The sequence below is a fragment of the Enterobacter sp. Li2LvB3 genome, assembly GCF_056156645.1.
The window spans coordinates 114,696-227,813 of the sequence record NZ_JBSICG010000004.1 but is presented as its reverse complement, the minus strand read 5'-3'; the positions used below and the strand labels follow the sequence as shown (position 1 = coordinate 227,813).

At 54.2% G+C, this 113,118-nt stretch carries 113 protein-coding genes, 1 tRNA gene and 1 other annotated feature (2 of these 115 running past the window's edge); of the genes, 57 read left to right on the top strand and 57 right to left on the bottom strand.

Annotated features, from left to right (window positions below; translation table 11 throughout):
- The 7 genes from glmU to phoU form a co-directional block, all read left to right on the top strand.
- A protein-coding gene (gene glmU, locus ACS603_RS05405; RefSeq protein WP_182063069.1) for a bifunctional UDP-N-acetylglucosamine diphosphorylase/glucosamine-1-phosphate N-acetyltransferase GlmU crosses the window boundary here: on the top strand, positions 1-1,344 show its 3' portion. 24 nt of this gene lie to the left of the window's left edge; the window shows 1,344 of its 1,368 coding nt (coding positions 25-1,368); its start codon lies beyond the left edge, outside the window; it ends in the stop codon at positions 1,342-1,344.
- Positions 1,345-1,498: 154 nt separating this feature from the next.
- The gene (gene glmS / locus ACS603_RS05400) at positions 1,499-3,328 is read left to right on the top strand and encodes a glutamine--fructose-6-phosphate transaminase (isomerizing) (RefSeq protein ID WP_182063070.1); all 1,830 of its coding nucleotides are present in this window, start codon (positions 1,499-1,501) and stop codon (positions 3,326-3,328) included.
- A gap of 321 nt (positions 3,329-3,649) precedes the next feature.
- Positions 3,650-4,690, top strand: coding sequence for a phosphate ABC transporter substrate-binding protein PstS (gene pstS / locus ACS603_RS05395; protein WP_014072442.1), 1,041 nt, complete (start codon positions 3,650-3,652; stop codon positions 4,688-4,690).
- Positions 4,691-4,816: 126 nt separating this feature from the next.
- On the top strand, positions 4,817-5,776 hold the full coding sequence (gene pstC, locus ACS603_RS05390) for a phosphate ABC transporter permease PstC (protein ID WP_182063071.1): 960 nt from the start codon (positions 4,817-4,819) through the stop codon (positions 5,774-5,776).
- Positions 5,776-6,666 carry a phosphate ABC transporter permease PstA gene (gene pstA, locus ACS603_RS05385; protein WP_182063072.1) on the top strand — a complete coding sequence of 297 codons (891 nt, stop codon included), beginning with the start codon at positions 5,776-5,778 and terminating at the stop codon, positions 6,664-6,666. The genes pstC and pstA overlap by 1 nt, the downstream gene beginning before the upstream one ends.
- Before the next feature lie 47 nt (positions 6,667-6,713).
- Positions 6,714-7,487, top strand: coding sequence for a phosphate ABC transporter ATP-binding protein PstB (gene pstB / locus ACS603_RS05380; protein ID WP_010426574.1), 774 nt, complete (start codon positions 6,714-6,716; stop codon positions 7,485-7,487).
- 26 nt (positions 7,488-7,513) lie between these two features.
- Positions 7,514-8,239 carry a phosphate signaling complex protein PhoU gene (phoU, locus tag ACS603_RS05375; protein WP_008500182.1) on the top strand — a complete coding sequence of 242 codons (726 nt, stop codon included), beginning with the start codon at positions 7,514-7,516 and terminating at the stop codon, positions 8,237-8,239.
- A 44-nt stretch (positions 8,240-8,283) separates the two neighbouring features.
- On the opposite strand, the gene yieH is transcribed toward phoU, so the two are convergent.
- Positions 8,284-8,949, bottom strand: a complete 666-nt coding sequence (yieH, locus tag ACS603_RS05370) for a 6-phosphogluconate phosphatase (RefSeq protein ID WP_182063073.1) — start codon at positions 8,947-8,949, stop codon at positions 8,284-8,286.
- 166 nt (positions 8,950-9,115) lie between these two features.
- Here yieH and adeP point away from each other — a divergent pair, with 166 nt between their 5' ends.
- On the top strand, positions 9,116-10,453 hold the full coding sequence (gene adeP / locus ACS603_RS05365; RefSeq protein ID WP_182063074.1) for an adenine permease AdeP: 1,338 nt from the start codon (positions 9,116-9,118) through the stop codon (positions 10,451-10,453).
- A 90-nt stretch (positions 10,454-10,543) separates the two neighbouring features.
- On the opposite strand, the gene ACS603_RS05360 is transcribed toward adeP, so the two are convergent.
- From ACS603_RS05360 to rpmH, 9 genes are all read right to left on the bottom strand, one after another.
- Positions 10,544-11,110: an NADPH-dependent FMN reductase gene (locus ACS603_RS05360; RefSeq protein ID WP_182063075.1), complete on the bottom strand. Its 567-nt coding sequence runs from the start codon at positions 11,108-11,110 to the stop codon at positions 10,544-10,546.
- A 36-nt stretch (positions 11,111-11,146) separates the two neighbouring features.
- Positions 11,147-11,893: a 4'-phosphopantetheinyl transferase family protein gene (locus ACS603_RS05355; RefSeq protein ID WP_182063076.1), complete on the bottom strand. Its 747-nt coding sequence runs from the start codon at positions 11,891-11,893 to the stop codon at positions 11,147-11,149.
- A gap of 141 nt (positions 11,894-12,034) precedes the next feature.
- Positions 12,035-12,997, bottom strand: a complete 963-nt coding sequence (yidZ, locus tag ACS603_RS05350; RefSeq protein ID WP_182063077.1) for an HTH-type transcriptional regulator YidZ — start codon at positions 12,995-12,997, stop codon at positions 12,035-12,037.
- Positions 12,966-14,141 (bottom strand): MdtL family multidrug efflux MFS transporter, encoded by a 1,176-nt coding sequence (locus ACS603_RS05345; RefSeq protein ID WP_474943891.1) that lies wholly within the window; start codon positions 14,139-14,141, stop codon positions 12,966-12,968. Before ACS603_RS05345 ends, yidZ begins: the two co-directional genes overlap by 32 nt.
- A gap of 111 nt (positions 14,142-14,252) precedes the next feature.
- Entirely contained in the window at positions 14,253-15,617 is a 1,365-nt protein-coding gene (mnmE, locus tag ACS603_RS05340) for a tRNA uridine-5-carboxymethylaminomethyl(34) synthesis GTPase MnmE (protein WP_182063079.1), read from the bottom strand.
- 74 nt (positions 15,618-15,691) lie between these two features.
- Positions 15,692-17,335 (bottom strand): membrane protein insertase YidC, encoded by a 1,644-nt coding sequence (yidC, locus tag ACS603_RS05335; protein ID WP_182063080.1) that lies wholly within the window; start codon positions 17,333-17,335, stop codon positions 15,692-15,694.
- A 2-nt stretch (positions 17,336-17,337) separates the two neighbouring features.
- Positions 17,338-17,595, bottom strand: coding sequence for a membrane protein insertion efficiency factor YidD (yidD, locus tag ACS603_RS05330; protein ID WP_001307474.1), 258 nt, complete (start codon positions 17,593-17,595; stop codon positions 17,338-17,340).
- Positions 17,559-17,918, bottom strand: a complete 360-nt coding sequence (gene rnpA, locus ACS603_RS05325; RefSeq protein ID WP_182063081.1) for a ribonuclease P protein component — start codon at positions 17,916-17,918, stop codon at positions 17,559-17,561. The genes yidD and rnpA overlap by 37 nt, the downstream gene beginning before the upstream one ends.
- Positions 17,919-17,934: 16 nt before the next feature.
- The gene (gene rpmH / locus ACS603_RS05320) at positions 17,935-18,075 is read right to left on the bottom strand and encodes a 50S ribosomal protein L34 (protein ID WP_000831330.1); all 141 of its coding nucleotides are present in this window, start codon (positions 18,073-18,075) and stop codon (positions 17,935-17,937) included.
- A gap of 605 nt (positions 18,076-18,680) precedes the next feature.
- On the opposite strand from rpmH, the gene dnaA reads away from it, so the two are divergent.
- The 4 genes from dnaA to gyrB are packed head-to-tail and all read left to right on the top strand — an operon-like array spanning position 18,681 to position 24,693.
- Positions 18,681-20,075, top strand: coding sequence for a chromosomal replication initiator protein DnaA (gene dnaA / locus ACS603_RS05315; protein ID WP_182063082.1), 1,395 nt, complete (start codon positions 18,681-18,683; stop codon positions 20,073-20,075).
- A gap of 4 nt (positions 20,076-20,079) precedes the next feature.
- Entirely contained in the window at positions 20,080-21,180 is a 1,101-nt protein-coding gene (gene dnaN, locus ACS603_RS05310) for a DNA polymerase III subunit beta (RefSeq protein ID WP_182063083.1), read from the top strand.
- A complete protein-coding gene (gene recF, locus ACS603_RS05305; protein WP_063431029.1) occupies positions 21,180-22,253 on the top strand; it encodes a DNA replication/repair protein RecF in 1,074 nt (357 codons plus the stop codon). The genes dnaN and recF overlap by 1 nt, the downstream gene beginning before the upstream one ends.
- 28 nt (positions 22,254-22,281) lie before the next feature.
- The gene (gyrB, locus tag ACS603_RS05300) at positions 22,282-24,693 is read left to right on the top strand and encodes a DNA topoisomerase (ATP-hydrolyzing) subunit B (protein ID WP_474943890.1); all 2,412 of its coding nucleotides are present in this window, start codon (positions 22,282-22,284) and stop codon (positions 24,691-24,693) included.
- Between the two features lie 33 nt (positions 24,694-24,726).
- On the opposite strand, the gene ACS603_RS05295 is transcribed toward gyrB, so the two are convergent.
- Positions 24,727-25,662 carry a LysR family transcriptional regulator gene (locus ACS603_RS05295; protein WP_315687396.1) on the bottom strand — a complete coding sequence of 312 codons (936 nt, stop codon included), beginning with the start codon at positions 25,660-25,662 and terminating at the stop codon, positions 24,727-24,729.
- Between the two features lie 111 nt (positions 25,663-25,773).
- Here ACS603_RS05295 and ACS603_RS05290 point away from each other — a divergent pair, with 111 nt between their 5' ends.
- The 4 genes from ACS603_RS05290 to ACS603_RS05275 all read left to right on the top strand — a co-directional run bounded on the left by ACS603_RS05290 (position 25,774) and on the right by ACS603_RS05275 (position 29,895).
- A complete protein-coding gene (locus ACS603_RS05290; RefSeq protein WP_182063086.1) occupies positions 25,774-26,799 on the top strand; it encodes a zinc-dependent alcohol dehydrogenase family protein in 1,026 nt (341 codons plus the stop codon).
- A gap of 115 nt (positions 26,800-26,914) precedes the next feature.
- On the top strand, positions 26,915-27,727 hold the full coding sequence (gene yidA, locus ACS603_RS05285) for a sugar-phosphatase (protein ID WP_182063087.1): 813 nt from the start codon (positions 26,915-26,917) through the stop codon (positions 27,725-27,727).
- Positions 27,728-27,802: 75 nt separating this feature from the next.
- Positions 27,803-28,612 carry a shikimate 5-dehydrogenase gene (locus ACS603_RS05280; protein WP_182063088.1) on the top strand — a complete coding sequence of 270 codons (810 nt, stop codon included), beginning with the start codon at positions 27,803-27,805 and terminating at the stop codon, positions 28,610-28,612.
- 59 nt (positions 28,613-28,671) lie between these two features.
- Entirely contained in the window at positions 28,672-29,895 is a 1,224-nt protein-coding gene (locus ACS603_RS05275) for a YidR family protein (RefSeq protein WP_474943889.1), read from the top strand.
- Positions 29,896-29,897: 2 nt separating this feature from the next.
- On the opposite strand, the gene ACS603_RS05270 is transcribed toward ACS603_RS05275, so the two are convergent.
- Positions 29,898-30,230: a YceK/YidQ family lipoprotein gene (locus ACS603_RS05270; protein ID WP_182063090.1), complete on the bottom strand. Its 333-nt coding sequence runs from the start codon at positions 30,228-30,230 to the stop codon at positions 29,898-29,900.
- A gap of 246 nt (positions 30,231-30,476) precedes the next feature.
- Positions 30,477-30,550: a sequence feature (ROSE (Repression Of Heat Shock gene Expression) occurs in the 5'-region of heat shock genes and acts as an RNA thermometer to modulate expression.), on the top strand.
- On the opposite strand from ACS603_RS05270, the gene ibpA reads away from it, so the two are divergent.
- The 3 genes from ibpA to ACS603_RS05255 all read left to right on the top strand — a co-directional run bounded on the left by ibpA (position 30,544) and on the right by ACS603_RS05255 (position 33,792).
- Complete coding sequence (gene ibpA, locus ACS603_RS05265; protein ID WP_182063091.1) at positions 30,544-30,954, top strand: small heat shock chaperone IbpA; 411 nt, start codon at positions 30,544-30,546, stop codon at positions 30,952-30,954. Its footprint overlaps the feature before it by 7 nt.
- A 136-nt stretch (positions 30,955-31,090) precedes the next feature.
- Positions 31,091-31,519 (top strand): small heat shock chaperone IbpB, encoded by a 429-nt coding sequence (ibpB, locus tag ACS603_RS05260; RefSeq protein ID WP_474943888.1) that lies wholly within the window; start codon positions 31,091-31,093, stop codon positions 31,517-31,519.
- Positions 31,520-32,130: 611 nt separating this feature from the next.
- Positions 32,131-33,792 (top strand): putative transporter, encoded by a 1,662-nt coding sequence (locus ACS603_RS05255; protein WP_182063094.1) that lies wholly within the window; start codon positions 32,131-32,133, stop codon positions 33,790-33,792.
- Here ACS603_RS05255 and ACS603_RS05250 read toward each other — a convergent pair.
- The gene (locus ACS603_RS05250; RefSeq protein WP_182063095.1) at positions 33,760-34,506 is read right to left on the bottom strand and encodes a GntR family transcriptional regulator; all 747 of its coding nucleotides are present in this window, start codon (positions 34,504-34,506) and stop codon (positions 33,760-33,762) included. The genes ACS603_RS05255 and ACS603_RS05250 overlap by 33 nt on opposite strands.
- A gap of 223 nt (positions 34,507-34,729) precedes the next feature.
- Between ACS603_RS05250 and ACS603_RS05245 the strand changes: the two genes are divergently transcribed.
- From ACS603_RS05245 to ACS603_RS05230, 4 genes are all read left to right on the top strand, one after another.
- On the top strand, positions 34,730-36,352 hold the full coding sequence (locus ACS603_RS05245) for an alpha-glucoside-specific PTS transporter subunit IIBC (protein WP_474943887.1): 1,623 nt from the start codon (positions 34,730-34,732) through the stop codon (positions 36,350-36,352).
- Positions 36,349-37,671 (top strand): 6-phospho-alpha-glucosidase, encoded by a 1,323-nt coding sequence (locus ACS603_RS05240; protein ID WP_182063097.1) that lies wholly within the window; start codon positions 36,349-36,351, stop codon positions 37,669-37,671. The genes ACS603_RS05245 and ACS603_RS05240 overlap by 4 nt, the downstream gene beginning before the upstream one ends.
- A gap of 92 nt (positions 37,672-37,763) precedes the next feature.
- Positions 37,764-38,111: a YidH family protein gene (locus tag ACS603_RS05235; protein WP_014068263.1), complete on the top strand. Its 348-nt coding sequence runs from the start codon at positions 37,764-37,766 to the stop codon at positions 38,109-38,111.
- Entirely contained in the window at positions 38,101-38,448 is a 348-nt protein-coding gene (locus ACS603_RS05230; RefSeq protein WP_474943886.1) for a DUF202 domain-containing protein, read from the top strand. Before ACS603_RS05235 ends, ACS603_RS05230 begins: the two co-directional genes overlap by 11 nt.
- A gap of 45 nt (positions 38,449-38,493) precedes the next feature.
- On the opposite strand, the gene dsdA is transcribed toward ACS603_RS05230, so the two are convergent.
- Entirely contained in the window at positions 38,494-39,774 is a 1,281-nt protein-coding gene (gene dsdA / locus ACS603_RS05225) for a D-serine ammonia-lyase (protein ID WP_182063099.1), read from the bottom strand.
- Between the two features lie 17 nt (positions 39,775-39,791).
- Positions 39,792-41,129 carry a D-serine transporter DsdX gene (gene dsdX / locus ACS603_RS05220; RefSeq protein ID WP_182063100.1) on the bottom strand — a complete coding sequence of 446 codons (1,338 nt, stop codon included), beginning with the start codon at positions 41,127-41,129 and terminating at the stop codon, positions 39,792-39,794.
- A 204-nt stretch (positions 41,130-41,333) separates the two neighbouring features.
- On the opposite strand from dsdX, the gene dsdC reads away from it, so the two are divergent.
- Together dsdC and ACS603_RS05210 are read left to right on the top strand one after the other, a co-directional pair.
- Positions 41,334-42,260 carry a DNA-binding transcriptional regulator DsdC gene (gene dsdC / locus ACS603_RS05215; protein WP_474943896.1) on the top strand — a complete coding sequence of 309 codons (927 nt, stop codon included), beginning with the start codon at positions 41,334-41,336 and terminating at the stop codon, positions 42,258-42,260.
- A gap of 86 nt (positions 42,261-42,346) precedes the next feature.
- Positions 42,347-43,435, top strand: coding sequence for a cellulase family glycosylhydrolase (locus ACS603_RS05210; RefSeq protein WP_474943885.1), 1,089 nt, complete (start codon positions 42,347-42,349; stop codon positions 43,433-43,435).
- On the opposite strand, the gene emrD is transcribed toward ACS603_RS05210, so the two are convergent.
- From emrD to tisB, 4 genes are all read right to left on the bottom strand, one after another.
- Positions 43,338-44,522 (bottom strand): multidrug efflux MFS transporter EmrD, encoded by a 1,185-nt coding sequence (emrD, locus tag ACS603_RS05205; RefSeq protein WP_474943884.1) that lies wholly within the window; start codon positions 44,520-44,522, stop codon positions 43,338-43,340. The two genes, ACS603_RS05210 and emrD, sit on opposite strands and share 98 nt — an antisense overlap.
- Positions 44,523-44,697: 175 nt before the next feature.
- Positions 44,698-45,531, bottom strand: coding sequence for an EamA family transporter (locus tag ACS603_RS05200; RefSeq protein WP_474943883.1), 834 nt, complete (start codon positions 45,529-45,531; stop codon positions 44,698-44,700).
- Between the two features lie 62 nt (positions 45,532-45,593).
- The gene (locus ACS603_RS05195) at positions 45,594-46,040 is read right to left on the bottom strand and encodes a GNAT family N-acetyltransferase (RefSeq protein ID WP_182063104.1); all 447 of its coding nucleotides are present in this window, start codon (positions 46,038-46,040) and stop codon (positions 45,594-45,596) included.
- 64 nt (positions 46,041-46,104) lie between these two features.
- A complete protein-coding gene (gene tisB, locus ACS603_RS05190; RefSeq protein WP_071599731.1) occupies positions 46,105-46,194 on the bottom strand; it encodes a type I toxin-antitoxin system toxin TisB in 90 nt (29 codons plus the stop codon).
- 686 nt (positions 46,195-46,880) lie between these two features.
- Between tisB and ACS603_RS05185 the strand changes: the two genes are divergently transcribed.
- The 10 genes from ACS603_RS05185 (at position 46,881) to uhpT (ending at position 56,148) form a co-directional block, all read left to right on the top strand.
- The gene (locus ACS603_RS05185; protein WP_474943882.1) at positions 46,881-47,579 is read left to right on the top strand and encodes a hypothetical protein; all 699 of its coding nucleotides are present in this window, start codon (positions 46,881-46,883) and stop codon (positions 47,577-47,579) included.
- Positions 47,580-47,784: 205 nt separating this feature from the next.
- Positions 47,785-48,264: an Hcp family type VI secretion system effector gene (locus tag ACS603_RS05180; protein WP_474943881.1), complete on the top strand. Its 480-nt coding sequence runs from the start codon at positions 47,785-47,787 to the stop codon at positions 48,262-48,264.
- A 98-nt stretch (positions 48,265-48,362) separates the two neighbouring features.
- The gene (locus ACS603_RS05175) at positions 48,363-48,782 is read left to right on the top strand and encodes a helix-turn-helix domain-containing protein (protein WP_182063106.1); all 420 of its coding nucleotides are present in this window, start codon (positions 48,363-48,365) and stop codon (positions 48,780-48,782) included.
- A gap of 149 nt (positions 48,783-48,931) precedes the next feature.
- Positions 48,932-49,030: an ilvB operon leader peptide IvbL gene (gene ivbL / locus ACS603_RS05170; RefSeq protein WP_182063107.1), complete on the top strand. Its 99-nt coding sequence runs from the start codon at positions 48,932-48,934 to the stop codon at positions 49,028-49,030.
- A gap of 102 nt (positions 49,031-49,132) precedes the next feature.
- Positions 49,133-50,821: an acetolactate synthase large subunit gene (gene ilvB, locus ACS603_RS05165; protein ID WP_182063108.1), complete on the top strand. Its 1,689-nt coding sequence runs from the start codon at positions 49,133-49,135 to the stop codon at positions 50,819-50,821.
- 3 nt (positions 50,822-50,824) lie between these two features.
- Positions 50,825-51,112: an acetolactate synthase small subunit gene (ilvN, locus tag ACS603_RS05160; protein WP_182063109.1), complete on the top strand. Its 288-nt coding sequence runs from the start codon at positions 50,825-50,827 to the stop codon at positions 51,110-51,112.
- Positions 51,113-51,189: 77 nt separating this feature from the next.
- Positions 51,190-51,783 (top strand): response regulator transcription factor UhpA, encoded by a 594-nt coding sequence (gene uhpA / locus ACS603_RS05155; RefSeq protein WP_182063110.1) that lies wholly within the window; start codon positions 51,190-51,192, stop codon positions 51,781-51,783.
- Positions 51,780-53,279 carry a signal transduction histidine-protein kinase/phosphatase UhpB gene (gene uhpB / locus ACS603_RS05150; RefSeq protein WP_182063111.1) on the top strand — a complete coding sequence of 500 codons (1,500 nt, stop codon included), beginning with the start codon at positions 51,780-51,782 and terminating at the stop codon, positions 53,277-53,279. Before uhpA ends, uhpB begins: the two co-directional genes overlap by 4 nt.
- A 9-nt stretch (positions 53,280-53,288) precedes the next feature.
- Positions 53,289-54,608: an MFS transporter gene (gene uhpC / locus ACS603_RS05145; RefSeq protein WP_182063112.1), complete on the top strand. Its 1,320-nt coding sequence runs from the start codon at positions 53,289-53,291 to the stop codon at positions 54,606-54,608.
- Positions 54,609-54,750: 142 nt separating this feature from the next.
- Complete coding sequence (uhpT, locus tag ACS603_RS05140) at positions 54,751-56,148, top strand: hexose-6-phosphate:phosphate antiporter (protein WP_182063113.1); 1,398 nt, start codon at positions 54,751-54,753, stop codon at positions 56,146-56,148.
- Positions 56,149-56,229: 81 nt separating this feature from the next.
- Here the strand turns inward: uhpT and ACS603_RS05135 are convergent, their stop codons facing one another.
- Positions 56,230-57,762: a KAP family P-loop NTPase fold protein gene (locus ACS603_RS05135; protein ID WP_474943880.1), complete on the bottom strand. Its 1,533-nt coding sequence runs from the start codon at positions 57,760-57,762 to the stop codon at positions 56,230-56,232.
- A gap of 455 nt (positions 57,763-58,217) precedes the next feature.
- Between ACS603_RS05135 and ACS603_RS05130 the strand changes: the two genes are divergently transcribed.
- Entirely contained in the window at positions 58,218-58,673 is a 456-nt protein-coding gene (locus ACS603_RS05130; protein ID WP_474943879.1) for a hypothetical protein, read from the top strand.
- A gap of 36 nt (positions 58,674-58,709) precedes the next feature.
- Here the strand turns inward: ACS603_RS05130 and ACS603_RS05125 are convergent, their stop codons facing one another.
- Complete coding sequence (locus ACS603_RS05125) at positions 58,710-59,615, bottom strand: LysR family transcriptional regulator (RefSeq protein ID WP_474943878.1); 906 nt, start codon at positions 59,613-59,615, stop codon at positions 58,710-58,712.
- A 99-nt stretch (positions 59,616-59,714) separates the two neighbouring features.
- Between ACS603_RS05125 and ACS603_RS05120 the strand changes: the two genes are divergently transcribed.
- The 5 genes from ACS603_RS05120 to ACS603_RS05100 all read left to right on the top strand — a co-directional run bounded on the left by ACS603_RS05120 (position 59,715) and on the right by ACS603_RS05100 (position 62,711).
- Positions 59,715-60,167 carry a DUF1198 domain-containing protein gene (locus ACS603_RS05120; RefSeq protein ID WP_166718190.1) on the top strand — a complete coding sequence of 151 codons (453 nt, stop codon included), beginning with the start codon at positions 59,715-59,717 and terminating at the stop codon, positions 60,165-60,167.
- Between the two features lie 97 nt (positions 60,168-60,264).
- Entirely contained in the window at positions 60,265-60,783 is a 519-nt protein-coding gene (locus tag ACS603_RS05115) for an SRPBCC domain-containing protein (protein ID WP_474943877.1), read from the top strand.
- 167 nt (positions 60,784-60,950) lie between these two features.
- Positions 60,951-62,141, top strand: a complete 1,191-nt coding sequence (gene nepI / locus ACS603_RS05110; protein ID WP_182063120.1) for a purine ribonucleoside efflux pump NepI — start codon at positions 60,951-60,953, stop codon at positions 62,139-62,141.
- Between the two features lie 56 nt (positions 62,142-62,197).
- Positions 62,198-62,470 (top strand): type II toxin-antitoxin system Phd/YefM family antitoxin, encoded by a 273-nt coding sequence (locus ACS603_RS05105; RefSeq protein WP_182063121.1) that lies wholly within the window; start codon positions 62,198-62,200, stop codon positions 62,468-62,470.
- On the top strand, positions 62,445-62,711 hold the full coding sequence (locus ACS603_RS05100) for a Txe/YoeB family addiction module toxin (protein WP_182063122.1): 267 nt from the start codon (positions 62,445-62,447) through the stop codon (positions 62,709-62,711). The genes ACS603_RS05105 and ACS603_RS05100 overlap by 26 nt, the downstream gene beginning before the upstream one ends.
- A 1-nt stretch (position 62,712) precedes the next feature.
- Here ACS603_RS05100 and ACS603_RS05095 read toward each other — a convergent pair whose 3' ends face one another.
- The 6 genes from ACS603_RS05095 to ACS603_RS05070 form a co-directional block, all read right to left on the bottom strand.
- A complete protein-coding gene (locus ACS603_RS05095) occupies positions 62,713-63,618 on the bottom strand; it encodes a DMT family transporter (RefSeq protein WP_182063123.1) in 906 nt (301 codons plus the stop codon).
- Positions 63,619-63,762: 144 nt separating this feature from the next.
- Positions 63,763-65,142, bottom strand: coding sequence for a carbohydrate porin (locus tag ACS603_RS05090; protein ID WP_315687423.1), 1,380 nt, complete (start codon positions 65,140-65,142; stop codon positions 63,763-63,765).
- A gap of 140 nt (positions 65,143-65,282) precedes the next feature.
- The gene (locus ACS603_RS05085; RefSeq protein ID WP_014068296.1) at positions 65,283-65,585 is read right to left on the bottom strand and encodes a PTS lactose/cellobiose transporter subunit IIA; all 303 of its coding nucleotides are present in this window, start codon (positions 65,583-65,585) and stop codon (positions 65,283-65,285) included.
- An 11-nt stretch (positions 65,586-65,596) separates the two neighbouring features.
- Positions 65,597-66,970 (bottom strand): glycoside hydrolase family 1 protein, encoded by a 1,374-nt coding sequence (locus ACS603_RS05080; protein WP_182063125.1) that lies wholly within the window; start codon positions 66,968-66,970, stop codon positions 65,597-65,599.
- 17 nt (positions 66,971-66,987) lie between these two features.
- The gene (locus tag ACS603_RS05075) at positions 66,988-68,313 is read right to left on the bottom strand and encodes a PTS sugar transporter subunit IIC (protein WP_182063126.1); all 1,326 of its coding nucleotides are present in this window, start codon (positions 68,311-68,313) and stop codon (positions 66,988-66,990) included.
- An 11-nt stretch (positions 68,314-68,324) separates the two neighbouring features.
- Positions 68,325-68,639 carry a PTS sugar transporter subunit IIB gene (locus tag ACS603_RS05070; RefSeq protein ID WP_023333974.1) on the bottom strand — a complete coding sequence of 105 codons (315 nt, stop codon included), beginning with the start codon at positions 68,637-68,639 and terminating at the stop codon, positions 68,325-68,327.
- Positions 68,640-68,933: 294 nt separating this feature from the next.
- Between ACS603_RS05070 and ACS603_RS05065 the strand changes: the two genes are divergently transcribed.
- Positions 68,934-69,884, top strand: a complete 951-nt coding sequence (locus ACS603_RS05065; RefSeq protein ID WP_315687426.1) for a LacI family DNA-binding transcriptional regulator — start codon at positions 68,934-68,936, stop codon at positions 69,882-69,884.
- Between the two features lie 28 nt (positions 69,885-69,912).
- Here ACS603_RS05065 and ACS603_RS05060 read toward each other — a convergent pair whose 3' ends face one another.
- From ACS603_RS05060 to ACS603_RS05035, 6 genes are all read right to left on the bottom strand, one after another.
- Positions 69,913-70,209 (bottom strand): YicS family protein, encoded by a 297-nt coding sequence (locus ACS603_RS05060; protein WP_182063128.1) that lies wholly within the window; start codon positions 70,207-70,209, stop codon positions 69,913-69,915.
- Positions 70,210-70,296: 87 nt separating this feature from the next.
- Positions 70,297-71,451, bottom strand: coding sequence for a multidrug effflux MFS transporter (locus tag ACS603_RS05055; RefSeq protein ID WP_474943876.1), 1,155 nt, complete (start codon positions 71,449-71,451; stop codon positions 70,297-70,299).
- A gap of 51 nt (positions 71,452-71,502) precedes the next feature.
- Positions 71,503-72,864: an efflux transporter outer membrane subunit gene (locus tag ACS603_RS05050; protein ID WP_315687429.1), complete on the bottom strand. Its 1,362-nt coding sequence runs from the start codon at positions 72,862-72,864 to the stop codon at positions 71,503-71,505.
- Positions 72,864-75,974 carry an efflux RND transporter permease subunit gene (locus ACS603_RS05045; RefSeq protein WP_315687430.1) on the bottom strand — a complete coding sequence of 1,037 codons (3,111 nt, stop codon included), beginning with the start codon at positions 75,972-75,974 and terminating at the stop codon, positions 72,864-72,866. Before ACS603_RS05045 ends, ACS603_RS05050 begins: the two co-directional genes overlap by 1 nt.
- A complete protein-coding gene (locus ACS603_RS05040) occupies positions 75,974-77,095 on the bottom strand; it encodes an efflux RND transporter periplasmic adaptor subunit (protein ID WP_315687431.1) in 1,122 nt (373 codons plus the stop codon). Before ACS603_RS05040 ends, ACS603_RS05045 begins: the two co-directional genes overlap by 1 nt.
- A gap of 147 nt (positions 77,096-77,242) precedes the next feature.
- A complete protein-coding gene (locus ACS603_RS05035; RefSeq protein WP_474943875.1) occupies positions 77,243-77,812 on the bottom strand; it encodes a TetR/AcrR family transcriptional regulator in 570 nt (189 codons plus the stop codon).
- A 187-nt stretch (positions 77,813-77,999) separates the two neighbouring features.
- Here ACS603_RS05035 and ACS603_RS05030 point away from each other — a divergent pair, with 187 nt between their 5' ends.
- Complete coding sequence (locus ACS603_RS05030; RefSeq protein WP_315687434.1) at positions 78,000-78,419, top strand: GNAT family N-acetyltransferase; 420 nt, start codon at positions 78,000-78,002, stop codon at positions 78,417-78,419.
- On the opposite strand, the gene ACS603_RS05025 is transcribed toward ACS603_RS05030, so the two are convergent.
- Positions 78,416-79,063 carry a TetR/AcrR family transcriptional regulator gene (locus ACS603_RS05025; RefSeq protein WP_315687436.1) on the bottom strand — a complete coding sequence of 216 codons (648 nt, stop codon included), beginning with the start codon at positions 79,061-79,063 and terminating at the stop codon, positions 78,416-78,418. The two genes, ACS603_RS05030 and ACS603_RS05025, sit on opposite strands and share 4 nt — an antisense overlap.
- A gap of 93 nt (positions 79,064-79,156) precedes the next feature.
- On the opposite strand from ACS603_RS05025, the gene ACS603_RS05020 reads away from it, so the two are divergent.
- From ACS603_RS05020 to ACS603_RS05005, 4 genes are all read left to right on the top strand, one after another.
- Positions 79,157-80,644 (top strand): MDR family MFS transporter, encoded by a 1,488-nt coding sequence (locus ACS603_RS05020; RefSeq protein ID WP_474943874.1) that lies wholly within the window; start codon positions 79,157-79,159, stop codon positions 80,642-80,644.
- A 188-nt stretch (positions 80,645-80,832) separates the two neighbouring features.
- A complete protein-coding gene (gene nlpA, locus ACS603_RS05015; RefSeq protein WP_474943873.1) occupies positions 80,833-81,633 on the top strand; it encodes a lipoprotein NlpA in 801 nt (266 codons plus the stop codon).
- 124 nt (positions 81,634-81,757) lie between these two features.
- Positions 81,758-82,537 (top strand): MBL fold metallo-hydrolase, encoded by a 780-nt coding sequence (locus tag ACS603_RS05010; protein ID WP_315687438.1) that lies wholly within the window; start codon positions 81,758-81,760, stop codon positions 82,535-82,537.
- A 26-nt stretch (positions 82,538-82,563) separates the two neighbouring features.
- Entirely contained in the window at positions 82,564-83,517 is a 954-nt protein-coding gene (locus ACS603_RS05005) for a GlxA family transcriptional regulator (protein ID WP_182063138.1), read from the top strand.
- A gap of 28 nt (positions 83,518-83,545) precedes the next feature.
- On the opposite strand, the gene ACS603_RS05000 is transcribed toward ACS603_RS05005, so the two are convergent.
- Positions 83,546-84,634 carry an AAA family ATPase gene (locus ACS603_RS05000; protein WP_474943872.1) on the bottom strand — a complete coding sequence of 363 codons (1,089 nt, stop codon included), beginning with the start codon at positions 84,632-84,634 and terminating at the stop codon, positions 83,546-83,548.
- Between the two features lie 54 nt (positions 84,635-84,688).
- Positions 84,689-85,654: a LysR family transcriptional regulator gene (locus tag ACS603_RS04995; protein WP_182063139.1), complete on the bottom strand. Its 966-nt coding sequence runs from the start codon at positions 85,652-85,654 to the stop codon at positions 84,689-84,691.
- 114 nt (positions 85,655-85,768) lie between these two features.
- On the opposite strand from ACS603_RS04995, the gene ACS603_RS04990 reads away from it, so the two are divergent.
- Both ACS603_RS04990 and ACS603_RS04985 read left to right on the top strand, forming a co-directional pair.
- Complete coding sequence (locus tag ACS603_RS04990) at positions 85,769-86,083, top strand: DUF1330 domain-containing protein (protein ID WP_474943871.1); 315 nt, start codon at positions 85,769-85,771, stop codon at positions 86,081-86,083.
- Positions 86,084-86,094: 11 nt separating this feature from the next.
- On the top strand, positions 86,095-86,622 hold the full coding sequence (locus ACS603_RS04985) for an NAD(P)H-dependent oxidoreductase (RefSeq protein ID WP_474943870.1): 528 nt from the start codon (positions 86,095-86,097) through the stop codon (positions 86,620-86,622).
- An 83-nt stretch (positions 86,623-86,705) separates the two neighbouring features.
- Here ACS603_RS04985 and ACS603_RS04980 read toward each other — a convergent pair whose 3' ends face one another.
- The 3 genes from ACS603_RS04980 to ACS603_RS04970 all read right to left on the bottom strand — a co-directional run bounded on the left by ACS603_RS04980 (position 86,706) and on the right by ACS603_RS04970 (position 89,002).
- Complete coding sequence (locus ACS603_RS04980; protein ID WP_474943869.1) at positions 86,706-87,665, bottom strand: YbgA family protein; 960 nt, start codon at positions 87,663-87,665, stop codon at positions 86,706-86,708.
- Positions 87,666-87,767: 102 nt separating this feature from the next.
- On the bottom strand, positions 87,768-88,142 hold the full coding sequence (gene uraH / locus ACS603_RS04975; protein WP_395675796.1) for a hydroxyisourate hydrolase: 375 nt from the start codon (positions 88,140-88,142) through the stop codon (positions 87,768-87,770).
- A 134-nt stretch (positions 88,143-88,276) separates the two neighbouring features.
- Positions 88,277-89,002, bottom strand: a complete 726-nt coding sequence (locus ACS603_RS04970) for a MerR family transcriptional regulator (RefSeq protein ID WP_315687444.1) — start codon at positions 89,000-89,002, stop codon at positions 88,277-88,279.
- A 117-nt stretch (positions 89,003-89,119) separates the two neighbouring features.
- Between ACS603_RS04970 and ACS603_RS04965 the strand changes: the two genes are divergently transcribed.
- Together ACS603_RS04965 and ACS603_RS04960 are read left to right on the top strand one after the other, a co-directional pair.
- The gene (locus tag ACS603_RS04965; RefSeq protein WP_182063145.1) at positions 89,120-89,644 is read left to right on the top strand and encodes a lipocalin family protein; all 525 of its coding nucleotides are present in this window, start codon (positions 89,120-89,122) and stop codon (positions 89,642-89,644) included.
- 77 nt (positions 89,645-89,721) lie between these two features.
- Positions 89,722-90,720 (top strand): class I SAM-dependent methyltransferase, encoded by a 999-nt coding sequence (locus ACS603_RS04960; RefSeq protein WP_474943868.1) that lies wholly within the window; start codon positions 89,722-89,724, stop codon positions 90,718-90,720.
- Positions 90,721-90,798: 78 nt separating this feature from the next.
- Here ACS603_RS04960 and ACS603_RS04955 read toward each other — a convergent pair whose 3' ends face one another.
- Positions 90,799-90,921, bottom strand: coding sequence for a hypothetical protein (locus ACS603_RS04955; protein WP_474943867.1), 123 nt, complete (start codon positions 90,919-90,921; stop codon positions 90,799-90,801).
- A 334-nt stretch (positions 90,922-91,255) separates the two neighbouring features.
- On the opposite strand from ACS603_RS04955, the gene ACS603_RS04950 reads away from it, so the two are divergent.
- Positions 91,256-91,690: an acetyltransferase gene (locus tag ACS603_RS04950; protein ID WP_474943866.1), complete on the top strand. Its 435-nt coding sequence runs from the start codon at positions 91,256-91,258 to the stop codon at positions 91,688-91,690.
- Between the two features lie 83 nt (positions 91,691-91,773).
- Here the strand turns inward: ACS603_RS04950 and ACS603_RS04945 are convergent, their stop codons facing one another.
- From ACS603_RS04945 to ACS603_RS04930, 4 genes are all read right to left on the bottom strand, one after another.
- A complete protein-coding gene (locus ACS603_RS04945; RefSeq protein WP_474943865.1) occupies positions 91,774-92,073 on the bottom strand; it encodes a helix-turn-helix domain-containing protein in 300 nt (99 codons plus the stop codon).
- The gene (locus tag ACS603_RS04940) at positions 92,070-92,420 is read right to left on the bottom strand and encodes a type II toxin-antitoxin system RelE/ParE family toxin (RefSeq protein WP_474943864.1); all 351 of its coding nucleotides are present in this window, start codon (positions 92,418-92,420) and stop codon (positions 92,070-92,072) included. The genes ACS603_RS04945 and ACS603_RS04940 overlap by 4 nt, the downstream gene beginning before the upstream one ends.
- A 215-nt stretch (positions 92,421-92,635) precedes the next feature.
- Complete coding sequence (locus ACS603_RS04935; RefSeq protein ID WP_474943863.1) at positions 92,636-93,673, bottom strand: virulence RhuM family protein; 1,038 nt, start codon at positions 93,671-93,673, stop codon at positions 92,636-92,638.
- 59 nt (positions 93,674-93,732) lie between these two features.
- Positions 93,733-94,074, bottom strand: coding sequence for a SymE family type I addiction module toxin (locus tag ACS603_RS04930; protein ID WP_474943862.1), 342 nt, complete (start codon positions 94,072-94,074; stop codon positions 93,733-93,735).
- Between the two features lie 128 nt (positions 94,075-94,202).
- On the opposite strand from ACS603_RS04930, the gene ACS603_RS04925 reads away from it, so the two are divergent.
- Complete coding sequence (locus ACS603_RS04925) at positions 94,203-94,376, top strand: YlcI/YnfO family protein (RefSeq protein WP_474943861.1); 174 nt, start codon at positions 94,203-94,205, stop codon at positions 94,374-94,376.
- On the opposite strand, the gene ACS603_RS04920 is transcribed toward ACS603_RS04925, so the two are convergent.
- From ACS603_RS04920 to ACS603_RS04910, 3 genes are all read right to left on the bottom strand, one after another.
- Entirely contained in the window at positions 94,373-95,080 is a 708-nt protein-coding gene (locus ACS603_RS04920) for a hypothetical protein (RefSeq protein ID WP_474943860.1), read from the bottom strand. The genes ACS603_RS04925 and ACS603_RS04920 overlap by 4 nt on opposite strands.
- Positions 95,081-95,104: 24 nt before the next feature.
- On the bottom strand, positions 95,105-95,368 hold the full coding sequence (locus ACS603_RS04915) for a DUF1883 domain-containing protein (RefSeq protein ID WP_474943859.1): 264 nt from the start codon (positions 95,366-95,368) through the stop codon (positions 95,105-95,107).
- A 145-nt stretch (positions 95,369-95,513) separates the two neighbouring features.
- Positions 95,514-95,684: a hypothetical protein gene (locus tag ACS603_RS04910; RefSeq protein ID WP_474943858.1), complete on the bottom strand. Its 171-nt coding sequence runs from the start codon at positions 95,682-95,684 to the stop codon at positions 95,514-95,516.
- A 210-nt stretch (positions 95,685-95,894) separates the two neighbouring features.
- On the opposite strand from ACS603_RS04910, the gene ACS603_RS04905 reads away from it, so the two are divergent.
- Entirely contained in the window at positions 95,895-96,770 is an 876-nt protein-coding gene (locus tag ACS603_RS04905) for a BrxR family helix-turn-helix transcriptional regulator (protein ID WP_474943857.1), read from the top strand.
- Positions 96,771-96,789: 19 nt separating this feature from the next.
- Here ACS603_RS04905 and ACS603_RS04900 read toward each other — a convergent pair.
- Positions 96,790-96,884: transfer RNA gene (locus tag ACS603_RS04900), tRNA-Sec, on the bottom strand.
- Positions 96,885-97,211: 327 nt separating this feature from the next.
- Between ACS603_RS04900 and yicI the strand changes: the two genes are divergently transcribed.
- Positions 97,212-99,530, top strand: a complete 2,319-nt coding sequence (gene yicI / locus ACS603_RS04895) for an alpha-xylosidase (RefSeq protein ID WP_474943856.1) — start codon at positions 97,212-97,214, stop codon at positions 99,528-99,530.
- A gap of 60 nt (positions 99,531-99,590) precedes the next feature.
- On the opposite strand, the gene ACS603_RS04890 is transcribed toward yicI, so the two are convergent.
- Entirely contained in the window at positions 99,591-101,294 is a 1,704-nt protein-coding gene (locus ACS603_RS04890) for an AsmA family protein (RefSeq protein ID WP_474943855.1), read from the bottom strand.
- A 119-nt stretch (positions 101,295-101,413) separates the two neighbouring features.
- On the bottom strand, positions 101,414-102,805 hold the full coding sequence (locus ACS603_RS04885; protein ID WP_474943854.1) for a nucleobase:cation symporter-2 family protein: 1,392 nt from the start codon (positions 102,803-102,805) through the stop codon (positions 101,414-101,416).
- Between the two features lie 225 nt (positions 102,806-103,030).
- Between ACS603_RS04885 and gltS the strand changes: the two genes are divergently transcribed.
- The gene (gene gltS / locus ACS603_RS04880; RefSeq protein ID WP_315687470.1) at positions 103,031-104,233 is read left to right on the top strand and encodes a sodium/glutamate symporter; all 1,203 of its coding nucleotides are present in this window, start codon (positions 103,031-103,033) and stop codon (positions 104,231-104,233) included.
- A 2-nt stretch (positions 104,234-104,235) separates the two neighbouring features.
- On the opposite strand, the gene recG is transcribed toward gltS, so the two are convergent.
- From recG to gmk, 5 genes are read right to left on the bottom strand one after another with little or no spacing between them, the layout of a single operon-like run.
- Positions 104,236-106,317 (bottom strand): ATP-dependent DNA helicase RecG, encoded by a 2,082-nt coding sequence (gene recG / locus ACS603_RS04875; RefSeq protein ID WP_474943853.1) that lies wholly within the window; start codon positions 106,315-106,317, stop codon positions 104,236-104,238.
- A 3-nt stretch (positions 106,318-106,320) separates the two neighbouring features.
- Complete coding sequence (gene trmH / locus ACS603_RS04870) at positions 106,321-107,010, bottom strand: tRNA (guanosine(18)-2'-O)-methyltransferase TrmH (protein ID WP_474943852.1); 690 nt, start codon at positions 107,008-107,010, stop codon at positions 106,321-106,323.
- Positions 107,011-107,014: 4 nt separating this feature from the next.
- Positions 107,015-109,129, bottom strand: a complete 2,115-nt coding sequence (gene spoT / locus ACS603_RS04865) for a bifunctional GTP diphosphokinase/guanosine-3',5'-bis pyrophosphate 3'-pyrophosphohydrolase (RefSeq protein ID WP_182063158.1) — start codon at positions 109,127-109,129, stop codon at positions 107,015-107,017.
- A 19-nt stretch (positions 109,130-109,148) separates the two neighbouring features.
- On the bottom strand, positions 109,149-109,424 hold the full coding sequence (gene rpoZ, locus ACS603_RS04860) for a DNA-directed RNA polymerase subunit omega (RefSeq protein ID WP_000135058.1): 276 nt from the start codon (positions 109,422-109,424) through the stop codon (positions 109,149-109,151).
- 54 nt (positions 109,425-109,478) lie between these two features.
- Positions 109,479-110,102, bottom strand: coding sequence for a guanylate kinase (gmk, locus tag ACS603_RS04855; RefSeq protein WP_182063159.1), 624 nt, complete (start codon positions 110,100-110,102; stop codon positions 109,479-109,481).
- Positions 110,103-110,353: 251 nt separating this feature from the next.
- Between gmk and ligB the strand changes: the two genes are divergently transcribed.
- On the top strand, positions 110,354-112,024 hold the full coding sequence (gene ligB / locus ACS603_RS04850; RefSeq protein WP_474943851.1) for an NAD-dependent DNA ligase LigB: 1,671 nt from the start codon (positions 110,354-110,356) through the stop codon (positions 112,022-112,024).
- A gap of 1 nt (position 112,025) precedes the next feature.
- Here ligB and ACS603_RS04845 read toward each other — a convergent pair whose 3' ends face one another.
- Both ACS603_RS04845 and ACS603_RS04840 read right to left on the bottom strand, forming a co-directional pair.
- Positions 112,026-112,643: a trimeric intracellular cation channel family protein gene (locus ACS603_RS04845; RefSeq protein WP_014068340.1), complete on the bottom strand. Its 618-nt coding sequence runs from the start codon at positions 112,641-112,643 to the stop codon at positions 112,026-112,028.
- 238 nt (positions 112,644-112,881) lie between these two features.
- On the bottom strand, positions 112,882-113,118 hold the final stretch of the coding sequence (locus ACS603_RS04840) for a bifunctional transcriptional activator/DNA repair enzyme AdaA (RefSeq protein WP_474943850.1). The gene runs 822 nt beyond the window's last position; 237 of the gene's 1,059 nt are visible here — the last part of the coding sequence; its start codon lies off the right edge, out of view; its stop codon occupies positions 112,882-112,884.

Below are 113,118 nucleotides of genomic sequence, written 5' to 3'. Positions count from 1 at the left end.
GTCATCCTTGCCGCAGGTAAAGGCACCCGCATGTATTCCGATCTTCCGAAGGTGCTGCACACCCTGGCAGGAAAGCCTATGGTGCAGCATGTCATTGATGCCGCTAATGATCTCGGTGCCCGCAAGGTACACCTGGTTTACGGCCACGGCGGCGATCTGCTAAAGCAAACGCTGCGTGATGACAAACTCAACTGGGTACTTCAGGCTGAACAACTGGGCACTGGTCATGCGATGCAGCAGGCTGCCCCGTTCTTCGCGGATGACGAAGACATTCTGATGCTTTACGGCGATGTTCCGCTGATTACCGTCGACACCCTGACTCGCCTGCGTGAAGCGAAACCGCAGGGCGGTATTGGTTTGTTAACCGTCGTACTGGACGATCCGAGCGGCTATGGCCGAATTACCCGTGAAAATGGCAACGTAACGGGTATTGTTGAGCATAAAGATGCCAGCGACGCCCAGCGTCAGATCCAGGAAATCAACACCGGCATCCTGATTGCCAACGGCGCAGATATGAAACGCTGGCTGTCGAAACTGACCAACAACAACGCGCAGGGTGAGTATTACATCACGGATATTATTGCCCTGGCGTACCATGAAGGCCGTGAGATTGCCGCTGTACACCCGGCTCGTATCAGCGAAACCGATGGTGTAAACAACCGCCTGCAACTTTCCCGCCTGGAGCGTATTTACCAGTCAGAACAGGCGGAAAAACTGCTGCTGGCAGGCGTTATGCTGAGCGATCCAGCGCGTTTTGATCTGCGCGGCACCCTGGCTCACGGGCGCGATGTTGAGATTGATACTAACGTTATCCTTGAAGGCAACGTGACCCTTGGCCATGGCGTCAAAATTGGCACGGGTTGCGTGATTAAAAACAGCGTCATTGGTGATAACTGCGAAATCAGCCCATACAGTGTGGTAGAAGATGCCCATCTGGAAGCGGCGTGCACCATTGGTCCGTTTACGCGCCTGCGCCCTGGCGCTGAGCTGCTGGAAGGCGCGCACGTGGGTAACTTCGTCGAAATGAAAAAAGCGCGGCTGGGTAAAGGCTCTAAAGCCGGTCATTTGACCTATCTGGGCGATGCGGAGATTGGCGATAACGTGAATATTGGTGCAGGAACGATCACCTGTAACTACGACGGTGCTAATAAGTTTAAAACCATCATTGGTGATGATGTGTTTGTCGGCTCTGATACGCAGCTGGTGGCGCCTGTTACCGTTGGTAATGGCGTAACTATTGCCGCAGGAACGACTGTCACGCGTGATGTGGCCGATAACGAGCTGGTGTTAAGCCGTGTGCCGCAGGTTCACAAGCAGGGCTGGAAACGCCCGGTGAAGAAGTAACAGATTTTCGGGACGAGGGGATAATATAATCCCCCTCCCATAAGCAGTACCCATAAATATAACCCCACTCTCTACAAGGCTCGGGGCGCCCGAAAAGGGCAACAACAGGTCAGCGACAACGCATGGCATAGCGCCATAATCAGGAAATCTAACTATGTGTGGAATTGTTGGAGCAGTTGCGCAGCGTGATATTGCTGAAATCCTTCTCGAAGGTTTACGTCGTCTGGAATACCGTGGCTATGACTCTGCTGGTCTGGCTGTGGTGGATGCGGAAGGTCAAATGACCCGTTTGCGTCGTCTGGGTAAAGTGCAGATCCTGGCGCAAGCGGCGGAAGAACACCCACTGCACGGCGGTACCGGTATTGCGCATACTCGCTGGGCGACGCATGGCGAACCCTCCGAAGGTAACGCACACCCGCATGTGTCTGAACACATTGTGGTGGTGCATAACGGCATTATCGAAAACCACGAACCACTCCGTGAAATGCTGAAAACACGCGGTTATACCTTCGTGTCTGAAACCGACACCGAAGTTATTGCTCACCTGGTTCACTGGGAACTGGAACAGGGCGGCACGCTGCGTGATGCGGTGCTGCGTGCTATTCCTCAGCTGCGCGGTGCATACGGGACGGTTATCATGGATTCCCGTGACCCGAGCACACTGCTTGCTGCACGCTCCGGTAGCCCAATGGTTATCGGCCTTGGCATGGGTGAAAACTTCATCGCATCCGATCAGCTGGCACTGCTGCCAGTGACCCGTCGCTTTATCTTCCTGGAAGAGGGCGATATCGCTGAAGTGACGCGCCGTTCCGTGTCTATCTTTGATAAAGCCGGTACGCAGATCAATCGCCAGGAAATTGAATCCAACCTGCAATACGACGCAGGCGATAAAGGCGCTTACCGTCACTACATGCAGAAAGAGATTTACGAGCAGCCGAACGCCATCAAAAACACCCTGACCGGGCGTATTAGCCACGGCGTGGTGGATTTGAGCGAATTGGGCGACAAGGCGAACGAGCTGCTGTCGAAGGTTGAGCATATTCAGATCGTGGCCTGCGGCACCTCCTACAACTCCGGTATGGTCTCTCGCTACTGGTTTGAATCGCTGGCGGATGTGCCATGCGATGTGGAAATCGCGTCTGAATTCCGCTACCGCAAATCCGCAGTGCGCCGTAACAGCCTGATGATCACCCTTTCCCAGTCTGGCGAAACAGCCGATACCCTGGCGGCGCTGCGTCTGTCCAAAGAGCTGGGCTATCTTGGCTCTCTGGCGATTTGTAACGTGCCGGGATCTTCTCTGGTACGCGAATCCGATCTTGCGCTGATGACCAACGCGGGCACGGAAATTGGTGTCGCATCGACGAAAGCCTTCACTACGCAGCTGACAGTGCTGCTAATGCTGGTGGCAAAACTGGCGCGTCTGAAAGGGCTGGATGCCGCTGTTGAGCAGAACATTGTTCATGGTTTGCAGGCTTTGCCGAGCCGTATTGAGCAGATGCTGTCTCAGGACAAACGTATTGAGCAGCTTGCGGAAGATTTCTCTGACAAACATCACGCGCTGTTCCTGGGGCGTGGCGATCAGTATCCGATTGCGCTGGAAGGCGCGCTGAAGCTGAAAGAAATCTCGTACATCCACGCAGAAGCCTATGCGGCAGGTGAGCTGAAACACGGCCCTCTGGCGCTGATTGATGCGGATATGCCGGTTATCGTCGTTGCGCCAAACAACGAACTGCTGGAAAAACTGAAGTCCAACATTGAAGAAGTGCGCGCCCGTGGCGGTGTACTGTACGTCTTTGCTGATAAGGATGCCGGTTTCACCAGCAACGACAACATGCACATCATCGAGATGCCGCATGTGGAAGAGGTGATTGCACCTATCTTCTACACCGTTCCGCTGCAATTACTGGCTTATCACGTTGCGCTTATCAAAGGCACCGACGTTGACCAGCCACGTAACCTGGCGAAATCTGTGACGGTTGAATAATCATCTCAGGCTCCACCTTCGGGTGGAGCTTTTTTACCCTTCCTGGTTTGTTTTTAATCAACTCTTTCCCATTTTTATTTATGACAATCTGTCATCTTCAGCTACTTTTTTCAGTGTCACATAAAGAAAATATCACTGAAAACATACTGTCATGTTTGTGGCTATCTAATTGATACGTTTGATAATTTTTACTGACTTTTAAGTCAAACTTTCGTTGTCATAAAACTGTCATAATTCGTACATTTATCTGTCACCTGTTTGTCCTATTTTGCTCATCGTAGCCACTAAACAACGATTTACGAAAATCTTGCAGGAGACATTATGAAAGTTATGCGTACCACTGTCGCAACTGTTGTCGCCGCGACCTTATCTCTGAGCGCTTTCTCTGTATTCGCAGAGGCAAGCCTGACTGGTGCCGGTGCAACCTTCCCTGCGCCGGTGTATGCCAAATGGGCAGATACCTACCAGAAAGAAACGGGTAACAAGGTTAACTACCAGGGTATCGGCTCCTCCGGTGGCGTTAAACAAATTACCGCTAACACCGTTGATTTCGGCGCATCAGATGCTCCACTGACTGATGAAAAACTGGCTCAGGAAGGCCTGTTCCAGTTCCCTACCGTTATCGGTGGTGTGGTTCTGGCCATCAACCTGCCGGGCGTGAAGTCTGGTGAGCTGGTGCTGGACGGCAAAACACTGGGTGACATCTACCTGGGCAAAATCAAAAAATGGGATGACGAAGCCATTGCTAAACTCAACCCAGGCCTGAAACTGCCTTCTCAGAACATCGCTGTGGTTCGCCGCGCAGATGGTTCTGGTACCTCTTTCGTCTTCACCAGTTACCTGGCGAAAGTGAACGAAGAGTGGAAATCTAAAGTCGGTTCTGGCTCTACCGTTAACTGGCCAACCGGTTTGGGCGGTAAAGGTAACGACGGTATCGCGGCATTCGTACAGCGTCTGCCAGGCTCTATCGGTTATGTAGAATACGCTTACGCTAAGCAGAACAACCTGGCTTACACCAAGCTGCTGTCTGCTGACGGCAAGCCAGTAAGCCCGACTGAAGAGAACTTTGCTAACGCTGCTAAAGGCGCTGACTGGAGCAAATCCTTTGCACAGGATCTGACTAACCAGAAAGGCGAAGGCGCATGGCCAATCACCTCTACCACGTTCATTCTGGTTCACAAAGAGCAGAAGAAACCTGAGCAAGGTACTGAAGTGCTGAAGTTCTTCGACTGGGCATACAAAAACGGCAACAAACAGGCTAACGACCTGGATTACGCCAGCCTGCCGGATAGCGTGGTTGAGCAGATTCGTGCTGCATGGAAGACCAACGTAAAAGACAGCAGCGGTAAGGCATTGTATTAATTTAGCATTCTGACGAAAATGGCGGGTGGCGCTTGCGCTAACCCGCCCTACGGTTCCAACTGTAGGCCGGATAAGCGCAAGCGCCATCCGGCAATTTCGTAAACGCGTTTAACAGAAGAGTGATTTATGGCTGCAACCAAGCCTGCATTTAACCCTCCGGGTAAAAAAGGTGACATGATTTTCAGCGCGCTGGTAAAACTGGCTGCGCTGATTGTGCTATTGCTGCTGGGCGGCATTATCGTGTCCCTGATTTTCTCATCCTGGCCGAGCATCCAGAAATTTGGATTCTCTTTCCTGTGGACGAAAGAGTGGGATGCACCGAACGACATCTACGGTGCGCTGGTGCCGATTTACGGCACGCTGGTGACCTCGTTCATTGCTCTGCTGATCGCTGTTCCGGTCAGTTTTGGTATTGCCCTGTTCCTGACGGAACTGGCGCCTAACTGGCTGAAGCGTCCGCTTGGTATCGCCATCGAACTGCTGGCGGCTATCCCGAGTATCGTGTACGGCATGTGGGGCCTGTTTATCTTTGCTCCGCTGTTTGCGAAATACTTCCAGGAGCCGGTGGGCAATGTCCTGTCCTCTATCCCGTTTGTGGGAGCGCTGTTCTCTGGCCCGGCATTCGGTATCGGTATTCTGGCTGCGGGTGTGATCCTCGCCATCATGATTATTCCGTACATTGCGGCCGTTATGCGCGATGTCTTCGAACAAACCCCGGTGATGATGAAAGAGTCGGCTTACGGCATCGGCTGCACCACCTGGGAAGTCATCTGGCGCATTGTTCTTCCGTTCACCAAAAATGGGGTGATCGGTGGTGTTATGTTGGGATTAGGTCGTGCACTGGGTGAAACCATGGCGGTGACCTTTATCATCGGTAATACCTACCAGCTCGACAGCGCATCGCTCTACATGCCAGGTAACAGCATTACATCAGCCCTGGCTAACGAATTTGCTGAGGCGGAATCCGGGCTGCACGTTGCTGCTCTGATGGAACTGGGTCTGATTCTGTTTGTTATCACCTTCATTGTTCTGGCGATTTCCAAGCTGATGATTATGCGTTTGGCTAAGAACGAGGGGGCACGTTAATGGCGACTCTCGAAATGCAAAGCACCGCTGAGCTGGCGGAATCCCGCCGCAAAATGCAGGCCAAGCGCCGAGTGAAAAACCGTATTGCGCTGACGCTCTCTATGGCGACGATGGCATTCGGTCTGTTCTGGCTGGTCTGGATCCTCTTCTCTACCGTTGTGCGCGGTATTGACGGTATGTCACTGGCGCTGTTTACCGAAATGACGCCACCACCGAACACCGCGGGTGGCGGCCTGGCGAACGCCCTGGCGGGCAGCGGCCTGTTGATCCTGTGGGCTACGGTCGTTGGGACACCGCTTGGCATTATGGCGGGGATCTACCTGGCAGAATATGGTCGTAAATCCTGGCTTGCAGAAGTGATTCGCTTCATTAACGACATTCTGCTCTCTGCACCTTCTATCGTGGTCGGCCTGTTCGTTTACACCATTGTGGTGGCGCAGATGGAACACTTCTCCGGCTGGGCTGGCGTTATTGCGCTGGCGCTGTTGCAGGTGCCCATCGTCATCCGTACCACCGAAAACATGCTGAAACTGGTGCCTGATAGCCTGCGTGAAGCGGCCTATGCACTGGGAACACCAAAATGGAAAATGATCTCCGCGATTACGCTGAAAGCGTCAATCTCCGGGATCATGACTGGCGTCCTGCTGGCCGTTGCCCGTATTGCGGGTGAAACGGCTCCGCTGCTGTTTACTTCGCTCTCCAACCAGTTCTGGAGTACGGACATGATGCAGCCTATCGCTAACCTGCCGGTCACCATCTTTAAATTTGCGATGAGCCCGTTCGCGGAGTGGCAGCAGCTGGCCTGGGCCGGGGTGCTGATCATTACCCTTTGCGTTCTGTTGCTGAACATTCTGGCGCGCGTCATTTTCGCGAAGAAGAAACACGGTTAATTTTTTACGGCGCGGCACATCGCGGCGTCGAATGAGGAAATGAGTCAATGAGTATGGTTGATACTGCCCCGGGTAAGATTCAGGTTCGTGATTTGAACTTCTACTACGGCAAATTCCATGCCCTGAAGAATATCAACCTGGATATCGCGAAGAACCAGGTCACGGCATTCATCGGTCCATCTGGCTGTGGTAAATCCACCCTGCTGCGTACCTTTAACAAGATGTATTCGCTCTATCCGGAACAGCGCGCAGAAGGCGAGATCATTCTGGATGGCGAAAACATTCTGACCCAGGCCCAGGATATTGCCCTGCTGCGTGCGAAAGTGGGCATGGTGTTCCAGAAGCCTACGCCGTTCCCGATGTCGATTTACGACAACATCGCCTTTGGCGTGCGTCTGTTTGAAAAGCTCTCCCGTGCTGATATGGACGAGCGCGTGCAGTGGGCTTTGACCAAGGCCGCATTATGGAACGAAACCAAAGATAAGTTGCACCAGAGCGGTTACTCTCTCTCCGGTGGTCAGCAGCAGCGTCTGTGCATTGCGCGTGGTATCGCCATTCGCCCTGAAGTGTTGCTGCTGGATGAGCCGTGTTCAGCCCTGGACCCGATCTCAACCGGGCGTATTGAAGAGCTGATCACCGAGCTGAAACAGGATTACACCGTGGTTATCGTGACCCACAACATGCAGCAGGCTGCGCGTTGTTCCGATCACACGGCGTTTATGTACCTGGGCGAGTTGATTGAGTTCAGCGATACGGACGCGCTGTTCACCAGGCCCGCGAAGAAACAAACCGAAGATTATATTACTGGCCGCTACGGTTGATTTGCCTTAGTGCATGTGGAGAAACCATGGACAACCTCAATCTTAATAAACACATTTCCGGCCAGTTCAACGCAGAGCTGGAAAGCATCCGCACTCAGGTGATGACCATGGGTGGCATGGTCGAGCAGCAGCTTTCTGATGCGATCACGGCGATGCACAACCAGGACAGCGAACTGGCGAAGCGCGTTATCGAAGGCGACAAAAACGTCAACATGATGGAAGTGGCGATCGACGAAGCCTGCGTACGTATTATCGCCAAGCGTCAGCCGACGGCGAGCGACCTGCGTCTGGTGATGGCTATCATCAAAACCATCGCCGAGCTGGAACGTATTGGTGACGTTGCGGATAAAATCTGCCGCACTGCGCTGGAGAAGTTCTCTCAGCAGCACCAGCCGCTGCTGGTGAGCCTGGAGTCGCTGGGGCGCCACACCGTGCAGATGCTGCATGACGTACTGGATGCCTTCGCGCGTATGGATCTGGACGAAGCGGTACGTATTTACCGTGAAGACAAGAAAGTCGACCAGGAATACGAAGGCATTGTGCGTCAGCTGATGACCTACATGATGGAAGATTCACGTACGATCCCAAGCGTACTGACCGCGCTGTTCTGCGCGCGCTCTATCGAGCGTATTGGCGACCGCTGCCAGAACATTTGCGAATACATCTTCTACTTCGTGAAGGGGCAGGATTTCCGTCACGTGGGCGGCGACGAGCTGGACAAGCTGCTGGCAGGTAAAGATCCGAAAGAGTGATGTTTGTGGCGGGTAGCGCTAACGCTTACCCGCCCTACATTCACTTAACGCGTAATATCCCACCCGCGCGCCTTCCACAGCTCTGGCAGTTGCGCCAGTTCGGTAAAGGTCGTCACTTTTGGATGATCGATCGGTTTGTTATGTGGGTCAGCGCAGAAGTAAAACACTTCCATTCCCGCATCGATCCCTGACTGCGCGCCAGCAGACGAGTCATCCACCAGAATGCAGTTTTCTACGTTGACGTTCATCGCCTTCGCCGCGTGGAACATCAGTGCCGGGTCTGGCTTCCAGCGCTGGATATCGTAGCCGCTAAACAGTTTTTCCGGGAAATGGTGCAACATCTCAAGCTTACCCAGCGAGTGCTGCATTTTGCTGACCGGACCATTGGATACCACGCAGATTGGCACTGTCATCGCATCCAGAAGCGCATTTGCTCCGGCAATGACCTCCAGCTCCGAGTCGAACAGGCGTGCGACCTCGGCGCGGTAAACAGGCTCCAGAGCGGCTTTTGCCAGCGCCACGCTATGCTCTTCATTAATGATGTCGATGATCTCGTACAGTTTCACGCCCTTAAAGCGTTTGAACACCTCTTCGAGATCGAGCGTAATGCCAAATTCCTGAAACATGGAGACATACGCACGGGAACAAATGACCTCACTGTCGACAAGCGTACCGTCGCAGTCGAAAAATACCGCCTCAATTCCGGACATGCCTTTCCCTTTTAACAAGTTTAACGTTTACGTGGTGCAGTTTTACGACACGCAATCGTTGCCGTATAAGCAAATTCAATGAAAAAAAGTACCCTATAACCGCCCTTATTGTCGCATTTTGGTATAGGATAGCGACGAATTTTCCCTCCTTGTTCGGAAATTGATGATGAGTCAACAACACACTACCCAGACATCTGGTCAGGGTCTGCTTGAGCGCGTGTTTAAACTGCGCGAGCACGGCACAACGGCACGCACCGAAGTGATCGCCGGTTTCACCACCTTCCTGACGATGGTTTATATCGTTTTTGTTAACCCACAAATTCTGGGCGTTGCTGGCATGGATACCAGTGCCGTCTTCGTAACCACCTGTCTTATCGCGGCCCTCGGCAGTATTCTGATGGGTGTATTCGCGAACCTGCCAGTTGCGCTGGCACCGGCAATGGGGCTGAATGCCTTCTTCGCGTTTGTTGTGGTTCAGGCGATGGGCCTGCCGTGGCAAGTGGGGATGGGTGCTATTTTCTGGGGCGCGATTGGCCTGCTGCTCCTGACCATTTTCCGCGTACGTTACTGGATGATTGCCAATATTCCTGTGAGCCTGCGTGTGGGTATCACCAGCGGTATTGGTCTGTTTATCGGGATGATGGGCCTGAAAAACGCCGGGGTTATCGTGGCCAACCCGGATACGCTGGTCAGCATCGGTCATCTGACATCGCACAACGTTCTGCTTGGCGTGCTGGGCTTCTTTATCATCGCGATTCTGGCGTCCCGTAACATTCATGCGGCGGTGCTGGTTTCCATCGTGGTGACAACGCTGCTGGGCTGGATGCTGGGTGATGTTCACTACACCGGCATCGTCTCTGCGCCACCGAGTGTTTCCACCGTGATTGGTCACGTTGATCTGGCGGGCTCCCTGAACCTGGGTCTGGCGGGCGTGATTTTCTCCTTCATGCTGGTAAACCTGTTCGACTCCTCCGGTACGCTGATCGGTGTGACCGACAAAGCAGGCCTGGCAGATGAGAAGGGCAAATTCCCGCGCATGAAGCAGGCGCTGTTCGTTGACAGTATTTCTTCCGTTGCGGGCTCCTTTATCGGCACCTCTTCTGTTACCGCTTACATTGAATCCTCTTCCGGGGTTTCTGTTGGTGGCCGTACTGGTCTGACAGCCGTAGTTGTCGGTATTCTGTTCCTGCTGGTGATTTTCCTTTCTCCGCTGGCGGGGATGGTGCCACCGTATGCGGCTGCAGGTGCGCTGATTTATGTGGGCGTGCTGATGACATCCAGCCTGTCACGCGTGAAGTGGGATGATTTAACCGAAGCGGTTCCCGCGTTTATTACTGCAGTAATGATGCCGTTCAGCTTCTCGATTACCGAAGGTATCGCGCTGGGCTTTATCTCTTACTGTGTGATGAAGCTCGGTACCGGTCGTTTCCGCGACCTCAGCCCATGCGTCATCGTTGTGGCGCTGCTGTTTGTGCTGAAGATTGTGTTCATCGACGCCAAATAAACAGCAAGCCCATTTCGAAGAAAAGGGCTTTAGTGTTTGCACCCTCTCCCGTGGGAGAGGGCTGGGGTGAGGGCATCAGGCCTCTCCAGTCTACGCTTTCACCCGCTTAATATAATCACCAAACGCCGTCAGCTGACCTGCCAGATGATCCCGCGTGCTTTGATCAACCACTTCACCCGTCTGCGCGTCGACCTTGTTCTGAATCACACCGCCCATAAATTCCGGCTTGTTCATCACCATTGCATCCAGGAATACCAGAATCTGGCGCAGATGATACTGGCAGCGCGCGCCGCCAATGGCACCCATAGAGCTGGTCTGAATCAACACGGGCTTACCTGACAGCGGCTGCTGGGGTAAACGGGATAACCAGTCAATCGCGTTCTTCAGGCCGCCTGGCACAGAATAGTTATACTCTGGCGTAACGATAACGACGCCGTCAGCCTGGCGAATCTGCTCTGCCAGCGCTTCGACGCTCTGTGGAAAACCGTCTTCCTGCTGAACATCGGCATCGTACAGTGGGATATCACCAATAGACGGCAGCGCTGAAACGTCCATTCCTGCCGGAGCCAGCTGTGGAAGAGAACGGGCAACCATCCCGTTAAATGAACCTTTGCGCAGGCTTCCCAGTAACGTAACAACTTTCAACGTATCAGACATGATTACTCCTTTTTCATCATGATGGCCCTGGATGGGTCAGTTAAGGGTAAGAGCTTTTTCTGCCGGTAAACTGGTTAATCTCATTAAACGTGCGGCAGGCTCATTAGCGCGCGCCGGGACATCAGGAAGACTATGCCACCCGCGTCCACTGTCAAATTCCCAAATTTTGAGGCGTTCAATGGCCGGTGTAACGGCAATTGACCAAATCAGAACATCTTCCGCATCACTGAGCGCTTCAACCAGTGCCGCTTTTGAGGCTCGCAGCCGGCCTGAGCCGGGTAACAACTGAAGCAGCCGGGCATCATCAGAGGCGCAGCCTGATAATTTACGAATACTCTGGCGCAGCGTGATGAGCTGAGCCTTTGCTTCACTGGGATCGTTCTGGTTACGGATCCACAGTTTTTCGTTGCTTGAGAGCGGATACTCATCAAGCGTATTCACCCCCAGGAAGCTGTTGGTTGCTCGCTGGAGTTCCATATCCAGCCCGCAGTCGCCTTCGGTTGTGAGGGCAACGCCAATAATGTTGCCCGTGTAAGAGATAGAAAAGCGGGGAAGTTCCGGGTCAGCAAAGACCGGGCGACCTTCTGGCTGGGTGATGATATCTGGCAGCTCGCTGGTGCCGTACAGCATAAACATCAGTTCAGCGAGCAAGGCTCTTGAGGCTAAAAAGCGCGTCCGTCGATGTTCGGGAAGTTTGAGTGCCTCAGTGTGACATGCTGAAGAAATTCTGGCCGATACGAGGCGTCCTTCTGTGAGAGTCCCTCTTGCAAAGTGCGTTGCCATTTTTCGCTCCTTGATAATGGTCGTATTCGGTTAAACGGTTACATCATTATCGCTTAACTTCTCTTCTGTTTTAATCAGTAAATGGGAGTAAGAGAAGCCTGAGGACTGAACTTTACATTTTCTTAGGCAAAAATTGGATCGCTAGCTCAGTGGGGAGCCATACAGTGCCTTGATCGTCTCTCTGAGCCAGAGGATTTTCGGGTTGTGGCTGTTACGTTTATGCCAGATAAGCGTGAAGGGCACGGTCAGCTTTTCTGCCAGTGCATCATCAACGGGAATGGGGAGTGTAATCAGCTTACGCTGGTGGAGTTGATTGTAGTGATGGCAGTAGTACGGAGCGGTGGCAATATAGTTATGCCCCGGCTGCGCTGCCATAAACATCGACTGCTCGAACCCGGGCAGGCTCATGGCGATATTCCGCTCGCGGCCCATCTCTCTTAGCACTTCATCGAGTGCCCAGGTATCGCTACGTTCCCAGTAAACACTGATATGCGGGTAGCGCAGGAAGGTGTCGAGATCCCACTTTTCCTGAAGCGCCGGGTGATCTTCCCGCAGATAAACACAAGGACGGTCGCTGAACAGAATTTCATAGTCGATAAACCACGGCATCAGCTTGAGCAGTTCGCGGGAGCGCGGGTGCGTTTCGCGTCCGGTAAAACCGAGATCAACCTCTCCGCGCGTAATCGCGTCCAGCGAATCATAATCCCACTGCCGCATCTTTACCGTGGCCTGTGGATAGCGTTGATTCACCTGCTCCAGCAGGGTATTGAAGCGGATCAGCATCAGCGGCGTTTCCGCCGCCATTTCGAATTTCAGGCCGCCAGGAGAGTCATGGTGGAATTTATCGAGGATCTGATTGCCAATCTGCATCCAGTCGGCTAGATCTTGCTCAAGACTCACAGTCAGCGGCGTAGGCAGCAGCCCCAGCGGGGTTTTCACAAACAGCGGGTCCTCAAACCAGTCACGCAATTTCGCCAGCGATTTACTCACTGCCGACGGCGTAACGTTCATCCGCTTTGCGGCTTTGGTTACGCTGCGTTCCTGCAACAGAAGTTGCAGGGTTAACAACAGGTTAAGATCCAGGCTGCTGATGGGCTTCTTCATAATATGCGGCGGTCTGTATCACCATAAGTAAAAGAATGCACAGTATGCTACAGCCAATCAGTATCCCGATCAGCATATTCAGCGCGTTAAGACCAAGAACGGCCGCCAGCCAAATCCACAATGAAGAACCGCAGACCTGGGCAATACCCAGTACCGAGCTTGCTACGCCTGCGCGCAGTGAGAATGGGCCAAGTGCCTGGCTCATTGCCACACCAAAACCAACGGAGAATCCGGCGCAGATTAGGGTAATGCCTGCCAGCATAAAGGCGTGTGTGTTTGTCGTGGCCAGAATCACGCCCGCCGCCAGGAACAGCACCTGAGAGGTGAGCATCAGCGTGCGCTGACGGAAAACATTCAGGGCGAAAGGTGTTGAGAACGAAACGGCCATGCTGACCAACGCCGTTGCTGCCATCACTGTAGAATATTCCCCGCGATCAAATCCCATCGTCTCCATCAGCAGTACCGGGGAAACGTTTACATAGGTCAGGATCACCGCCACGCTCAGGGTCGTGATGAGCAAACGGCTGATGAAAAAGCGATTCAGGAGCTTTTCCGCCGGGTTAATCGTCGCGTTATGCCCTGCATTCTGCGCGCCTGGATGCGTTTCTTTAAGCACCACGGCAGACAGAATAAAGACCAGCCCGCCCATCGCCGCCATTGTCCAGAACAGGCTCTGCCACGGGAACTTGAGCATAATCAGATAGCCCACAACGGGTGCCAGCACGGGAATAATGCAGGTGATGCCGTTCAGCATTGAAAGCACTTTGGCGCGTCGCTGGGCATTTAAGGTATCGCGCAGAATGGCAAAGGCCACCACGTAGCAGCCGCCAGCGCCAATACCCTGAATAAAGCGCCCGGCCAGGAACAGGCTACTGTCCTGAGCCATTGAACACAGAACAGAAGCCAGCGCAAAAATCACTGCACCGGTAATGGCTACAGGCTGCCGGCCCGCTTTGTCCGCAATTTTTCCGGCAAATACCATCGATGACGCCATCCCTGCGAGATAGGCCGAAAACGCAATATGCAGCTGTGCTTCGCTGGCGCCCAGATCGCGGGCGATGTGCGGTAAACCCACCAGATACATATCAATACCTGACGGATAAAGCAGAACCAGCGCAAAACTACAAAACAGAAAACGAGCCATAGATCCCCCATAGATGCAGGCAAGAAGAATAGGGGGAGAAAGGGGAAGAAGCGAGTTGCCATTTGGACAATGGTGATTTCCTGGGAGGAAATCACCCTGTATTTACGAACGTTACTTACCAATACAGAAACTGGAGAAAATCCGTCCCAGCAAATCATCCGAGGTGAACTCCCCGGTGATCTCGCTCAGATTCTGCTGCGCCAGACGCAGCTCTTCCGCCAGCAGTTCACCTGCCCAGGCACCGATCAGCTGTGCTTTACCCTGAACAAGATGGTTTGCCGCCTCTTCCAGCGCCTGCAGATGACGACGGCGCGCCAGGAAGCCGCCTTCCATGCTGGTGTCGAAGCCCATACTCTGTTTGAGATGGTTACGCAGGTCGTCCACGCCTTCACCAGTACGGGCCGACAGGCGGATCAGTGAGTGACCATTCACATCGCTGATGCCCAGCGTTTCGCCAGTCACATCCGCTTTGTTACGCACCACGGTGATGGGCAGTTTGGCTGGCAGACGGGCGATAAAGTCCGGCCAGATGTCCGCCGGGTCAACGGCAGCAGTGGTGGTGCCATCCACCATAAACAGGACGCGATCGGCTTGCTCGATTTCCTGCCAGGCGCGTTCAATACCGATACGTTCCACTTCATCACTCGCATCGCGTAACCCGGCGGTATCGATGATGTGCAGTGGCATCCCGTCGATATGAATATGCTCGCGCAGTACGTCACGCGTTGTCCCGGCAATATCGGTCACGATCGCCGCTTCACGTCCCGCCAGGGCATTCAACAGGCTCGATTTCCCGGCGTTAGGGCGACCAGCGATAACAACCTTCATCCCTTCACGCAGCAGGCTCCCCTGGCGTGCTTCGGCGCGTACTGCGTCGAGGTCGGCCATCACGCTGTTAAGCTGCGCTTCGATTTTGCCATCAGAAAGGAAATCGATCTCTTCGTCAGGGAAGTCGATAGCTGCTTCGACGTAGATCCTGAGGTGAGTAAGTGCTTCCACAAGGTGGTTCACGCGTGCGGAAAATGCGCCCTGAAGCGAGTTAAGAGCAGAGCGTGCAGCTTGTTCGGAGCTGGCGTCGATCAGGTCGGCAATCGCCTCGGCTTGTGCCAGATCGAGTTTGTCGTTCAGGAACGCACGTTCGGAAAACTCACCCGGTTTTGCGATACGCAGGCCAGGCAGGGTCAGAATACGTTTTAACAGCAAATCGAGGATAACCGGGCCACCGTGACCCTGTAGTTCCAGCACGTCTTCACCGGTAAAGGAGTTCGGACCGGGGAACCACAGCGCAATACCCTGGTCCAGCGCAGTACCGTCGGCATCTTTAAATGGCAGATAGTCGGCATAGCGTGGTTTTGGCAGTTTGCCCAGCACGGCTTCGGCAACCTCGCGTGCCTTGAGGCCGGAGATGCGCAAAATACCTACACCACCGCGTCCCGGTGGGGTTGCCTGGGCGACGATAGTGTCGTTATGGCTCATGGTTTGTCTCTACTGTGTTGCAATAAAAAAAGGCGGTCAATCGACCGCCCTTATTTTAGCGTTAAGTTACCTGATCAGGACTTTTTCTTTTCGCGGCTATGCAGGCCACGTTTTTCCAGACCACGGTAAATCAGCTGCTGCTGAATAATGGTTACCAGGTTGCTGACGATATAGTACAGCACCAGACCTGACGGGAACCACAGGAAGAACACGGTGAAGATGACCGGCATAAAGGTCATGATCTTCTGCTGCATCGGGTCGGTCACAGTGGTAGGCGACATCTTCTGAATGAAGAACATCGTGATACCCATCAGGATCGGCAGGATGTAGTACGGGTCCTGTGCAGACAAGTCATGGATCCACAGTGCGAACGGCGCGTGGCGCAGTTCAACGGAGCCCATCAGCATGTAGTACAGCGCAAGGAAGATTGGCATTTGTATCACAAGCGGGAAGCAACCACCCAGTGGGTTCACTTTCTCTGCTTTGTACAGGGCCATCATTTCCTGGCTTTGACGCTGTTTATCATCGCCCAGACGCTCACGCATCGCCGCAATCTTCGGCTGCAACATGCGCATCTTCGCCATGGAGGTGTACTGCGCTTTAGTCAGCGGGTACATGATGCCACGAACGATAAAGGTGATAACGATGATGGAGAAGCCCCAGTTACCCAGGAAGCTGTGGATGAACTTCAGCAGCTTAAACAGCGGCTGAGAGATGAACCACAACCAACCGTAATCTACGGTCAGATCCAGGTGCGGCGCGACAGCGGCCATTTTGTCCTGGATTTCCGGGCCGACCCACAGGGTGCTACCCAGGTTAGCCGTTTGACCCGGCTGAACCAGAACTGGCTCGGATTTGTAGCCGATAGCAGCAATGCCATTGCCCAGGTTTGCGGTGTAGAAGTTGTTCGTACCTTCGTTGCGCGGAACCCATGCAGTCGCAAAATACTGTTGCAGCATCGCAACCCAACCGCCTTTAGCGCTAACGTTCAGGTTTTCGTTATCGGCGATGGTGTCGAATTTGTATTTCTCGTACTTCGCATCAGGCGTGGAGTATGCCGCGCCACGGAAGGTATGCAGCGCAAAGTTGCTGCTTCCAGTATCGCGATGCGTAGGCAGATTGATGGACTGCTTCAGCTGGCCAAAGGTTGCGAGTTCCAGTGGTTTTGCACCGGTGTTCTGCACGCTATAGCCCACGTTCACTGAATATTCACCGCGTTTCAGGGTGAAAGATTTGGTGAAGGTGTTGCCCGCAGCATCAGTGTAAGTCAACGGGATCACGAGTTCGTTTTGGCCATCAGCCAGAACAAACGCATCTTTATCGACGTTATACAGCGGACGCGGACCGTTCGCCGGGTTATCTGGGCCGTCACGACCGGTCAGGCCGCTCTGAGCCTGGTAGATAAACTGAGGCGTGGTTTCAAGTAACTGGAACGGTTCGTTAGATTTCAGTTCTTTTGGGTAGGTTAACAGCAGCGCCTGCTCAACATCACCACCACGGGTGTTGATAGTCAGCTCAAGCACATCGGTCTTAACCGTGATCTGTTTCCCCTGGCCACTGGCCGGCACGCCCTGGTCGGCGGCGCTACCCGCTGCTGTGGTCGTTGTCTGCGTGACCTGCTGTTGTGGTTGAGGATTTTTATCCTGCTCCCACGCCTGCCAGATCATGAAAGACACGAACAACAAAGCGATGATAAGAAGATTGCGTTGCGAATCCATCGTTAGTGTTCTCTGGTATCAAATGGCCCTGGGGGGACGGGATCGTCTCCACCTGGGTGTAAAGGGTGGCATTTTAATACGCGTTTCACCGTCAACCAACTGCCTTTTATCACACCAAACCTGCGCAATGCCTCAATTCCGTAGCTTGAGCATGTTGGTGTGAAACGACAGTGCGGCCCGAGTAGCGGACTAATCAGGCGCTGATAGACCCTAATGAGGGCTATCAGGACCCGTGAGCCAGGCGACAGTGGCGGCGCCATAATTTTTCCAACGCTTCCGAGAGAGCACGGTTATCGAGGTCGGCAACCCCTTTTTTTGCCACCACCACGAAATCCATAGACGGGAGTTCATGTTGACGTAAACGGAAGCTCTCACGCGTCAGACGTTTAATCCGATTGCGTTCGTGCGCACGCTTAACGTTTTTCTTGGCGACAGTTAGACCGATGCGGGGATGCCCCAGCGAATTTTGGCGGCCGAGGATGGTGATTTGCGGCGTGCCAGCCCGTTGTGGCTGCTGGAAGACGAAAGTGAATTGAGTGGGAGTTAACAAACGTAACTCCCTGGGAAATGCTAGCTTAACCACTCAGGGGTTAGCTTTATTACTTGGAAACGGTCAGACGAGCGCGGCCTTTAGCACGACGACGTGCCAGAACCTGACGACCATTTTTAGTAGCCATACGAGCACGGAAGCCGTGAGAACGGTTGCGCTTCAGTACAGACGGTTGAAAAGTGCGTTTCATGGCGATTTCTACCTAAACTTGAATAAATTCACTGACTTTTGCGTTTACCCGAACGAGTTTCGAACGACTAACGCCTCAGCGTGGGTGATTAAAGAGGCCGGATTGTAATAATTGTACACTCCGGAGTCAATTCTCTTTCCTTAATTCCCGCGTATTTTCGCACGTTTTCGCGTGGAAAATGAACAGCGTTCAACGCGGGGAAGCCGAGCTTTACGCGACGGGTGGGGGATTATACGACCTCCCCGGTAAAGCGCAAGGATCGTCCAGGATCTTCGTTAGATCATTTAAGCAAAAAATTGTCTGTACTCATTAATTTTTCCAATATGCGGGCTAAATCGTGGGGCACTCCCGTCAGGATCGATTACACTTACCCGGTTTCGGATCTTCCTGTGGATAAATCGGGAAGAATCTGTGAGAAACAGAAGATCTCTGGCTCAGTTTAGGCTATGATCCGCGGTCCTGATCGCGATCCCAGGATCCTGGTCAGGATAAAATTGCAGATAGCAATTCGCACATCACCCTTTTGTGCACAGGGTCTTGTCGATGTGTGCCAACAATCATGAATATTCAATAGTTTTCTTTATATTGTTCGAGTGGAGTCCGCCGTGTCACTTTCGCTTTGGCAGCAGTGTCTTGCCCGATTGCAGGATGAGTTACCAGCCACAGAATTCAGTATGTGGATCCGCCCATTGCAGGCGGAACTGAGCGATAACACGCTGGCTTTGTATGCGCCAAACCGTTTTGTGCTCGATTGGGTAAGGGACAAATACCTCAATAACATCAATGGACTGTTAAATGATTTCTGCGGATCAGATGCTCCGCAGCTGCGCTTTGAAGTGGGAACTAAGCCAGTCACGCAAACCGTTCGTGAAACCGTGAATGTGGCGGTACCAGCCCAGGCTGTACCTGCACCGGCTCCTCGTGTCGCGCCTGCTCGTCAGGGTTGGGATAACGTTCCTGCACCGGCAGAGCCAACCTACCGTTCCAACGTCAATGTTAAGCATACGTTCGATAACTTCGTTGAAGGTAAATCGAACCAGCTGGCGCGTGCAGCGGCTCGCCAGGTTGCTGATAACCCAGGCGGCGCGTATAACCCGTTGTTCCTTTATGGTGGCACTGGCCTGGGTAAAACCCACCTTTTGCACGCTGTCGGCAACGGCATCATGGCGCGCAAACCGAATGCGAAAGTAGTGTATATGCACTCCGAACGCTTCGTTCAGGACATGGTTAAGGCCCTCCAGAACAATGCGATCGAAGAGTTTAAACGCTACTATCGTTCCGTTGACGCACTGCTTATCGATGACATTCAGTTCTTCGCTAATAAAGAACGTTCACAGGAAGAGTTTTTCCACACCTTTAATGCACTGCTGGAAGGTAATCAGCAGATCATTTTGACCTCGGATCGCTATCCAAAAGAGATCAACGGTGTTGAAGATCGCCTGAAATCCCGTTTCGGCTGGGGCCTTACCGTGGCGATCGAGCCACCGGAGCTGGAAACCCGCGTTGCGATCCTGATGAAAAAAGCCGATGAGAACGATATTCGCCTGCCGGGTGAAGTGGCGTTCTTCATTGCCAAGCGTCTGCGTTCCAACGTACGTGAGCTGGAAGGGGCACTGAACCGCGTTATCGCCAATGCCAACTTTACTGGCCGCGCGATCACTATCGATTTCGTGCGTGAAGCGCTGCGCGATTTGCTGGCATTGCAGGAAAAATTAGTCACCATCGACAATATTCAAAAGACGGTGGCTGAGTACTACAAAATTAAAGTGGCAGATTTGCTGTCTAAACGTCGTTCCCGCTCGGTGGCGCGTCCGCGTCAGATGGCGATGGCTCTGGCAAAAGAGTTAACCAACCACAGTCTGCCGGAGATCGGCGATGCGTTTGGTGGCCGTGACCATACGACCGTGCTGCACGCTTGTCGTAAGATTGAGCAGTTACGCGAAGAAAGCCACGACATAAAAGAAGATTTTTCCAATTTAATCAGAACATTATCATCGTGACGCTATGAAATTTACCGTTGAACGTGAACATTTATTAAAACCGCTGCAACAGGTGAGTGGCCCATTAGGTGGCCGCCCTACGCTGCCTATTCTTGGAAACCTGCTGCTTCAGGTTGCAGATGGTACGCTGTCGCTGACCGGCACAGACCTGGAAATGGAAATGATCGCGCGTGTTACGCTGTCTCAGCCGCATGAAGCGGGCGCGACCACTGTTCCGGCACGTAAATTCTTTGATATCTGCCGTGGGTTGCCGGAAGGCGCAGAAATCGCTGTACAGCTGGAAGGCGACCGTATGCTGGTGCGCTCTGGCCGCAGCCGTTTTTCGCTCTCTACGCTGCCCGCCGCAGACTTCCCGAACCTGGACGACTGGCAAAGTGAAGTTGAATTCACCCTGCCGCAGGCGACGATGAAGCGTCTGATTGAAGCGACCCAGTTTTCGATGGCGCATCAGGATGTGCGTTACTACTTAAACGGCATGTTGTTCGAAACCGAAGGTGAAGAACTGCGTACCGTGGCAACCGACGGTCACCGCCTGGCGGTGTGCTCGATGCCAATTGGCGATTCCTTGCCAAACCATTCGGTGATCGTGCCGCGTAAAGGCGTGATTGAGCTGATGCGTATGCTCGACGGCGGCGAAACCCCGCTGCGCGTGCAGATTGGCAGCAACAATATTCGTGCCCATGTCGGCGATTTCGTCTTCACATCCAAACTGGTTGACGGTCGTTTCCCTGATTATCGCCGCGTATTGCCGAAAAACCCGGACAAAACGCTGGAAGCAGGATGCGATATCCTCAAGCAGGCCTTTGCCCGTGCGGCCATTCTCTCTAACGAGAAATTCCGTGGCGTGCGCCTGTATGTGAGCGAAAACCAAATCAAAATCACCGCGAACAACCCGGAACAGGAAGAAGCAGAAGAGATTCTGGATGTCACCTACGCCGGGACCGAGATGGAAATCGGCTTTAACGTTAGCTATGTGCTGGATGTACTGAATGCACTGAAATGCGAGAATGTGCGCATTCTGCTGACCGACTCCGTTTCGAGCGTACAGATTGAAGATGCCGCATCACAGTCGGCTGCTTATGTTGTCATGCCAATGAGACTGTAATGTCGCTCACCCGTCTGTTGATCCGCGACTTTCGCAATATTGAAAGCGCGGATCTCGCTTTATCCCCTGGCTTTAACTTCCTGGTCGGTGCGAACGGCAGCGGCAAAACCAGCGTGCTGGAAGCCATCTATACGCTCGGCCACGGTCGGGCGTTTCGCAGTTTGCAAATCGGTCGCGTTATTCGCCATGAACAAGAATCCTTTGTTCTGCACGGGCGTCTGCAGGGTGCAGAGCGGGAAACCGCTATCGGCCTGACCAAAGACAAACAGGGTGACAGCAAGGTTCGCATCGACGGGACCGACGGCCATAAAGTGGCCGAGCTGGCGCTGCTGATGCCTATGCAGCTGATTACGCCGGAGGGGTTTACTTTACTCAACGGCGGCCCCAAATACAGAAGAGCGTTCCTTGACTGGGGATGCTTTCACAACGAAGCCGGTTTCTTTAATGCCTGGAGCAACCTGAAGCGTCTGCTCAAGCAGCGTAACGCCGCGCTGCGCCAGGTCACACGTTATGCGCAGCTGCGCCCGTGGGATATGGAATTGATCCCGCTGGCGGAACAAATTAGCCGCTGGCGTGCCGAATACAGCGCAGGTATCGCCGAAGATATGGCGGACACCTGCAAACAGTTTTTACCTGAGTTTTCTCTCACCTTCTCTTTCCAGCGCGGCTGGGAGAAAGAGACGGACTATGCAGAAGTACTAGAGAGAAATTTCGAGCGCGACCGCATGTTGACCTACACCGCACATGGCCCTCACAAGGCGGATTTCCGCATTCGTGCAGACGGTGCACCGGTCGAAGATACCTTGTCGCGCGGGCAGCTCAAGCTCCTGATGTGCGCGCTACGTCTGGCGCAGGGGGAGTTTTTAACCCGTGAAAGCGGGCGGCGCTGCCTGTATCTGATAGATGATTTTGCCTCGGAACTTGATGACGCGCGGCGCGGGCTGCTTGCCAGCCGCTTAAAAGCCACGCAGTCTCAGGTTTTCGTCAGCGCTATTAGTGCTGAACACGTTATGGACATGTCGGACGAAAATTCGAAGATGTTTACCGTGGAAAAGGGTAAAATAACGGATTAACCCAAGATTAAATGAGCGAGAAACGTTGATGTCGAATTCTTATGACTCCTCCAGTATCAAAGTCCTGAAAGGGCTGGATGCGGTGCGTAAGCGCCCGGGTATGTATATCGGCGATACGGATGACGGCACCGGTCTGCACCACATGGTATTCGAGGTTGTGGATAACGCTATCGACGAAGCGCTCGCGGGTCACTGTAAAGACATCGTGGTGACGATCCATGCGGACAACTCCGTATCCGTCACCGATGATGGTCGTGGCATTCCTACCGGTATTCACCCGGAAGAGGGCGTATCTGCCGCGGAAGTTATCATGACCGTCCTGCACGCAGGCGGTAAGTTTGATGATAACTCCTATAAAGTTTCCGGCGGCCTGCACGGCGTAGGCGTTTCAGTGGTTAACGCCCTGTCGCAGAAACTGGAGCTGGTTATCCAGCGTGAAGGCAAAATTCACCGCCAGATTTATACGCACGGCGTGCCACAGGCACCGCTGGCAGTCACTGGCGACACGGATAAAACCGGTACGATGGTGCGTTTCTGGCCAAGCCACGAAACCTTCAGCAATGTGACTGAATTTGAATATGACATTCTGGCGAAACGCCTGCGTGAACTGTCGTTCCTGAACTCCGGTGTGTCTATTCGTCTGAAAGACAAGCGTGACGGTAAAGAAGACCACTTCCACTACGAAGGCGGTATCAAGGCGTTCGTTGAGTATCTGAACAAGAACAAAACGCCAATTCACCCGAACATCTTCTACTTCTCCACCGAAAAAGACGGTATTGGCGTAGAAGTGGCGCTGCAGTGGAACGACGGTTTCCAGGAAAATATCTACTGCTTCACCAACAACATTCCACAGCGTGACGGTGGTACCCACCTTGTTGGCTTCCGTACGGCGATGACCCGTACCCTGAACGCCTACATGGATAAAGAAGGCTACAGCAAAAAAGCGAAAGTCAGCGCCACCGGTGACGATGCCCGTGAAGGTCTGATTGCTGTTGTCTCTGTGAAGGTACCGGATCCGAAGTTCTCCTCTCAGACCAAAGACAAGCTGGTTTCTTCTGAGGTGAAATCGGCGGTAGAACAGCAGATGAACGAACTGCTGAGCGAATACCTGCTGGAAAACCCGTCAGACGCGAAAATCGTGGTCGGCAAAATTATCGATGCGGCACGTGCCCGTGAAGCGGCGCGTAAAGCCCGTGAAATGACCCGTCGTAAAGGCGCGCTGGACTTAGCAGGCCTGCCGGGCAAACTGGCTGACTGCCAGGAACGCGACCCGGCACTGTCTGAACTGTACCTTGTGGAAGGGGACTCCGCGGGCGGTTCTGCGAAGCAGGGTCGTAACCGTAAGAACCAGGCGATTCTGCCGTTGAAGGGTAAGATCCTTAACGTAGAAAAAGCGCGTTTCGACAAAATGCTCTCTTCTCAGGAAGTGGCGACGCTGATTACCGCGCTGGGCTGCGGCATCGGTCGTGACGAGTACAACCCGGACAAACTGCGCTATCACAGCATCATCATCATGACCGATGCGGACGTCGACGGCTCGCACATCCGTACGCTGCTGTTGACCTTCTTCTATCGTCAGATGCCGGAAATCGTTGAACGTGGCCACGTCTACATTGCACAGCCACCGCTGTACAAAGTGAAGAAAGGCAAACAGGAACAGTACATCAAAGACGACGAAGCGATGGATCAGTACCAAATCGCGATCGCCCTTGATGGCGCAACGCTACACGCGAACTCCAGCGCACCAGCACTGGCGGGTGAGCCGCTGGAACGTCTGGTTTCTGAGTTCAACGCCGCGCAGAAAATGATTACGCGTATGGAACGTCGTTACCCGAAAACGCTGCTGAAAGAGCTGGTGTATCAGCCAACCCTGGCCGAAGCGGATCTGAGCAACGAACAGACCGTCACCCGCTGGGTGAACACCCTGGTGAGCGAGCTGAACGAGAAAGAGCAGCACGGTAGCCAGTGGAAATGCGATGTTCAGCAGAATGCCGATCAGCAGTTCGAGCCGGTGATTCGCGTGCGTACCCACGGCGTTGATACTGACTACCCGCTGGAGCACGAGTTTATTACCGGTCCGGAATACCGCCGCATCTGTACGCTTGGCGAGAAGCTGCGTGGTCTGATCGAAGACGATGCGTTCATCGAACGTGGCGAACGCCGTCAGCCGGTTGCCAGCTTCGAGCAGGCGCTGGACTGGCTGGTGAAAGAGTCCCGTCGTGGCCTCGCAATCCAGCGTTATAAAGGTCTGGGCGAAATGAACCCTGATCAGCTGTGGGAAACCACCATGGATCCTGAAAGCCGCCGCATGTTGCGAGTGACAGTGAAGGACGCCATTGCTGCTGACCAGCTGTTCACCACCCTGATGGGCGATGCGGTTGAACCACGCCGTGCCTTTATCGAAGAGAACGCCCTGAAAGCGGCGAATATCGATATTTAATCGTCGTCAGATCGCAAAACGCAGGCCGCGCTTTTAGCGCGGCTTTTTTATGGCCTCAGGAAGGTCCAGTGACATTACTGCTGGCAAACGGCTCACTAGCGTGTCGATGGCAATGCGTACCCTCAGCGGCAAATGCGGTGTCTGCTGCCAAACTGCATGAACGTCGAAGCGTACATCTGGCGCCTGCTTCAGGAGCGGGACGAGTTTGCCTTGATGAATCTCTTTGATGGCCATCCAGCAGGGTAACCACGCAATGCCGTGTCCCGCCAGCGCAGCGTCGCAGATCGCCTGTAAGTCATCCATATTGAGTGATGAACGGGGAGTAAAGGTGTGCGAGTGACCTACGTTATCCATCAGTTGCCAGGGTAGCACTCTGCCTGCCCGCAGATAGTTGATGGCCGCATGATGGGGTAAATCAGCCACAGTTTCTGGCTGACCGCTTTTCTGCAGATAATCCGGCGCGGCACACAGCACCATGCGGTGCTCCCCTAGCCTTCTGGCGACCAGAACACTGCTGTCCTGCAGCGTGCCGTTACGCACCGCCATATCAAACCCTTCCTCGACGAGATCCACCACGCGGTCGCTGAATGACATTTCAAGCTCAAGGCCGGGGTGTTCCTGCGCCAGTTCTATCAGTAGCGGAGCGACACACTGGCGACCAAACAGCACCGGCATGGCAACGCGCAGGCGGCCGCAGACCTGCTGTTTTCCTGTTTCCAGCAGGGATTCTGCGCCCCGAATCTCCTCCAGCGCGCGCAAGCAGCGTTCGTAAAAAAGGGCACCATTATCGGTCAGGCTCTGGCTGCGGGTGGTGCGTTGAAAAAGACGGACCCCCAGCCGCGCTTCAAGGCGGGCGATGCTTTTTCCTACCGCCGAGCGTGATAAATGCAGACGAATAGCGGCCTGAGCAAAGCTTCCCGCCTCAACGGCGGCGACAAAAACGGGGATGTCTTTCAGCGTATCGGACATGGATTGTATCCATTATGGCGTCAATAAATGGAAAAATTATCGCCACTGGAGACTATTAGTCAACGTTAGACTGTCAGTACAGAAGCTCATTTTGATGACAGGAGTAATACGATGAAAGAGACAATGCAGCGCTGGTCAATGAACGCTCTCGGGCGCGAGAGCCTCAAACTCATTCAGGAACCTGTTCCACAGCCCGGCCCGGGCGAAGTGCGCGTACGGGTGAATGCCGTTGCGCTCAACTATCGCGACAAAATGGTCATTGAAGGCACGATGCCGATTCCGCTTTCCTTCCCGTTTACGCCGGCGTCTGACATGGCGGGCGTGGTGGATAGCGTGGGTGAAGGCGTCACGCGTTTCAAAGCCGGTGCTCGCGTCATCTCCACCTTCTTCCCTGAGTGGATTGACGGTAAGCCAAAAGCCGATGCACGCACCTTGCCCTATAAAACGCTTGGGGGTTACTTTCAGGGGATGCTGGCCGAATACGTGATTATGAATGAAAACTGGCTGGTGGCGGCCCCGCAAACCCTGGATGATGCACAAGCCAGCACGTTGCCCTGTGCAGGGCTGACCGCATGGTTCGCGCTGGTGGAGCGCGGGAATTTACGCGCCGGGCAATCGGTGCTGGTGCAGGGCACGGGCGGCGTGGCGATATTCGCTTTGCAGATTGCAAAAGTGCTGGGTGCGGAGGTTTTTGTCACCTCGGGAAGCGATGAAAAACTGGCCCAGGCGAAAAAGCTGGGAGCCGATCACGGGTTAAACCGGCTCAAAGGTGATTGGGTTGAAGGGATTTACGTACAGTCTGGCGATCGCGGAATCGACCATATTATTGAAACCGTTGGCGGGGAGAATCTAAAACATTCTCTGCGAGCCGTTGCGGTCCACGGCCGAATTTCGGTGATTGGCGTTCTGGCTGGCACGGAAATCTCATTGCCTGCCAGCGAACTGCTGCTGAAATCACCGGTGATTCAGGGGATTGGCGTCGGACACCGCCGCGCGCTGGAAGATTTCGTCCGCGCCGTGGATGTGACCGGCCTGAAACCTGTGATCGAACACCGCTACCGCTTCGACCAGCTTGAACAGGCGCTCGAACATCTGGATCGCGGCGCGTTTGGTAAAATCGTCCTCACCCGCGAGTGAGTCTGCGATCCCCGGGATTTGCGTAAAAGGGGGGTTTTGGTTGCGCAATGTAGCCCTATTTTTGTGGGCTTAATCGAGTTAGCATGAGTCAAGACTCATTCAAACCGGGGATCTCATGGCCATCAAACTCATTGCAATCGATATGGACGGCACCCTGCTGCTGCCAGACCACACTATCTCTCCAGCCGTTAAAAACGCAATCGCCGCAGCGCGTGCAAAGGGCGTTAATGTGGTACTGACCACTGGCCGTCCGTATGCCGGTGTTCACAGCTACCTGAAAGAGCTGCATATGAATCAACCGGGTGATTATTGCATCACGTACAATGGTGCTCTGGTGCAAAAAGCCGCTGACGGCAGCGCGGTGGCGCAAACCGCGCTGAACTATGACGATTACCTGTTCCTGGAAAAGCTCTCCCGTGATGTGGGTTCCCATTTCCACGCGCTCGATCGCAATACGCTCTATACCGCAAACCGCGATATCAGTTACTACACCGTGCATGAATCCTTTGTCGCTACCATTCCGCTGGTGTTCTGCGAAGCAGAGAAGATGGATCCGAACACCCAGTTCCTGAAAGTGATGATGATTGACGAACCCGAAATCCTGGACAAAGCCATTGCGCGTATTCCGGCAGATGTAAAAGAGAAGTACACCGTGCTTAAAAGTGCGCCGTACTTCCTCGAAATCCTCGATAAACGCGTCAATAAAGGCACGGGCGTGAAATCACTCGCCGACGCCCTGGGTATTAAACCTGAAGAGATCATGGCGCTGGGCGATCAGGAAAATGACATCGCAATGATTGAGTACGCCGGTATGGGGGTCGCGATGGATAACGCGATCCCGTCGGTGAAAGAAGTGGCCAACTTTGTTACTAAATCCAACCTGGAAGACGGCGTTGCCTGGGCAATCGAGAAATTTGTCCTCAATTAAGATGTGATGCGTAATTTCTCTGTGATGCCTTAACGGTGTCACAGGGCTTGTGATGGAAATGAACAGGAGGCGGTGATGTTAAATAAAGACACACAACTATGCATTTCTCTATCAGGAAGACCCAGTAACATTGGCACGCGTTTTCATAACTATCTGTATCAAAAACTCGACCTCGATTTTATCTACAAAGCTTTCAGCACAACGGATATCGAACACGCGGTAAAAGGCGTGAAAGCGCTGGGCATTCGCGGTTGTTCTGTCTCGATGCCATTCAAAGAAACCTGCATTCCGTTTATTGATACCCTGTCCGATTCCGTACTGGCGATTGATTCAGTGAATACCATCGTCAACGATAAGGGGCATCTGACAGCCTACAACACGGACTACATTGCGGTTAAAAACCTCATTCAGGATAATTTTAACGATACGCAAATGTCGGTCTTCGTGAAGGGCAGCGGCGGGATGGCGAAAGCGGTTGTTGCTGCATTTCGCGATAGCGGGTTTACCCGTGTCACCATTGTGGCGCGCAATCAGCAGCAGGGGCAGGCGCTCGCCGAAAAATATGGCTATCAGTGGCGTCAGGATGCGACGGGGCGGCAGGCTGATATCCTCGTTAATGTCACCCCGATCGGCATGAGCGGCGGTGTGGAAGAAAATAGCCTGGCCTTTGAAAAAGAGGCGGTGAATGCGGCACGCTGGGTGTTTGATGTGGTTGCTTTTCCTTCCGAGACACCGCTTATCCGGCTGGCGAAACAGCTTGGAAAACCGGTCGTGACCGGGGCTGAAGTGATTGCCTTACAGGCGCTCGAGCAGTTTGCGCTCTATACCGGCGTCCGCCCGGATGAGCAGCTTATGCGTGAGGCGTCGGCTTTCTCTCGCCTGTGATGGTCTTCGCGCTGAGTTAAGCGGTACTATGTCGCCTGGTCCTTTGCCCGGATAACGACATGAAACAAATCACCTTCGCTTCGCGCCATCATCAACTGACAAATACCAACACCTGGACGCCTGACAGCAGCTGGCTTGCCTACGATGTGCGTCCTTCTGGTGCCTCTTTTACCGGTGAAACCATTGAGCGAGTGAACGTTAACTCGGGTGATGTTGATGTTATTTATCGTGCCACCCACGGCGCGCATGTCGGAGTGGTGACCGTTCATCCCGCTGAAGATAAGTATGTTTTTATCCACGGCCCGGAAAACCCGGATGCCGGTTGGCACTATGATTTCCACCATCGTCAGGGCGTGATTGCCTACCGCGGGCAGGTAAGTCACCTCGACGCAATGGACATTACTGCGCCCTATACCGCAGGGGCACTGCGTGGCGGCAGCCATGTCCACGTCTTTAGCCCGGACGGGCAGTGCGTGAGCTTTACCTACAACGACCATGTCCTGCACGAGCGCGATCCAAAACTCGATTTACGCAATGTGGGAGTGGCCGTACCCTATGGCCCGGTATCGCCGCCGGGTGCTCACCCGCGTGAATATGCCGGTACGTTCTGGAGCGTGCTGGTGAGTCGCACCACGCACACGCCGGAGCCGGGAAGCGATGAAATCAATCGTGCCTATGAAGAGGGCTGGGTCGGTAACGACAGGCTGGCGTTTATTGGCGATACCGTGTCGGTTCACGGCGATAAAGTTCCGGAACTGTTTATCGTCGATTTACCGAAGAACGAGCAGGGCTGGAAACGTGCGGGAGATACACCATTACAGGGAACACCGGAGAGCATGCCAGCGCCGCCTGCGGGCGTGGCGCAGCGCCGTTTAACCTTTACCCATCAAAAGGCGTTCCCGGGGCTGGTGAATGTTCCTCGTCACTGGGTGCGCAGCAATCCGCAAGCAACGCAAATCGCGTTCCTGATGCGCGACGATAACGGCATTGTGCAACTCTGGCTTATCGCACCTGAAGGCGGTGAGCCGCGACAGTTAACCCATAACGAGAGCGATATTCAGTCGGCGTTTAACTGGCACCCATCCGGGAACATGCTTGGATTTGTACTCGAAAACCGGATAGCCCGGTGTGATGCGGCCACAGGAGAGGTGACGTTTTTGACGTCCGATCACGGCAACCCGCCGTCCGGGGACGCCATCGTGTTTTCACCGGATGGGGATCTGGTTGCCTGGATGGAAGAGACAGCCGGTTTCCGTCAGATTTGGGTCACGGAAACCGCGTAATGTCAGTGTGAGGGCATCGCCGCAGGCGGGATAACGGAGTTTGTCGCCAGGTTTTCCTGCTCGCTTTTCTCGACGCGCGAACGCACTGAGTTGTCGGTACGCAACATATCCCACGGTAGCAGGAGCGTATCGGCGACTGCCGTCAGCGGCATATCCAGTATCACCAGGGATTTGGTGCCCCAGTTAGTGTCGTCATCCGTGATCATCGCGGCGCTCGCACGAGTGCCCGGGTATGTTCCTTCTTTACCGCCAGTGTGAGACATCACGCTCGAACACCCGCAAAGTAATACCACTCCGCTGAACGTTGTCAGCTTAATCAGAACATTTTTCATCATCTGTAATCATCGTTAATGGCACGGCTCAAACCTGCAATGGGGTTTATAACGGGCCATGTTCGAAATGAATAGTCGAAAAGCGCCGCTCTGTGGCGGCCATCGCAATTTAACCCTTTGTGCTGTAGTCCCAGTCTATGCAAGTACCAGCAAAGTGCAAAAAAATCTCACGGTCTGTGGCTTGAAATCCCCTTTTACAGACCCATTTTAAGTATGTACCCCGATAACACATACGCCTGATGGGTATTTGGGGGGTACAGCAGCCTGTCCATGGTGGAAGGCTAAAAATTCTCGCTGATTTCAGGAGCTTTTATTTATGCGTAACTTCGATCTTTCCCCGTTATACCGTTCTGCCATTGGTTTTGACCGCCTGTTTAATCATTTAGAAAATAATCAAAGCCAGAGCAACGGCTACCCTCCTTACAATGTTGAGCTGGTGGATGAAAACCACTACCGCATCGCCATTGCCGTCGCCGGTTTTGCAGAGAACGAACTGGAGATCACCGCCCAGGATAACCTGCTGCTGGTGAAAGGTTCACATGCGGCGGAGCAGAAAGAACGTACCTACCTTTACCAGGGCATCGCCGAGCGCAACTTTGAACGCAAGTTCCAGTTAGCCGAGAACATTCATGTTAAAGGCGCGAACCTGGTCAACGGCCTGCTGTTTGTCGAACTGGAACGCATCATTCCAGAAGAGAAAAAACCGCGGCGTATCGAAATTAACTAATTTAGCGGGTCGCGTTCGCGGCCCAAACCGAATTGCTTGCCGTACCGGGAGCATATGCGAATCCATAAGGATTTGCAGGAACAACTGCGCACAAAATTAAACTGTGCCGAACTCGCTTCTCAGAAGGAGATTTAGTATGCGTAATTACGATTTATCCCCCCTGCTGCGTCAGTGGATTGGTTTTGACAAACTGGCTAACGCCCTGCAAAGCACCACCGAGCAACAGACATTTCCGCCGTACAACATCGAAAAGAGCGATGATAACCGCTATCGCATCACGCTGGCGCTGGCTGGCTTCCGTCAGGAAGACCTGGATATCCAGCTTGAAGGCACTCGCCTTAGCGTAAAAGGGACGCCGGAAAAACAAGACACCGAAACCAAGTGGTTGCATCAGGGGCTGGTGACTCAGCCGTTCAGTCTGAGCTTTACCCTGGCCGATCATATGGAAGTTTCTGGCGCCACGTTCACTAACGGGTTGCTGCATATCGACCTGACCCGCAACGTGCCGGACGCCATTGCACCGCAGCGTATCGCCATTAGCGAGCGCCCGGCGTTAAATAGCTGATTTTGTGCGGGCTGGTGCCCTCACTCCGACCCTCTCCTACTGGGTTGAGGGTTCCCCAGAAAAAATACGGGCACGTACGACCCCCTCTCCTTTTTGGGGAGAGGGGGAACATACAGCTCAGGTGGTCATTCCGTTCACTTTATGGTCCTTGCTACTCTGTCACCACAATACCGGTGAACGTGCCAGGGTAGCTCACCGCCGCTACCCTGGCGACCCGGGCTCCCGGCAAGAAAATCGTCGCTTCGCGATGCCCTCAGCGTTTGCTCCAGGCTAATCGGGGACGGGCGGATGAAACGTCCCTGTAAAGCCGCCCTCGCCGCGCATCCATGCGCGGCGCCCCGGCCTTCCGTAAACACTTCGGCGATTTTCAGCCGGACCATGGAGCTGCGGTAAGTCTTTTATTTCAATGGCGTAATATCATCGCTGAAGAAAGACAAAAATTACTGGGGAACCCTCTCCCACCGGGAGAGGGCGCAAACACAAAAAACGGTCACCTTTGGGTGACCGTTCTACTTTTACCTTCGGCTTTTTTGTGCGCCATCGCCCATACAACCGCGTCCGGCTCTGAGAGAATCCTTCTTATAACTAAGGTTATGCACAGGAAGTGGATCATGAGTGATATCGCGTTAACTGTTAGCGTGTTGGCCCTGGTCGCGGTGGTTGGCCTGTGGATTGGCAATATTAAAATCCGTGGCGTCGGGTTTGGTATTGGCGGGGTGTTGTTCGGCGGGATTTTTGTCGGACATTTTGCTGACCAGCTTGGGCTTGTGCTCAGCACTGAGATGCTGCACTTCATCCAGGAATTCGGTCTGATCCTCTTCGTGTATACCATTGGTATCCAGGTTGGGCCGGGGTTTTTCGCTTCTCTTCGTGTTTCTGGCTTACGGCTTAATCTGTTTGCGCTCGGCATTGTCGTGATGGGTGGGCTAGTCACCGCTCTTCTGCATAAACTCTTTGCTATTCCGCTCCCCGTGGTGCTGGGTATTTTCTCTGGCGCGGTCACCAACACGCCTGCGCTGGGTGCCGGGCAGCAAATTCTGCGCGATCTGGGTATCTCGCCAGGCATTGTTGACCAGATGGGGATGAGCTATGCCATGGCTTACCCGTTCGGTATTTGCGGCATCCTGCTCTCGATGTGGCTGATGCGTGTGCTGTTTCGCATCAATGTTGAGAAAGAGGCGCAGGATCATGAATCCACGCTGACGAATGGCCATGCGCTGATCAAAACCATCAATATCCGGGTTGATAACCCCAACCTCGACAAAATGGCCATTCAGGACGTGCCGATCCTGAACAGCGTCAACATCATCTGCTCGCGGCTTAAACGTGACGACATGCTGATGGTGCCATCGCCCGGCACCATAATTCAGTTGGGGGATTTACTGCACCTGGTCGGGCAACCGGGGGATCTGCATAACGCGCGGCTGGTGATTGGTCAGGAGGTGGATACCTCGCTCTCCACACGCGGAACCGACATGCGCGTTGAGCGTGTTGTGGTCACCAACGAGCAGGTTCTTGGCAAGAAAATCCGCGATTTACAGGTAAAAGAGCGTTATGACGTGGTGATCTCGCGTCTTAACCGTGCGGGCATCGAACTGGTCGCTAGCCCGGATGCCAGCCTGCAATTTGGCGACATCCTCAATCTGGTTGGCCGGCCCTCGTCGATAGATGCCGTGGCGGATATGGTCGGCAACGCGCAGCAAAAATTACAGCAGGTGCAGATGCTGCCGGTATTTATCGGTATCGGTCTGGGCGTGCTGCTCGGCTCCATTCCGCTGTATGTACCGGGCTTCCCGGTGGCGCTCAAGCTGGGGCTGGCGGGCGGCCCGCTGATTATGGCGCTGATCCTCGGGCGTATCGGCTGCATCGGTAAGCTGTACTGGTTTATGCCGCCGAGCGCTAACCTGGCGCTGCGCGAGCTGGGGATTGTGCTGTTTCTGGCGGTTGTCGGCCTGAAATCCGGCGGCGATTTTGTTGATACTCTGGTCAGAGGCGAAGGGATGAGCTGGGTAGGCTACGGGATATTTATTACCGCAATCCCGCTGCTGACGATGGGCATTCTGGCGCGGATGTTCGCCAAAATGAACTACCTGACACTCTGCGGGATGCTCGCGGGCTCCATGACTGACCCGCCAGCACTCGCCTTTGCCAATAACCTGCACGCCACCAGCGGTGCGGCGGCACTCTCTTATGCCACGGTTTATCCGTTGGTGATGTTCCTTCGTATTATTACGCCGCAGCTACTGGCGGTGATTTTCTGGGGGATGAGTTAGTAACTCTTCCGGGTGGATGCGCCGTAAATGGTAGTCCACCTGGTAATCACTGGTATTACGGAACATCACGGAATAATTGAGGAACTCGCCGCTGTCGCTGTAAGAGAGAGAAGTGATTCGCAACAGCGGCGTTTGTTCCGGCAGGTTCAGGTACTGCGCCAGCTGTTTGTCTGCCAGAACGGGCGTCAGGCTTTCGTAGTTCCCGCTGATGGTTATCCCACACTCCTTTTCGATGTAATCAAACTTCGACCCTTCAAGATGCGCCAGCGACAGGTTGCGAAACAGCTTCACCGGCATAAAGCTGTCCTCCAGCATCAGCGGCTTGCCTTCTACATAACGCACCCGGCGCGAAAAGTAGATCCGCTCATCAATCTGAATGCGTAACTGGCTGGCAATGGCAGGCGGCGCGGGCATCACCTCAAACTGTAACACCTTGCTTTGCACCTCTTTTCCCTGCTGGCGTAGCACTTCCACCAGCCCGGTCAGGTTCGTGGTTTCATGGTGGACGTCTTTACGTGCCACAAAGGTGCCGCTGCCGTGACGACGTTCAACCAGCCCCCAGCTCACCAGTAAATCGAGCGCCTTACGGATGGTCATTCGCGCCACGCCAAACTCCTGCGCCAGCGCTTTCTCACCCGGTAACGGGCTACCGACATTGTAATCCGATGAATTCAGCCGTAACCGCAGCCTGTCGGCAATGGATTTGTAGATCACCTGTAGACCTCTCTGTGCATATCAGGGGGGAGAGCTGAGTGTGAAGATGTCCATATTTACAATTAAAAGTAGACCTGATTGACCAAATTAAAACCATGAATGCGATCACGGAACGCAGCGGTACGTCATGTTTGCTCATCAGTAAATTCTTATGCTCATTTCAGGCCAGCAAAAAACCATAAAGGCCTCTACCCCTTACAGGTTGTTACATGAGGATTTAAAAATGCTCAGTCAAATACAACGTTTTGGCGGTGCCATGTTTACCCCGGTGTTGTTGTTTCCGTTTGCCGGGATCGTGGTTGGGATCGCCATCATGCTGCGCAACCCGCTTTTCGTGGGTGAAGCGCTCGCTGCACCGGATAATTTATTCGCGCAAATCGTTCACATTATTGAAGAAGGCGGCTGGGCGGTGTTTCGCAACATGCCGCTGATTTTCGCCGTGGGTTTACCCATTGGCCTGGCAAAACAGGCGCAGGGTCGGGCCTGCCTTGCGGTACTGATTAGCTTCCTGACATGGAACTACTTCATCAATGCGATGGGGATGACCTGGGGCCATTTCTTTGGCGTCGATTTCTCCGCTGAACCGACTGCTGGCAGCGGGCTGGCAATGATTGCCGGGATCAAAACGCTGGATACCAGCATTATCGGGGCGATAGTTATTTCGGGTCTCGTCACCGCCATCCATAACCGCTATTTCGACAAACCCCTGCCGGTGTTTCTGGGGATTTTCCAGGGCACGTCGTTTGTCGTCATCCTCGCGTTTTTCGTGATGATCCCCTGCGCCTGGCTGACGCTACTGGGCTGGCCAAAAGTGCAGATGGGCATTGAGTCCTTACAAGCGTTCTTACGTTCTGCCGGTGCGCTGGGCGTTTGGGTTTATACCTTCCTGGAACGCATTCTGATCCCAACCGGACTGCACCACTTTGTCTACGGACCGTTTATTTTCGGCCCCGCAGCGGTGGAAGGCGGCATTCAGGTGTACTGGGCGCAGCATTTACAGGAATTTAGCCAGAGCACGTTGCCGCTGAAAACCCTGTTCCCGGAAGGCGGATTCGCGCTGCACGGCAACTCAAAAGTGTTCGGCTCCGTCGGGATTGCGCTGGCGCTCTGGTACACCGCCTCACCTGAAAACCGCGTCAAAGTGGCGGGCTTGCTGATCCCGGCAACCCTCACCGCCATGCTGGTGGGCATTACTGAGCCGCTTGAATTCACCTTCCTGTTTATTTCGCCGCTGCTGTTTGCCGTCCATGCCGTGCTGGCGGCAACGATGGCGACGGTAATGTATGTCTTCGGTGTGGTGGGCAACATGGGGGGCGGGCTGCTTGACCAGTTCCTGCCGCAAAACTGGATCCCAATGTTCCACAACCACGCTTCCATGATGTTCACCCAGATAGGCATTGGCCTCTGCTTCACCGGTATCTATTTCGTGGTCTTTAAAACGCTGATTGAGCGGCTGAACCTCAAAACGCCTGGACGTGAAGAGAGCGAAATCAAACTCTACAGCAAAGCCGATTACCAGGCCGCTCGCGGGCAAACCACTGCGCCGGCAGCGGCAAGCCAGCAGGTCGGCCAGGCCGCCGGTTTCTTACAGGCGCTCGGCGGCGCCGCCAATATCGAAAGCGTGAATAACTGCGCCACCCGCTTACGTATCACGCTGGTGGATATGGCACAGACCCAAAGCGACGACGTCTTTAAAGCCCTGGGCGCACACGGTGTGGTGCGACGCGGCAACGGCATTCAGGTGATTGTCGGTCTGCACGTTCCCCAGGTGCGCGACCAGCTTGAATCGCTAATGAAAACCCCTTTAACGAACGAACAAACCACCCTGACGGAGGCTGTATCATGAAAAAATTCTCAGTTGTCATTGCAGGCGGCGGCAGTACCTTTACCCCGGGTATCGTCCTGATGTTGTTAGCCAACCGTGACCGTTTCCCACTGCGCGCCCTGAAGTTCTATGACAACGATGGCGCACGCCAGGAAACCATCGCCGAGGCGTGCAAAATTATCCTCAGGGAGCAGGCCCCGGAAATCGAATTTAGCTACACCACTGACCCAAAAGTGGCCTTTACCGATGTGGATTTCGTGATGGCGCATATTCGCGTGGGTAAATACCCGATGCGCGAAAAAGACGAGAAAATCCCGCTGCGCCATGGCGTGCTGGGCCAGGAAACCTGCGGCCCGGGCGGGATCTCTTACGGGATGCGCTCTATCGGTGGCGTGCTGGAGCTGGTGGATTATATGGAGCAGTACTCGCCGAACGCGTGGATGCTGAACTACTCCAACCCGGCGGCAATTGTGGCGGAAGCGACCCGTCGCCTGCGTCCGAACGCCAAAATCCTTAACATCTGCGATATGCCGATCGGCATTGAAGGGCGCATGGCGCAGATTGTTGGTCTGAAAGACCGCAAAGAGATGCGCGTGCGCTACTACGGCCTGAACCACTTCGGCTGGTGGACATCGATTGAAGACTTGAACGGCAACGATCTGATGCCAAAACTGCGCGAATATGTGGCGAAAAACGGTTATGTTCCGCCTTCTGAGGACGCGCATACCGAAGCAAGCTGGAACGATACCTTTGCCAAAGCGAAAGATGTGCAGGCGCTGGATCCAGACACCATGCCGAACACCTATCTGAAATATTACTTCTTCCCGGATTACGTGGTGGCGCACTCTAACCCGGAACGCACCCGCGCTAACGAAGTGATGGATCACCGCGAGAAGCATGTGTTCAGCTCCTGCCGGGCGATTATCGAAGCCGGTAAATCCTCCGCCGGGGAGCTGGAAATCGACGAACATGCTTCCTACATCGTCGATCTGGCCACTGCGATTGCCTTTAACACCCAGGAGCGCATGTTGTTAATCGTGCCAAATAACGGCGCAATCCATAACTTTGATGCCGATGCGATGGTGGAAATTCCGTGCCTGGTGGGGCATAACGGCCCTGAACCGCTCACCGTGGGCGATATTCCGCACTTCCAGAAAGGGTTAATGAGCCAGCAGGTGGCGGTGGAAAAACTGGTGGTAGACGCCTGGGAGCAGCGCTCGTATCAGAAACTCTGGCAGGCGATCACCTTGTCGAAAACCGTGCCGAGCGCGTCGGTTGCCAAAGCGATCCTCGATGACCTGATTGAAGCCAACAAGGATTACTGGCCAGAGCTGCATTAATCTTCCTGACCGGCATCGTCCGATGCCGGTTTTCTTGTCCTTGTCGATTTACGCTATGCTGAAGCCTGCCTGGAGCACGACAAGGAACCTTCATGAAAATTTCTCGCCTCGGCGAAGCCCCGGACTACCGCTTCTCGCTGGCCAATGAACGTACATTTTTAGCGTGGATACGCACTGCACTGGGCTTTCTCGCTGCAGGTGTTGGCCTTGACCAGCTGGCCCCGGATTTCGCGACCCCGCTGATCCGCGAAGTGCTGGCCCTGCTGCTGTGTCTGTTTGCGGGCGTACTGGCGATTTACGGCTACCTGCGCTGGTTACGTAACGAAAAGGCGATGCGTCTGAAGCAGGATCTACCCTACACGCGCGGGTTACTGATTATCAGCGCGATACTGTTGACGGTGGCAGGTGTGGTGATGGTGCTGGTGTTCTATGGCGGATAGCCGCAAAGCGCGCCGCGAAGCCGATCCCGGCTTACAGCCGGAACGAACCTCACTGGCCTGGCTTCGTACGCTACTGGGATACGGTGCGCTGATCGCGCTGGCGATTAAACACAACTGGCATCGCACAGGCGCACCGTTCTGGGTTTCTCTTGTTGTGCTGGCGCTGGTGGCGATCATTTTGTGGCGTTATACCCGCAGCCGTAACCTGATGGATGTTGCCCAGGACGACGTTGTCCAGCCAAAAACGGTGCGGGATAAGTTTCTGATCGCGCTGGCCGTGCTGTCACTGGCGCTACTGTTTGCCGTCACCCATATTCAGCAGATCCTGAATATGTAAAAAAAATCGATCCCTCTCCCACAGGAGAGGGATACACAAAAAACCTTAACGGCCCTTCGCCAGATATTTCGCCATCTCGTCTTCCGGCACCATACCGCCGCCGGTCGCCCACACCAGGTGAGTGGCATCGGCTTTAACGCGCACCGGCCCGGCCATACCCGCCAGCGCCGATGGCTCCAGGCGAATACCCTCTTCCTGCGCCAGCCAGCCGAGCATGTCATACATGCTCTGATCGCTTAAGGTGTAGAAGCCATCGAGCAAACGCTCCATCGCACGCCCCACGAAACCAGATGCACGACCTACCGCCAGCCCATCGGCTGCCGTCACGTTGTCGATCCCCAGATCCTGCACCGCAATCTCGTCGTGCAGGCCGGTATAAACGCCCAGCAGCATACAAGGGGAGTGAGTTGGCTCGGCAAAGAAGCAGTGAACGTTGTCGCCGAAGGCCAGCTTCAGACCAAACGCCACGCCGCCAGGGCCACCGCCCACACCACACGGCAGGTAGACGTACAGCGGATGTTGCGCATCCACCACGCGGCCCTGTGCGGCAAACTGTGCCTTCAGGCGCTCGCCTGCAACGGCGTAGCCCAGGAACAGGGTGCGGGAGTTTTCATCGTCGATAAAGAAACAGTTGGGGTCGCTTTCTGCGGCTTTGCGCCCCTGTTCAACCGCCACGCCGTAGTCCTGCTCGTATTCGACCACAATCACGCCGTGGCTGCGCAGTTTGGCTTTCTTCCATTCGCGGGCATCGGCAGACATATGCACCGTGACCTTAAAGCCGATCCGCGCACTCATGATCCCGATGGACATCCCCAGGTTGCCGGTCGACCCTACCGCAATGCTGTACTGGCTGAAAAAGTCCTTAAAGCGCGGTTCCAGCAGGATGCTGTAATCGTCGTCGACGCTGAGCAGGCCCGCTGCCAGCGCCAGTTTTTCCGCGTGAGTGAGCACCTCATAGATACCGCCGCGCGCTTTTATGGAACCCGAAATCGGCAGGTGGCTGTCTTTTTTCAGCAGCAGCGTGCCGGGGATCGTCGTGCCGAACTCTTTCTCCAGCCGCTTATGCATTGCCGGAATGGCCACCAGTTCAGATTCAATAATCCCGTTGGTGGCTGCCGTTTCCGGAAACGCTTTCGCCAGATACGGTGCGAAGCGGTTCAGCCGCGCATGGGCGTCGTCCACGTCGGCTTTGGTCAGCCCGACATACGGCAACCCTTCTTCAAGCGAGGTGGTTCGCGGGTTAAACCAGGTGGTTTCTTTCAGGGCAATCAGATCCTCAACCAGAGGGAACTGTGCGGTTAGCGTGGTGATAGTTGCGTTTTCCATAATAAATCTCTTCGCGCTCAGATAATGAAAGAAAGCAGGAATGTGCCGCCAAGTGCAAGCACCGAGGCGATAAAGGTCGCCGTCGTATAGTATTTGAACGTCTCATTCAGGGTCGCGCCGCAGTATTGCTTCACAAGCCAGAAGAGGGAATCAGTCACGATCGTGCAGCCAATGGCACCAGAACCGATGGCAATGGTAATGATTTCCGGGCTGACGTTCGGGTACAGCGGCAGCATCGGGGCCACGATGGCGGTGGCACCCATCATCGCAACAGTGGCTGAGCCTACCGCTGCGTGTAGAACTAACGCCACCAGCCAGGCGAGCAGGATCGGATGCATATGCAGGTTCGACAGGATCTGCGCCAGCGTATCGGCCAGTCCGCTGGTTTTGAGGATAGCGTTAAACGCCCCGCCCGCACCGATAATCAACAGAATGTTAGCAATAGAGCCAAAGCCGTGTTCGGTATGGGTGAGCATGGTGCTCATCCCCATATGCTGACGCAGTCCAAGCAGGTAGTAGGCAACAAACACGGCGATAAACATCGCGGTGATCGGGTTGCCGATAAATTCCAGTACCGTGTACAGGGTGCCCGTTTTCGCCATGTTCAGCTCGGCGATGGTTTTCACCAGCATCAGGCCGATGGGCAGCAGCACCGTGAACAGCGTTGCCCCAAGTGACGGCAGCGTGTGTTCTTCCCGGACTTTCAGGTCAGAAAATTCTGCCGGAACCGGTTTGAACGGCAGACGATTGCCGAGCAGTTTCAGGAACAGTGGGCCGCCCACCAGCGAGGCCGTCAGGCCAACCAGTAAGCCGTACACAATAACTGTCCCCACATCGGCGCCCAGTTTATTGGTGACGAACAGCGCTGCCGGGTGCGGAGGCACCACACAGTGCACGGCCATCAGCGCAGTACAGAGCGGAATAGCCAGCTTCAGTAGTGAGGTCTGGGTTTTTTTGGCAATCGAGAAGGCAAGCGGGATCAGCAATACCACGCCCACTTCCACAAACAGCGTGATGCCGCAAATCATCCCCACCAGCACCATAATCACATCGGCGGATAGCCAGCGGCAGCGTTGAAGCGTGATGCCGATACGCTCCGCCGCGCCGGACACTTCCATCATCTTGCCGAGGATCGTCCCCAGACCAATCACCGCGGCGAGGAAGCCCAGCGTGCCGCCAATACCGCTCTCAATGGCGTTCACCATATCCAGCGGGCCCATCCCCATCATGGTGCCGACGAAAAAGCTCGCCAGCAGCAGTGCCAGGAACGGATGAAACTTCAGTTTTACGATGGTTAATACAATCAACACGATGCTGATGAGCAGCGTCGCCACAACCCAGACCTGAGATCCCATATCTCACCTCACCCTTAAGTAATCTGCGGGTATTGGACGAAAAAACGGCATGGGCTGACAAACGATATAAATTGCCGTTCAGGTGAGCCAGATAGAATCAAGTGAGTGACTAAACTCTAAAAAACACACTTATTTCGTGTTTGGTTCACATAAATTCATCTCTGAAAGGTATTCTGGGCAGGTAAAAAGAGAGTGAGAATGGCGATGAATGATGCAAATGAGGCCAGAAACCGCCTGTTAAATGGCTGGCAGTTGTCAAAAATGTACACCTTTGAAGTGGCGGCGCGTCACGAATCCTTTGCGCTGGCGGCGGAAGAGCTATCGTTAAGCCCCAGCGCGGTCAGTCACCGCATCAACCTGCTGGAAGAGGAACTGGGCATTCAGCTGTTTGTGCGTTCACACCGGAAAGTGGAGCTGACCCAGGAAGGAAAGCGTGTGTACTGGACGTTAAAATCGTCGCTGGACACCCTGAATCAGGAGATCCTGGATATCAAAAACCAGGCGCTGTCCGGCACGCTGACGGTTTACTCCCGTCCGTCGATTGCCCAGTGCTGGCTGGTACCAATGCTGGGGGACTTCACCCGCCGGTATCCGTCGATTTCGCTGACCATTTTGACCGGCAATGATTATGTAAATATGCAGCGAACGGGGGTCGATCTGGCGCTCTATTTCGACGATACGCCGCCAAATCATCTGTCTCACCATTTTCTGATGGATGAGGCTATCCTGCCGGTGTGCTCCCCGGAATATGCACAACAACATGCGCTGCTTCAGAACCCGGATAACCTGCGCCACTGCACCTTGCTGCATGACCGCCAGGCCTGGAGCAACGACTCCGGCACCGACGAGTGGTTTAGCTGGGCGCAGTATTTTGCAGTAAATATGCCGCCATCATCGGGTATTGGTTTCGATCGTTCTGATTTAGCGATTATTGCTGCAATGAACCACGTGGGGGTGGCGATGGGGCGTAAACGTCTGGTGCAAAAGCGCCTTGAGACTGGGGAACTGATAGCGCCCTTTGGCGAGAAAACGCTGAAATGCCATCAACACTATTACATCTCCACCCCGTCCGGGCGACAGTGGCCAAAAATCGATGCCTTTATCAATTGGTTGAAGGCGATGGCGCAGTGAAGATTTATTACGCTTTGGCTCTACACGAAATGTGAAAAAGCGTGCTAAATACAGGTTATTGCTTTTGATTTCTCGCAAGGTACATTGTGTTTAAGCCTCTCATTGCCACTGCGTTACTGCTAACTACCGGCTGGGCCATCGCCGCTGAGCCGCCGCTGACGGCTGCCCTTTATGCGCAGCAGCTTGGCGTGGGTATTGATGTCGACTGGGCGCGCACCGAACGTGGCATCCGGGAATTCGATCCGCTGGTCGTTCGTGATTTTCGCGCTAAAGGGTTAACGCATGTGCGTATTCGCGTGGCAGATGAACCTACCGAAGCGCGGCTTATTCATCTGCGTAAACTGGTAGAGGCGTGCGAGCAATACGGGGTGATCCCCATCATCGCTTATCAGGCTGACGAATATAAAAACGACCCCAAAGCGGACAATGAAAAAGAGGTGATCAACTGGTGGATTGCGGTGGCGCACTATTTTGGCCAAAGCTCGCCGCTGCTTGGGTTTGATCTGATCTATGAGCCGGCGGATAAGCTCAACCACAACCAGGCTTCGCTGAACCGGGTATACGAGAAAACAATAAAAGTCATTCACAGCATTGATGCTAATCGCATGATTTTTATCGCGCCACGCCTGCGTGCCGCGCCGGAAGATTTATCCAGCATGAAGCTGCCTGCGCACAGCCAAAACTACCTGCTGGCCGAGTGGCATATTTTCCCGTGGGGGCCGCTGAAGAATAACGGCAAATACCCGTGGACGTCCGGTACGGCGGCCGAAAAAGCCGCCATTCACAACCGGATTAACACCGCGTTGCACTGGCAGCAAAAAACCGGACATGTCAGTTGGGTTGGCGGCTGGGGAGTGGGTGAATCAAGCCGATTTACGCCAACTGCGTCGCAGCTGGCGTTTGCCACGTTTATGGCCTGTGAACTGCAAAAGTCGAAAATCCCGTATGCCATTAACGCCGATTTCCAGTTTTATGACGGGGAAGAAGGGGCCTGGCGGCCTGCGCCAGAGCCTTTATTGCAGACCATGATTACACCTGAGTGTGAAAAGCCCGCCGAGAAGCCGGGCCATCATGCAGTTAAACCGGCTGCTCATGATGCGGGACACGGGACGCCAGCGGCAGCCAGCACAGTAAAATCAGCAGCCCCATCAGCGTCATCAGTAAACCCAAACTAGCCTGACCGGTTTGCGGTAACAGCGCAGAAAGCCAGGCCAGCGCGCCGGAACCGATATTCTGCAAACCGCCCACCAGCGCGCCCGCCGTACCTGCGAGGAACGGGAACGGCTCCATTGCGCCGCTGGTGGCGAGCGGGAACAACATCCCTGCACCGAAAAAGAACAGCGCCGCCGGGATAAGCAGCGTCCAGACTGTCATCACGCCGAACAACCCTGGGATCCACATCATCACGCCTGCCAGCAGGCAGCTAATCACTGACTGCCACATCAGCGTGGAGAAACGTTTGTTCGGGCGTCCGGCAAACCATGCGCCGAAAAACGCTGCCGGAATAGGCAGGATAAACAGGATACTCACCACCATACTGCTGAGGCCAAGCCCTGCGCCTAACAGTACGCCGGAGCAGGCTTCAAACACGGCAATCCCCGCCAGGCCGCCGATCAACATCAGCAGGTAGCAGGTGAACGCCCCGTTGCCGAACAGCGTTTTATAGCTGGTGATAAGTTTGGTGCGCGGTGCGTCGGTGGGGCGCGTTTCCGGCATCCAGCGCGCCATGCTGAAGGTCACAATCACACACAGCACCAGCAGGAAGGCGTAGCAGGCACGCCACGACCACATTGTATCCAGCAGGCCGCCAATCAACGGGGCCAGCAGCGGACTCACCAGAATGCCCATATTGAGCAGACTATTGGCATGGCGAAGCTGGGTGCCCTGGTACAGATCACGCGGCAAGGTGCGCGCCATCACCCCGCCAACGCCGGTCCCGACGCCTTGCAGAGCGCTGGCGGCAATCAGTACCGTCAGGCTATGGGTGGTGATGGCAATCACCGTGGCGACCATAAATATGCACATGCCCACCAGAATCACCGGGCGACGCCCGATGCGATCGGACAGCGGGCCGTAAAACAGCTGAGAGACGCCATAGGTCAGCAGATAAGCGGCCATGACGCTCTGCACTGCGCCCTCGCGGACGTTCAGTTCCTTTGCCATGTCGGCGATTGCCGGAATGTAGATGGTTTGCGCCATCTGACCGACGGCCACCAGTAACACCAGCATCAACAATAAGTTAACGTTCCTTTGTTTTTTCATGTCGCTGAATACTTTTGCCAAAAGAGATAAATAAAGAATAAGTGACTGCTCATTCCCATAAATGAGCGAGGAATCTACCACAGTGCGATGGCAATTTAAGCATTATTGTAGCGAATGGAAAAACCGGGAAAGGCAGGATTTGTAAACAAGATCGGCAACTAATGTTGCCAGTGATTTACGCCAGGCGCAGCAGAATCGCTCCGCCAGCAATACCCAGCGCCGCAGCAATACGCAGACCCGCAACTTTCTCTTTTAAAAGGACAAACGCGATCAGTGCCCCAAAAAGAATGGAGGTTTCGCGCAGCGCTGCGACCACTGCCAGCGGGGCCTGCGTCATTGCCCATAGCGCCAGGCCGTAAGAGCCCATAGTACCTATCCCGCCGAGCAGCCCCTTTTTCCAGTGCAGCCGCAGGTAGCTGGACGCTTCACGCCGCCGCGCGACCATCGCCCAGCTCAGCAGGCAGAAGCCGTTCATAAAGAAGGTCCACAGCGTGTAGCCCAGCGCGGTGTCAGAGAGCCGCACGCCGGTGCCATCCACCAGCGTATAGCCCGCGATAAAACAGGCATTCAGCAGCGCCAGCCAGATCCCTTTTCGGGACTGCATGCGTCCGTTCATCGCCATCGCCAGTATCGACAGGCAGATCACCCCGATGCCGGACCACGCGAGCCATGAGAGGCTATCGCCGAGCACCAGCACGCTGATCAGCGCCACCAGCAGCGGCGCAGTGCCGCGCATCAGGGGATAGGTCTGACTCATATCAGAGACCTGATAGGTCTTCGCCACCAGCACCGTGTACACCACCTGTAACGCGCAGGAGACGATTAAAAACGGCCAGCTTGCGGCAGAAGGCTGTGGCGAAAAGGGGAGCAGCACCAGGGCAATCAGCGTGGCGGAGCCGCTGACGCTGATTGCAGAATAGAGCTTATCCGTTCCGGCTTTGACGATGGCGTTCCAGCTGGCATGCAGCAGCGCGGCGAAGAGTAAAATGCAGAAAACGGTGATGGTCATGGCGTATCGGGTGATTAATTGTCACTCAACTGTAACATTCACACTCTGATGCTGCCAGCCGGTTAGACCGCACAAAAAAGGCGGTGCGTCACCCGCGGTTCGTCAGACACCAGCGTAAAACCCGCCTGGCGATAGAAACCATACGCAGTGTCCGGCGCATGGGTATTGAGAAAATCAAACCAGATGCTCGCATCGGCCATTACCACGGTCAAAAGCTGTTTTCCAATGCCCAGTCCGCGGCACTTCTCGCTGACGTAGAGATGACGAATGCGTCCGGCGCGTGGTTGCTGGCTAAACGGATCGCGGTTCAGGCCGCATACGCCCACTAGTTTGCCGTTCAGAAACGCCCCCAGCAGTTTTTCACCCGGTGCGTTAAAGCGGTTTTCACCGCGCTGCCAGTTCTCTTCCAGCCTGCGTAGCATGTTGAAATTCAGCGTGATGCTTTCGGTTTTCAGGGCAATATACCCGGGTTCTTCGGGTGTAATGGGTTCAATTAACAGACGCGACATAGCATTCCCTCGTTATTAAAGAGGGGCGGTTGCCCGCCCCTCTCAGGTGCGACTTGAACCTGAATCACCGCAGGTATTTCAGGACGGCATCAAGCAGTTGCAGTACAGCAACAATGAGTTTGAGGATAAGAACCACCATATCCACTACGCTCATACGCGTCTCCTTTTGGTCAAAAGGAGCACGATGCTGGCGTACCTTTCCGCCGCCTGTTGCCAGCACCTGGATTGACGTAACACAGTGTGCTCACTTCAGGGGTTAAGGCACTGACGGCACCACCCGTTTCAGCCAGGACTTTGTTGCGCCGGTAAAACAGCGGCCCCCTCGCGCACTGCGAACACCCTGAGTATAGATAAATACTGTATGTATGAACAGTATTTTATAGACAAAGATTGTCAGAGGGTACATACTCAGAAACGTCAAAATCCGTGCCTTAAATTGCGCGTTCGTCGCCGATCGCGTATACTTTTTGCGTTGACGTAACACAGTGTGTTCTGCGGTTACCAGCCGCAAACCCTGAAAAAAACCTCGCTCCGGCGGGGTTTTTTGTTTTCCGTGCAAGCATAAGACGCGATGCCTGTTGGCTGGTTAGGCTCGCTTAAGAAACCAATTTTATGCAAGGGTATCAGGCTAATTTTGCGAGATAACGGCACCAAATAGGTAAATTAATATAAATAACATACCCATCAGGCTATTCAAATCGTATCGATTATATCCGTAAGAAATAATAACTAAATAATTTATTATTTACGTGAATGTATAACTAAATCAATCTCATGAATTTGAATTATTTTGCTTTTCAATTTATATTCCCATAACCATAAAAACAATGTGGATGTATTATGCAAGCATCTGATTATTTAAAGATGAAGTTCCAGAGCGACAGGCAGTTGGCTATTTATGGACAGCAAGGCGTTGCAGGGACATGGAGGGCATTAAGGGGAATCGGATCTGATATCTACTCAGGAATGGAGCGTGTAAGTTGGTATTCATCATGCTTAATTCCGAGCTATCATGATGTATGCGATGAGCTTCTCTCAGAAGAAAAGAGGATGTATCTCTCAATTGTGTCTATTTACCGTTATCGCGATGTAATAGCACATATGCTCTATCTTTATTTTGAAAGTATTATAACCGATACTGGAAATGAACAAAATCGCGTTCGTAAGACGGATTCAATAGTAACCGGGCTTGTTAAAAACATCCCGCCAAGCAAGGCAGCGCGTTTAGCGATAGCATGGACGTTGGCTAGATCCCTTTCGGAATCTGGCTTACTTTCTGAAATCGTCGTCGAACGGTTTGCACGCCGCGTACCTAATGTGGTCATGGCACTTCAACTGATTGGCACGGACCAGAAGTGCGCTCTTGCTGCCCGTCGTCTGAAAACGCTGGACCCTCAATATTACGCTGCCCTCTATGCCGCACAACTGGAGATGCTTTATTACTTTTTTGAGCCGTTCCTGTCTGAACTCATTAAGAAGGTGAAAATGGGATTCTATAGGGATTTCGATGCGATTTATAACGACTTTAAGGACAAATAGTATGTTTAAGAGTCTGCTATCAATTCTATTTACGGATATTTTATTCCCCGTTTATATTTTTGCATGCGCCTCTTTGTTCCTGTGGGTGTTGCCTGACCACTGGGTATTACTAACATTCATTGCTATCGTAGTATTTATTATTGTCCATCCGATGATTTTCGGGCGCTTTGATAAGTACGATTGAATTTTATAAAAAGGAATTTTTATGTCAAATCCGGCTTATTTATTTCTAACAGATGAAAATGGTTCTCCCATGGTTGGCCCTTGCCTTGTGTCAGGGCGTGAGGGCGCAATTGAGCTCAAATCATTCACTCATAATGTCAACATCCCGGTCGACGGGAATACCGGGAGATTAACGGGCACGCGCATACACATGCCCATCATGTTCCAAAAGGAATTTGATCGTGTAACCCCGTTTTTATTTCGAGCACTGAGTACGGGGAGAACGTTCCAGTCAGCCACCATTAAGATGTATCAGATTAATGAAGCTGGTTTAGATCAGGAGTATTTTAATATCATCCTGGAGAATGTGAAAATAACCTCAATCACGCCAGATATGTATCCAGGTGCAAATACCGGAACACATCTTGAAACGGTTCTCATACGCTATGAGAAAATCACCTGGAAGCATTGCGACGGAAATGTCATCTATAGTGATTCCTGGAATGAGCGCGCAACGTACTAAAACGAAAAGCCCTCTGCAACGTTATGTATTTTGGATGCATAAAAAAACCACCGAGATAAGCGGTGGTTTTATTGCTTTGAAAGCACTAAGGGGAAGAAATGATGATCGTTGCTGATGCAATGAAAGCTACGTATGCCCTTGTTGCGGCTGTTCCTCTGCTGGGTGAACATCCTAACGAACAGGATTACAAAGACGCTCTGGAACTGGTTGAGTATCTTCTTATGAACGAACCGGGTAGCCCTTTACTGGATATCGTATGTGCAAGAATTAGCCGCTACGAAGCGAACCAGCCAGACATTGTCGCGTTACGTCTGGAGATGGAATCTGTACCTGTTGGCATTGCGGTTCTAAGAACGTTGATGGATCAATATAACCTGACGATATCTGATTTTCAGGATGAAATTGGCAGTAAATCAATGGTTTCAAGGGTGCTTAACGGCCAGAGGCAGCTCACTCTGAACCACATTAAAAAGCTTGCAGCCCGATTTGGTGTATCGCCCGCGCTATTTATTGAATGACAAAAAATCAGGCTTTTTTTGTTTTCATCACTCAACAAACGAAACGTGATCTTTGACGCATTTTTGCGCAGATGAAAATATTTCCATTGTCACGCCGAAAAACCTGTGTTTGTATGAATTCTATCAATGATTCCAAACACAGGTCCCCAATGACTTTATCCATGAACACCGCGACCCTACTAAAAACTGCGCTACCAGCCGCAGTGGTCGTCGTGCGTGTGGTGGTGGTCGTCGGCAATGCGCCGTAGGGACTGGAACAACACACGATTCCAAAACCCCGCCGGCGCAAACCGGGCGGGGTTTTTAGTTTAAACGCCTCCCGGAAAGTCGGCCCATAAAAGGACTGGAGCATGGCAATTTCGGGCACAACATCCACAAAGACGCGTTTCACCGGCGCGCAGCTGATCGTTCATTTGCTGGAACGTCAGGGCATCACCACGGTTGCGGGTATCCCTGGCGGGACAGTGCTGCCGCTGTATGATGCGTTAAGCCAAAGCACGCAGATCCGTCACGTACTGGCACGTCACGAGCAGGGCGCAGGTTTTATCGCCCAGGGCATGGCGCGTACGCAGGGTAAACCGGCGGTTTGTATGGCCTGTAGCGGGCCGGGTGCGACCAACCTGGTCACCGCCATCGCCGATGCGCGCCTCGACTCCATTCCGCTGATCTGCATTACCGGCCAGGTGCCGTCGTCGATGATTGGTACGGATGCATTCCAGGAAGTGGACACCTACGGCATCTCTATCCCCATCACCAAACATAACTATTTAGTTCGCGATATCGCCGAGCTTCCACAGGTTATCAGCGATGCATTCCGCATTGCTCAGTCTGGCCGTCCGGGCCCGGTGTGGATAGACATTCCTAAGGATGTACAAACCGCAGAAATCGACATCGACGTGCTGCCTGAGCCGGGCGGCCGTGCCCCCGCGCCGGAATTCAGCGCTGATAGCGTGCGTGATGCAGCGGCGATGATTAATGCCGCCAAACGCCCGGTGCTCTACCTGGGCGGCGGGGCGATTAATGCTTCAGAAGAGGTGCGCCAGTTCGCTGAAAAAGCCAACCTGCCAACCACCATGACCCTGATGGCACTTGGCATGTTGCCAAAAGCGCACCCGCTGTCACTGGGAATGCTGGGAATGCACGGCGCGCGCAGCACCAACTACATTCTGCAAGAATCTGATTTACTGATTGTTCTGGGCGCACGTTTTGATGACCGGGCGATTGGTAAAACCGAGCAGTTCTGCCCGAACGCCAAAATCATTCACGTGGATATCGACCGCGCCGAGCTGGGTAAAATCAAGCAGCCGCACGTTGCTATTCAGGGCGATGTTGCCGAAGTTCTGGCGCAACTGATCCCACAAACAGACGCGACCGGGCGTGAAGACTGGCGTCAGCTGGTAGCCGACCTGCAAAAAGAGTTCCCGGGCGCCATCCCGACCGAAGGCGACCCGCTCAGCCATTACGGGCTGATTAACGCCGTTGCCGCCTGCGTGGACGACAGCGCCATCATCACCACCGACGTGGGCCAGCATCAGATGTGGACTGCACAGGCTTATCCGCTGAACCGTCCGCGCCAGTGGCTGACCTCCGGCGGCCTGGGCACTATGGGCTTTGGCCTGCCTGCGGCGGTTGGCGCGGCGCTGGCTAACCCGGATCGCAAGGTTATCTGCTTCTCCGGTGACGGCAGCCTGATGATGAACATTCAGGAAATGGCGACCGCGGCCGAAAACCAGTTAGACGTGAAAATCATTCTGATGAACAACGAAGCGCTGGGGCTGGTGCATCAGCAGCAAAGTCTGTTCTACAAGCAGGGCGTGTTTGCTGCGACCTATCCCGGTATGATCAACTTTATGCAGATTGCCGCCGGTTTTGGCCTGCATACCTGCGATCTGAACGCAGAAGAAGACGCGCACGCGGCGTTGCAGGCGGCGATTTCACGCCCGGGCCCGGCGCTGATCCACGTGCGTATCGACCCTGAACAAAAAGTGTATCCGATGGTACCGCCGGGTGCGGCAAATACTGAGATGGTGGGAGAATAAGCCATGCAGAAACAACATGATAACGTCATTCTGGAACTCACCGTCCGTAACCACCCTGGCGTCATGACCCACGTCTGCGGGCTGTTTGCCCGTCGCGCGTTTAACGTAGAAGGCATTCTCTGCTTGCCAATTCAGGGCAGCGAACACAGCCGCATCTGGCTACTGGTTAACGACGATCAGCGTCTGGAGCAGATGATGGCGCAGATCGATAAGCTGGAAGATGTCACCAAAGTGGAACGCAACCAGTCCGATCCCACTATGTTTAACAAAATTGCGGTGTTCTTCGAATAAATCGCTCATTGCTTGAACACCCACGCGCTTATCGATAAGGTAAGCGCGTTTTTTTATCCGCCCGCCAGGAACGCGCTATGACCACTATCGCCCTTATCGACGACCACCTTATCGTCCGCTCAGGATTTGCTCAGCTTCTGAACCTTGAACCTGATTTTCAGGTGGTGGCCGAGTTTGGTTCTGGCCGCGAGGCGCTGGCCGGTTTGCCCGGGCGCGGGGTGCAGGTCTGTATCTGCGATATCTCAATGCCGGATCTCTCAGGGCTGGAGTTGTTAACCCAGCTGCCAAAGGGAATGGCGACCATCATGCTTTCGGTTCACGACAGCCCGGCGCTGGTGGAACAGGCGCTTAACGCGGGGGCGCGCGGATTCCTTTCCAAACGCTGTAGCCCGGACGAACTTATCGCCGCCGTACGCACCGTCTCCACTGGCGGCTGCTACCTGACGCCGGATATTGCCATCAAGCTGGCGGCAGGACGCCAGGATCCGCTGACCCGACGCGAACGCCAGGTGGCGGAGAAGCTTGCTCAGGGAATGTCGGTAAAAGAGATTGCAGCTGATCTGGATCTGTCACCCAAAACCGTCCACGTCCACCGTGCCAACCTGATGGAAAAACTCGGCGTCAGCAACGATGTCGAGCTGGCGCGCCGCATGTTTGATACCTGGCAATGAGTCCCGTTTTCTCGCGGCTGATTGCCGTGGTCGCCAGTTTTTTTATCTTCTCTGCCGCCTGGTTTTGCCTGTGGAGTATCAGCCTGCATCTGGTTGAACGCCCGGCGCTGGCGGTGCTGCTGTTCCCCTTCGGCCTGCGTCTGGGATTGATGCTGCAATGCCCGCGCGGTTACTGGCCGGTGCTGCTCGGCGCTGAGTGGCTGATGCTGGTGTGGCTGGCGCAGGAAGTGGCGCTGGCGCATCTGCCCTTATTGATTTCCGGCAGCGTGCTCGCGCTTATCCCGGTTGCACTTATCTCCCGATACCGTCACCAGCGCGACTGGCGCACGCTGTTGCGTCAGGGGGCGGCGCTGATTGCCGCCGCGCTGCTCCAGTCCCTGCCGTGGATGGGTGAAAAAGAGATGCTCAACGCGCTGCTGCTGACGCTCACTGGCGGCCTGACGCTCGCGCCAACCTGCCTGGTTATCTGGCATTACCTCACCAGCACCGTCTGGCAGCCGCTCGGCCCGGCGCTGGTGTCTCAGCCGGTAAACTGGCGCGCGCGGCATCTCATCTGGTATCTGCTGTTATTCGTCGTGAGCCTGTGGTTGCAGCTCGGCCTGCCTGCGGAGCTTTCGCGCTTTACACCGTTTTGTCTGGCGCTGCCGATCATTGCGCTTGCCTGGCATTACGGCTGGCAGGGGGCGCTGATCGCCACACTGATGAACGCCATTGCCCTGATTGCGAGCCAGACCTGGCACGATCATCCGGTAGATTTACTCCTTTCTCTGCTGGCGCAAAGCCTGACCGGGCTGCTGCTGGGGGCGGGCATTCAGCGTCTTCGTGAACTGAACCAGTCCCTGCAAACTGAGCTGGCGCGTAACCGTCGTCTGGCAGAACGCCTGCTGGAAACCGAAGAGACTGTACGACAGGAGGTGGCGCGTGAGCTGCATGACGATATCGGCCAGACCATTACCGCCATCCGCACCCAGGCGGGCATTGTTCAGCGTCTGGCGGCGGAAAACGCGGGCGTGAAGCAGGGAGGGGCGCATATCGAACAGCTTTCGCTCGGGGTGTATGATTCGGTACGCCGCCTGCTGGGGCGGCTGCGTCCACGTCAGCTGGACGACCTTTCCCTCGAGCAGGCCGTGCGTTCCCTGATGCGCGAGATGGAGCTGGAAAGTCGCGGAATTGTCAGCCATCTCGACTGGCGCATCCATGAGCCAGGGCTGAGCGAAGGCCAGCGCGTCACGCTGTTTCGCGTCTGCCAGGAGGGGTTGAACAATATTGTTAAGCACGCCAGCGCCAGCGCGGTAACCCTACAGGGCTGGCAGCAGGATGAACGTCTGATGCTGGTGATTGAAGATGATGGCTGCGGCCTGCCTCCGGGTTCGGGCCAGCAGGGTTTTGGCCTTGCGGGGATGCGCGAACGCGTAACGGCGCTCGGCGGGACATTGACCCTCTCCTGCACCCACGGCACGCGCGTTAGCGTCAGCTTGCCGCTGCGTTACGCATAAGGACTCACCATGTTTAAAACGCCTGCCAACGCCACCCCTATAAGCGATAAAGCAGAAATCGACGCCCGCTACCGTTACTGGCGACGCCATATCCTGGCAACCATCTGGCTCGGTTACGCCCTGTTCTACTTCACCCGCAAAAGCTTCAACGCCGCCGCACCAGAAATCCTTGCCAGCGGCGTGATGGTGCGCACCGATATCGGCCTGCTGGCGACGTTGTTTTACATCACCTATGGCCTGTCGAAGTTCTTCTCCGGTATTGTCAGCGACCACTCTAATGCCCGCTATTTTATGGGCTTCGGGCTGATTGCCACCGGGGTAGTGAATATCCTGTTTGGTTTTTCCACCTCGCTGTGGGCCTTTGCGTTGCTGTGGGCGCTGAACGCCTTTTTCCAGGGCTGGGGCGCGCCAGTGTGCGCCCGCCTGCTCACCACCTGGTATTCGCGCAACGAGCGTGGTGGCTGGTGGGCGATATGGAACACCGCGCATAACGTTGGCGGCGCGTTGATCCCGATTGTGGTGGGTGCGGCGGCGCTGCACTACGGCTGGCGGGCGGGAATGATGATTGCGGGCGGCCTGGCAATACTTGCCGGGGTATTCCTGTGCTGGCGTTTGCGCGACAGGCCGCAGACCGTGGGGCTGCCTGCGGTGGGCGACTGGCGGCACGACGAAATGGAAATCGCCCAACAGCAGGAAGGCGCAGGGCTGACCCGCAAAGAGATCCTCACCAAATATGTGCTGAAGAACCCCTATATCTGGCTGCTGTCGCTCTGTTACGTGCTGGTCTACGTGGTGCGTGCGGCGATCAACGACTGGGGTAATTTGTATATGTCCGAGACGCTCGGTGTGGATCTGGTAACGGCGAACTCGGCAGTGACCATGTTCGAGCTGGGTGGGTTTATCGGCGCACTGGTGGCGGGCTGGGGTTCGGACAAGCTGTTTAACGGCAACCGTGGCCCGATGAACCTGATTTTCGCCGCCGGGATATTGCTCTCGGTCGGCTCGCTGTGGCTGATGCCGTTTGCCAGCTACGTGATGCAGGCGGCGTGCTTCTTCACCACCGGTTTCTTCGTGTTCGGCCCGCAGATGCTGATCGGTATGGCAGCGGCAGAGTGCTCGCACAAAGAGGCGGCAGGCGCGGCAACGGGCTTTGTCGGGCTGTTTGCTTACCTGGGGGCATCGCTTTCCGGCTGGCCGCTGGCACGGGTGATCGACATCTGGCACTGGAGCGGTTTTTTTGCGGTGATCGCCATTGCGGCGGGGATTTCTGCCCTGCTGTTGCTGCCATTTTTAAACGCTCAGGCCCCACGCGAAACCAGTGTGATGTGATGCACTTCACCTTTTCGCCCCGAGTGGCGCAAAACCAGGAAATTTTCCCGGTTTCACCTGGACGGTATCTCAGGCGTCTCTCCCGGCTGATTTTTACAATGCCTGCCATTCGCAGGTATAAAAATCAGCTCAGGAGCAAACCATGCTGGCCTTCTTAAACCAGGTACGTAAGCCGACCCTGGATCTGCCGCTCGATGTGCGGCGCAAAATGTGGTTCAAACCCTTCATGCAGTCCTACCTGGTGGTCTTTATTGGCTACCTGACCATGTACCTGATCCGCAAGAACTTTAACATCGCGCAGAACGACATGATCTCGACCTACGGGCTGAGCATGACGCAGCTGGGGATGATTGGCCTGGGCTTCTCCATCACCTACGGCGTGGGTAAAACGCTGGTTTCCTATTACGCCGACGGCAAAAACACCAAGCAGTTCCTGCCGTTTATGCTGATCCTCTCCGCCATCTGTATGCTCGGCTTTAGCGCCAGCATGGGCACTGGCTCGGTCAGCCTGTTCCTGATGATTGCCTTCTACGCACTCAGCGGTTTCTTCCAGAGTACCGGCGGGTCGTGCAGCTATTCCACCATCACCAAATGGACGCCGCGTCGTAAGCGTGGGTCGTATCTTGGCATGTGGAACATATCCCACAACCTCGGGGGTGCGGGTGCGGCTGGCGTGGCGCTGTTCGGTGCTAACTATCTGTTCGACGGGCATGTGATCGGCATGTTTATCTTCCCATCGATTATCGCCCTGATTGTCGGTTTTATCGGCCTGCGCTTTGGCAGCGACTCCCCGGAATCTTACGGCCTTGGTAAAGCTGAAGAGTTGTTTGACGAGGAGATCAGCGAAGAGGACAAAGAGACCGAAGAAAACGAGATGACCAAATGGCAGATCTTTGTTGAGTATGTGCTGAAAAACAAAGTGATCTGGCTGTTATGTTTCTCAAACATCTTCCTGTACGTGGTGCGTATCGGTATCGACCAGTGGTCTACCGTGTATGCCTTCCAGGAGCTGAAGCTTTCCAAAGAAGTCGCGATCCAGGGCTTTACCCTGTTTGAAGTGGGCGCGCTGGTCGGCACGCTGCTGTGGGGCTGGCTTTCTGACCTTGCCAATGGCCGTCGTGCGCTGGTGGCCTGCGTGGCGCTGGCCCTGATCATCGCGACCCTTGGTGTTTATCAACATGCCAGCAACCAGTACGTTTACCTCGCATCGCTGTTCGCGCTTGGCTTCCTGGTGTTTGGCCCGCAACTGCTGATCGGCGTAGCCGCCGTCGGCTTCGTGCCGAAAAAAGCGATCGGCGCTGCCGATGGAATTAAGGGCACCTTCGCGTACCTGATTGGCGACAGCTTCGCCAAGCTCGGTCTGGGGATGATCGCCGACGGCACACCGATTTTCGGCCTCACCGGCTGGGCAGGCACCTTCGCCGCGCTGGATGCAGCAGCCATTGGCTGTATCGTCCTGATGGCGATGGTCGCGGTGCTGGAAGAGCGTAAGATCCGCCGCGAAAACCGCGCACAGAAGCAGAAATTGAAAGCAGCCTGAGTGTGCAGGTAATGTAGGGACTTTAGTTGAGTCCCTACATTTTCAAAAAATATGGATCACAAGAGCAAAAGCTGTTTAATTTCACTCAATTAGAACAGCGAGTTCACATAGGCTGTGATATTCTTTAAAATCTATTTTATTTTCCTCAAAGAATTTCTCAAAATAAATATTGCTTGCTTGGTTTATTCTTATTTGCGAAAAGCCAGAGTTAATTGTTATTTTATTTAGTGCGCCGTATTCTGATTTTTTATCATGCATTTCTCGCAGCATGTTGTCTATGTTTCCTCTAGAATTTAGCGCTCCTCTACTATCAATTTTTAAAAATATTATATTTAATAGTTGAGTTGGGGTGAGTTTATCGATAAACAAATGATCTATTACAGGTGGTGAAAATTGAAGTGAGTTTTGCATGGCGATATCTTTAATGGATGTCTGAATCAATAATGATTTATCCTCTTTGAAAATCTTGTTAATAGAATTCCCACTAGTGTCTGAGAATGTATTTCTACCAAATGCAATTTCTTTATAATAAGAATTATGCCTTGTATAAACTGCGAGAATAAAGCTAAGGGAAAGTATTTCGATATTTTTATTTGTATGGCTATATATTGACTCAAGCCTCTCAAACCAAAGGTTTGTTGTCCGCAGGTCCATGGAAAATCCATCAGCAACTACAGTAAGGATTTCTAATAATGTGGCGAATTTAGGTGTGTGGCTATCATGAATTATTATTTCATGCTTATTAAGCACTCTTTCAAAGGTGGTGGAGTTATTTAATTTGTTTTTTAAGAATTCGAAGAGGGTTCTCTTCTTTAAAGTAACTGAACGCATGAAAAATCTATCAAGATAACTTCTGGCATCAAATCCAGAACCGTACACTGAACAGATTGAATGAATTAGCTGTTCTTTATCCGTAGACACAATAAATACCACTTTATTAATATCAAAAAGGTGCTTGATGGTTTCTAGCATTTCAATTGCATAGTTAGGTCGGCAACGATCAAGCTCATCGATAAAAATGAAAAGCGGATACTCATATTTCCCCTCATTTGTCTCTATTACCGCCTCAAGCCATTCAAATATGGATTTTTTAAAACTATCAGCAGAGGAGTTTGCTTCTTGATGTGATTTTAATAATTCATCAACTATTTTTGACCCCAAGTCTGCTTCGCCATCAAGATTCAAGTCTTTTGCATCTATTCCTAGTTTACTCTTAATAATGTATTTAGTGACTTCCGGGGCGATAGACTTCATCAGTCGCCATGTTCCTTTCAATACATTATGTTCTAGAAATGAAAACTCTGTTTTAGATGCAAGAGCTGATTTGATTTCAGAAACAACTGTCAGAAAAGGATCCCCTGAGTGATCATTTTTCCACGCATCAATATAAACAGTGGGGTGGATCGCTGATATTTCTTTCATCCAACGACGTATAAACCATGTTTTACCTGCCCCCCACTGTGCATCCAGGTTTAGAACATAATTACCGTTTGTACCCTTATCGACTAAGAATGAAGTAAGGAACCGAGCATGTTCACTACGCTCAAGTGTATCGGGAGGCAAATCTTCTACTTGCTCAGACCAATCAAATGGCAGTTCTAAATGTTTTGTCATTTTTCTATCCTATGAATTGACATAAACAAATAAATTTATAAATGGCTTAAAGATAAAAGATTCATATGTTCTAGGCCATCACCAATTTTTAAACAAGAAAAAATATTTGTGCAGCGCATTGTTCTTCAAAATTTTGGAAGCCGCTTCGTAAAAATGAAATTGCTTCACCTGTCATTAGCTAAACCCCTTTACCAACTCTTTCTCAAGGCATAAATTGCCCTCGTTGCAGCAAACCTGCAACCGGGCGTAGGAACCCGAATAATTGCACAAAATGACGATTTTTTTGTCAGGGCAGCGCACATCCGGATAAAATCACGGTGGCGCTGACGGAGCAGCCGAAAGGCTGGCCGGTTTCTTTGTGCATCGGTACTTCCTACCTTCGTCAGCGTCACCACCCTCGGGTGTAGGAACCCGGGTGGTGATAATTACCTAAAATTGCGCAAAGAGGCTGCCTTATGGCTACTATCCCAACCCTTTCTTTTTCTGAACATCACGGAAAATTTACCCAGTACTTAATTTCCCATCCGCTTCCATCTACGGCGGATCTTTTTGAAGTCGCAGATTTCTGCGCCGCATTTGCAAGTGTGCTTGTCGAAACGCACGATGTCGCAGAACGTAATGCATTATACGGACGCTTGCTGAATGCGTTCATGCATATGGAAAGGCTCTGTACTAACGACCTGCCCGCGCACCTAATCGACAGTCTTTCTGCGGAAGAAATTCCGGTTTCTACTATGCCCGATTGCTGGCAAGAGACTGATATTCCAGTATCTTATGCAATTGCTCTCACACAGGCTTTGCTTGGTAATAATCTGCCGGAACCAACCACAAAAGCATTAACTGGGCTTTTGCATGATCTCGTATACCTGCTGGCTGATTATGTGAAGGAACCTTACATTCCTCATCATTAATCATTCTGTTAACCCGGTAAATTGCGCGGCAGGTATTCAAGCCTGCCGCCCGCTCGTCTCCAGCAACAACTCCCTCAGCCACTGCTGCGCCGGGTTACGGTGTGTGCGTCCGTGCCAGGCCATGCTTTTGGTAAACCCTGCTACCGGAACAGGCGTGTCACACACAAACATATCCGCCCGGTTTTCGGCCATGCGCTGCGGCACTACGGCGATCATATCGCTGATGGTCAGCACCTCCGGCAGCACCAGGAAGCTGCTCACCGATAATCCCACGCGTCGCTCGCGCCCGGCCTTTGCCAGCGCATCGTCGGTCACGCCGTGGAAGCTTTCGCCCTCATAAGACACCAGCACATGCTCCAGAGTACAAAAGCGTTCAAGTGAAAGCGGTTTGCCCGCATCCGGGTGATCGGCGCGCATCATGCAGACGTACCGTTCATCATAAAGCGCGCGGCTGTGGAGCTCATCAGGTGTGGTGTGCGGCGTCAGCAGGGCGAGGTCGATTTTCCCCTGCTCAAGCTGGGCGACGAGGCGCTCCGGCTCTACCGGTACCACGCGCACGCGGATGTGAGGGGCCTGCACCTTAAGGGCGGCAATAAACGGTACGATCACCGCGCGCAGGGCGTAGTCGGTGGCGGCGAGGGGCACGGTGATACTCGCCGTGAGCGGGTCAAAAATGACGGGCTGCAACAGCACATCGATATCCGCAAGAATGCGCTTGATGGGCGCGGCCAGCGCTTCCGCGCGGGTGGTTGGCACAATGCCGTGTGGGGCGCGGATAAACAACGGGTCGTCGAAGTAATCGCGCAGGCGGTTTAGCATCCCGCTCACCGCAGGCTGCGTAAGAGCGAGGCGCGCTGCGGCGCGGGTGACGCTCCGTTCGTCCAGCAGGGCATCCAGCGTTTTCAGTAAGTTGAGATCCAGAGTGCGCAGATCCGCTTTCATGAGGTTATTCCACCTTTTTTCAGTTCACTATTATGGCGCTGCCTGCTGTTGACGCTGCGCGTTTCCCGATATGATGAGCGGCTAATTTAAGGAGAACGCATGGTCTGGATAATGCTGGCAACCCTCGTGGTGGTGTTCGTGGTCGGATTTCGGATCCTGACCTCTGATTCACGCCGCGCGATCAAACGATTAAGCGAGCGCCTGGGTATCACTCTGGTGCCGGTAGAATCGATGATCGACCAGTTTGGTAAAACGCCCGGCAATGAGTTTATCCGCTACCTTGAGCGCCCGGACGAAGCCCATCTGCAAAACGCGGCGCAGGTGCTGCTGATCTGGCAGGTCTGTATCGTCAACGGCAGCGAAGAGAACCTGCACACCTGGCACCGGCTGCTGCGTAAAGCGCGCCTGGCGGCACCGATTACCGATGCGCAAATCCGCCTCACACTGGGTTTTATGCGCGAGATGGAGCCAGACCCGCAGGAACTTAACGCCTTCCAGCTGCGCTACAACCAGCTTTTCTTGCCGCAAGAGGGCGTGTTTTACCTGCACTGATATCACGAATCGTGATGAAGAGTATAAAGTATCATCATTAGATTTATACCACTCGCGAGCGCAACATCACTTCATCAACAACATGACGAGGTGAACCATGAAACAATCCGCGATTATCTGGCCGAACGACTATCTGCCAGGCACCACCGATAACTTTGCATCTAACGAAATCATTGTCGCCGGGCTGAGCGCCAAAGAGATTTGGGCCCAGCTCAACGACACAACCCTGTGGCCGGGCTATTACAGCAACGCTGAAGATATCCGCTTCCATGACGGCAGCGGCCCTGAACTGAGTGCCAATGCCCGTTTCCGTTTCACCACCTTTGGCTTCCCGGTTGAAGCGCAGGTGACGGAATATGTGCCGCCGGTTGACGGTGAAGCGGCACGTATCGCCTGGCACGGCTGGGTGGAAGGCGGGGCGGATTCGCGCCTGGACGTGATCCACGCCTGGTTGTTTGAAGACCTGCCGGGAAACCGCGTGCGCATCCTGACCCAGGAATCACAAAAAGGTGTTCCGGCGCAGGAATTAGCGCGTACCGTGCCGAACCCGATGATTAACGGGCACCAGGAGTGGATTGTCGGATTAGCCAATGCCGCCCTTAAGGCTCGCGGGTAATTCTGCCCGATGACGCTTTGCTTACCGGGCCTGCAAACCCCGTAGGCCGGTGCAAGCGCAGCGCCGCCCGGCAAAAAAAGCTGCGAAAGTTGTCTAAACGTTAAATTCGTCACACTTTTGATGATAAACTGCGCAGCTTTTCCGCACATTTATCTTCAGGTGACGCCATGACCGAACATATCCAGCCCACGACCAGACCGCAGACCAAAGAGGTTTCACGCCCGAACTGGTCGGCGGTTTTCTCCGTGGCATTCTGCGTTGCCTGCCTGATTACCGTCGAGTTTTTACCGGTCAGCCTGCTGACGCCAATGGCGCAGGATCTGGGTATTTCCGAAGGCGTAGCGGGGCAGTCCGTTACCGTGACCGCGTTTGTGGCGATGTTCGCCAGCCTGTTTATCACCCAGGTGATTGGCACGATCGACCGCCGCAAAGTGGTTATCCTTTTCAGCGTGCTGCTGACGCTCTCCTGCCTGCTGGTTTCTTTTGCCAATAACTTTACCCTGCTGCTGCTTGGGCGCGCCTGTCTGGGGTTAGGGCTGGGCGGATTCTGGGCAATGTCGGCATCTCTCACCATGCGCCTGGTGCCCGCGCGCACGGTGCCTAAAGCCTTGTCCGTTATCTTTGGTGCCGTGTCTATCGCACTGGTGATCGCCGCGCCGCTGGGCAGTTTCCTCGGTGGGATTATCGGCTGGCGAAATGTGTTTAACGCGGCGGCAGTCATGGGTTTGCTGTGCATTATCTGGGTGTGGAAAGCGTTGCCGTCCCTGCCGGGTGAAGCGGCGCATCATAAACAGAATATGTTCAGCCTGCTCAAGCGCCCGGGTGTGCTGGCGGGGATGAGCGCCATCTTTATGGCCTTTGCCGGGCAGTTTGCCTTCTTTACCTATATCCGCCCGGTGTTTATGACCATGGCGGGGTTTGATGTGGATGGCCTGACGCTGGTGCTGTTGAGCTTCGGTATTGCCAGCTTTGTCGGTACGTCGCTCTCATCCCAGTTCCTGAAACGCTCCCTGAAAGTGGCGCTGGCGGGTGCCCCGCTGGTTCTGGCGATAAGTGCAGCGGTGCTGGTGCTGTGGGGCAGTGATAAGTGGGTGGCGTCGGCGATTGCGATTATCTGGGGCTTTGCCTTTGCGCTGATCCCGGTGGGTTGGTCGACGTGGATCACCCGAACGCTTGCCGATCAGGCCGAAAAAGCCGGGTCGATTCAGGTGGCGGTGATCCAGCTGGCGAACACCTGTGGTGCGGCGGTCGGCGGCATTGCGCTTGATCATCTGGGGCTGACCTCACCGCTGGTGATTTCCGGCACGCTGATGCTGTTGACGGCATTGCTGGTGGCGGGGAAGGTTAAGGCACGTTGATTGATAAATAGTCACTTCGGCGATATACTTGTACCGTAACTTGTACAGGAGGCAGTATGCAGGTTGTGACTTTTACTGAAGCCCGAAGCCGGCTCAAAGATGTGTTAGATGATGTGAATGAAAATGTGGAGACGACAATAATCAGCCGCCGCAACGGTGGGGATGCAGTTGTCATGTCTCTTCAGCACTATAACTCGATGATGGAAACCATCCATCTGATGAGCTCGCCTGCCAACGCCAGCCGACTGATGGAATCAATCGCTCAGGCAAATACGGGAAAAACCACACAGAGGGATCTGATAGATGACCAGGCTTCTGATTTGGACTGATAACGGCTGGGATGATTATCTGTGGTGGCAACAGCAGGACAAGAAAACGCTTCGCAGAATCAACAAGCTGATTGAAGATGCGAAGCGCCATCCTTTCGACGGACTGGGCAAACCGGAACCGCTAAAAGGCAACCTTTCCGGCTATTGGTCACGCCGGATAAACGATACTGATCGCCTTGTTTATGGCGTAACGGATAGCGCCATTACCATCCTGATGTGCCGCTATCACTATTATTCCTGAATTACGCCGAGGTCTTCACCCGTCTTCTCGAATCCATCGAAATCAACACCACCGACGACACAATCAATAGCGTGCCCAGCCAGTCCGGCAGGGTGAACGCCACGCCCAGCAAGATGACAGACAGCAATGCGCTGCTCAGCGGCTCGGCGCAGCTCAGAATGCTCGCCTTCGGCCCGCCAATCATCTGTGCGCCTTTCAGATACAGGCTGAACGTCAGCGCTGTACCGATCACGACCAGATAGAAAAACGCCAGCAGCAGGCTGCCATCAATGACAAACGTTGTTCCGCGCCCGGCGTAGAACGGCGCCAGCATTAACCCGGCAATCAACATACTCCAGCCGACAATCGGCAACGTGCCGTAGCGGGCAATCAGCGTCGACGGATACGTCGTGTAAAACGCGGCGGCAAAGGCCGAAGCGATCCCGAAGAACAGGGCCGCAGGCGAAATGGAGAGCGAGGTGGGATCGCCATGGGTCACCAGCAGAAACGTGCCGATCAGTGACGTCATAATCGCGGACAACACAAATATCCCCGGACGCTTTTTCCGCGCCAGCGCAAACCACGCCACGATGATGGTCGGCGACAGGAATTGCAGCACGGTGGCAGTGGCGGCGTTGGATTTTTCAATCGTCAGCAGGAAGGTGAGCTGCACGGTGAGCGCGCCAACCAGCGAGAAAATCAGCAGGCTGATGGCATCTTTGCGATTTTTGATGACCGAGAAAATCTTGTCGCCGTGAACGAAGGAGAGCGTGAGCAGGATAACACCGGTAAACAGCAGGCGAACCATGGTCAGGTAAGGCGAAGAAATGTGGCTTTTCTCCATGATGTATTGCGCGCAAACCCCTGAACTGCCCCATAAAACGGCGGCGATCAGAACGTTCAGCATCCCTTTACGCGTGGAACCCATGTTCTCCCCTGCTATGTTGTCGTTAATTCGGTCAACAGCATAGCATGGTTGTGTGCGACCTGATGCCCTCACCCCGGCCCTCTCCCACGGGGAGAGGGAGCAAACACTCAAAACGGCAACTTGCGTTGCCGTTTTGCTTTTATCTTAGAACCACGCTTCCCACATTGCGCCGACGTTGAAGTCGTCGAGGGTTTCGTCTTTTGTATTGTTCACGCGTGCGGTGTGTTCGTTATCCACTTTGCCGCCGGTCACGTAGAAACGCAGCATCGGGCGGAACTCTGGCCCCATGGCGATAGACATGTTCTGCGACAGGGTCAGCTTCCAGCCTTTGTTATCACCGCCATTGTCGTAATCAACGTGCTGCCAGCCCGCTTCCAGCCAGGTGGAGTGAACGTCGTTCCACCAGTGCATCGGGCGAATAATGGCGTTGTAGTTTTTGCGGTTATCGCTCTTGTCGCGGCTATTGTCGTAGTCGTGGAAGGCAAGGATGTACTCCACCTGGGTCTGCGGGGTGAATTTGTACAGCCCTTCGAAGCTGGCGTACACCGTGGTCAGATCCTCGGTTTTGTTAAACACGCTGTTGTCCGAGTTATCCGAGTAACGGGCAATCACTTTGTTTACGCCGCTGTCGTTGGTGTGGCTCAGCACCACGCCGCCCTGCCAGGCATTCAGACGCTTATCGCTTTCAACCGCTTTGGAGTCAAAGCCATAGTTGGCGTACAGCTCCAGATCCAGCGGGCCAACCTTCATGCCGTGGATTTTTGAGGTGGCCGCGTAGTTACCTTTGTCGCCCGTGCCGGAGCCGCCGGTACAGGTGATGCGCGATGGGTTTGCTTCGTCTGCCATCACTTCCGGGCTACAGGATTCCACTGCCGCCACGGTGGCGACGTCAAACTGCACGCCGCCGATATCGAAGTTTTTCACCCCGGCGCCCTGGCCGTCGTGGTTCATCCAGAAGTAGTCGTTGATGCCCTGTTGCGGGCGCTGGTGGAAGTCACGACCTGCCCAGAAATAAGCGTTAGGGTTAGACGCCATAATGTTGGTCACCCCCGCGTAGGCTTTTTTCAGGTTAACTTCGTCGCTCCAGTGGTCAATCATCACGTTGATGTCCCAGATGGCGCCATTTTCGCCCTTGAAGGCTTTAGAAAGCTGGAATTCACCGCCGTTGCCTTCGTTACCCAGACGACCAATCGCGGATGCGCCGTTGTAGGAGCCATCCACCGCCACGTATTTCTGATCGGCGGCCTGGAAGTGCGCGCCGTAGCGGGCGTAGCCGGTAAATTTGATGCCGAACGGGATAGCCATATCCGGGGATTGCGCCGCGCTTTGCGGCTCAGTCACCACGTCGACCTTTTTCGCCACCGCCGCATCCATTTTGGCCTGACGGTCTGCCAGGGCTTTGTCCACCGCTTTGGCCACAATGGCGTCGATTTGCTCCTGCGTGAATTCTTGTGCGAGGACAGATATTGGGCAAAGCGCGGCGATAACCGCCATTGTTAATGGAAGTTTTTTAATATTTTTCATTGTCATCTCTATTAATTTACATTTTATTCAGACAATAACCATCCCATTCCGATTTGACAGAATATGTCGCTATCATCAGAAACAGAGTGATTTATATTTTCAGGTACAGAGGTATTACATTAACTTTATTTCGCCATAAGCTATCTCTGGTATAAATGAATAATTTCTTCGGATAATTCACGCGCCAGCAGGGAATTCATTAAATGATCCTGGGCGTGCACCATAATTAACGTCATCGGCTGGCGGGCTTCGCCCGCATCTTGCTCGATCAGTTTGGTTTGCATCTTGTGCGCCTGGCGCGCGTAGCCATCGGCTTCGCGCAGCAGGTTTTTGGCTTCGTCAAGGTTGCCCTGACGCGCAGCGTGCAGTGCTTCAAAGCACAGGCTGCGCGACTGACCAGCATTGACGATGATTTCCATTACGGCTTCTTCTAAGGCAACCATCATCTCTTTCTCTATTTATCGAAACTATTATTTAACGAGGTAGCGGCAAACCACTCACCGCTCTTTTTAACGGTGCGTTGCTGCGTATCTAAATCGAGCTGGATAAACCCATAGCGATTTTTATAGGCATTACACCATGACCAGTTATCAATAAATGTCCACATATGGTAACCAAGACAATTACACCCTTCGCTAATACCTTTATGCAGCCAGGTTAAATGCCCGGAAATAAAATCAATGCGGTATTGATCGTTTATTTGGCCATTTTCAATAAAGCGTTGTTCATTTTCGACACCCATACCGTTTTCAGAAATAAAGCAGCGTGGGTTGCCGTAATTGTCGCGAAGATTAACCAGAATATCGTAAATACCGGGTTCATAGATTTCCCAGCCACGATAAGGGTTCATCTTGCGGCCCGGCATTTCGTAGTTATCAAAGAACCACTCCGGCATAAAGGGCGCCTGTGGGTTTACCGCGCTGTCACGGCACTTCACGCGACGCGGCTGATAATAGTTAATGCCAAGCAGGTCGATTTTCCCTTCTGCAATCAACGCACTGTCTTCCGGTTTACAGGCCGGAAGCTGATCGTAGGACTTCAGCAGAGTCACCAGGTCGGCCGGATACTCGCCGCGTAACACCGGGTCGAGGAAGCTGCGGTTAAACATCAGATCCGCAATGTGCGCCGCTTTCACATCGGCCGGGTTTTGTGAACGCGGGTACGATGGTGTGAGGTTTAGCACAATGCCAATTTCCCCCGCGTAATGGCCCGCACGGTAAGCGCGAACGGCCTGCGCATGAGCCAGTACCGTGTGGTACGCCACCGTTGCCGCGCGGCGGAAATCCACCACGTTCGGATAGTGGAAGTCGTACAGATAACCGCCTTCAACCGGGACAATCGGTTCGTTGAAGGTAAACCAGTGCAGCACGCGATCGCCAAACAGCTCGAAGCAAATTTGCGCGTAACGGGCATAGGCTTCCACCACATCACGGTTTTCCCAGCCACCGATCTCCTGCATTGCCATCGGCATGTCGAAATGGAACAGGGTGATAAACGGCGTAATGCCCTGTTCAATCAGCTCATCAATGACCTGATTATAAAAATCGACTGCCTGTGGGTTCACTTCACCGATACCGTCGGGGATCAGGCGCGCCCAGCTAATCGAGGTACGAAAGCTGTTGTGGTTCAGCTGCTTTAATAGCTGAATGTCCGTTTTCCAGTGCTGATAGAACGTGGAGGTCTGCTGCGGCCCCACGCCATTGTGAAAACGGTTCGGCTCGCGGGCAAACCAGTAATCCCATGTGGTTTGACCCTCTCTTGTCCCTTCGGTCTGGAGAGCGGAGCTTGCGCTGCCCCACCAGAAATGCTCGGGAAATGAATATTTCATGACGCTTCCTCTTTGACTTAATTGCTTGCTGTTTCAGCGGCACCCACGGTTGCCTGAGCTTTCTGCTCTTCGTTTTTGAGCAGTGAACGCTCATAAGCACGCAGGAACGGTAAATACATCAGCGCGGACATCACCATGCAGACGACGCACATCACCACCGGACTTAACGCCCAGTTCGCCGCCCATGAGGCACCAATTGGCGCGGGGGTGGTCCACGGCGTTAACGACACAACCTGTGCCAGCCAGCCAAGTTTCGTTGCGCCGTAGGCCAGGCAGGCGTTTACCAGCGGAACACACACGAACGGGATGAACAGCATCGGGTTCATGATGATTGGCGCGCCGAACAGAATCGGTTCGTTGATGTTAAAGAAGCTTGGCACAACGCCCATTTTTCCGATGGTGCGCAAGTGCGTTACGCGGCTACGCAGCAGCAGGAACGCCAGCGGAAGCGTCGAGCCTACACCGCCAATCAGCAGGTAGTGATCCCAGAAACCTTGCAGATAAACGTGTGGCAGCGCCGCACCAGCAGCCAGTGCCGCCTGGTTTGCCGACAGGTTTGCCATCCAGAACGGGTTCATGATGCCGGTGACAATCAGCGAGCCGTGGATACCCGCGAACCAGAAGATCTGGCACAGCAGCACAGAAAGCAGAATGGCAGGCAGGGAGTCAGACGCAGAGACCAGCGGCTCCAGCAGGTGCATAATCGCCTGCGGAATAATCATCCCGGTTTGCGCTTCAATAAACAGGTTCAGCGGGTGCAACGTGCCGATGACCACCATCACCGGGATCAGAATTTCAAACGAACGCGCCACGCCGGTTGGCACTTCTTTCGGCAGGCGAATGGTCACGTTGTTCTGCTTCAGCCAGGCATACACGCGGGTAGAGTAAATCGCCGTGATAAGCGCGGTGAAAATCCCCTGACCAGACAGATACTGGGTAGAGATTTTGCCGTCGGCATACGGTGCTGCAACCAGCAGAAACGCCATAAAGGCCAGCAGGCCGGACATCACCGGGTCGAGGTTAAACTGACGCCCCAGGCTCGCACCAATCCCCACCGAAATGAAGAAGGTCATCACCCCCATGCTGAGGTTAAACGGCAGCATCAGCTGTTCGCGGTAGGTCTGGGAGAAATCCAGCCAGCCGCGGGCGAAGCTGTTGGTGGTATCCGCTGAGAACGGCGGGAAGATGAACACCAGCATAAACGAGCCGATGATCATGAACGGCAGGGCGGCGGTAAAGCCGTCGCGGATCGCAATCACATACTTCTGCTGTCCGAGCTTCGCCGCCAGCGGGGTAATAGATTGCTCAATAACCGCGACCATTGATTGATATAACGAACTCATGTGAACACCTTTTAGTGTGCCGCTTCGATGAGCGACAGTGCATAGTCCAGTACTTTATCGCCACGTTGCATCCCGTAGTCCATCATGTCGATGGGTTGTACCGGAATACCTTGCGTAGCCGCCTTGTCTGACAGTGTCTGTAACATGTATTTCACTTGCGGTCCGAGAAGTACAACCTGGTACTGCGGAAACTGCGTATCAAATTCGGAAACCCCGTACGCATCAATCTTGACCGGCAAACCACGTTCTTTCGCGACATCGACCATTTTGCTGACCAGCAGGCTTGTGGACATCCCGGCAGAGCAGCACAGCATAATCTTGAACATCGACAACCATCCTCTAAATGTAAAAAGTTATTGCGAGGATGATTGGACATCATACGGAAACCGGTTTCCATTTATAAAAGAAAGAAATGTGACAGCCATCAAGAAGCGGTGCTTATGGGGCTTGTTACCACGATCTGTGTCACAGAATTTGGCGATTAAGACCTCATTTTGAGTGGAAACGGAAAATCGGTTTCCATGAAAATAGGAAACGGATATACTCCATTCTGGCTATAATGTGAGCCGTAGCGGTTATGGATTTTACAGGTGCGGGTTGTTGCCTGTCAGGGGAGAGAGATGTCTACAATCAACGATGTATCACGTCTGGCCGGGGTGTCCAAAGCCACGGTATCACGGGTGTTGAGTGGGTCGCGTGGCGTAAAGGAAGCCAGCCGTCAGGCCGTTCTGAAAGCGGTGGAAGAGCTGAACTACCGGCCGAATGTGATTGCACAGTCGCTGCTGAGCCAGTCTACGGGCTGTATTGGCGTGATTTGTGCGCAGGAGAATATTAACCAGACCACGGGTTATCTCTACGCGCTGGAAAAACATCTCAGTCAGCATCAAAAACACCTGCTGTTGCGCTTTGCGCATACCAAAGCGGAAGTGATGCACGCCCTTGAAGAGCTCTCCTGCGGGTTATGTGATGACATCCTGGTGATTGGCGCGCGTTTCCCGCTGGATATCGACATGGAAAACGTCATTCTGGTCGACTGTATGGAAACCGATAACGCCAACAGCATTCAGTTTGATCATGCTTTCGCCGCCGAAACCGCCTGTAACTACCTCACCAGCCAGGGGCGCCGCCAGATTGCGCTGATCCAGCCGCAGGGTAGCGGTTTTGCCGACCAGGTGCTGCTGGGCTATAAGCACGCGCTGGAGAAAAACTTCCTGCCCTTTAACCGTAATCTGGTCTTTATGGAGGCAACCTCTTCTTCCGTTGCGCTTCAGGAGCTGCTCAACAACGCCACCACGCTGAATTTTAACGCGCTGCTGGTGGCTGATGAGCAAGAAGCCCAGCGCGTTATCCCGCAGTTGCAGGCGTTTAATAAATCCGTACCGGACGACATTATGGTCTTCAGCCTTGCCGGCTCGCTGCACCTGCCGGGTATCCCGGTGATCCCGGCCATTGAGTATTCGATGGATGCGATGGCAGCGAGAATTGTGGCCTGGCTGAACGAGAAAACACAGATGCTTGGATCCTACGTCTTACGCGGCGATTTAATCATTCCGGATATACGTAAGCGCTAAAAAAAAGCGTGAAGCTCAGGCTTCACGCTTAATAATCTTCCATACAATCAATCTGCCCGACTGCCGCCCAGTAGCCATCCAGATTGTCGCGCTTCACCGCCGTAATGGCGTTTTTCACCAGCAGCTGATTTGCCTCGGATGACAAAATCATATCCTGCCATTCTTTATCACTCTGCTTTCGCTGTGGTGTGCAGGTTTTCTTGATGTCTTTGAGCACCTGCTGCTTAATCTGCGCATCCTTGGCCGGGCTTTCTTCTTCCTGGGCATGGACGAACGCAGCAAACAGCAGGCAGACGATCAGGCAAAAAAGGTGTGCAGATTTCATTGAAACCTCCGTCATTGAGTCACATGTTTCACCTGAAATATATAGTTACATTCACCGTTCCGACTCAAGCCGAAAGTATGAATTTACTCATTCGCGCGTATGAGTACCGATTACCAGTGCAATGCTATAGCTGACGACCACGGCGATACTCATTTTCAGCATAGTTTCTCCACCAATCCCGGCAAGTGGTGCCGCAATCCCGCCGAACAAAAACATCAGCATCCCCAGAATGGCCGATGCCGTGCCCGACTCGCGGGACTCGACGGCGCTCATGGCCTCTGAGCCCGCAATGGTGCTGATCCCGCTGTTAAACGCGACGGTAAAAAATAACGCGATCAGCGCAAGCGCTGAAAGGTGCATCCAGGCGAAGAGCAGCGTTAATGCTGCCGTGGCAACGGCCAGCACCAGACCCATTTGCATCAACCCTTCCGACGGATGGCGGCGGGCCAGGCGTGAAAAAATCAGCGCGGAAATAATCAGCCCAATCCCGTTTACGCCAAACAGCAGGCTAAATTGCATGGCGCTCAGGCCATACTCGTTTTGCAACACAAACGAGGAGGCACCGATATAGGAAAACAGGCCCGCCAGCATAAAGGCCTGAATCAGGCAGAAGCGCATAAAACGGCGGTTTTTCAGCACCGTTTTCGCCGTGCCCAGCAGTGATCCCGCGCCGGATTTTTCGCTGAGTGATTCACGGATAAACAGTTGGCTGGCGATCAGCAGCGCCAGACCCGCACCGGCCATCACCCAGAACAACATCCGCCAGTCGAAGTGTGACGAGATATAGCCCCCGAGCACCGGAGATACCACCGGAGCAATGCCGTTAACCGTCATCAGCAGGGCAAAGAACTGCGTCAGCATCGTGCCGTGATAATTATCGCGGGCGATAGAGCGCGCCAGAACCGAGCCGCCCGCCCCGGCAACGCCCTGGACGAACCGCCAGCCGATCAGCGCGTAGATATTCTGCGTGGTGGCGCACAGCACAGAGGCCACCACAAACAGCAGCAGCGAAATCAGGAGCGGTATTTTACGCCCCATGCGATCGCTCAGCGGGCCGAAAAAGAGCTGCCCAAGTCCCAGGCCAATCAGCGCCGAGGTCAGCGAAAGCTGTGTCAGCGTGGTGGAGGTGTGCAGATGCGTGGCGATCTCCGGTAGCGCCGGAAGATAAAAATCAGAGCACAACGGCCCGATGGCCGTCAGCAGGCCAAGAATGGCCGCAAATGAGAACGAAAGTTTTGCCATATTAATCTGTCCCGCAGGCCGGGCAAGCTTCGCGCCGCCCGGCGAACCATACTAAAGACCGCCACCCAGCGACTGCCATAAGGTGATGCGGTTTTCCTGGTCGGTTTGTTGTAATGAAATCAGCGATGCCTGCGCCGACCACAGCGACCGTTGCGCGGTGAGCACCGTCAGATAATCCCCCGCGCCGGCCTGATAGCTGCGCATTGCCACATCCAGCGTTTTTTGCTCGGCGGCCACGTATTCACGCTGCGCATCAAGCTGCTCGCTCAGCGTTTCGCGACGCGCCAGCGCATCGGCCACATCCCTGAACGCGCTCTGGATGGTTTTCTCGTAGGTGGCAATCAGCCCTTTTTTCTCGGCCTCAGCGTAGCGCAGCTGCGCCATGTTGTTGCCGCCGCTAAACAGCGGCAGGGTGATGGATGGCGCGAACGACCAGACCTTCATGCCGTGGCTGAACAGGGACGACAGCGAATCGCTGCCCACACCTGCGCTGGCGGTGAGCGAAATGGTCGGGAAAAAGTTGGCGCGTGCGGCACCGATACTGGCGTTGGCACTCAGCAGGTTGTGTTCGGCTTCCTGAATATCCGGGCGGCGCAGCAGTGTGCTCGAGCTGACGCCTGCCGGGATCAGGGTGATGGCGTTATCGCTCAGGCTCTCCAGCGTGCCGGGCAGCAGGTTATCCGGTACGGTCGCGCCCGCCAGCAGATTAAGGGCGTTTTTGTCCTGCATCACCTGGGTTTGATAACTCGCCACGCTGGCTCGCGCCTGCTGGTAAACCGCCATTGCTGAGCTGACGTCCGTGGCTGCCGCGACGCCGACTTGCTGCTGACGTTTCACAATGTTGAGCGAGTTTGCGGCGCTCTCCATTGTTGATTTCGCCAGCGCCAGGTTGCTGTTATCGGCGGCGAGGGTAACCCAGGCTGTCGTCAGCTCGCTGACCATCGTCAGGCGGGTGTTCTGGGCGGTGAATTCGCTGGCAAGCCAGGTTTCGCGCGCCGCCCGGGAGAGGCTCTGGTTACGGCCAAACAGATCCAGCTCGAAGCTGGATACCGCGCCGTTGGCTTCGTCGCTGGTGGTCACACCGCTTGCCAGCGTGCGGCTGCGGGTGTGGCTCAGTTCTGCGTCCACCGTCGGGAACAGTGACGAACGGGTTTCACCGTACTGGGCGCGGGCGGCGTCGATATCCGCAATCGCTTTTTGCACGTCGCGGTTGCTGTTGAGCGCCATCGTCACCACGCTTTTCAGGCGCGAGTCGTTCATCACCTGCTGCCACTGGCTGACCACGGCAGTCGCTTCACCGTGTGCGCCCGGCAATGTCGCCGGGACGGGCGCGTCAGGGCGCTGATAAGTTGGGTCTAACGAGACACAGCCTGCGCTCAGCAGCGCTAACACTAAAACAGATACACGAAACATTATGGCCTCCGGTTTGCGTGCTTACCGGAGAACAGACGTTTCACCAGTACAAAGAATAAAGGGACGAAGAAGATAGCCAGCAGCGTTGCGGCGAGCGTCCCGCCGATGATGCCCGTACCGATCGCCACGCGGCTGTTGGCCCCTGCACCGGTTGCCACGGCCAGCGGCGTCACGCCTGCAATAAACGCCAGCGAGGTCATGATGATTGGGCGCAGACGCGTCTGGGCGGCGCGTATGGCGGCGCGGGTCAGGGAATACCCTTCAGCCACTTTCGCCTCGGCGAATTCAACAATCAGAATGGCGTTTTTCGACGACAGGCCGATGGTGGTCAACAGCGCCACCTGGAAGTAAACGTCGTTGTTCAGGCCGCGCAGGGTGGCTGCCACTGTAGCCCCCAGTACGCCAAGCGGGATCACCATGATCACCGAAATCGGCACTGACCAGCTCTCATACAGCGCGGCCAGACACAGGAACACCACCAGAATGGAGAGGGCATACAGGCTCATCGCCTGGCCGCTCGCCAGTTTCTCTTGCAGCGACAGGCCGCTCCACGCCCATGTCGTACCGGATGGCAGGTTGTTGGCCAGTTGTTCCATTTTGCTCATCGCCGTACCGGAGCTGGAGCCGCTGGCGTTTTCGCCCTGAATCTCATAGGCCGCCGAGCCGTTGTAGCGCACCAGGCTTTCCGGGCCATATTCCCAGCGGGTGGTGGCGAAAGCAGAGAACGGCGTCATGGTGCTGTCACTGCCACGGACATACCATTTGTTAAGATCGGACGGCACGGCGCGGTAATCGCTGTCCCCCTGGATATAGACCTTTTTCACGCGACCCCGGTCGATAAAGTCGTTCACGTAGGTCCCGCCCCAGGCGCTTGAGAGCGTGTCGGTCACATCGCTGAGGGAGAGCCCCAGAGACACGGCTTTGTTGTTATCAATATCCACCTGCAACTGCGGCATCTGCGGCAGATCGTTGGCACGCACAGCGTGCAGGTCGCTATCCTGATTGGCCTCGCCAATCAGCTGGTTACGCATTTTCAGCAGGGTTTCACGGTCGGTATTACCGGCCGCCATCAGCTCGAAGGTAAAGCCGTTACTCTGCCCCAGGCCGTCGACCGAAGGCGGCGTCATGGCAAAAATGGTGGCATCACGAATGGTGCTCAGCTCCTGCGTGGCACGCAGGGCAATCGCCTGGGCGGTGTTCTCAGAGCCTTTACGCTCAGACCAGTTTTTCAGCGAGACAAACGCCATCCCGGCATTCTGGCCGCTACCGCTAAAGCTAAAGCCCTCAACGGTAAAGATGACATCGGTATTGGCTTTCTCTTTGTTGAGGAACCATTCGCGCACCTGGCGGCTCACCTCTGCGGTACGCACGGCTGTTGCCCCTGCTGGCAGGGTGTACTGCACCATGATTTCGCCCTGGTCTTCCGTTGGCAGGAAGCTGCCCGGCAGTTTCAGCATCGCCAGCCCCATCGCACCGCAAAGCAAGGCGTAGATGGCCAGCATCCCGCCGGAGCGGCGCAGCGCGCGCAGCACCTTGTTCTGATAGCCGCGTTCGGTTTTGCTGTAGAAGCGGTTAAACGCGCCGAAGAAACCTTTTTTGTGCGGTGGGGTGTGGCTCAGTACCGAGCCGCAGAGCGCTGGCGTCAGGGTTAGCGCCACCACGACCGAGAGGATCATTGCCGAAATAATGGTGACCGAGAACTGACGATAGATAACCCCGGTGGAGCCGCCGAAAAACGCCATCGGCAGGAACACCGCGGAAAGCACCAGCGCAATGGCGACCAGCGCGCCAGAGATTTCGCCCATCGATTTTTCGGTGGCTTCGCGGGCGGGCAACCCTTCGTCGCGCATAATACGCTCGACGTTTTCCACCACCACGATGGCGTCATCCACCAGAAGCCCTATCGCCAGCACCATCGCAAACAGCGTCAGGGTATTGATGGAATAACCGAACAGCGCCAGGACGCCAAACGTACCCAGCAGCACTACCGGCACGGCCAGCGCCGGGATCAGCGTGGCGCGGATGTTTTGCAGGAACAGGTACATCACCACCACCACGAGGATAATGGCTTCGAACAGCGTCTGGATCACGTCCTCAACCGAGATCTTGATGAACTCGGTGCTGTCTTTCGGATAGGCAACGTCGTAGCCTTCCGGCATCGCACGTTTAAATTCAGCGATTTTGTTCTTCACCGCCGTGGCGGTATCCAGCGCGTTGGCACCCGGGGAGAGCATCACCGCCATACCCGCTGCCGGGTGGCCGTTCAGCTTCGCGGTCGCGGTGTAATCTTCACTGCCCATTTCCACGCGAGCAACATCGCTTATGTGCACGACCGCGCCGTTGGACTGGCTCTTAACAATGATGTTTTTGAACTGATCGACCGTTTGCAGACGCGACTGGGCGCGCACGGTGGCGGTCAGTTGTTGGGCGTTTGATGACGGCAGCGCACCGATTTTACCGGCAGAGACCTGCACGTTCTGCGCTTCAATCGCGCTTTGCACGTCGGACGGCATCAGCGAGTAAGAGGCCAGCTTCGCCGGGTCGAGCCAGATACGCATGGCGTATTCAGCGCCAAACACCTGCAGGCTACCCACGCCTTCAACACGCGCCAGCGGGTCCTGCATGTTACTGACCATCCAGTCAGCGATATCGGAGCTGCTGGATGTGTCGGTCTTATCGTACACGCCCATGATCAGCAGGAAGTTACTCTGCGATTTTTCGACGGTGATGCCAGATTGCTGCACTTCGGTCGGCAGGCGTGATTCCGCCTGCTGGACTTTGTTCTGCACCTGAACCTGCGCGGTGTCCGGGTCGGTTCCCTGTTCGAAGGTCACATTAATGCTGACCGAACCGTCCGAGCTGCTGGTGGAGGTGAAATAGAGCAGGTTATCCAGCCCGGTCAGCTGTTGCTCTATGACCTGGGTGACGCTGTTTTCCAGCGTCTGTGCCGATGCACCGGTATAGGTGGCGGAAATTTTGATCGACGGCGGAGCGACGTCCGGGTACTGCGCAACCGGCAGCGTGCGGATCGCCAGCATCCCCGCGAGCATAATCAGAATGGCGATCACCCAGGCAAATACCGGGCGACGCACAAAGAAACGGGAAAACATCAGGCGTTTCCTCCGTTGGCTTTCATCTCTTCGGCTTTCACTTCCTGACCGGCAGCGACTTTGTCGGTGCCTTCGACAATCAGTTTATCGCCGGCTTTCAGGCCGCTCAGCACCAGCCATTTGTCGCCGTAGGTATCACCCGTTTCCAGCTGACGCTGTTCCACTTTGTTGCTGGCATCAACGACCAGTGCGGTGGCGTTGCCTTTGGCATCGCGGGTAATGCCTTGCTGTGGCGCGAGGATCGCATCGTCCATGATGCCTTCATCCACTCTGGCGCGGACGAACATCCCCGGCAGCAGCAAATGCTGTGGGTTCGGGAAGACGGCGCGCAGCGTAACCGAGCCGGTCGATTCATCGACTGCGACCTCGGTCAGCGCCAGGCGGCCTTTTTCGCTGTAGGTACTGCCGTCTTCAAGCAACAGGGATACGCTCAGGGTGTCGCGGTTGGTAGCGAGGGTCTGTTTGCGTAAGCGCAGCAGGTCGGCGCTGGAGCGGGTTAAATCAACGTACATGCTGTCCAGACCACGAACGGTGGCCAGCGCGGTGTCCTGCTGGGCGGTGACCAGCGCGCCTGGCGTGACGGAAGAGATCCCAATACGCCCGGCAATCGGCGCGGTGACGGTCGTCCAGTTGAGGTTAATGCGTGCGCTCTCCTGGGCGGCTTTTTTCGACTCCACGCTGGCTTTGTCCTGCGCACAGGTGGATTTCGCGTCTTCTGCATCCTGGCGCGATACGCCGTCGTCTTTCACCAGCAGCGCATAGCGCTGGGCTTTCTGGCAGTCGGCTGTTACCAGCGCCTGCGCCTGTTTCAGTGCCGCTGCGGCTTCATCGTAAGCCGCGCGATAGCTTGAGGGATCAATCTGATACAGGGCTTGCCCGGCTTTAACGGTATCGCCCTCGGTAAATAGCCGCTTCTGGATAATGCCGCCGACCTGTGGGCGCACTTCGGCGCTCATGGCGGCGGTGGTGCGGCCGGTCAGCTCGCTGACGACCGACACCGGCTGGCTCATAAGGGTGACAATACCCACTTCCGGGAGGGGGCGCTGGGGAGCAGATGTTTGCGCATTATCGCACCCTGTCAGGAGGAATAATGCCGCGATGGAGGTTGTTATGGTTTTCATAATTTTTTCCAGGGTGAACGATGCCTGCCCTGTTAATGGATTAACAAGGAGGAGGGCTATTTAAAGGCACAGCGATACCGCATCTCCGGCAGCGCCGGAAATGTAAAAACGAGAAATTACCTATCTCTTTTAATTATTCACATACGACTACTTCGCAGTGAAAAGCATATTTAAAACATCCTGATAAATGGGCCGTAACTGTTCTGATGGTACCTTTAAGGGTGTTAACCGACGGTATATGGTGCCCTCGATCATCACGGCGGTAATCTCCACGCAGCAGCGGATATGCTCATCGCTGAGGTGGGGGAACTGCTTTTTCAGGTGTGTGCAGGCGTTGGCAAACATGCGGGCTTCGGCCTCGATAAGCATGGTCGCCACCTGCGGGTTGCGTGTTGCTTCGGCGGACATTTCGAGCATCAGCGCATCGTCATCTTCGTTAAGCGTCAGACGTGAGGCCAGGGCTTCCGGCATTCCTTCTACCAGCGTTTTGCCTTCCATCTCTTCGATGCGCGAGTCGATAATCCGGCGGATCATCTCTTCGATAATGGCATCTTTGTTACTGAAATAACGATAGATTTGCCCGACGCTGAGCTTCGCCTCGCTGGCGATTTGCGACATGCTGGCAGCGTGAAATCCGCTGACGCGAAAACAGCGTCGTGCCGCAGTGAGGATCTCGTCCTGGCGTAATTTTTGGCGTTCTGCAAGCGTTGGGCTCATCGTTGGTTACCGTGCAAAAGTGAGAGTGATCGTTCTCATTATATGTTTTAAGAGCGTATTGGAAAGAGTTTTTTTTATTTACATTTTGAATGAATATTTCCAGATAAAAAGAATGAAGGAATTAAGGAGTTTCTGTGAAGGAAAGGCTGTGAGATATTAAGAATGCACAGAAAATAAGGAGAACAATATGCACCTGAGCACGACTGATAATGTCACACAGCAAGAGAAAGACGAGTTATTAACGGGATTGAGAGCCTACAACGGGCAATTTTTGGATCTGATGACCTTTAGCGGTGATATTGGCGTTTATGTGCGAGACGATAAAGGCGTAATGTTGGGTGGGTTAATCGGTGTGCGTAAAGGCGACTGGTTAAACATCGACTTTCTGTGGGTCAGCGATAGCGTGCGGGGTTCCGGCGTAGGCAGCCAGATTATCAAAACGGCAGAAGATGAAGCCCGACGCAAAGGCTGCAAGCACGCGCTGGTGGATACAGCCAGCTTCCAGGCGCGCCCGTTCTATGAAAAGCTGGGGTATCGGCTACAGATGTCCCTGCCGGACTACCCGTATCCGGGAATGCAGCGGCACTACCTGACCAAATCTCTCTAACCGCCTATCCCATGGCCAATCACCGCTAAGGCATGGCGCACAATGATGTCCGGCGAGAGGGTTTTCAGCCTCTCGTCATTGCGCATCCGCGAGAAGGGCACAAGCACCAGGCTCAGCAGCGTGGTGAATAACAGCTCCGGCGCAAGCTCACGATTCAGTTTTCCTTCCTGCTGCCAGCGTGTGATGGCGGTAAGCGTTGCCTGATATTTCTCATCGCCAAACCGCGCGTGCAGGTGCGTGCGCAGAACCGGCATCTCGCCAATCACTTCCTGCATCCACAGCGGCGCAAACCAGTGGTGTTGCCCGGCCAAATCTGCCAGAGCCTGCACCATCTGCGTCAGGGCTTTCACCGGGGAGTCCGGGTATTCGGCAAAAACAGCGCCGATCTTGCTGCGTAATGGCAGGAAACGTTCCTCAATCATTGCATCGAGCAGCTGTTCCCGGGAGTTAAAGTAGTAGTGCAGCATCGCAGGCGTCACGCCCGCTTCTTTCGCAATCGCGTTCAGCGACGTATTGGCAATCCCCTGGCGGGAAAAGAGATGCAGCGCGATATCCAGCAGCTGCTCGCGGCTGGCGGTAACACGTTTGCCACCGCGCGGGCGGCCAGGGCGGCGGGGTTCAGAATTGTCCTTTTGTGCTGACATGGTCACAGTATCTCTTGATCTTATTCATCACTTACACAAATATTAATTATCCAATTAATTAATTTCAAGTGATGTCTTATGGAGTCCGACGTAATGGCTCAAACTGCGCAAAAAGCGCCGTCGATTAAGCTGCTGTTCAGCGCACTGCTGCTGGTGATGCTGCTCTCTGCGCTGGATCAGACGATTGTCTCCACGGCGCTGCCGACCATTGTTGGCGAGCTGGGCGGGCTGGATAAACTCTCCTGGGTGGTCACGGCCTACATTCTCAGCTCCACCATCGTGGTGCCGCTGTACGGCAAATTTGGCGATTTGTTTGGCCGGAAAATCGTCCTGCAAATTGCGATTGTGCTGTTCCTGGCGGGCTCCGCGCTGTGCGGGCTGGCGCAAAACATGACCCAGCTGGTGCTGATGCGTGCCCTGCAAGGGCTGGGTGGCGGCGGGCTGATGGTGATTAGCATGGCCGCCGTAGCGGACGTTATTCCGCCTGCCGAGCGTGGACGTTATCAGGGACTGTTTGGCGGCGTGTACGGCCTGGCAACGGTTATTGGGCCGCTGATTGGCGGTTTTATCGTGCAGCACGCCTCCTGGCGCTGGATTTTTTACATCAACCTGCCGCTGGGACTGTTTGCCCTGCTGGTGATTGGCGCGGTGTTTCATGGCAGTGCCCGGCGCAGCAAGCACGAGATTGACTACCTGGGGGCGATTTACCTCAGTATGGCGCTACTGTGCATCATTCTGTTCACTACTGAAGGCGGGACCATCCGCCAGTGGAACGACCCGCAGCTGTGGTGCATTCTGGCTTTTGGCCTGACGGGGATCATCGGGTTTATTTACGAGGAACGCCTGGCCTGGGAGCCGATTATCCCGCTGTCGCTGTTCCGCGACCGCAGCTTTCTGCTGTGTAGTCTGATTGGTTTTATCATCGGGATGTCGCTGTTTGGCTCGGTGACCTTCCTGCCGCTCTATTTGCAGGTGGTGAAAGACGCCACGCCAACGCAGGCCGGTTTGCAGCTGATCCCGTTGATGGGCGGATTGCTGCTGACCTCGATTATCAGCGGGCGGATAATCAGCCATACCGGGAAGTACCGCCTGTTTCCGATCCTCGGCACGCTGCTGGGTGTGGTCGGGATGGTGTTGCTGACGCGCATTTCGATTCACTCCCCGACCTGGCAGCTGTACCTGTTCACCGGCGTGCTGGGAATGGGGCTTGGGCTGGTGATGCAGGTGCTGGTGCTGGCGGTGCAAAACAGCGTGTCGGCAGATCAGTACGGTGTGGCGACCTCCGGTGTGACGCTGTTTCGTTCCATCGGGGGGGCGATTGGCGTCGCGCTGTTTGGCGCGGTGTTCACGCACATGCTGCAATCCGGCCTGATGGACCGTTTGCCGGAAGGGGCTAACTTGCCGCGCGCGCTGGATCCGACCGCTATTCATCATCTGCCTGAGACCCTGAGGCTGGATTATCTGGATGCGTTCGGCTCGGCTATCCACGCCGTGTTCCTGCTGGCTGCGAGCATTATGGTGTTGGCGTTTGTGCTGTCGTGGTTTTTACGTGAAGCGCCGCTGCGCAAAAGGTATGAGTGATTTCCTTCGCCCGGTCGCGCTACGCTTACCGGGCCTACAACTACCACTCACGGAGTCCGGGTAAGCGCAGCGCCACCCGGAAAAAAATTGTATATAACTTATCCTTCTTATTGATTCCTTTTCGGTTTTTAGCACGCCGCTTCGTTGTCGATATAGTCATCAAAACGTTTATCAAAAGGAACTGTCTGGTGAAATTTCGATTGGGTGCTCTGGTTCTCGCGGGCCTGCTGCTGGCGGGTTGCGATCAAGGTGGCAGCGATGCCAAACACATTAAAGTCGGCGTGATTAACGGCGCGGAGCAGGATGTGGCGGAAGTCGCCAAAAAGGTCGCAAAAGAGAAATATGGCCTGGATGTCGAGCTGGTGGGCTTTAGCGGATCGCTGCTGCCAAACGATGCCACTAACCACGGTGAACTGGACGCCAACGTCTTCCAGCACCGACCGTTCCTGGCGGAAGATAACAAGGCGCACGGCTACAAGCTGGTGGCGGTTGCCAATACCTTCGTCTTCCCGATCGCCGGTTATTCCCGCAAGATAAAATCTGTGTCTGACCTGAAGGATGGCGCGACCATTGCCATTCCGAACGACCCGACCAACCTTGGCCGCGCGCTGTTGCTGCTGCAAAAAGAGAAGCTGATTACCCTCAAGCCTGACGTTGGCCTGCTGCCGACGGCGCTGGATATCACCGCAAATCCCAAAAACCTGAAAATCATGGAGCTGGAAGGGGCGCAACTGCCACGCGTGCTGGATGACCCGAAAGTCGATGTCGCCATTATCAGCACCACCTATCTCCAGCAAACCGGGCTGTCGCCTGTGCATGACGGGGTCTTTATCGAAGACAAAAATTCGCCGTACGTGAACATTGTGGTGACGCGTGAAGACAACAAAGACGCAGAGAACGTGAAAGAGTTTATTCAGTCGTATCAGTCACCTGAGGTGGCGAAAGCGGCAGAGACTATCTTTAACGGCGGCGCGGTACCTGGCTGGTAAGCACTCTGGCGGGGAAACCCGCCTTTTCATATTGACCCGATTCCATCGATCATCGCCCTTTAGCCCACATCACAAAACGGCTCATCTGGCTATTCTCCTTATCACACCAACCGGAGGATAACCCATGAACATCACCCAAATTCGCAATGCCACCCAGCTGATTACCTACGCCGGAAAACGTTTTTTAATTGACCCGATGCTGGCACCAAAAGGCGCGTATCCCGGCTTTCCTGGCACGGCGCGCGCAGACATTCGCAACCCGATGGTCGAACTGCCCGTTGACGTAAAAACGCTGCTGGATGCCGATGCGGTGATTGTCACCCATACCCATGACGATCACTGGGATCAAACGGCCATTGAGCTTATCGCCAAAGACAAGCCTGTCTACGTGCAAAACGACAGCGATGCCGCGCTGCTGCGCAGCCAGGGATTCACTCACCTGACGGTGATGACCGAAGAGACGACCTTTGGCGATATCCGCATTGCGAAAACCCACGGCGGCCAGCACGGTACCGACCGCGCTTACGCTGTGCCGGAGCTGGCAGAACGTCTGGGCGAAGCCTGCGGCGTGGTCTTCCGCCATTCTGACGAGAAGACGCTATACATCGCAGGCGATACCATCTGGCGTGAAGAAGTGGCGGCCGAACTGCAAAAACACCAGCCGGATGTGGTAGTACTGAATGCCGGTTATGCGCATGTGCTTGGTTTCGGGCCGATTATCATGGGCGAGCAGGATGTGCTGAACGTCCATTTCCTGCTGCCGCAGGCGCAGATTGTGGCGACCCATATGGAGGCGATCAATCATTGCCTGTTAACCCGTCGCGCCCTGCGCGAGTACGCCGAAGCCAACCAGTTCAGTGATGCGCTGAGCATTCCCCAGGACGGCGAAAGCGTTATATTCTGAACACCACAAAGGGAAAGGAGAGACTGATGCCGCCAGTAAACGTCGCGATTGTCGCGGTGGATGGGTTTAGCCCGTTCCACTACTCCGTTCCCTGCATTCTGTTTGGCGATACGGTATCGGGTGAAAAGCGCTTTAACGTCACGATCTGCGCCGAAAAGCCGGGATTGCTGACCTCCAGAGACGGCTTTGCACTGAATGCCTCGCAGGATTATTCCGCGATTGCGCAGGCCGATATCGTGGTAGTGCCTTACTGGCAGCACGTTCTGGAGCGCCCGCCGCAGGTATTGCTCGAAAGCCTGGTCCAGGCCAGGGACAACGGCGCGGAGATCGTCGGCCTGTGTCTGGGCTCGTTTGTGCTGGGCTATGCGGGCATTCTCGACGGCAAACGCGCGGCAACCCACTGGGAGTTTGAGCACCAGTTTGCGTCACAGTTCCCCGACGTGAAGCTGGATATCAACGCGCTCTATGTTGATGACGACAACATCATCACGTCCGCGGGCACCGCCGCCGCACTGGATTGCTGTTTGTATATCATCCGCCAGCGCTTTGGCAGCGTGGTGGCTAACCAGATTGCCCGGCGGATGATTGTACCGCCGCACCGTGAAGGCGGGCAGGCGCAGTTTATTGCCCAGCCGGTGCCAAAAGATACCCGCGATGCGCAGATTAACTGCCTGATTGATTATCTCCAGCAGCATATTACCGAGCCGCATAATCTGGACTCTCTGGCGGAGGTTGTTTCCATGAGCCGCCGTACCCTGACCCGCCATTTTGTTAAGGCCACGGGCATGAGCGTTGCCGACTGGCTGACCGCCGAGCGCCTGCGACGCAGCCAGATCCTCCTTGAAGCCGGAAATCTGCCGATCGAAAGCGTGGCCGGGCAGGTGGGATTTGTGTCGGCGGTGACGTATCGCCAGCAGTTTAAGGCGCGTTTTGGGGTCAGCCCGGCGGAATGGCGCAAGACCTTTCGGACTCATTCGTAGGCCGGGTAAGCGCAGCGCCACCCGGCGTTTATCCCAGCCTCTCCATCCTCGTTTCCCCCTCTACCATCGACAGCTGATACAGCGAAAACGAACGGTGTTTTTCAATCAGCTTTGCCAGCTCTGGTGAGTGGCTGGTGAGCCAGATCTGTGAGTAGCGGCTGGCCTCGGCAATCAGGCTCGCCAGCGCGGGCAGCATCTGCGGATGCAGGCTGTTTTCCGGCTCGTTGAGGGCGATAAAGGCCGGTGGGCGCGGGCTTAACAACGCCACCGCCAGACACAGGAAACGCAGCGTGCCATCGGAGAACTCAGCTGGCTCCAGCGGTCGGCTTAACCCCTCGCGCTGCATCATCATCCGAAAACGTCCGCCAGAATTGTCGCTGTAAAACACGCAGCCGGGGAACGCCTGATCGAGGATGCGCATCAGCAGCAGCTCGTCGCCAATTTCGATAATTGTCTGAAACGCCGCAGCCAGGTTGGAACCGTTGCTGGCCAGCACCGGCGAGCGGAAGCCAACCTGCGGGGCGCGGATCGCCGAGCCGGATGAGACAGAAAACTCGTGATAAAAACGCCAGTTCCGCAGGGATTCACGCATCTGCGACACTTCCGGGTAGAGATGCGGTTCGCCGAGCTGCCCGAACACCGATTCGTTCTCATACAGCGTGCCGCTGTGGGTCACTTTTTCGTGATGCACGTTATTCAGAAACACGGCCTGGTTTTTGCGCTTCATCAGCTGTGACGAGGGGCGACGATGCTGGCCGCTCAGCCAGATGGACTCCTCTTTGATCACCGGGTCGAGCTGAAACTGCGACGGATAGGGCAGCTTTTCGACAAAACCCACCTGCAGTTCGTATTCGTAGGTTTCGGTTTCCACCGCCAGGTTCATGCGCCGCAGCTGGTCGCTGCGCGTTTTGCCTGCCCAGAACACCTTCAAAATCCCGCCCTCATTCGCCAGCGCCTGAGAAAACTGCCCCTGCGCCGCGCTGTGCATCAGGTAAATCGCCTTATAGATATTCGATTTCCCGGTGCCGTTTGGGCCGAAGACGATGTTGAGCTGTTCCAGCTTCAGCGACATGTCGCGGATTGAACGGTAATTCTGAATGTGCAGGGTGTTAATCATCAGCGAGGGCCTGTTTTTTGAAAAAAAAGTCATCGTCTTTGTTATTCATATCATTTAAACCACTAAAACGGCGGCGTAATCCGCCAGCCTTTCAGGTGGGAAATGCAGCGATGCATCCTGGCGAAAAGCATCCAGCAGATACTCCACCGTGGCTTTCACGCGCGGCGCGACCAGCGCACGGTGGGGATACTGGATAACCATCTCGTAATTACCTGGGTCGTGCTGACCGACCAGCACGGCTTTTAGCGCCCCGGCCTGCAAATGCGCCAGCGCGTGATGCACACCCACCTGAGCAATACCCAACCCCAGCAGTGCCGCTTGTGTCTGGGCTTCCGGTGCGGAGAGTGTCACTGCCGCGGCGTCTGGCTCAAGCGTGGTCAGGCTGCCATCGCTTCCCCTGAACCCCCATGGCGAGACACGTCCCCCTAAAAAACGCCTGGCGATAAGATGATGATGCGCCAGGTCAGCAGGTGTTTTGGGTACGCCGCAACGCGCCAGATACTCAGGCGAGGCAACCAGCGCGGTTTTGAGCTGGCAGACGGGCCGCGAAATCAGCGACGAATCGACAATGCGCCCGCCGCGAATGGTCAGGTCGTAGCCGTCGGCAATCAGGTCTGTCACCCGGTCGTCAAAATCCACTTCGACTGAGATACCCGGATAACGTGCCCGCAGCCCCGGCAGCACCGGGAGCAACTGCTCGCGCCCGAAGGCGGCGCTGGTGGAAATGCGTACGTGACCGCGGGTTTCCATTTTGCGAGCCACCACGGCATCCATCGCCGTATCCAGCGCGCCGATAGCAATCCGTGCCTGTTGCAAAAAGGCGGTTCCCTCTTCGGTCAGGCTCAGCGTGCGCGTGGTGCGGTTCATCAGCCTGACGCCCAGCGCCTGTTCCAGCCCGGCGATGTTTTTACTGACCGCGGCAGGGCTGATCCCCTGGCTGCGTGCGGCGGCGGCAAAGCTGCCCGCACTGGCGGCTTCTACGAATGAGACAATCGCGCGAACTCGCTGTGATAACTCCATGTTTCACTCCCGTATTCACAACCTGAAGTTGATTATCTATTAACCATAACCCTAATTCTCGTTACGAGTAAACGGGCACATACTCTTGCCATCAACCCACAGTGAGGAACTTGTATGAACGTGTCCGAGCCTGCTTATTTCATTTTTGATGTGGTTATTCATGACCCTGCGGCGATGCAGCCGTACCGGGAAAAAGTCGAGGCCAGCTATAAAGCCTTTGGCGGTAAACGCCTGGTGATGGGAGGCCGGTGCGACACCGTGGAAGGCAACGGCCCGCAGGGGATTCTGGTGATGTTGCAGTTCGACAGCGCGGAACAGGCGCACGCCTGGCACGATTCCCCTGCGTATCAGGAGATCATTCACTACCGACACGCCGCCGCCAGCACCAACGCCTGGCTGGTAAAAGGCGTAATGCCGGAACAACAATAAAGGAGACACCCATGAAAACCTTAGTGATTGTATCCCATCCTTATGCGTCTCAGTCTCGTATTATCAAGGCCTTACAGCAGACGGCAGAGGGTGTAGATAACGTCATCGTCCGCAATCTGGAAGCGATGTACGGCAACGACGTGAACGCCATTAATGTGGCGGCAGAACAGGCGGCATATGACGGCGTTGACCGCGTGGTGTTTATCTACCCGACTCACTGGTTCAACCTGACGCCAATGCTGAAAGGCTATCTGAATGAAGTATGGCAGTACGGCTGGGCGTTTGGTGCAGGTGGCGAAGCCCTGAAAGGGAAAAGCCTGATGGTGGTCACCTCCGCAGGAGCCAGTCCGTTTACGTACTCCCACGAAGGGCTGATCCAAAGTTCGATGGATGAAGTGCTCAGCCCAATGAAAGCCAGCGCGCTGTATGTGGGCATGAACTGGCTGCCACCGCTGGCGTTTTATGAAGTGGCAGCGGCGAATCGCGACAAGTTACCGCAGTTCCGCGAGGCGCTGGCTCAGGCGCTGTGCGCGGCGTAAAAAAAAGACGACAGTGAGGTGTCGTCTAAACGGGGTACTGCCTGAGGCCTCTTTCGTTCCATGGACCCTTTGCATACTTTCTTTCAGGTGATAGCCAGGCGCAGACCTAAATCGTCCGGGTAGGGATCAAAATAGTTTTGCGTCATCAGATACCGGTCAGGATATTCGGCCATGTAGTGTTTGAGCAGAGTCAGCGGCGCGAGGATAGGCAGCAGCCCATCGCGATAGTGCAGGATCACATCGCGCAGTTCGCCACGCTGGCGGCTGTTGAGCTGATTACGAAAATAACCCTGAATATGCATCAGCACGTTGGTGTGATTTTTCCGCGAAGCGGGTTTCTTCAGGATTGTCATCAGTTTATCGCGGTACGCCACAAAGAAGGCGTCCAGATCCTCCCACTCGTGCAGCGAAGCGACGAACGGGCCGATTTCGCGGTAACCCGCCTGATGGTGCGCCAGCAGCTGTAGTTTATAGCGGCTGTGGAAGTCCAGCAGCGCGCGGCGCGTCAGGCCGTTGGCACGCAGGGTGTTCAGCTCATGCAGGGCAAAAACGCGTTCGATAAAGTTTTCCCGCAGCACCGGGTCGTGCAAACGACCATCTTCCTCTACGGGCAGCCACGGCCGGGATTCAAGGAGGGCGGAGGTGAACAGCCCGACACCCTCCTTGCGGCCCCGGTTGCCGTTTTCATCATACAGCCGCACGCGCTCCATACCGCAGCTTGGCGATTTCGCACAACCGATAAATCCCGCCAGATCGTCGATTTTAGGCAGATAATCCGCCGTAAAGTCCGCCATTTTCTGCGTGAGGTTTTCGTGAGGCGGCTTGCTGAAACGCAGCTGTGTATCACCGCTTTCTGTCAGCGTTAAACGAATGGCAGGGCGCGGCGTAGGCAGGCCAATCGCCATTTCAGGGCAGACGGGCCTGAAACCGACCCACTGAGCCAGTTCATCCATCACAAAGCCCATACGCTTGTGTCCGCCGTCAAAGCGAACGGCGGAACCGGTCAAACATCCGCTAATACCCAGCACAGGTTTCGTTGTCATGGTGTGTATCTCCAGTTCATATCATTAAAACTTACACAACATGTCTAATTTGTCCAAGTATTAGCGGAATTGTTTTTTCTTTCCGTTTAAAATCAATGGTGATCAACTACCCTTGTAAGTCGAATATCCGTACTGGCTAAGCAGGAGCGGGATGTGCAACTTTTCGTTGGTGCGGGTCACGGTAAACAGCACCGGGATTTCCGGGAAGAACGTGTCCAGTTTCTTCGCGTGGAAGTAATCAGCCGTTTTGAACGTCACTTTGTAGACGCCTGGCTGCATATCCTGATCCTCCGGATAGAGGGATTTGATGCGTCCGTCATGGTCGGTTTTACCGCTGGCAAGCGGGGTCCATTTATCCTGCTGCTGCTTTTCCAGCGTGACGGTAACGCCCGGTGGCGGTGTGCCGGTTTGCTGGTCAAGAATGTGAACACTCAGCGTACCGACAGGGGCGCTAAACGCGGCGGGGGCGAAGGCCATGGTGGCCAGGATCAGCAGGGGGGTTGTCTTTTTCACGGTATTTCCTGTGGAGTTATCAGTCACAGGAAAACGTTAGCATCTGCGGCGCGGGAAAATATTCAACTTTTCGTGAAGTTTCCCGCAGAGGAAAATAATCAGAGGATAATGACGTCCAGCGATACCTGCTGCTGCCACTGTTCCACCTGTTTTTTCCGCGCCGCGGTGAGTTTGCCACGAGTCACCAGCAGCCATTTCCTGTCCGGAAAAATCTCCGGTGCCAGCATGGCAGGGGGGGTGGGCAAAACATCAATGCGGTGGCCCTGGCCGGTACGCGTTAAGGCTTCGAGCCAGATTTCACCCGGGTCGTTCAGGTGCCAGCCGGTCAACAGAAGGTTATCACCCGGCGCTTTTTTATCGCCCTCCAGGCAAAAGGAGGTATAGGCGATGATAATACCGTCGAAGATGTCGCGCAGGGTCATGGCCGCAGGGATGTTGGCCGACATTTGGCTTCGCACCGGACGCAGAACATTCGCTACCAGTTCAGGACGCGGATATTCGCGACCGGCGTCGTAAATCATCTGGCGCAGGGACTCGATTTTGCCCTCCTGCAGACGTTGAAGCATGTTTTGTTGCAACGTTTGCCAGTTGTTGGTACGACGCGGCACCGGGCGTTCCAGCAACGGTTTGACCTGGCCAATCGGAACGCCTTTTTTTACCCAGTCGAGGATTTTCAGCGCCTGTTGAACATCTTCTTCGCTGTAAAGGCGATGACCACCCTCCGTGCGCTCTGGCTTAAGCAGGCCGTAACGGCGCTGCCACGCCCGGAGCGTGGTGGCGGTGATGCCGCTGAGTCTGGCGAATTCGCCGATGGAGTAAGCCATGTCAGTGCCCGGAGAGGTAGAATAATCTCAATATACTACGAATTTTTGCTGACGGGATGAAGCACCTTCACGGTGCACTACACTTAACGTCCGATCGTGCAAATGAAAGGAATTCTCATGAGGATATGGCCTGTTGTGACCGGTGTCGCCATTGCCCTGAGTCTGGTGGCCTGTAAATCTCCCACGCCGCCGAAAGGCGTGCAGCCCATTACTGGCTTTGATGCCAGCCGCTATCTCGGCAAATGGTACGAAATTGCCCGCCTGGAAAACCGCTTTGAGCGCGGGCTTGTGCAGGTGACTGCAACCTATGGCGAGCGCGGAGACGGCGGTATTAGCGTACTTAACCGGGGTTACGATCCGGTGAAAAACGAGTGGAACGAGAGCGAGGGTAAAGCGTACTTTACCGGCGCGCCGACTACCGCCGCGCTGAAGGTGTCGTTCTTCGGCCCGTTCTACGGCGGCTATAACGTGATCGCGCTGGACGATGCGTACCAGTTTGCGCTGGTCAGCGGTCCGAATCGTGATTACCTGTGGATCCTGTCACGCACGCCAACCATTCCCGATGAAGTGAAACAGGAATACCTGAATACTGCACGTAGCCTGGGCTTCCGGGTTGACCAGCTGGTGTGGGTGAAGCAGTGAAGATCGTGCTTTCTTCGTAGGGTATTACTGGCCTGCCTGGATAGACTTCCGTTAAAAGCGCAACGGGGGACGATGAGATGAACTGGCAGCCTTTTCGCGGCAACGCGCCGGAAAATATGACCATTTTTAGCGCCTCATTTCCCGACGTCAGCGACCAGTGGCCGATGAAAGACGACACCATCCGCGAAATAAACGCTATCGACCAGGCACTGAAAGCGGATACCCGGCTCATGTCCCCGTTGCTGGATTACGAAGAAGGCGGGCTGCCGATTCTGGTGCCCCGGCACCGTTATTCTGAACAAGCCTACCGCAACCGCCCGGCGCTGGAAGCCTGGCGCACCCGGCTTGTCCCCACTGCGCTGGCGCTGTTTGTGCTGCAAAATCCGCTGGAGGAACGCCTTCCCGAAGGAACAAAAATGGACAGCGACAGCCGCCAGTGGTTTATCCACGCCAACGATGCCATCGGCATTCGCTCTCGCGCCAGGGTGTTGGGCGCACTGGTCGGAAAGTATATTCACAACAATATCGAAAGCGACTGGGTTAGCCTGGCGTGTGGCGCGGCGATTCCGGTGCTGGAGGCATTGCGCATCGCCAGACTGAATGGGCAAAACGTGCATCTTTCGCTGGTGGATAAAGACCCGGTTGCCCTGAGATGGGCGGAAACGATGGCGGCGCAGGATGGGCTGACCGTGGATGAACAGCTGACCCTGCTCAGGCGTGATCTGGTACATACCCTGGTGCGAAACGAAGATTTACTGCTGGAGCTGGGCGAGCATCAGGCAGACCTGGTGGATGCGCTGGGGATTTTCGAATATTTCAACGACACGGATGCGGCGGTTTTTTTGCAACGCGCACTGCGGCTGGTGAAGCCTGGCGGCGCGGTGATTGTGTCGAACATGCTGACCAGCAGCCCGCAAATCGACTTTGCCCTGCGCTGCATTGGCTGGGAACACATCTTCCCGCGTTCGTTGCAGCGGTTGCAGGATATTCACCTCGCGGCGGGTGTGTCGGTGGAAAATGTCACCGTGATTGTGCCGAAGGACGGGGTGTATGCGGTGATGGAGGTGCGGGCGTAGTTCAGCGGATCCCCTCTCCTTTTGGGAGAGGGTTAGGGTGAGGGGGAACATACGGCTGTGGTGGTTATTCCGTTCACTTTACGTTCCCTGCCACTCTGTCACCACATTACCGGTGAACGTGCCAGGGTAGCTCACCGCCGCTACCCTGGCGACCCGGGCTCCCGGCAAGAAAATCGCCGCTTCGCGGATTGTTCGCCCCATCCCTGGGGCTCACCCCTTCGGGGCCAGCGCAAGCGCTGTCCAAAATTGCTCCCGGCAATTTTGTCCTCAGCTTATTCCTTTCGGCTTATCGGGTCGGGTGCGATGCAGCGTCCCTGCAAGTCGCGCCCTCTCGGCGCATCCATGCGCCTCGCCCCGGCCTACAGGAAACGCTTCGGCGATTTTCGGCCGGACCATGGTGCCGCTGTAAGTCTTTTATTTTAAAGACGTCTTTAGTCGCTTCGTAAAGACAAAAAATTCTCCTTAAGAAAGAAGATTAAGAACTGGCCGCACAGATTGACTTGAAATACGGTGCTTGTCCGAACATCATCCCCCCATGAAAATAGAAAACGCAGTCCCCTCACAATTCGAACGTCTTGTCGCGATCTGGGAATCTTCCGTTCGTGCTACTCACCACTTTTTGCAGGAAAGCGATATTGCGACGCTGCGCCCGTTATTGCTTAACGCGTATTTACCCAACCTCCGGGTCGTGATTGCCCGCGATGAAACGGGAGTGATTCACGGCTTTTTAGGTGTTGATGAAAACCGCATTGAAATGTTATTTGTCGATGATGTAAGCCGTGGGAAAGGTGTCGGAAAATTACTGCTGAAATACGCCATTGAACATTTTGGCGCGAACGAAGTGGATGTTAACGAGCAAAACCCGCAGGGCGTCGCGTTTTATCGCCATATGGGGTTTGAGCAGGTTGGCCGCTCAGAGCTGGACGGGCAGGGGAATCCGTTTCCGCTGCTGCATATGCGGTTGGGGTGATAGGGATTACTCAAATTGCAGTTGTTCGGCAAAAGTGGACAACTGCAATGTCACTTATGGGAATTTAATCACTCTTTATTCGCTTAAATATCAAAAGCTATGTGCTTACCGTCCGGAAGCTCCACATCGATGCGGAGTTTGCCGCCCATGGCTTCAATGTAGCGCTTAAGCGTGGCAATTTTCAGTTCATTGCCTCGCTGCTCCAGCTGTGTGATTGCGGGCTGGCTGATCCCCATGATGCTGGCGACATGCTTTTGCGACAGCTTTAACTCTTCGCGAACCAGCTGTAGACCGGTTTCGAGGATTAATTCTTCAGCCATCCCTCTGATTCGCTGCTGGCTTTCGGGCGAACGGGATGCAATTGCTTCGTTTAAGGTTTTCATTTTGTAGCCTCCAGTGCTGCCAGATGGGTTGAGAACTCTTCATCTGCAATACGAATGAGTCTTTCATAAAAGTACTTTTTATTACTCTTATCACCCGCGCAAAGTACGATAGCCTGGCGTTCGGGATCAAAAGCAAAAAATGCACGAACCAGGCGGCCAGCATACTGAATACGTAACTCTTTCATATTCTTATACTGTGAACCTTTGACGGTATCGACGTAAGGGTGAGGAAGATGAGGTCCATAATTTTGCAGATTTAGCAGATCTGCGAAGATCTTTTCCTGTAATCCTTCATCCTGCTCGTCCAGCCATTGCTCAAATACCCTTCCCAACAGTACCTTCCACATGCGATCGTCCATGATAAGCTGTAGCTTATAAATAATACAATATAAGCTGTAGTTTATAAATGCAATGGCTGCCATTGGCAGCCAGGCTGTGAGTGGCAGGAGTATGACAAAGATGAGGTATTAACCGGATCGTGCAATTAAGAAATTGCGAGGCGCTTTCCAGCGTTTTTCTCATTCAGGATGATGAGAAAAGTCAGTATGACAGCGTGGCGTGACTACTTTTTCGGCCCTTTTTCCCACTGTAGCAAAGCGACAATATCCTTTTCTCCTTCGGCTTCTTTTAAGCGCCGTTGTTGCTCCGCAAATTGACTGTATTCGGCCTGCGCTTTTTCATTGGCTATTTTCTTACTGACTTTACCTGCGCCTTGCAGAACGTCCCGATCGTTAAATTGCAGGAACTGATCGAGTTTAGTTTGCCAGTCTCTTAAAAATACCTGCTGGCGGCGTCTGGCCTGATCTTCTGCAAAATCGAGCCACATATTCACAACGCGATTAAGCTCGCTGACTTCATCCTGGGACAGGTAGTTTTTTGCGGTAGTGACATCGCTTTTACCGACTTCTTCGCCTTTATAGCTGGTCAGCCCCATGTGAGGTTGGCTGGCATCGGCGCGTTGGTGAACCAACTCAGCAGCGGTGTGGCCGGTGCAGGCGAAATGCAGTTTATTCTGGATGGCCTGAAAGAATTGCGTAGTTTCTTTGAGTGACGGTTGATAGTCAGCAGCTAACGCGAAAATCTCCCTCACACGTAAATATACCCGGCGTTCGCTGGCCCGTATGTCGCGAATGCGTTCCAGCATTTCATCGAAATAGTCAGGTGCGGCTGATGATCCAACGGGCGGATTTTTAAGGCGTTCGTCGTCCATAACGAAGCCTTTAATCAGGTATTCTTGCAGCGTTTGGGTGGCCCATTGGCGGAACTGGATGCCGCGAGGCGAGCGAACGCGGTAGCCGACAGCGAGAATAACGGGCAGGCTATAGTGAAGTGTGTTGCGATTGACCTTTCGCTGGCCTTCTTGCTGAACTTGTAAGTAAGCCTTACAAGTTGCTTTTTGTTCAAGCTCACCATCTTCGTAAATTGCTTTAATATGCTGAGTAATGGCTTGAGGAGTGACCTGATAAAGAGACGCAATGGCTGCTTGCGATAGCCAGAGCGTTTCATGTTCAAAGCGACATGTGATGCGAACAGTTCCATCATCACTGGTAAACATAACAAACTCGCCTGCCGGAGATTGGATTACGTCTTTATCTGTCATGTCGCCTCCACATTCTTAACCCATAACGCTATAGGCTCGTAGTATGCCAGAAACAGCTGCTAAGCCTGGTGGTTTGTCACTGATTTTGCGAGCAGCTTTCCAGGAATATCAGACTGAATGCCTGCGAGGACATTTTCTATTTGAACGAGCTTTTCTTTCATCTGTTTGTAATCGTCCAGCAACTTTTGCTCGTTCTCGTTATATGCCATCAATACAATGCAGCCTTTCATGACTTTCACTGTGACCTGATGTCCGGTTTCAAACCCCGCAGCGCGCAGCCATTTGCCGGAAAGAATAATATTGGGGGTGGTTTTGTCGTGAACCTTCGGACGATATCCCACAATTAGCGAACGCTCGGTTCCGGTTTCGTCGGTGTCTGGGGTAGAATGCAAATCAGCCATAATCAACTCCTTGATAGTTGGTGAGGTTAGACGCCCTTTAGTGCTCCAACACTGCTGGGCGTTGTCAGAATTCCGAATCCATGTGGTAGGTACCACATGCAGATAAACTAACCTAAGTGGTACCTACCATGCAAGAGAAAAAGAAACCAAATTTTGACCGCACCAAGAGCACCATGAAAAACATTCGTTTTGAGGATGAGCTTTTGGAACAGATTGAGAAGGCAGCGGGGAAAGGGAATTTTAGTAAGTGGGTTAAAGAAGCCTGCCATATAAGACTAGAAGAAGAGAAATATAAGCTTTAAGAATATGATGCAGATTGACTTTTTGATGATGAATGTATCAACCCAACGCTGAAAAGGATATCCATTACCAATGGGTCTTTATAGAATTGGTCATTTACATAATAGGGGCTAGATATTTCATTAAATAAAGTATCATATCTTTCGATGTATTCTATGGGAAGTGCATGCTTTATACGCTTTGTATTTATGAAATAAAGAATTTCAGTTGCAGTAAAGCTTGGTAGTTTAATGTATTCTGAAATAGATCGCTTTGAAAATACTGGCTTTTTATCTTGCGCAGAAATCGCAATGATAATTGTCCTTAGACACCAAGCTAGTTTCTTATTAACAATTGCTTTGTTTGCAATTGAGGTGTAGTTTTTAATCAGGATCTTACTAATAAATAATGCTGTATTTATTTCATAAGAATAGTCTTGTTTGTATTTGAAAGCACTGAATATTTCTTTTAAACATTCTCCTCCATGTATAGGAAGCGCTTCTTTTACCAAGTGTAGAGCAAATAAATCACCTGTCTCCATTTTGTCAATAAGTAACTTCTCAGGATATAAATACAGGTTGACTATAGATTCAGAACTGTAATGAATAGTAGTTTTATCGTAAACACCTAATAAATCAATATCGGAGTCGATTTCACGTTCACAACGTGCAGTACTACCAAACAATGCTAAAGCTTTCATAAAAAATCCAATCGAAAAAGGAGGCATTATCATACCTCCTGAAAAATAAAACTATGACACATTGATTGATGAACGTACAGAGCCTGGATAACCACCAAGATCGACTGTTAAGTGCCAGTGCCCGCTGTTTGGAATCGATAAACTAGATATCGTCTTGGTCACATAGCCCCCATAATATGTATGGCGGCGACCATTTCTGTAGTTGTTGAAGTTAACAGAATCCATCAGTTTAACATTAGCAGCATTACCAGAAAGTTGGACTTGGACTACTTGACCGACTTTAAGCTGCTGTAAATCATAGTGAGTAAATTGCATTGGTTTTAGTCTCATATTTTTTGATGAGACTGTTGACCAGAGCAAAAAAAACTGCCACCCTTGCCAACAGTTTCATGCGATTAGCACCATCTTTTCGACGGTGCTGCGTCAAAGTAAGGCGGGTATGATTTGAGCGTCTTCCCGCTTACTTTTCTTTCCTTACACCTTTAAATGGTGTGCCGTCTGCTTTTCCATCCATAAACCTCCCCGTGTTGGTATCCCTCTTTATCCAGATTTCAGTTGTTGGGTTAAAAACTTGCGACCGACCTTTCACCATGCCATTACGATGGTTATCTTTTGGCGGATTCGTAGCCATTCGGAATACCTCTTGCATTGGTTATGAAGGCTCAGGATTGAACCTTCTGTTACCCAATCTATATCCATGATGAATCCATGTCAACACTGGCTATCTAAAAACGTGTTTTTTTGTGTGTTATGTATCTCTTGTCGCTATCAAAATGATATGTACTTTGGTTTGGCGATAAGATAAAATCTTCTAATTAGCTACATGATGGGGGATAAGTTTATGGACTTCAAAAGTATAATTAATGATGATTATGATCTAGCGATACGTCTTGCATTTATAGATTTTAGATTGTTTTTTACAGGTACCTTGAGTCGCTCAGATATTATTGAAGAGTTTGCTGTGTCCGAAATTACTGCAACTCGAATTTTGAATGGATACAAAAAAATCAGGGCTAATAATTTATTGTATAGTAATAAAACAAAAAAATTCACCGTATCAAATGAATTTACTCCATTAATAGACATATCTGCTGAGGACGCATTAGATATGTTATCATCCGGTTTTGATAAAAATAAAATTCTTCGCGGCCGAAATATTGTGGTTTTTGAACGAATTGGTTTATATATGCCTCCACTTGACAAGATTAAAGTGGCGAAAATAACAAGGGCAATTTTTAACAAAACCAAAATTAAATGTTCATATAATTCAATAAGAAGTGGTGATGTTGGTGAAAGGATGTTATCACCATTAGTAATTCTTTTTGATGGGAGAAATTGGATATTTAGAGCTTATCAGGAGGATAGCAAAAACAATCTAAATTATAAAAATTTCAATTTTTCTAGAGTTTCTGATGTAACCGAGTTAACCGATTCCATTAATCATGAATTTGGCCTTGATTACGATGACTTATGGATTAAGTTTCTCCCTGTTGAATTAGAGATAAACCCTAGTCTTGATGAAAGTGTTAAGAATGAAATTAGGCGAGACTATAATATTCAAGATGGGCAGGATAAAATTCTCTTCACTGAAAGAGCTGCTTTTCTCTGGATCATATTTAATGAATGGTCAGTCGATTTTAAACAGAAAAATCATGATGGCTTTAAGTTTAAACTTAACAATGTTGATATGTTGAGATCACAAGGGGCAATAAGCTGATCGTCTAAAGCTTAATTTTTGGCGGAAGATCACAGGAGTCGAACCTGCCCGGGAACGCTGGCGTCCCCAACTGGATTTGAAGTCCAGCCACCTCACCGGAGATGACGATCTTCCGCGCCTGCATTGCTACATGGAGGCGGGGCGCATTATAGCTACTTTCAGGCATTTACCACATACCCCGACACACTTTTTTCACGTCTCTTTTGACCTGCATTAAGCCATTTCAGTTAATTCCTAAGAAAATCCTCATGTTAGCCCTGCGCGCTCCCAACATTTACCTCGATCACAAAAAACAAGAAACGTAATTTGCTAACCAGAAAACGCAATACTCGCCCCTGGAACAATGGTTTAAAACCTCTGTAACCGGTCTCAGTGACCTTATCGCTACAGGGCAGGCATCTGACGACCAGCAAAGAATTACAGAACTAAGAGGACGATAAGATGAAAATCAGTGATGGAAACTGGCTCATTCAACCTGGCCTGGAGGTAACTTACCCGGTGCAGGTATTTGATGTGGAACAGCAGGGCAACGACCTGGTGGTCTACGTTGCGCCGCGTGATGTGCGCGAGCGCGCCTGGCAGCTCGACAGCCTGATGTTTACGGTTCGTCTGTTCGCGCCACAGGAAGGGATTGTCGGGGTGCGCATTGAGCACTTCCAGGGGGCGCTGGATAACGGCCCGCACTATCCGTTGAACGTGCTGAAAGACGTGAAGGTAGAGATTCAAAACAATGCGGAATTTGCCGAGCTGAAAAGCGGCAACGTCAGCGTACGCGTCACCAAAGGTGAGTTCTGGGCGCTGGATTTCCTGCGTAATGGCCAGCGTATTACCGGCAGCCAGCTGAAAAACAACGGCTACGTGCAGGACAGCAACACCGATCGCAACTATCTCTTCGAACGTCTGGATCTGGGTGTGGGCGAAACGGTCTACGGGCTGGGCGAGCGCTTTACCGCACTGGTGCGCAATGGCCAGACGGTCGAAACCTGGAACCGCGATGGCGGCACCAGTACCGAACAGTCGTATAAAAATATCCCGTTCTATCTCACCAACCGCGGCTACGGCGTGCTGGTGAATCACCCACAAAACGTCTCGTTTGAAATCGGCTCTGAGAAAGTCTCCAAAGTGCAGTTCAGCGTTGAAGGCGAACATCTGGAATATTTCGTGATCGACGGCCCGACGCCGAAAGAGGTATTAAACCGCTATACGCAGTTCACCGGGCGTCCGGCGCTGCCGCCGGCATGGTCTTTCGGCCTGTGGCTGACGACCTCGTTTACCACCAACTATGACGAAGCCACAGTAAACAGCTTCATCGACGGTATGGCCGAGCGCGACCTGCCGCTGCACGTTTTCCACTTCGACTGCTTCTGGATGAAAGCCTTCCAGTGGTGCGATTTCGAGTGGGACCCGGTGACCTTCCCGGACCCTAAAGGGATGATCCGCCGCCTGAAGGAAAAAGGACTTAAAGTCTGCGTGTGGATCAACCCGTACATTGGCCAGAAATCACCGGTGTTTAACGAGCTAAAAGAGAAAGGCTATCTGCTTAAACGCCCGGATGGCTCTCTGTGGCAGTGGGATAAGTGGCAGCCGGGTCTGGCGATTTATGACTTTACCAACCCGGAAGCCTGTAAGTGGTACGCCGACAAGCTGAAAGGCCTGGTGGATATTGGCGTGGATTGCTTCAAAACCGACTTTGGCGAGCGTATCCCGACCGACGTGCAGTGGTTTGATGGTTCGGATCCGCAGAAAATGCACAACCACTACGCCTACATCTATAACGAACTGGTGTGGAACGTACTGAAAGAAACCGTCGGCGAAGAAGAGGCGGTGCTGTTTGCCCGTTCAGCGTCTGTGGGGGCGCAACAGTTCCCGGTGCACTGGGGCGGTGACTGCTACGCCAACTATGAATCGATGGCAGAAAGCCTGCGTGGTGGGTTGTCGATTGGTCTGTCTGGCTTTGGCTTCTGGAGCCACGATATCGGCGGGTTCGAAAATACGGCCCCGGCGCATGTCTACAAACGCTGGTGCGCGTTCGGGCTGTTCTCCAGCCATAGTCGCCTGCACGGCAGCAAATCCTACCGTGTGCCGTGGGCGTACGATGACGAGTCCTGCGACGTGGTGCGCCACTTCACGCAGCTGAAATGCCAGATGATGCCGTATCTGTATCGCCAGGCCGCGCTGGCGCGTGAGCTGGGCACCCCGATGCTGCGGGCGATGATGCTGGAATTCCCGGACGATCCGGCGTGCGATTATCTCGACCGCCAGTACATGCTCGGCGATTCCATGATGGTTGCGCCGGTGTTCTCCGAAGCGGGTGATGTGCAGTTCTATCTGCCGGAAGGACGCTGGACACACCTGTGGCACAACGATGAAATCCAGGGCAGTCGCTGGCACAAACAGCAGCACGACTTCCGCAGCCTGCCGGTGTACGTGCGCGATAACACCCTGCTGGCGCTGGGTAACAACAACCAGAAGCCAGACTACGCGTGGAACGAGGGCACTGCCTTCCAGCTGTTTAACCTGGGCGATGGCGCAACGGCAGTCAGCGAAGTGCCTGCGGCGAATGGCTCGGTGGTGTTTACGCTGAAGGCCACACGCAGCGGCGGCACGGTGACCATCAAAGGCGAAGGTGAGGCGCGAAACTGGTCCGTCTGCCTGCGCAACGTGCAGCAGGTGAGCGGCGTGAAAGGCGGTTCACATGCGGGTAGTGAGTGGGGCGTGGTAGTGAAAGCTGAGGGGAATGAGGTGGTGGTTCACCTTTAATTCCCCTCACCCTAACCCTCTCCCCAAAGGGGCGAGGGAATGGTTTGCTCCCTCTCCCTTTCAGGGAGAGGGCTGGGGTGAGGGTGGTGTTGAAACCACACCGCCCGTCATCGTCTGCTGCACCTGCTGTTTATCCATATTCACCGCGTTCAGCTTGCCGTTCACCGTTGGCGTCAAGGGCGCACTGGCCTGCACGCTGCCGCTGGCGGTCAACTGCACATTGCCATCTCCCGCAATCGGCAGCGCTGGCCAACCCCAGTGCTGGATCACGTTCAGCGGCACGCCTCGCCCGTTCAGGCTGACTGTGGTTTGCCGCTGCGGCAGTTGTGAAACCGTCGCGGTGGCCTCCAGAATGCCTTTCTCGGTAAAAGCGCTCAGCTCGCTGATGTTAACGGTCGATGCGTTGGCATTCAGCGTGAGCGACGGGCGTCGCACGTCCACGCGGTTAAAGGTCGCTGCTGCGCCATTCAGCGTTGCGCTGCCGCTCCACACGCCCCACTGGCGGTCTTTTGCCAGTTGCAGGTTTGCGCCGTAGCCGTCCAGAGAGGTGACTTGCCACGGGAAGGCCGGATCGATATCAATCACCAGGTTGCGGCTCAGGCCGAATTTTTTCAGCGTCACGCTGTTCAGCCATTCAGGCAGCGGGTCCATCCACAGGGTTTTCCAGTTCTGCGGCAGAGTGTATTCCAGCCCGGCAATGGCGGCATCGTCCAGCACCAGCGATTTTCCGTCGCGCTGCCAGTTGCCGGAGGTGCGCACCATGCCGCCCTCCCAGCGAGAGGTAAACTGGCGCAGCGCAATGCCCTGCGGGGCGAATTCTGCATTCAGGATCGGGTCAAACAGATGCACAGAGCCATAGATAAACTCACTGGCGTTCATCGATAACCGCCCGTCCTGGCTTTGCCAGTCACCTTTGCTCAGGGTCAGGTTGCGCAAGCTTAAATCGAGATCCGTCACTGCCCAGTCCGGGCCTTGCAGGCGCGCGTCGGTCACCTCCAGCCGGCCAATCTGCAAGGACGGCAGCGTGGTTATGGGGGCAAAGAAATCCATCAGTGATTTATCGCTTTGCAGGCGGATGTCATTCAGGCGCATAGAGTCGATAATCCAGCTGCCATCGGCGTTACGCAAGGCCGAGCCGGTAAGTGAGCCGCGCGCCATATCCGCGCCAATGGTGTTCAGAACCACCTCTTTACCGTTGAGCTGCCCCTGGATCAGCACGTTACTGGCTGGTACGCCATTCAGGGTGAGCGACCCAGCACTCATCTGGATCTGCGCGTTTTTACCCAGCACGTTACCTGCCTCTGGCTGCCACGGGCTCACGCCGCCCGTCACTTTCTGCGCGCTCAGATCCCAGTCGGTATTCGGGCTGTTAAAGGCCATGTTGTTTAACTGCAAGCGGTCTGCCTGGAAGGGCAGAGGCGCCGTTTGCGGAGAGAGATTCAGCGTTCCGTCATACAGGGTGATGGTATCCACGTGCAGCGGATCGGTTATCTGGCGGCTGCTTAAACCGATATCTACTTTTTTCGCCACCAGAGTGGCGGGTTTGCCGTCGCGGCCAAAGGTGATGTTTTCCAGAATGATGTGGGAAGGTGACGAGAAGCGATGATCCATCTGGTCGAAACTGAGTTCGTAATCGGTATTGACCGTGACCCAGCTACTGACCTCAGACGCACCCCAGCGAGTCTGGAGCAGGAAATAGAACGCCAGAACCACAATTAACAGGGCTATCAGAAGATAAACGAGCAGCTTTCCAATAAATTTCATGGTCTTCCATCCCGCGAAACGCACATAAAGGAGTTATGCACGATTTATGCGCAATGCTCAAGGCGGGAATGGTGTAATTAGATGTCACGGCAGGCATTGACTGCCTGCCGTGATGGCGATCAATTTTTTTCAGGCGGGAAAACGAGGTTCAGTACGATGGCCGTAATACCGCCAGCCGCGATGCCGGAAGAGAGCAGGTTTTTCAGCCAGTCTGGTGCGAACTGAAGGATCAGCGGCTGCTGAGAAACACCCAGGCCGACAGCCAGAGACAGCGCGATAATCATGATCGCACGGCGATTCAGCGGCTCGCGCGAGACAATGCGCACACCCGATGCGGCGATAGTCCCGAACATCACAAGCGTTGCGCCGCCAAGCACAGGCTCAGGAATGTGCTGCACAAAACCACTTACTGCCGGGAACAGGCCGAGCACGATCAGCATCAGTGCCACCACAAAACCGACGTAGCGGCTGGCAACGCCGGTCAGCTGGATCACGCCATTATTCTGGCCGAAGCAGGAGTTCGGGAAGGTGTTGAACACCGCAGAGACAAACGAGTTCAGGCCGTTTGCCAGCACGCCGCCTTTCAGGCGTTTCATGTACAGCGGGCCAGAAACTGGCTGCTCAGAGACATCAGACGTCGCCGTAATATCACCGATGGTTTCCAGCGAGGTGATCATAAAGACCAGCATCAGCGGCACCAGTAGACCCCAGTCAATGCCCAGGCCGTAGTACAGCGGGGTCGGGATGGTGATTAATGCACTGCTGGTGGGGGCAGTATTTTCCGGCAGCATCCCCAGCGCCCATGCCAGCAGATAACCGGCAGCCATGGCGATCACCAGTGACGCGACGCGCAGGTAAGGGTTACGCTGACGGTTAAGCAGAATAATGATCGCCAGCACCACGCCTGCCAGCAGCAGGTTTTTCGGTGCGCCGAAGGTATGGTCGGCCATTGCGCCATAACCGCCGCCGATGGAGGTCAGGCCAACCTGAATCAGAGACAGGCCGATAATCATCACTACCACGCCGGACACCAGTGGGGTGATCACGCGGCGCGCCAGGTGCAGAACGCGGGAGATAACCATTTCCGTGCAGCTTGCCAGCATCAGGGTGCCGAACAGGGCTGCCATCATGGTCGGGACATCTGCACCACCGGTTTTCAGCGCCGTGCCGCCCATAATCAGCGGTGCCACAAAGTTAAAACTGGTGCCCTGAATCGACAGCAAGCCCGAACCCACCGGACCCCACGCTTTAATCTGAATAATCGAGGCCACGCCAGAGGCGAACAGGGACATGCTGATGATGTGTTGTGTGTCCTGAGCCGGTAAACCAAGCGCCTGGCAAATCAGCAGAGCAGGCGTGATCACCGCAACAAACATCGCCAGTAAATGCTGACAAGCGGCAAACAGGGTTTGAGGCAGTGGTGGGCGATCTTCAAGGCGGTAGATCAATTCACTGTTTTGCGGCTGCGCAATCGGTTGCGCATCGGGAGACTCTATGGTGTTAACGGACATCGGCAGCAATCCCACGGTAGAAAAGCGGGCATTTTATCTGACCAGTTGGTAAAAGCAAACGATTGCCAGCAAAAAAAGATAAGAAAATCTGCCGCTATGGGCACCTTTTTTACACGCCGTCAGGAAAAAAAATTACACTTTTTACGCGGGTGGCTCATGACGAGCGCAAACCCGCCAGGATAACGCCGCGTGTGAGTGGAATACGCGCAGAATAAGGAGCCCTCTATGATTCACCTCGATACGTTGTCGACACTTGTTGCCGCAACGCTGGTCTTACTGCTTGGCCGTAAACTGGTACACAGTGTTTCCCTTCTCAAGAAGTACACCATTCCTGAACCCGTTGCCGGTGGATTACTGGTGGCGCTGGCCCTGCTGGTGCTGAAAAAAAGCATGGGCTGGGAAATTGATTTTGATATGTCCCTGAAAGACCCGCTGATGCTGGCTTTCTTTGCCACCATCGGCCTGAATGCCAACCTGGCGAGCCTGCGCGCGGGCGGTAAAGTGCTCGGCGTATTTTTGATTGTGGTGGTTGGGCTGCTGCTGATGCAAAACGCTATCGGTATCGGCATGGCCACGCTGCTGGGGCTGGATCCGCTGATGGGACTGCTGGCAGGGTCAATCACGCTGTCTGGTGGACATGGCACCGGTGCCGCGTGGAGCAAGCTGTTCATTGAGCGTTACGGCTTTGAAAACGCAACGGAAGTGGCGATGGCCTGCGCAACCTTCGGCCTGGTGCTGGGCGGGTTGATTGGTGGCCCGGTGGCGCGCTATCTGGTGAAGCACTCTACTACGCCAGATGGCAGACCGGACGATGAACTGGTGCCCACGGCGTTTGAAAAGCCGGATGTCGGGCGCAGTATTACTTCGCTGGTGCTGATTGAAACCATCGCGATGATTGCCATCTGCCTGACCATGGGCAAAGTGGTTGCGCAATGGCTGGCAGGCTCCGCATTTGAACTGCCGACATTTGTTTGCGTGCTGTTTGTCGGGGTGGTGCTGAGTAACGGTCTGGCCGCAATGGGCTTCTACCGCGTGTTCGAACGTGCCGTTTCGGTGCTGGGTAACGTCTGCCTGTCACTGTTCCTGGCGATGGCGCTGATGAGCCTCAAGCTCTGGGAACTGGCCTCTCTGGCGCTGCCGATGGTCGCTATTCTGGCGGTTCAGGCCCTGTTTATGGCCCTGTATGCCATGTTTGTCACCTGGCGCATGATGGGTAAAAACTACGATGCTGCGGTACTGGCTGCGGGGCATTGCGGGTTTGGTCTGGGTGCGACGCCGACCGCTATTGCCAACATGCAGGCGATCACCGAGCGATTCGGTCCCTCTCATATGGCGTTTCTGGTGGTTCCGATGGTGGGGGCGTTCTTTATTGATATCGTCAACGCGCTGGTGATCAAGCTGTACCTGATGCTGCCAATGTTTGCCTGATATCAGGCGTTGGAATAGCGCTCGGTTTCAGGCATCCAGCGTTCAATAAGCGCGGTTGCCTGATCCGGGTAACGTTCATGAATATGGCGGGCAAGGCGCTGAACTTCGGGGATCATGGCCTGATCGCGCAGCAGATCGGCCACCTTGAATTCGGCGTTCCCCGTCTGGCGTGTGCCCAGCAATTCGCCCGGGCCGCGGATCTCCAGATCTTTTTGCGCAATCACGAAGCCATCGTTGCTGTCGCGTAACACCTGCAAACGCATTTGTGCCGTTTTCGAAAGCGGGGCTTTGTAGAGCAATACGCAGTGGGAAGCCACGGCACCACGCCCGACACGGCCACGCAGCTGGTGGAGTTGCGCAAGGCCAAGACGTTCCGGGTTTTCAATGATCATCAGGCTGGAGTTAGGAACATCCACGCCTACTTCAATGACAGTGGTGGCAATCAGCAAGTGCAAATCACCCTGTTTGAATGACTGCATCACCGCCTGTTTTTCGGCAGGCTTCATGCGCCCGTGAACCAGGCCCACGTTCAGCTCTGGCAGGGCCAGTTTCAGCTCTTCCCACGTTGCCTCTGCCGCCTGCGCTTCAAGCAGCTCGGATTCTTCAATCAGCGTGCAGACCCAGTACGCCTGGCGGCCTTCGTGAGTACAGGCGTTGCGTACGCGGTCGATGATATCGCTGCGGCGCGTGTCCGGGATGGCAACCGTGGTGACAGGGGTACGGCCTGGCGGCAGTTCGTCGATAGTGGAGGTGTCCAGATCGGCGTAGGCGGTCATCGCCAGGGTACGGGGGATTGGTGTCGCGGTCATGATCAGCTGATGCGGGTGGAAGCCCTGCTGAAGACCCTTTTCCCACAGCGCCAGACGCTGATGCACACCAAAACGGTGTTGTTCGTCGATGATCACCAGGGCCAGGCCATTAAACTGCACCTGTTCCTGGAAGATGGCGTGTGTGCCGACAATCATCTGCACTTCGCCGCTGGCAATGGCGTCCTGTTGCGCAAGACGCGCTTTGCCCTTTTGCTTACCGGCAAGCCAGCCGACTTCAACGCCAAGCGGGGCAAACCAGTTGCGGAAGTTGTTTGCGTGTTGCTCTGCCAGGAGTTCAGTGGGTGCCATCAGCGCCACCTGTTTGCCGTGGGCGATCGCACGCAGGGCGGCCAGTGCAGCAACCAGCGTTTTACCGGAACCCACATCACCCTGTACCAGACGCATCATGGGTACATCGAGCGCCATATCACGTTCAATCTCGGCTACCACGCGCGCCTGTGCGCCCGTAGGTTTAAACGGCAGCGATGCCAGCAGCTTATCTTTTAAATCATCATGGGTGCTTAACGGCTGAGCGTGGAAACGCTGCGCGCCTGCACGCAGTGCCAGCATACTCAGGTTATGCGCCAGTAATTCTTCAAGGATAAGCCGCCGCTGTGCCGGATGCTGGCCGCTTTCTAAATCACTGAGCTGTAGCGACGGAGGCGGGCGATGCAGCGTATGCAGCGCTTGCGGCAGGCTCATCATTCCCTGAGCCAGCTCAGGCGGCAGCAGTTCGGCAATGGCGCAGGTATCGAGCAGCTCCAGCGCCTGATCGGTGAGCTTACGTAACGTGGCCTGTTTGATGCCTTCGGTGGTCGGGTAAACCGGGGTCAGCGTTTCCTGTAGTTCCGGTGTGCTGAGATCGCCCTGCACACGGTATTCCGGGTGGATCATCTCCGCGCCGTATTTGCCGCGTTTGGCTTCCCCGTACGCGAGCACACGTCGGCCAGTGGCCAGGCTGTTTTTCATCGCTGCGCTGAAGTTGAAAAAACGCATGGTGAGGATGCCGGTGCCGTCGCTAATCTGGCAGGTCATCATCCGGCGGCCGCCGAAAGTGATGTTGCAGTTCAGCACTTCGCCTTCAACCGTGGCGTAAATCGCGGGAAGGAGATCGCCAATTTTATACAGCTGGGTGCGGTCTTCGTAACGCAGGGGGAGGTGGAGCAGGAGATCCTGCACGGTGTGCAGACCAATTTTCGCCAGTTTGCTGCCTTGCGCTGCGCCCACGCCTGTCAGCGTATTAAGCGGAATGGCATCCAGCAGGCGGCCTTTCATGGGTTATCCTGCGTACTGCATGGTGGACCACCACTCGGCATCGGCTTCGATTTCGCCCTGCGCGTTGACGTGGGGGTAAGGTAATTTTTTCTGCTTCGCCACGCGGGCCAGCACCGGATAGCCGCCTTCAAACAGCAGGCGTTGCTGTTCGTCTTCCGGCAACATGCTGTTGCTGCGTTTGTACATACCGGCGTTCTGACGCTGGCGTTGCGCTTCATACAGAATGAGCGCCGAGGCCACAGAGACGTTCAGCGACTGCACCATGCCAATCATCGGGATGATGATGTCCTGATCCGCCAGATCCAGCGCTTCTTGCGAGATCCCGGTTTTTTCCTGACCCATCAGAATGCAGGTCGGGCGGGTGTAATCTATCTCGCGGAAGTCGACGGCTTTATCGGACAGGTTGGTGGCAAGAACCTGCATCCCGCGCCCTTTCAGGTGCGATACGGCTTCGCCAATGGTCTGATGGTTTTTCACTGACACCCAGCTGTTGCTGCCTGCCGCTGCGGATACCATGTTGCGCGTCCGGGAACCCGGCCAGACGGCGTGCACTTCATGCACGCCAACGGCATCGGCGGTACGGACAATCGCTGAGACGTTATGAGGTTTATGGACCTGCTCCATGCAGACCGTCAGGTCCGGTTGGCGCCTGGCGAGCATCTCGCAGATACGTGCATAACGTTGTGCATTCATAAAACTAGTTTCTGTTTCGGGTGACTTTAATCACGTCCGGCATCACGCGGATTTTGCGCATAATGTTTGCCAGATGCACGCGGTCACGGGCCGTCAGGCGGATAAAGGCGCTGTAAACGCGGCCATCTTTTTCTTCGGTATTCAGACTCTGAATATTTGAAGAGGCCGTGTTAATCGCCGCCGTCAGGTTAGCCAGTGCACCCTGGTGGTTGAACATATCCACCTTAATTTCGGTGATAAATTCCTGTGCAGTCTCTTTATCCCACTCGACCGCCATGAACTTCTCTGGCTCTTTCTGGTAGCCACGGATGTTACGGCAGGATTCGTGATGGATAACCAGGCCTTTGCCCGGGCTGACGTGCGCAATAATCGGATCGCCCGGGATCGGTCGGCAGCATTTGGCGAAGGTGATAAGCACTCCGTCTGCACCTTTGATCGGCAGATGACCATGGCCTTGTGTGGTAGATGGCGCAACAGATGCATCACCCTGCTGCAGGTTTTTCGCGACGACCACGCTCATGGCGTTGCCGAGGCCGATTTCTGCCAGCAGGTCATCAAGTGACGCAAGCTTCATGCGCTCCAGCTCGTGCTGGATGTTCTCTTTCGGGATTTCCGCAAGCTTACGGCTGCCACCCAACGCGTGGTTGAGCAGACGACGGCCCAGGCTTACCGAATCATCGCGTTTGAGATTTTTCAACAGCTGGCGGATTTTGGCGCGTGCCTTGGAGCTCACGACAAAGTTCAGCCAGGCCGCATTCGGACGTGCGCCCGGTGCGGTGATAATTTCCACCGTCTGACCGCTTGAGAGCGGCTGAGACAGCGGGTAAGGCTGTCTGTCGACGCGTGCGCCGACACAGGCATGACCGATATCGGTATGTACTGCGTAAGCGAAGTCGACAGGTGTTGCACCAGCAGGCAGTTCGACGATGCGCCCCTCTGGTGTGAAAACGTAAATCTCATCCGGGAAGAGATCGGATTTAACGCTCTCGATAAATTCAAACGAGCTACCGGCGCTCTGTTGCAGTTCCAGCAGGCTTTGCATCCAGCGTTGCGCGCGGATCTGTGCGGTAGTGGTGCTTTCGCCACCGTGCTCTTTATACGCCCAGTGTGCCGCGACACCCATTTCTGCCATCTGGTCCATGTCTTCGGTGCGAATCTGCACTTCAACAGGAACACCATGAGGGCCGATCATCGAGGTATGCAAAGATTGATAGCCGTTCGCTTTTGGAATGGCGATATAGTCTTTGACGCGACCTGGACGCGGTTTGTAGAGGCTGTGCATCTGGCCCAGTACGCGATAGCAGGTATCGGAATCGTGGACGATGACGCGAAACGCGTAGATGTCCATGATCGAGTGAAAACGCTGCTCTTTGAGCACCATTTTGCAGTAGATGGAGTACAGATGTTTTTCGCGACCGCTGACGCGGCACGGAATTCCCGCTTCCTGTAAACGCCCTTCAATTTCAGAGAGGATTTTTTGAATCATCTCTTTACGGTTACCACGTGCGGCTTTCACCACCTCTTTAATCACGCGATAGCGGTTTGGGTACAACGCTTCAAAACCCAGCTCTTCCAGCTCGGTTTTAATGTGATGGATACCTAAACGGTGCGCCAGCGGGCTATAGATTTCGAGGGTTTCACGGGCAATGCGGCGACGTTTGTCCGGGCGAAGTGAGCCCAGCGTGCGCATGTTGTGGGTACGGTCGGCGAGTTTGATGAGTATGACGCGGATATCCTGCACCATCGCCATAATCATCTTGCGGAAGTTTTCGGCTTGCGCCTCTTTCTTGTCGCGGAATTTCAGCTTATCAAGCTTAGACACCCCTTCCACCAGTTCGGCAACGCTTTTGCCAAACAGCTGTTCCATGTCCTGGTAGGTGGCGGGGGTATCTTCGATCACGTCATGCAGCAGCGCGGCCATCAGCGTTTCATAGTCGAGTTTCATCTCGGCCAGAATACAGGCCACCGCTACCGGGTGCGTGATATAGGGTTCACCGCTTGAACGTGTCTGGCCCTCGTGAGCGTCACGTGCAACGAGATACGCCTGCTGGAGACGCTTAATCTGGTCTTCCGGCAGGTAGTGTTGAATCAGTTGATTCAGGCTTTCAAACAGATACAAGGGCGACCCGCAGGTTTAATTAACGACGACCTTCAGCAATGGCGGTTACGGCCTGCAGTTCTGCGGCTTCCTGCTCTTGCTGCTCCTGGCGCTCACGCACGTCGAGGATCTGGTTGTTGATCAGACCTTCTTCGATTTCGCGAAGTGCAATAACGGTGGTTTTATCGTTTTCTTCCGGTACCAGCGGATCTTTGCCGCCTACCTGCATCTGACGAGCGCGACGCGCGGCGACCAGCACCAGGTCAAAACGGTTACCAATTTTCTCTACAGCGTCCTGAACAGTTACGCGTGCCATACTTAAAATGCTCCACAGGTGAAGAAATGACTGGGCATGATACTGAAAGTGGGTTCAGTCTGCCAACAGTTTGGTGATTAATGCGTCATGTCGCTGCTTCTGGCGGCTCATACGCAGACGTTCTGCGCGAAGAATGGTTTTGAGATCGCTCAGCGCGGCATCAAAATCATCATTCACAATAAGGTAATCATATTCCGCGTAATGGCTCATTTCTGCAACTGCCTGTGCCATACGCTTTGCGATCACTTCTTCGCTGTCCTGGCCACGGCCACGCAGGCGGCGATCCAGTTCATCTTTCGATGGCGGTAAAATAAAGATGCTGCGCGAATCAGGCATTTTCTTGCGGATTTGCGCTGCGCCCTGCCAGTCGATATCGAGGAACACATTCACGCCAGTCGCCAGAACCTGCTCAATAGTTTCACGCGACGTGCCGTAGTAGTTACCGAAAACTTCTGCATGTTCAAGAAACGCATCTCTGCCAATCATCGCTCTGAATTCGTCGTGATCTACAAAGAAATAGTGTTCACCGTGCACTTCACCCGGACGCGGTTGGCGTGTGGTGTGAGAAACAGAAACCTGTGTGTCGTACAACGGTTGGGTTTTTAACAGTGCCTGAATAAGGCTGGATTTACCCGCGCCACTAGGGGCAGAAACAATATAAAGCGTGCCTTGAGCCATGAGAGTCTTTTGTATGTGTTAGCGAAGAAGTCCTACATACGGGCTTATTATACACGTCACCGCCCTGTGACGTAGCCTTTGTCACACTTTTTCACCAGGTTTATTGAATTTTGCGTAACGATTTCCGGTTTTACATACGGTTTGCTGCAACGGCAATAAATCCTGGATAACGCCTCGCAGGTTGATGTTTTGACGTTAGTACCCTGACACGTATCGCGTTATACCTCTGATCATTCAATGGAGGGGTAGCGATGTGGCGATGGATAAGCGGGATGATGTTGCTGTGGTGCGGATATGGCGTGGCGGTATGCCCGGTTTGGCCGCCAGCAAAGGCAGACAAAGAAATAGCGACGCTCAGTGCGCAGCTTAAACGCTGGAACGATGCGTACTGGCAACAAGGCAGCAGCCCGGTCAGCGATGAAGTGTACGATCAGCTCACTGCACGGCTAAAACAGTGGCAGCGTTGTTTTGGCAGCGAGCCTGCGGACCTGGCGATCCCCGTGCTTGCGGGGAATATACAGCATCCAGTTTCCCATACTGGGGTGCAAAAAGTGGCGCACAAAGCGGCACTTCGGCAGTGGATGCAGTCGCGCGGCGATCTCTGGGTGCAGCCAAAAGTCGACGGAGTGGCGGTGACGCTGGTCTATCGCAACGGGGTGTTAACCCAGGCGATTAGCCGCGGGGACGGCAACAAGGGGGAAGACTGGACTGAGCAGGTTCGCGCAATACCGTCGGTGCCCGGTCACCTGCAAGGCGCACTGGCGAACAGCGTGTTGCAGGGCGAATTATTCCTTCTGAGCGACAGCCATATCCAGAAGCAGATGGGTGGTATGAATGCCCGGGCGAAGGTCGCGGGTGCACTGATGCGAAAAACGGACAAACTGCAATTAAGCCGCATTGGCGTGTTTGTCTGGGCCTGGCCGGATGGCCCGGCAACCATGCCGCAGCGTCTTGCGGCGTTAACAGAGGCCGGATTCCCCCTTACGGCACGCTATACGCTGCCCGTCCGCTCAGTGGATGAAGTCGAGAAGCAGCGTGCGCAGTGGCTCACTTCCCCGCTCCCGTTTGCCACTGATGGCATTGTCGTTCGTTCTGCGAATGAACCACCGGGTGAGCGCTGGCTACCCGGAGAAGGGCACTGGGTAGTTGCATGGAAATATGCACCGGTTTCGCAGGTTGCGGAAGTAAGGGATATCCGTTTCACCGTAGGAAGAACGGGCAAGATTTCGGTTATTGCCGCGCTGGAGCCTGTGCAACTGGATGACAAACGTGTTCAACGGGTTAACCTGGGCTCTGTTGCTCGCTGGCAGGAACTGGATATTGCGCCAGGGGATCAGATCCTGATAAGCCTTGCCGGGCAGGGCATTCCCCGGATTGATAAGGTCGTCTGGCGGGGCCCGCTTCGACAGAAACCCAATCCGCCACCCTCAAAATTCCATTCGTTGACCTGCTTCTACGCATCCCCGGAATGTATGGAACAGTTTATAGCCCGGCTGACGTGGTTAAGTTCGAAACCGGTGCTGGATATTGAAGGTGTAGGGGAGTCTGCCTGGAGAACGCTTTATCAGACCCACCATTTTGACCATATTTTTTCGTGGCTTTCATTAACCCAGCCAGAGTTGCAGGCGACGCCGGGGTTCTCTGCCGCGCGCGGGTTAGCGGTATGGCACCGGTTTAACCTGACACGCGAACGGTCATTTATTCGTTGGGTTATGGCGATGGGGGCTCCACTGCCTCAGGCGTCACTGAAAGCGGCCACAAGTGTGACGTGGCAGGAAATGAGTCTGCGGAATAGTTCAGAGTGGCGAGCTTTACCGGGGACGGGAGAAGAAAAAGCGCGGCAAATCGTTAACTGGCTGCACCAGCCCGATGTTGCTGCGCTGGCAAAGTGGCTTGCAGAGCAGCACATCAACGGGTTTTAAGTCAGTGTGCGTTGTGCTTGTAATGAAAAACGGGCAGGCCGAGTTTCAGGCGCAACGCCAGCATCCGGGCGGTAAAGCCAAACAGTAGTGTGGAGATAACCACCACGTCGTGATTAGAAACGTAATGCTGCAACGCAACGTAGAGCACTGCTGCGGCAAAGGATATCCCGGCATACAGCTCTTTCTGGAACACTAACGGAATGCGTTTGCAGAACATATCGCGCAACACGCCGCCGAACACCCCCGTGACCACGGCAGCGATAATGGCAATAACCGGGCCTTCACCCATATCCAGCGCGATTTGTGCGCCGATAATAGAAAAGACGATAAGCCCAAGCGCATCCAGTACCAGAAACAGGCGGCGCAAATGAGGCATGACGGGGGCAACAATTGTGGTTAATACCGCGGCCGTTGCCACAATAATCACGTATTCAGGGTTTTTCACCCAGCCGAGCGGGTAATGGCCCAGCAGAATATCGCGCACGGAACCGCCGCCAAGTGCGGTTGCGGTGGCGATAATAATCACGCCGAAAGTGTCCATGCGGCGACGCCCCGCCGCGAGCGCGCCGGTCATGGCTTCTGCGGTGATCCCGATAAGATAAAGAATGTGAAGCAGCATATAACCTCCGGTGTGAAGGCGTGGAGGTTAGCGATTTGTGCGCAGGATCACGATTGAGATTTTCTAAGGTGAATCATTTTTGATAATTTTTAGTAATGATTGATTGCCGAATGTTAATAATTTAATTGTCTGTTTTATAAGAATTATATACCCATTATCAGCCTGATCTTACTGAGTGTTTATTTTGTTTTTTACCTATAAAAACTAATCCTATAAAGTGATGCGCAGTACCAGTTATTCAGGTAAGCACTTTCCTGATTTTAGCTTCGTGGCTAATCAACCATTCTTTACGCGCAATACCCCCGCCGTAGCCGGTCATTGAGCCATCTTTTCCAATAATGCGATGACACGGGATAACAATCGCGACACGATTCGCGCCATTCGCTGAGGCAACAGCACGCACGGCAGTCGGTTTGCCAATCTCCGTCGCAAGGGCCTGATAATGTGCGGTATCACCAAACGAAATGCCCTGTAA

Excerpts from the sequence above, each read along its gene's own strand:
- emrD (WP_474943884.1), bottom strand. The coding sequence starts at position 44,522 with ATGAAAAAACAAAGGAACGTTAACTTATTGTTGATGCTGGTGTTACTG.
- dnaN (WP_182063083.1), top strand. The coding sequence starts at position 20,080 with ATGAAATTTACCGTTGAACGTGAACATTTATTAAAACCGCTGCAACAG.
- ACS603_RS04995 (WP_182063139.1), bottom strand. The coding sequence starts at position 85,654 with ATGGAGTTATCACAGCGAGTTCGCGCGATTGTCTCATTCGTAGAAGCC.
- recG (WP_474943853.1), bottom strand. The coding sequence starts at position 106,317 with ATGAAAGGCCGCCTGCTGGATGCCATTCCGCTTAATACGCTGACAGGC.
- ACS603_RS04965 (WP_182063145.1), top strand. The coding sequence starts at position 89,120 with ATGAGGATATGGCCTGTTGTGACCGGTGTCGCCATTGCCCTGAGTCTG.
- ivbL (WP_182063107.1), top strand. The coding sequence starts at position 48,932 with ATGACTTTATCCATGAACACCGCGACCCTACTAAAAACTGCGCTACCA.
- ACS603_RS05050 (WP_315687429.1), bottom strand. The coding sequence starts at position 72,864 with ATGTTTCGTGTATCTGTTTTAGTGTTAGCGCTGCTGAGCGCAGGCTGT.
- ACS603_RS04905 (WP_474943857.1), top strand. The coding sequence starts at position 95,895 with ATGGACTTCAAAAGTATAATTAATGATGATTATGATCTAGCGATACGT.
- pstA (WP_182063072.1), top strand. The coding sequence starts at position 5,776 with ATGGCGACTCTCGAAATGCAAAGCACCGCTGAGCTGGCGGAATCCCGC.
- nepI (WP_182063120.1), top strand. The coding sequence starts at position 60,951 with ATGACCGAACATATCCAGCCCACGACCAGACCGCAGACCAAAGAGGTT.
- ACS603_RS05095 (WP_182063123.1), bottom strand. The coding sequence starts at position 63,618 with ATGGGTTCCACGCGTAAAGGGATGCTGAACGTTCTGATCGCCGCCGTT.
- rpmH (WP_000831330.1), bottom strand. The coding sequence starts at position 18,075 with ATGAAACGCACTTTTCAACCGTCTGTACTGAAGCGCAACCGTTCTCAC.
- ACS603_RS05055 (WP_474943876.1), bottom strand. The coding sequence starts at position 71,451 with ATGGCAAAACTTTCGTTCTCATTTGCGGCCATTCTTGGCCTGCTGACG.
- dsdA (WP_182063099.1), bottom strand. The coding sequence starts at position 39,774 with ATGGAAAACGCAACTATCACCACGCTAACCGCACAGTTCCCTCTGGTT.
- ACS603_RS05175 (WP_182063106.1), top strand. The coding sequence starts at position 48,363 with ATGATGATCGTTGCTGATGCAATGAAAGCTACGTATGCCCTTGTTGCG.
- mnmE (WP_182063079.1), bottom strand. The coding sequence starts at position 15,617 with ATGAGCCATAACGACACTATCGTCGCCCAGGCAACCCCACCGGGACGC.
- pstS (WP_014072442.1), top strand. The coding sequence starts at position 3,650 with ATGAAAGTTATGCGTACCACTGTCGCAACTGTTGTCGCCGCGACCTTA.
- ACS603_RS05085 (WP_014068296.1), bottom strand. The coding sequence starts at position 65,585 with ATGGTTGCCTTAGAAGAAGCCGTAATGGAAATCATCGTCAATGCTGGT.
- ACS603_RS05065 (WP_315687426.1), top strand. The coding sequence starts at position 68,934 with ATGTCTACAATCAACGATGTATCACGTCTGGCCGGGGTGTCCAAAGCC.
- ACS603_RS04950 (WP_474943866.1), top strand. The coding sequence starts at position 91,256 with ATGAAAATAGAAAACGCAGTCCCCTCACAATTCGAACGTCTTGTCGCG.
- ACS603_RS04945 (WP_474943865.1), bottom strand. The coding sequence starts at position 92,073 with ATGAAAACCTTAAACGAAGCAATTGCATCCCGTTCGCCCGAAAGCCAG.
- yidD (WP_001307474.1), bottom strand. The coding sequence starts at position 17,595 with ATGGCGCCGCCACTGTCGCCTGGCTCACGGGTCCTGATAGCCCTCATT.
- ACS603_RS05060 (WP_182063128.1), bottom strand. The coding sequence starts at position 70,209 with ATGAAATCTGCACACCTTTTTTGCCTGATCGTCTGCCTGCTGTTTGCT.
- yicI (WP_474943856.1), top strand. The coding sequence starts at position 97,212 with ATGAAAATCAGTGATGGAAACTGGCTCATTCAACCTGGCCTGGAGGTA.
- ACS603_RS04910 (WP_474943858.1), bottom strand. The coding sequence starts at position 95,684 with ATGGCTACGAATCCGCCAAAAGATAACCATCGTAATGGCATGGTGAAA.
- ACS603_RS04940 (WP_474943864.1), bottom strand. The coding sequence starts at position 92,420 with ATGTGGAAGGTACTGTTGGGAAGGGTATTTGAGCAATGGCTGGACGAG.
- ACS603_RS04960 (WP_474943868.1), top strand. The coding sequence starts at position 89,722 with ATGAACTGGCAGCCTTTTCGCGGCAACGCGCCGGAAAATATGACCATT.
- yidA (WP_182063087.1), top strand. The coding sequence starts at position 26,915 with ATGGCCATCAAACTCATTGCAATCGATATGGACGGCACCCTGCTGCTG.
- ACS603_RS05100 (WP_182063122.1), top strand. The coding sequence starts at position 62,445 with ATGACCAGGCTTCTGATTTGGACTGATAACGGCTGGGATGATTATCTG.
- ACS603_RS05280 (WP_182063088.1), top strand. The coding sequence starts at position 27,803 with ATGTTAAATAAAGACACACAACTATGCATTTCTCTATCAGGAAGACCC.
- tisB (WP_071599731.1), bottom strand. The coding sequence starts at position 46,194 with ATGAGCGTAGTGGATATGGTGGTTCTTATCCTCAAACTCATTGTTGCT.
- ACS603_RS05290 (WP_182063086.1), top strand. The coding sequence starts at position 25,774 with ATGAAAGAGACAATGCAGCGCTGGTCAATGAACGCTCTCGGGCGCGAG.
- dsdX (WP_182063100.1), bottom strand. The coding sequence starts at position 41,129 with ATGGGATCTCAGGTCTGGGTTGTGGCGACGCTGCTCATCAGCATCGTG.
- ligB (WP_474943851.1), top strand. The coding sequence starts at position 110,354 with ATGTGGCGATGGATAAGCGGGATGATGTTGCTGTGGTGCGGATATGGC.
- ACS603_RS05130 (WP_474943879.1), top strand. The coding sequence starts at position 58,218 with ATGGCTACTATCCCAACCCTTTCTTTTTCTGAACATCACGGAAAATTT.
- trmH (WP_474943852.1), bottom strand. The coding sequence starts at position 107,010 with ATGAATGCACAACGTTATGCACGTATCTGCGAGATGCTCGCCAGGCGC.
- ACS603_RS04920 (WP_474943860.1), bottom strand. The coding sequence starts at position 95,080 with ATGCCTCCTTTTTCGATTGGATTTTTTATGAAAGCTTTAGCATTGTTT.
- uhpB (WP_182063111.1), top strand. The coding sequence starts at position 51,780 with ATGAGTCCCGTTTTCTCGCGGCTGATTGCCGTGGTCGCCAGTTTTTTT.
- ilvN (WP_182063109.1), top strand. The coding sequence starts at position 50,825 with ATGCAGAAACAACATGATAACGTCATTCTGGAACTCACCGTCCGTAAC.
- ACS603_RS04935 (WP_474943863.1), bottom strand. The coding sequence starts at position 93,673 with ATGACAGATAAAGACGTAATCCAATCTCCGGCAGGCGAGTTTGTTATG.
- ACS603_RS04930 (WP_474943862.1), bottom strand. The coding sequence starts at position 94,074 with ATGGCTGATTTGCATTCTACCCCAGACACCGACGAAACCGGAACCGAG.
- ibpB (WP_474943888.1), top strand. The coding sequence starts at position 31,091 with ATGCGTAATTACGATTTATCCCCCCTGCTGCGTCAGTGGATTGGTTTT.
- ACS603_RS05270 (WP_182063090.1), bottom strand. The coding sequence starts at position 30,230 with ATGATGAAAAATGTTCTGATTAAGCTGACAACGTTCAGCGGAGTGGTA.
- ACS603_RS04915 (WP_474943859.1), bottom strand. The coding sequence starts at position 95,368 with ATGCAATTTACTCACTATGATTTACAGCAGCTTAAAGTCGGTCAAGTA.
- ACS603_RS04890 (WP_474943855.1), bottom strand. The coding sequence starts at position 101,294 with ATGAAATTTATTGGAAAGCTGCTCGTTTATCTTCTGATAGCCCTGTTA.
- ACS603_RS04985 (WP_474943870.1), top strand. The coding sequence starts at position 86,095 with ATGAAAACCTTAGTGATTGTATCCCATCCTTATGCGTCTCAGTCTCGT.
- ACS603_RS05115 (WP_474943877.1), top strand. The coding sequence starts at position 60,265 with ATGAAACAATCCGCGATTATCTGGCCGAACGACTATCTGCCAGGCACC.
- ACS603_RS05035 (WP_474943875.1), bottom strand. The coding sequence starts at position 77,812 with ATGAGCCCAACGCTTGCAGAACGCCAAAAATTACGCCAGGACGAGATC.
- ACS603_RS05120 (WP_166718190.1), top strand. The coding sequence starts at position 59,715 with ATGGTCTGGATAATGCTGGCAACCCTCGTGGTGGTGTTCGTGGTCGGA.
- ACS603_RS05235 (WP_014068263.1), top strand. The coding sequence starts at position 37,764 with ATGAAAATTTCTCGCCTCGGCGAAGCCCCGGACTACCGCTTCTCGCTG.
- ACS603_RS05090 (WP_315687423.1), bottom strand. The coding sequence starts at position 65,142 with ATGAAAAATATTAAAAAACTTCCATTAACAATGGCGGTTATCGCCGCG.
- adeP (WP_182063074.1), top strand. The coding sequence starts at position 9,116 with ATGAGTCAACAACACACTACCCAGACATCTGGTCAGGGTCTGCTTGAG.
- ACS603_RS05200 (WP_474943883.1), bottom strand. The coding sequence starts at position 45,531 with ATGACCATCACCGTTTTCTGCATTTTACTCTTCGCCGCGCTGCTGCAT.
- uhpC (WP_182063112.1), top strand. The coding sequence starts at position 53,289 with ATGTTTAAAACGCCTGCCAACGCCACCCCTATAAGCGATAAAGCAGAA.
- ACS603_RS05195 (WP_182063104.1), bottom strand. The coding sequence starts at position 46,040 with ATGTCGCGTCTGTTAATTGAACCCATTACACCCGAAGAACCCGGGTAT.
- ACS603_RS05030 (WP_315687434.1), top strand. The coding sequence starts at position 78,000 with ATGCACCTGAGCACGACTGATAATGTCACACAGCAAGAGAAAGACGAG.
- yieH (WP_182063073.1), bottom strand. The coding sequence starts at position 8,949 with ATGTCCGGAATTGAGGCGGTATTTTTCGACTGCGACGGTACGCTTGTC.
- ACS603_RS05045 (WP_315687430.1), bottom strand. The coding sequence starts at position 75,974 with ATGTTTTCCCGTTTCTTTGTGCGTCGCCCGGTATTTGCCTGGGTGATC.
- uhpA (WP_182063110.1), top strand. The coding sequence starts at position 51,190 with ATGACCACTATCGCCCTTATCGACGACCACCTTATCGTCCGCTCAGGA.
- pstC (WP_182063071.1), top strand. The coding sequence starts at position 4,817 with ATGGCTGCAACCAAGCCTGCATTTAACCCTCCGGGTAAAAAAGGTGAC.
- gyrB (WP_474943890.1), top strand. The coding sequence starts at position 22,282 with ATGTCGAATTCTTATGACTCCTCCAGTATCAAAGTCCTGAAAGGGCTG.
- ACS603_RS04970 (WP_315687444.1), bottom strand. The coding sequence starts at position 89,002 with ATGGCTTACTCCATCGGCGAATTCGCCAGACTCAGCGGCATCACCGCC.
- ACS603_RS05180 (WP_474943881.1), top strand. The coding sequence starts at position 47,785 with ATGTCAAATCCGGCTTATTTATTTCTAACAGATGAAAATGGTTCTCCC.
- pstB (WP_010426574.1), top strand. The coding sequence starts at position 6,714 with ATGAGTATGGTTGATACTGCCCCGGGTAAGATTCAGGTTCGTGATTTG.
- ACS603_RS05020 (WP_474943874.1), top strand. The coding sequence starts at position 79,157 with ATGGCTCAAACTGCGCAAAAAGCGCCGTCGATTAAGCTGCTGTTCAGC.
- ACS603_RS05135 (WP_474943880.1), bottom strand. The coding sequence starts at position 57,762 with ATGACAAAACATTTAGAACTGCCATTTGATTGGTCTGAGCAAGTAGAA.
- ACS603_RS05025 (WP_315687436.1), bottom strand. The coding sequence starts at position 79,063 with ATGTCAGCACAAAAGGACAATTCTGAACCCCGCCGCCCTGGCCGCCCG.
- ACS603_RS05295 (WP_315687396.1), bottom strand. The coding sequence starts at position 25,662 with ATGTCCGATACGCTGAAAGACATCCCCGTTTTTGTCGCCGCCGTTGAG.
- ACS603_RS05275 (WP_474943889.1), top strand. The coding sequence starts at position 28,672 with ATGAAACAAATCACCTTCGCTTCGCGCCATCATCAACTGACAAATACC.
- ACS603_RS05345 (WP_474943891.1), bottom strand. The coding sequence starts at position 14,141 with ATGGCTCGTTTTCTGTTTTGTAGTTTTGCGCTGGTTCTGCTTTATCCG.
- ACS603_RS04980 (WP_474943869.1), bottom strand. The coding sequence starts at position 87,665 with ATGACAACGAAACCTGTGCTGGGTATTAGCGGATGTTTGACCGGTTCC.
- uhpT (WP_182063113.1), top strand. The coding sequence starts at position 54,751 with ATGCTGGCCTTCTTAAACCAGGTACGTAAGCCGACCCTGGATCTGCCG.
- ilvB (WP_182063108.1), top strand. The coding sequence starts at position 49,133 with ATGGCAATTTCGGGCACAACATCCACAAAGACGCGTTTCACCGGCGCG.
- ACS603_RS05000 (WP_474943872.1), bottom strand. The coding sequence starts at position 84,634 with ATGATTAACACCCTGCACATTCAGAATTACCGTTCAATCCGCGACATG.
- ACS603_RS04885 (WP_474943854.1), bottom strand. The coding sequence starts at position 102,805 with ATGTCCGTTAACACCATAGAGTCTCCCGATGCGCAACCGATTGCGCAG.
- gmk (WP_182063159.1), bottom strand. The coding sequence starts at position 110,102 with ATGGCTCAAGGCACGCTTTATATTGTTTCTGCCCCTAGTGGCGCGGGT.
- ACS603_RS05080 (WP_182063125.1), bottom strand. The coding sequence starts at position 66,970 with ATGAAATATTCATTTCCCGAGCATTTCTGGTGGGGCAGCGCAAGCTCC.
- ACS603_RS05185 (WP_474943882.1), top strand. The coding sequence starts at position 46,881 with ATGCAAGCATCTGATTATTTAAAGATGAAGTTCCAGAGCGACAGGCAG.
- phoU (WP_008500182.1), top strand. The coding sequence starts at position 7,514 with ATGGACAACCTCAATCTTAATAAACACATTTCCGGCCAGTTCAACGCA.
- uraH (WP_395675796.1), bottom strand. The coding sequence starts at position 88,142 with ATGGCCTTCGCCCCCGCCGCGTTTAGCGCCCCTGTCGGTACGCTGAGT.
- dsdC (WP_474943896.1), top strand. The coding sequence starts at position 41,334 with ATGAATGATGCAAATGAGGCCAGAAACCGCCTGTTAAATGGCTGGCAG.
- ACS603_RS05005 (WP_182063138.1), top strand. The coding sequence starts at position 82,564 with ATGCCGCCAGTAAACGTCGCGATTGTCGCGGTGGATGGGTTTAGCCCG.
- ACS603_RS05360 (WP_182063075.1), bottom strand. The coding sequence starts at position 11,110 with ATGTCTGATACGTTGAAAGTTGTTACGTTACTGGGAAGCCTGCGCAAA.
- ACS603_RS05230 (WP_474943886.1), top strand. The coding sequence starts at position 38,101 with ATGGCGGATAGCCGCAAAGCGCGCCGCGAAGCCGATCCCGGCTTACAG.
- ACS603_RS05255 (WP_182063094.1), top strand. The coding sequence starts at position 32,131 with ATGAGTGATATCGCGTTAACTGTTAGCGTGTTGGCCCTGGTCGCGGTG.
- ACS603_RS05105 (WP_182063121.1), top strand. The coding sequence starts at position 62,198 with ATGCAGGTTGTGACTTTTACTGAAGCCCGAAGCCGGCTCAAAGATGTG.
- ACS603_RS05070 (WP_023333974.1), bottom strand. The coding sequence starts at position 68,639 with ATGTTCAAGATTATGCTGTGCTGCTCTGCCGGGATGTCCACAAGCCTG.
- recF (WP_063431029.1), top strand. The coding sequence starts at position 21,180 with ATGTCGCTCACCCGTCTGTTGATCCGCGACTTTCGCAATATTGAAAGC.
- yidZ (WP_182063077.1), bottom strand. The coding sequence starts at position 12,997 with ATGAAGAAGCCCATCAGCAGCCTGGATCTTAACCTGTTGTTAACCCTG.
- ACS603_RS05040 (WP_315687431.1), bottom strand. The coding sequence starts at position 77,095 with ATGAAAACCATAACAACCTCCATCGCGGCATTATTCCTCCTGACAGGG.
- glmS (WP_182063070.1), top strand. The coding sequence starts at position 1,499 with ATGTGTGGAATTGTTGGAGCAGTTGCGCAGCGTGATATTGCTGAAATC.
- ACS603_RS04845 (WP_014068340.1), bottom strand. The coding sequence starts at position 112,643 with ATGCTGCTTCACATTCTTTATCTTATCGGGATCACCGCAGAAGCCATG.
- yidC (WP_182063080.1), bottom strand. The coding sequence starts at position 17,335 with ATGGATTCGCAACGCAATCTTCTTATCATCGCTTTGTTGTTCGTGTCT.
- ACS603_RS05240 (WP_182063097.1), top strand. The coding sequence starts at position 36,349 with ATGAAAAAATTCTCAGTTGTCATTGCAGGCGGCGGCAGTACCTTTACC.
- ACS603_RS05010 (WP_315687438.1), top strand. The coding sequence starts at position 81,758 with ATGAACATCACCCAAATTCGCAATGCCACCCAGCTGATTACCTACGCC.
- ACS603_RS04955 (WP_474943867.1), bottom strand. The coding sequence starts at position 90,921 with ATGGGGCGAACAATCCGCGAAGCGGCGATTTTCTTGCCGGGAGCCCGG.
- ACS603_RS04925 (WP_474943861.1), top strand. The coding sequence starts at position 94,203 with ATGCAAGAGAAAAAGAAACCAAATTTTGACCGCACCAAGAGCACCATG.
- gltS (WP_315687470.1), top strand. The coding sequence starts at position 103,031 with ATGATTCACCTCGATACGTTGTCGACACTTGTTGCCGCAACGCTGGTC.
- ACS603_RS05075 (WP_182063126.1), bottom strand. The coding sequence starts at position 68,313 with ATGAGTTCGTTATATCAATCAATGGTCGCGGTTATTGAGCAATCTATT.
- rpoZ (WP_000135058.1), bottom strand. The coding sequence starts at position 109,424 with ATGGCACGCGTAACTGTTCAGGACGCTGTAGAGAAAATTGGTAACCGT.
- ACS603_RS05125 (WP_474943878.1), bottom strand. The coding sequence starts at position 59,615 with ATGAAAGCGGATCTGCGCACTCTGGATCTCAACTTACTGAAAACGCTG.
- ibpA (WP_182063091.1), top strand. The coding sequence starts at position 30,544 with ATGCGTAACTTCGATCTTTCCCCGTTATACCGTTCTGCCATTGGTTTT.
- ACS603_RS05245 (WP_474943887.1), top strand. The coding sequence starts at position 34,730 with ATGCTCAGTCAAATACAACGTTTTGGCGGTGCCATGTTTACCCCGGTG.
- ACS603_RS05355 (WP_182063076.1), bottom strand. The coding sequence starts at position 11,893 with ATGGCAACGCACTTTGCAAGAGGGACTCTCACAGAAGGACGCCTCGTA.
- ACS603_RS04990 (WP_474943871.1), top strand. The coding sequence starts at position 85,769 with ATGAACGTGTCCGAGCCTGCTTATTTCATTTTTGATGTGGTTATTCAT.